At 63.3% G+C, this 113367-nt stretch carries 110 protein-coding genes (1 of these 110 only partly in view); 52 read left to right on the top strand and 58 right to left on the bottom strand.

The window, feature by feature from the left end:
* Both pdxR (VPH40_RS24575) and VPH40_RS24570 read right to left on the bottom strand, forming a co-directional pair.
* On the bottom strand, positions 1-1331 hold the 5' portion of the coding sequence (gene pdxR / locus VPH40_RS24575) for a MocR-like pyridoxine biosynthesis transcription factor PdxR (protein ID WP_328574760.1). Its footprint begins 145 nt before the window's first position; the window shows 1331 of its 1476 coding nt (coding positions 1-1331); the start codon lies at positions 1329-1331; the stop codon falls past the left edge of the window.
* The gene (locus tag VPH40_RS24570; RefSeq protein ID WP_328574759.1) at positions 1328-2278 is read right to left on the bottom strand and encodes a hypothetical protein; all 951 of its coding nucleotides are present in this window, start codon (positions 2276-2278) and stop codon (positions 1328-1330) included. Before VPH40_RS24570 ends, pdxR (VPH40_RS24575) begins: the two co-directional genes overlap by 4 nt.
* A 150-nt stretch (positions 2279-2428) precedes the next feature.
* Here VPH40_RS24570 and VPH40_RS24565 point away from each other — a divergent pair, with 150 nt between their 5' ends.
* Both VPH40_RS24565 and VPH40_RS24560 read left to right on the top strand, forming a co-directional pair.
* Complete coding sequence (locus tag VPH40_RS24565) at positions 2429-2884, top strand: META domain-containing protein (protein WP_328574758.1); 456 nt, start codon at positions 2429-2431, stop codon at positions 2882-2884.
* Positions 2885-2939: 55 nt separating this feature from the next.
* Entirely contained in the window at positions 2940-3662 is a 723-nt protein-coding gene (locus tag VPH40_RS24560; protein ID WP_328574757.1) for an HAD-IA family hydrolase, read from the top strand.
* On the opposite strand, the gene VPH40_RS24555 is transcribed toward VPH40_RS24560, so the two are convergent.
* Genes VPH40_RS24555 through ssuE form a run of 5 tightly spaced genes read right to left on the bottom strand, consistent with a single transcriptional unit; the run spans position 3607 to position 8112 of the window.
* Entirely contained in the window at positions 3607-4449 is an 843-nt protein-coding gene (locus VPH40_RS24555; protein ID WP_328574756.1) for an ATP-binding cassette domain-containing protein, read from the bottom strand. The two genes, VPH40_RS24560 and VPH40_RS24555, sit on opposite strands and share 56 nt — an antisense overlap.
* A 17-nt stretch (positions 4450-4466) precedes the next feature.
* Entirely contained in the window at positions 4467-5267 is an 801-nt protein-coding gene (gene ssuC / locus VPH40_RS24550) for an aliphatic sulfonate ABC transporter permease SsuC (protein WP_328574755.1), read from the bottom strand.
* A 1-nt stretch (position 5268) separates the two neighbouring features.
* On the bottom strand, positions 5269-6429 hold the full coding sequence (gene ssuD / locus VPH40_RS24545) for an FMNH2-dependent alkanesulfonate monooxygenase (protein WP_328574754.1): 1161 nt from the start codon (positions 6427-6429) through the stop codon (positions 5269-5271).
* A 21-nt stretch (positions 6430-6450) separates the two neighbouring features.
* Entirely contained in the window at positions 6451-7467 is a 1017-nt protein-coding gene (locus VPH40_RS24540) for a sulfonate ABC transporter substrate-binding protein (RefSeq protein WP_328574753.1), read from the bottom strand.
* A gap of 24 nt (positions 7468-7491) precedes the next feature.
* Complete coding sequence (gene ssuE, locus VPH40_RS24535) at positions 7492-8112, bottom strand: NADPH-dependent FMN reductase (RefSeq protein WP_099664566.1); 621 nt, start codon at positions 8110-8112, stop codon at positions 7492-7494.
* Between the two features lie 253 nt (positions 8113-8365).
* Between ssuE and VPH40_RS24530 the strand changes: the two genes are divergently transcribed.
* From VPH40_RS24530 to VPH40_RS24490, 9 genes are all read left to right on the top strand, one after another.
* Entirely contained in the window at positions 8366-9580 is a 1215-nt protein-coding gene (locus VPH40_RS24530; protein WP_328574752.1) for an acyl-CoA dehydrogenase family protein, read from the top strand.
* A gap of 21 nt (positions 9581-9601) precedes the next feature.
* Positions 9602-10429, top strand: a complete 828-nt coding sequence (locus tag VPH40_RS24525) for a MetQ/NlpA family ABC transporter substrate-binding protein (RefSeq protein WP_328574751.1) — start codon at positions 9602-9604, stop codon at positions 10427-10429.
* 3 nt (positions 10430-10432) lie between these two features.
* Entirely contained in the window at positions 10433-11824 is a 1392-nt protein-coding gene (locus VPH40_RS24520) for an LLM class flavin-dependent oxidoreductase (RefSeq protein ID WP_328574750.1), read from the top strand.
* Between the two features lie 28 nt (positions 11825-11852).
* Positions 11853-12842, top strand: a complete 990-nt coding sequence (locus VPH40_RS24515) for an aliphatic sulfonate ABC transporter substrate-binding protein (RefSeq protein WP_328574749.1) — start codon at positions 11853-11855, stop codon at positions 12840-12842.
* Between the two features lie 6 nt (positions 12843-12848).
* Positions 12849-13679, top strand: coding sequence for an ABC transporter permease (locus tag VPH40_RS24510; RefSeq protein ID WP_328574748.1), 831 nt, complete (start codon positions 12849-12851; stop codon positions 13677-13679).
* Positions 13680-13694: 15 nt separating this feature from the next.
* Complete coding sequence (locus VPH40_RS24505) at positions 13695-14429, top strand: ABC transporter ATP-binding protein (RefSeq protein ID WP_289899014.1); 735 nt, start codon at positions 13695-13697, stop codon at positions 14427-14429.
* 76 nt (positions 14430-14505) lie between these two features.
* Complete coding sequence (locus VPH40_RS24500) at positions 14506-15282, top strand: hypothetical protein (protein ID WP_305061482.1); 777 nt, start codon at positions 14506-14508, stop codon at positions 15280-15282.
* Positions 15283-15346: 64 nt separating this feature from the next.
* Entirely contained in the window at positions 15347-16252 is a 906-nt protein-coding gene (bla, locus tag VPH40_RS24495; RefSeq protein WP_305061481.1) for a subclass B3 metallo-beta-lactamase, read from the top strand.
* A gap of 85 nt (positions 16253-16337) precedes the next feature.
* On the top strand, positions 16338-16817 hold the full coding sequence (locus VPH40_RS24490) for an META domain-containing protein (protein ID WP_305053261.1): 480 nt from the start codon (positions 16338-16340) through the stop codon (positions 16815-16817).
* 100 nt (positions 16818-16917) lie between these two features.
* On the opposite strand, the gene epsC is transcribed toward VPH40_RS24490, so the two are convergent.
* Positions 16918-17856, bottom strand: a complete 939-nt coding sequence (gene epsC / locus VPH40_RS24485; RefSeq protein ID WP_077402556.1) for a serine O-acetyltransferase EpsC — start codon at positions 17854-17856, stop codon at positions 16918-16920.
* 188 nt (positions 17857-18044) lie between these two features.
* Between epsC and VPH40_RS24480 the strand changes: the two genes are divergently transcribed.
* Entirely contained in the window at positions 18045-19232 is a 1188-nt protein-coding gene (locus VPH40_RS24480) for a multidrug effflux MFS transporter (protein ID WP_328574747.1), read from the top strand.
* 127 nt (positions 19233-19359) lie between these two features.
* On the opposite strand, the gene VPH40_RS24475 is transcribed toward VPH40_RS24480, so the two are convergent.
* Both VPH40_RS24475 and VPH40_RS24470 read right to left on the bottom strand, forming a co-directional pair.
* Positions 19360-19656 (bottom strand): hypothetical protein, encoded by a 297-nt coding sequence (locus tag VPH40_RS24475; protein ID WP_328574746.1) that lies wholly within the window; start codon positions 19654-19656, stop codon positions 19360-19362.
* An 80-nt stretch (positions 19657-19736) separates the two neighbouring features.
* A complete protein-coding gene (locus VPH40_RS24470; protein ID WP_035817618.1) occupies positions 19737-20177 on the bottom strand; it encodes a carboxymuconolactone decarboxylase family protein in 441 nt (146 codons plus the stop codon).
* 104 nt (positions 20178-20281) lie between these two features.
* Here VPH40_RS24470 and pdxR (VPH40_RS24465) point away from each other — a divergent pair, with 104 nt between their 5' ends.
* Complete coding sequence (gene pdxR, locus VPH40_RS24465) at positions 20282-21754, top strand: MocR-like pyridoxine biosynthesis transcription factor PdxR (protein ID WP_328574745.1); 1473 nt, start codon at positions 20282-20284, stop codon at positions 21752-21754.
* Here the strand turns inward: pdxR (VPH40_RS24465) and VPH40_RS24460 are convergent.
* The 5 genes from VPH40_RS24460 to trxC all read right to left on the bottom strand — a co-directional run bounded on the left by VPH40_RS24460 (position 21723) and on the right by trxC (position 24515).
* Positions 21723-22313 (bottom strand): DUF1287 domain-containing protein, encoded by a 591-nt coding sequence (locus VPH40_RS24460; RefSeq protein ID WP_328574744.1) that lies wholly within the window; start codon positions 22311-22313, stop codon positions 21723-21725. The genes pdxR (VPH40_RS24465) and VPH40_RS24460 overlap by 32 nt on opposite strands.
* 62 nt (positions 22314-22375) lie before the next feature.
* Entirely contained in the window at positions 22376-22711 is a 336-nt protein-coding gene (locus tag VPH40_RS24455; RefSeq protein WP_328574743.1) for a DUF6616 family protein, read from the bottom strand.
* Positions 22712-22727: 16 nt separating this feature from the next.
* Positions 22728-23474 (bottom strand): HEAT repeat domain-containing protein, encoded by a 747-nt coding sequence (locus VPH40_RS24450; RefSeq protein ID WP_328574742.1) that lies wholly within the window; start codon positions 23472-23474, stop codon positions 22728-22730.
* Entirely contained in the window at positions 23471-23992 is a 522-nt protein-coding gene (locus VPH40_RS24445; RefSeq protein WP_328574845.1) for a MarR family winged helix-turn-helix transcriptional regulator, read from the bottom strand. The genes VPH40_RS24450 and VPH40_RS24445 overlap by 4 nt, the downstream gene beginning before the upstream one ends.
* A gap of 70 nt (positions 23993-24062) precedes the next feature.
* Positions 24063-24515, bottom strand: a complete 453-nt coding sequence (trxC, locus tag VPH40_RS24440; RefSeq protein ID WP_099664582.1) for a thioredoxin TrxC — start codon at positions 24513-24515, stop codon at positions 24063-24065.
* Positions 24516-24674: 159 nt separating this feature from the next.
* On the opposite strand from trxC, the gene VPH40_RS24435 reads away from it, so the two are divergent.
* On the top strand, positions 24675-26102 hold the full coding sequence (locus VPH40_RS24435; RefSeq protein WP_328574741.1) for a coniferyl aldehyde dehydrogenase: 1428 nt from the start codon (positions 24675-24677) through the stop codon (positions 26100-26102).
* Here the strand turns inward: VPH40_RS24435 and VPH40_RS24430 are convergent, their stop codons facing one another.
* Entirely contained in the window at positions 26103-26708 is a 606-nt protein-coding gene (locus tag VPH40_RS24430) for a LysE/ArgO family amino acid transporter (protein ID WP_034785705.1), read from the bottom strand.
* 202 nt (positions 26709-26910) lie between these two features.
* Between VPH40_RS24430 and VPH40_RS24425 the strand changes: the two genes are divergently transcribed.
* Together VPH40_RS24425 and VPH40_RS24420 are read left to right on the top strand one after the other, a co-directional pair.
* The gene (locus VPH40_RS24425) at positions 26911-27801 is read left to right on the top strand and encodes a LysR family transcriptional regulator ArgP (protein ID WP_034785706.1); all 891 of its coding nucleotides are present in this window, start codon (positions 26911-26913) and stop codon (positions 27799-27801) included.
* A 105-nt stretch (positions 27802-27906) separates the two neighbouring features.
* On the top strand, positions 27907-28923 hold the full coding sequence (locus VPH40_RS24420) for an alpha/beta hydrolase (protein WP_328574740.1): 1017 nt from the start codon (positions 27907-27909) through the stop codon (positions 28921-28923).
* A gap of 106 nt (positions 28924-29029) precedes the next feature.
* Here the strand turns inward: VPH40_RS24420 and VPH40_RS24415 are convergent, their stop codons facing one another.
* The 6 genes from VPH40_RS24415 to VPH40_RS24390 all read right to left on the bottom strand — a co-directional run bounded on the left by VPH40_RS24415 (position 29030) and on the right by VPH40_RS24390 (position 33622).
* A complete protein-coding gene (locus VPH40_RS24415) occupies positions 29030-29668 on the bottom strand; it encodes a phasin family protein (protein ID WP_099664585.1) in 639 nt (212 codons plus the stop codon).
* Between the two features lie 280 nt (positions 29669-29948).
* A complete protein-coding gene (locus VPH40_RS24410; protein WP_099664586.1) occupies positions 29949-30269 on the bottom strand; it encodes a hypothetical protein in 321 nt (106 codons plus the stop codon).
* 27 nt (positions 30270-30296) lie between these two features.
* Positions 30297-30668, bottom strand: coding sequence for a VOC family protein (locus VPH40_RS24405; protein ID WP_328574739.1), 372 nt, complete (start codon positions 30666-30668; stop codon positions 30297-30299).
* 116 nt (positions 30669-30784) lie between these two features.
* Complete coding sequence (locus tag VPH40_RS24400; RefSeq protein WP_099664588.1) at positions 30785-32056, bottom strand: YVTN family beta-propeller repeat protein; 1272 nt, start codon at positions 32054-32056, stop codon at positions 30785-30787.
* Between the two features lie 54 nt (positions 32057-32110).
* Positions 32111-32881, bottom strand: coding sequence for a creatininase family protein (locus VPH40_RS24395; RefSeq protein ID WP_289899026.1), 771 nt, complete (start codon positions 32879-32881; stop codon positions 32111-32113).
* 276 nt (positions 32882-33157) lie between these two features.
* Positions 33158-33622, bottom strand: a complete 465-nt coding sequence (locus tag VPH40_RS24390; RefSeq protein ID WP_328574737.1) for an SRPBCC family protein — start codon at positions 33620-33622, stop codon at positions 33158-33160.
* Positions 33623-33995: 373 nt separating this feature from the next.
* Here VPH40_RS24390 and VPH40_RS24385 point away from each other — a divergent pair, with 373 nt between their 5' ends.
* Positions 33996-34412, top strand: coding sequence for a hypothetical protein (locus tag VPH40_RS24385; protein WP_180278579.1), 417 nt, complete (start codon positions 33996-33998; stop codon positions 34410-34412).
* Positions 34375-34968, top strand: coding sequence for a lysozyme inhibitor LprI family protein (locus VPH40_RS24380; RefSeq protein ID WP_251351142.1), 594 nt, complete (start codon positions 34375-34377; stop codon positions 34966-34968). Before VPH40_RS24385 ends, VPH40_RS24380 begins: the two co-directional genes overlap by 38 nt.
* A gap of 217 nt (positions 34969-35185) precedes the next feature.
* Here the strand turns inward: VPH40_RS24380 and VPH40_RS24375 are convergent, their stop codons facing one another.
* The 3 genes from VPH40_RS24375 to VPH40_RS24365 form a co-directional block, all read right to left on the bottom strand.
* Complete coding sequence (locus VPH40_RS24375; protein WP_099664592.1) at positions 35186-36832, bottom strand: methyl-accepting chemotaxis protein; 1647 nt, start codon at positions 36830-36832, stop codon at positions 35186-35188.
* A gap of 80 nt (positions 36833-36912) precedes the next feature.
* Complete coding sequence (locus VPH40_RS24370; RefSeq protein ID WP_328574736.1) at positions 36913-38034, bottom strand: patatin-like phospholipase family protein; 1122 nt, start codon at positions 38032-38034, stop codon at positions 36913-36915.
* A 313-nt stretch (positions 38035-38347) separates the two neighbouring features.
* On the bottom strand, positions 38348-39274 hold the full coding sequence (locus VPH40_RS24365) for a LysR family transcriptional regulator (protein WP_328574735.1): 927 nt from the start codon (positions 39272-39274) through the stop codon (positions 38348-38350).
* A gap of 133 nt (positions 39275-39407) precedes the next feature.
* Between VPH40_RS24365 and VPH40_RS24360 the strand changes: the two genes are divergently transcribed.
* The 12 genes from VPH40_RS24360 to VPH40_RS24305 all read left to right on the top strand — a co-directional run bounded on the left by VPH40_RS24360 (position 39408) and on the right by VPH40_RS24305 (position 55778).
* A complete protein-coding gene (locus VPH40_RS24360) occupies positions 39408-40958 on the top strand; it encodes an MFS transporter (RefSeq protein ID WP_328574734.1) in 1551 nt (516 codons plus the stop codon).
* 238 nt (positions 40959-41196) lie between these two features.
* Complete coding sequence (locus tag VPH40_RS24355; RefSeq protein ID WP_251351138.1) at positions 41197-42417, top strand: maltoporin; 1221 nt, start codon at positions 41197-41199, stop codon at positions 42415-42417.
* A 312-nt stretch (positions 42418-42729) separates the two neighbouring features.
* Positions 42730-43740, top strand: a complete 1011-nt coding sequence (locus tag VPH40_RS24350; RefSeq protein ID WP_328574733.1) for a substrate-binding domain-containing protein — start codon at positions 42730-42732, stop codon at positions 43738-43740.
* Positions 43741-43980: 240 nt separating this feature from the next.
* Entirely contained in the window at positions 43981-45618 is a 1638-nt protein-coding gene (locus tag VPH40_RS24345; protein WP_328574732.1) for an alpha-glucosidase, read from the top strand.
* Positions 45619-45839: 221 nt separating this feature from the next.
* Positions 45840-46925: an ABC transporter ATP-binding protein gene (locus VPH40_RS24340; protein WP_251351135.1), complete on the top strand. Its 1086-nt coding sequence runs from the start codon at positions 45840-45842 to the stop codon at positions 46923-46925.
* A 108-nt stretch (positions 46926-47033) separates the two neighbouring features.
* Positions 47034-48254, top strand: a complete 1221-nt coding sequence (gene malE, locus VPH40_RS24335; protein ID WP_077402478.1) for a maltose/maltodextrin ABC transporter substrate-binding protein MalE — start codon at positions 47034-47036, stop codon at positions 48252-48254.
* Between the two features lie 131 nt (positions 48255-48385).
* Entirely contained in the window at positions 48386-49897 is a 1512-nt protein-coding gene (malF, locus tag VPH40_RS24330; protein WP_328574731.1) for a maltose ABC transporter permease MalF, read from the top strand.
* A gap of 10 nt (positions 49898-49907) precedes the next feature.
* The gene (gene malG / locus VPH40_RS24325; RefSeq protein WP_077402472.1) at positions 49908-50798 is read left to right on the top strand and encodes a maltose ABC transporter permease MalG; all 891 of its coding nucleotides are present in this window, start codon (positions 49908-49910) and stop codon (positions 50796-50798) included.
* A 2-nt stretch (positions 50799-50800) separates the two neighbouring features.
* The gene (locus VPH40_RS24320; RefSeq protein WP_328574730.1) at positions 50801-52447 is read left to right on the top strand and encodes an alpha-amylase family glycosyl hydrolase; all 1647 of its coding nucleotides are present in this window, start codon (positions 50801-50803) and stop codon (positions 52445-52447) included.
* On the top strand, positions 52444-53355 hold the full coding sequence (locus tag VPH40_RS24315; RefSeq protein ID WP_328574729.1) for a carbohydrate kinase family protein: 912 nt from the start codon (positions 52444-52446) through the stop codon (positions 53353-53355). Before VPH40_RS24320 ends, VPH40_RS24315 begins: the two co-directional genes overlap by 4 nt.
* A 94-nt stretch (positions 53356-53449) precedes the next feature.
* Positions 53450-54736: an O-acetylhomoserine aminocarboxypropyltransferase/cysteine synthase family protein gene (locus tag VPH40_RS24310; RefSeq protein WP_251351131.1), complete on the top strand. Its 1287-nt coding sequence runs from the start codon at positions 53450-53452 to the stop codon at positions 54734-54736.
* 49 nt (positions 54737-54785) lie between these two features.
* Positions 54786-55778: an AraC family transcriptional regulator gene (locus tag VPH40_RS24305; RefSeq protein WP_328574728.1), complete on the top strand. Its 993-nt coding sequence runs from the start codon at positions 54786-54788 to the stop codon at positions 55776-55778.
* A gap of 18 nt (positions 55779-55796) precedes the next feature.
* On the opposite strand, the gene VPH40_RS24300 is transcribed toward VPH40_RS24305, so the two are convergent.
* Complete coding sequence (locus VPH40_RS24300) at positions 55797-56600, bottom strand: SDR family NAD(P)-dependent oxidoreductase (protein ID WP_251351129.1); 804 nt, start codon at positions 56598-56600, stop codon at positions 55797-55799.
* A 179-nt stretch (positions 56601-56779) separates the two neighbouring features.
* On the opposite strand from VPH40_RS24300, the gene VPH40_RS24295 reads away from it, so the two are divergent.
* On the top strand, positions 56780-57358 hold the full coding sequence (locus VPH40_RS24295) for a TetR/AcrR family transcriptional regulator (protein ID WP_289899041.1): 579 nt from the start codon (positions 56780-56782) through the stop codon (positions 57356-57358).
* Here VPH40_RS24295 and VPH40_RS24290 read toward each other — a convergent pair.
* The 17 genes from VPH40_RS24290 to VPH40_RS24210 form a co-directional block, all read right to left on the bottom strand.
* The gene (locus tag VPH40_RS24290; RefSeq protein ID WP_328574727.1) at positions 57315-58358 is read right to left on the bottom strand and encodes an AAA family ATPase; all 1044 of its coding nucleotides are present in this window, start codon (positions 58356-58358) and stop codon (positions 57315-57317) included. The two genes, VPH40_RS24295 and VPH40_RS24290, sit on opposite strands and share 44 nt — an antisense overlap.
* On the bottom strand, positions 58355-59716 hold the full coding sequence (locus VPH40_RS24285) for a capsule biosynthesis protein CapK (RefSeq protein ID WP_442906685.1): 1362 nt from the start codon (positions 59714-59716) through the stop codon (positions 58355-58357). Before VPH40_RS24285 ends, VPH40_RS24290 begins: the two co-directional genes overlap by 4 nt.
* A 2-nt stretch (positions 59717-59718) precedes the next feature.
* Complete coding sequence (locus tag VPH40_RS24280; RefSeq protein ID WP_328574725.1) at positions 59719-60312, bottom strand: hypothetical protein; 594 nt, start codon at positions 60310-60312, stop codon at positions 59719-59721.
* Position 60313: 1 nt separating this feature from the next.
* Positions 60314-62104, bottom strand: coding sequence for a VWA domain-containing protein (locus VPH40_RS24275; protein ID WP_328574724.1), 1791 nt, complete (start codon positions 62102-62104; stop codon positions 60314-60316).
* Positions 62101-63072 (bottom strand): hypothetical protein, encoded by a 972-nt coding sequence (locus VPH40_RS24270; RefSeq protein WP_328574723.1) that lies wholly within the window; start codon positions 63070-63072, stop codon positions 62101-62103. The genes VPH40_RS24275 and VPH40_RS24270 overlap by 4 nt, the downstream gene beginning before the upstream one ends.
* A 9-nt stretch (positions 63073-63081) precedes the next feature.
* Positions 63082-63567 (bottom strand): hypothetical protein, encoded by a 486-nt coding sequence (locus tag VPH40_RS24265; protein WP_328574722.1) that lies wholly within the window; start codon positions 63565-63567, stop codon positions 63082-63084.
* Entirely contained in the window at positions 63564-65144 is a 1581-nt protein-coding gene (locus VPH40_RS24260) for an AAA family ATPase (RefSeq protein WP_328574721.1), read from the bottom strand. The genes VPH40_RS24265 and VPH40_RS24260 overlap by 4 nt, the downstream gene beginning before the upstream one ends.
* Before the next feature lie 75 nt (positions 65145-65219).
* Entirely contained in the window at positions 65220-65342 is a 123-nt protein-coding gene (locus VPH40_RS24255; protein WP_328574720.1) for a hypothetical protein, read from the bottom strand.
* A gap of 14 nt (positions 65343-65356) precedes the next feature.
* The gene (locus VPH40_RS24250) at positions 65357-65875 is read right to left on the bottom strand and encodes a hypothetical protein (RefSeq protein WP_328574719.1); all 519 of its coding nucleotides are present in this window, start codon (positions 65873-65875) and stop codon (positions 65357-65359) included.
* Between the two features lie 2 nt (positions 65876-65877).
* Positions 65878-67026: an ABC transporter permease gene (locus VPH40_RS24245; RefSeq protein ID WP_328574718.1), complete on the bottom strand. Its 1149-nt coding sequence runs from the start codon at positions 67024-67026 to the stop codon at positions 65878-65880.
* Entirely contained in the window at positions 67023-68204 is a 1182-nt protein-coding gene (locus tag VPH40_RS24240; protein WP_328574717.1) for an ABC transporter permease, read from the bottom strand. The genes VPH40_RS24245 and VPH40_RS24240 overlap by 4 nt, the downstream gene beginning before the upstream one ends.
* Positions 68205-68210: 6 nt before the next feature.
* Positions 68211-69185 (bottom strand): HlyD family secretion protein, encoded by a 975-nt coding sequence (locus VPH40_RS24235; protein ID WP_251351118.1) that lies wholly within the window; start codon positions 69183-69185, stop codon positions 68211-68213.
* A 2-nt stretch (positions 69186-69187) separates the two neighbouring features.
* Positions 69188-70612 (bottom strand): TolC family protein, encoded by a 1425-nt coding sequence (locus VPH40_RS24230; RefSeq protein WP_257218662.1) that lies wholly within the window; start codon positions 70610-70612, stop codon positions 69188-69190.
* Between the two features lie 177 nt (positions 70613-70789).
* Entirely contained in the window at positions 70790-72400 is a 1611-nt protein-coding gene (locus VPH40_RS24225) for a bifunctional aspartate transaminase/aspartate 4-decarboxylase (RefSeq protein ID WP_099664621.1), read from the bottom strand.
* 76 nt (positions 72401-72476) lie between these two features.
* Positions 72477-74165, bottom strand: coding sequence for an aspartate-alanine antiporter (gene aspT / locus VPH40_RS24220; protein WP_099664622.1), 1689 nt, complete (start codon positions 74163-74165; stop codon positions 72477-72479).
* 56 nt (positions 74166-74221) lie between these two features.
* Complete coding sequence (gene aspT / locus VPH40_RS24215) at positions 74222-75904, bottom strand: aspartate-alanine antiporter (RefSeq protein WP_328574716.1); 1683 nt, start codon at positions 75902-75904, stop codon at positions 74222-74224.
* 261 nt (positions 75905-76165) lie between these two features.
* The gene (locus tag VPH40_RS24210) at positions 76166-77035 is read right to left on the bottom strand and encodes a substrate-binding periplasmic protein (RefSeq protein WP_328574715.1); all 870 of its coding nucleotides are present in this window, start codon (positions 77033-77035) and stop codon (positions 76166-76168) included.
* 248 nt (positions 77036-77283) lie between these two features.
* Here VPH40_RS24210 and VPH40_RS24205 point away from each other — a divergent pair, with 248 nt between their 5' ends.
* Complete coding sequence (locus VPH40_RS24205; RefSeq protein WP_077402408.1) at positions 77284-77547, top strand: heavy-metal-associated domain-containing protein; 264 nt, start codon at positions 77284-77286, stop codon at positions 77545-77547.
* A 33-nt stretch (positions 77548-77580) separates the two neighbouring features.
* Here the strand turns inward: VPH40_RS24205 and ubiT are convergent, their stop codons facing one another.
* Genes ubiT through ubiU form a run of 3 tightly spaced genes read right to left on the bottom strand, consistent with a single transcriptional unit; the run spans position 77581 to position 80084 of the window.
* Positions 77581-78120: a ubiquinone anaerobic biosynthesis accessory factor UbiT gene (ubiT, locus tag VPH40_RS24200; protein ID WP_289899053.1), complete on the bottom strand. Its 540-nt coding sequence runs from the start codon at positions 78118-78120 to the stop codon at positions 77581-77583.
* Positions 78121-78140: 20 nt separating this feature from the next.
* Positions 78141-79037, bottom strand: a complete 897-nt coding sequence (ubiV, locus tag VPH40_RS24195; protein ID WP_328574714.1) for a ubiquinone anaerobic biosynthesis protein UbiV — start codon at positions 79035-79037, stop codon at positions 78141-78143.
* 9 nt (positions 79038-79046) lie between these two features.
* A complete protein-coding gene (gene ubiU, locus VPH40_RS24190) occupies positions 79047-80084 on the bottom strand; it encodes a ubiquinone anaerobic biosynthesis protein UbiU (RefSeq protein WP_441326506.1) in 1038 nt (345 codons plus the stop codon).
* A 162-nt stretch (positions 80085-80246) separates the two neighbouring features.
* Between ubiU and VPH40_RS24185 the strand changes: the two genes are divergently transcribed.
* The 7 genes from VPH40_RS24185 to VPH40_RS24155 all read left to right on the top strand — a co-directional run bounded on the left by VPH40_RS24185 (position 80247) and on the right by VPH40_RS24155 (position 89268).
* Positions 80247-80657, top strand: coding sequence for a hypothetical protein (locus VPH40_RS24185; RefSeq protein WP_328574713.1), 411 nt, complete (start codon positions 80247-80249; stop codon positions 80655-80657).
* A 123-nt stretch (positions 80658-80780) separates the two neighbouring features.
* Complete coding sequence (locus VPH40_RS24180) at positions 80781-82529, top strand: ribonucleoside triphosphate reductase (protein WP_328574712.1); 1749 nt, start codon at positions 80781-80783, stop codon at positions 82527-82529.
* On the top strand, positions 82526-82726 hold the full coding sequence (gene nrdD, locus VPH40_RS24175) for an anaerobic ribonucleoside-triphosphate reductase (RefSeq protein WP_092712624.1): 201 nt from the start codon (positions 82526-82528) through the stop codon (positions 82724-82726). Before VPH40_RS24180 ends, nrdD begins: the two co-directional genes overlap by 4 nt.
* The gene (locus tag VPH40_RS24170; RefSeq protein ID WP_328574711.1) at positions 82716-83423 is read left to right on the top strand and encodes an anaerobic ribonucleoside-triphosphate reductase activating protein; all 708 of its coding nucleotides are present in this window, start codon (positions 82716-82718) and stop codon (positions 83421-83423) included. Before nrdD ends, VPH40_RS24170 begins: the two co-directional genes overlap by 11 nt.
* A gap of 148 nt (positions 83424-83571) precedes the next feature.
* Entirely contained in the window at positions 83572-87627 is a 4056-nt protein-coding gene (locus VPH40_RS24165) for a Pls/PosA family non-ribosomal peptide synthetase (RefSeq protein ID WP_328574710.1), read from the top strand.
* A 21-nt stretch (positions 87628-87648) separates the two neighbouring features.
* Positions 87649-88164, top strand: coding sequence for a 4'-phosphopantetheinyl transferase family protein (locus VPH40_RS24160; RefSeq protein WP_328574709.1), 516 nt, complete (start codon positions 87649-87651; stop codon positions 88162-88164).
* 198 nt (positions 88165-88362) lie between these two features.
* Complete coding sequence (locus VPH40_RS24155) at positions 88363-89268, top strand: LysR family transcriptional regulator (RefSeq protein ID WP_328574708.1); 906 nt, start codon at positions 88363-88365, stop codon at positions 89266-89268.
* Here VPH40_RS24155 and VPH40_RS24150 read toward each other — a convergent pair.
* Entirely contained in the window at positions 89265-89942 is a 678-nt protein-coding gene (locus tag VPH40_RS24150; RefSeq protein WP_328574707.1) for a phosphoribosylanthranilate isomerase, read from the bottom strand. The two genes, VPH40_RS24155 and VPH40_RS24150, sit on opposite strands and share 4 nt — an antisense overlap.
* 125 nt (positions 89943-90067) lie before the next feature.
* Between VPH40_RS24150 and VPH40_RS24145 the strand changes: the two genes are divergently transcribed.
* Together VPH40_RS24145 and VPH40_RS24140 are read left to right on the top strand one after the other, a co-directional pair.
* Entirely contained in the window at positions 90068-90295 is a 228-nt protein-coding gene (locus tag VPH40_RS24145; RefSeq protein WP_099664633.1) for a protein L, read from the top strand.
* Between the two features lie 62 nt (positions 90296-90357).
* Positions 90358-90762 (top strand): hypothetical protein, encoded by a 405-nt coding sequence (locus VPH40_RS24140; RefSeq protein WP_099664634.1) that lies wholly within the window; start codon positions 90358-90360, stop codon positions 90760-90762.
* Here VPH40_RS24140 and VPH40_RS24135 read toward each other — a convergent pair.
* From VPH40_RS24135 to VPH40_RS24105, 7 genes are all read right to left on the bottom strand, one after another.
* Positions 90759-91787 carry an RNA methyltransferase gene (locus VPH40_RS24135; RefSeq protein WP_328574706.1) on the bottom strand — a complete coding sequence of 343 codons (1029 nt, stop codon included), beginning with the start codon at positions 91785-91787 and terminating at the stop codon, positions 90759-90761. The genes VPH40_RS24140 and VPH40_RS24135 overlap by 4 nt on opposite strands.
* Before the next feature lie 67 nt (positions 91788-91854).
* Positions 91855-92196, bottom strand: a complete 342-nt coding sequence (locus tag VPH40_RS24130) for a zinc ribbon domain-containing protein YjdM (protein WP_077402365.1) — start codon at positions 92194-92196, stop codon at positions 91855-91857.
* 91 nt (positions 92197-92287) lie between these two features.
* Entirely contained in the window at positions 92288-93253 is a 966-nt protein-coding gene (gene dmeF / locus VPH40_RS24125; RefSeq protein WP_328574705.1) for a CDF family Co(II)/Ni(II) efflux transporter DmeF, read from the bottom strand.
* 10 nt (positions 93254-93263) lie between these two features.
* Positions 93264-93539: a metal/formaldehyde-sensitive transcriptional repressor gene (locus tag VPH40_RS24120; RefSeq protein ID WP_099664637.1), complete on the bottom strand. Its 276-nt coding sequence runs from the start codon at positions 93537-93539 to the stop codon at positions 93264-93266.
* A gap of 121 nt (positions 93540-93660) precedes the next feature.
* On the bottom strand, positions 93661-94497 hold the full coding sequence (locus tag VPH40_RS24115) for a TlpA disulfide reductase family protein (RefSeq protein WP_328574704.1): 837 nt from the start codon (positions 94495-94497) through the stop codon (positions 93661-93663).
* A gap of 59 nt (positions 94498-94556) precedes the next feature.
* The gene (locus VPH40_RS24110; RefSeq protein WP_442906691.1) at positions 94557-95255 is read right to left on the bottom strand and encodes a DUF2325 domain-containing protein; all 699 of its coding nucleotides are present in this window, start codon (positions 95253-95255) and stop codon (positions 94557-94559) included.
* A gap of 133 nt (positions 95256-95388) precedes the next feature.
* Entirely contained in the window at positions 95389-95994 is a 606-nt protein-coding gene (locus VPH40_RS24105) for a hypothetical protein (protein ID WP_328574702.1), read from the bottom strand.
* Positions 95995-96279: 285 nt separating this feature from the next.
* Between VPH40_RS24105 and VPH40_RS24100 the strand changes: the two genes are divergently transcribed.
* The 11 genes from VPH40_RS24100 to VPH40_RS24050 all read left to right on the top strand — a co-directional run bounded on the left by VPH40_RS24100 (position 96280) and on the right by VPH40_RS24050 (position 109793).
* Positions 96280-99444, top strand: a complete 3165-nt coding sequence (locus VPH40_RS24100) for a type VI secretion system Vgr family protein (protein ID WP_328574701.1) — start codon at positions 96280-96282, stop codon at positions 99442-99444.
* The gene (locus VPH40_RS24095; RefSeq protein WP_328574700.1) at positions 99441-101201 is read left to right on the top strand and encodes a hypothetical protein; all 1761 of its coding nucleotides are present in this window, start codon (positions 99441-99443) and stop codon (positions 101199-101201) included. Before VPH40_RS24100 ends, VPH40_RS24095 begins: the two co-directional genes overlap by 4 nt.
* A 2-nt stretch (positions 101202-101203) precedes the next feature.
* The gene (locus VPH40_RS24090) at positions 101204-102229 is read left to right on the top strand and encodes a PoNe immunity protein domain-containing protein (RefSeq protein ID WP_099664642.1); all 1026 of its coding nucleotides are present in this window, start codon (positions 101204-101206) and stop codon (positions 102227-102229) included.
* A 63-nt stretch (positions 102230-102292) separates the two neighbouring features.
* Positions 102293-102451: a hypothetical protein gene (locus tag VPH40_RS24085; protein WP_328574699.1), complete on the top strand. Its 159-nt coding sequence runs from the start codon at positions 102293-102295 to the stop codon at positions 102449-102451.
* Positions 102452-102587: 136 nt separating this feature from the next.
* Positions 102588-103613, top strand: coding sequence for a PoNe immunity protein domain-containing protein (locus VPH40_RS24080; RefSeq protein ID WP_328574698.1), 1026 nt, complete (start codon positions 102588-102590; stop codon positions 103611-103613).
* Positions 103614-103640: 27 nt separating this feature from the next.
* Positions 103641-104747: a PoNe immunity protein domain-containing protein gene (locus tag VPH40_RS24075; protein ID WP_328574697.1), complete on the top strand. Its 1107-nt coding sequence runs from the start codon at positions 103641-103643 to the stop codon at positions 104745-104747.
* Between the two features lie 233 nt (positions 104748-104980).
* Positions 104981-106057: a type VI immunity family protein gene (locus VPH40_RS24070; RefSeq protein WP_328574696.1), complete on the top strand. Its 1077-nt coding sequence runs from the start codon at positions 104981-104983 to the stop codon at positions 106055-106057.
* A complete protein-coding gene (locus VPH40_RS24065) occupies positions 106054-106935 on the top strand; it encodes a PoNe immunity protein domain-containing protein (protein ID WP_328574695.1) in 882 nt (293 codons plus the stop codon). Before VPH40_RS24070 ends, VPH40_RS24065 begins: the two co-directional genes overlap by 4 nt.
* Before the next feature lies 1 nt (position 106936).
* Positions 106937-107854, top strand: a complete 918-nt coding sequence (locus VPH40_RS24060) for a PoNe immunity protein domain-containing protein (RefSeq protein ID WP_328574694.1) — start codon at positions 106937-106939, stop codon at positions 107852-107854.
* 2 nt (positions 107855-107856) lie between these two features.
* Entirely contained in the window at positions 107857-108693 is an 837-nt protein-coding gene (locus tag VPH40_RS24055; RefSeq protein WP_328574693.1) for a PoNe immunity protein domain-containing protein, read from the top strand.
* Positions 108690-109793 (top strand): hypothetical protein, encoded by a 1104-nt coding sequence (locus VPH40_RS24050; RefSeq protein WP_328574692.1) that lies wholly within the window; start codon positions 108690-108692, stop codon positions 109791-109793. The genes VPH40_RS24055 and VPH40_RS24050 overlap by 4 nt, the downstream gene beginning before the upstream one ends.
* Positions 109794-109811: 18 nt before the next feature.
* On the opposite strand, the gene VPH40_RS24045 is transcribed toward VPH40_RS24050, so the two are convergent.
* The 4 genes from VPH40_RS24045 to VPH40_RS24030 all read right to left on the bottom strand — a co-directional run.
* On the bottom strand, positions 109812-111455 hold the full coding sequence (locus tag VPH40_RS24045; protein WP_328574691.1) for a T6SS phospholipase effector Tle1-like catalytic domain-containing protein: 1644 nt from the start codon (positions 111453-111455) through the stop codon (positions 109812-109814).
* Positions 111456-111458: 3 nt separating this feature from the next.
* Positions 111459-112121: a hypothetical protein gene (locus tag VPH40_RS24040; RefSeq protein WP_328574690.1), complete on the bottom strand. Its 663-nt coding sequence runs from the start codon at positions 112119-112121 to the stop codon at positions 111459-111461.
* 13 nt (positions 112122-112134) lie between these two features.
* The gene (locus VPH40_RS24035; RefSeq protein WP_328574689.1) at positions 112135-113055 is read right to left on the bottom strand and encodes a DUF4123 domain-containing protein; all 921 of its coding nucleotides are present in this window, start codon (positions 113053-113055) and stop codon (positions 112135-112137) included.
* Between the two features lie 2 nt (positions 113056-113057).
* On the bottom strand, positions 113058-113367 hold a 310-nt coding region (locus tag VPH40_RS24030), incomplete at its 5' end, for a DUF2345 domain-containing protein (protein ID WP_328574688.1).

Raw genomic sequence — 113367 nt, 5'->3', positions numbered from 1 at the left:
GCCAGGCGTATCGTTTCCAGCTCGTCCCTGCCGCCGTGCAGCAGACACGGCATCTGCAAGCCGCCCGGCGGCAGCTGCGCCGCGACCACGTGCGGCAAGTGCCGCTGCACGGCCTGCGCCATCGCATCGCGGCGCACGGCGTAGACCTTGCGCATGGCGCGCACATGGGCCGCGAAATGGCCATCGGCGATGAAACGGGCCAGCGTCAGCTGGTCCAGCTGCGGCGTGTGGCCGTCGAGGATGCTGCGCGCATACGTCATCGGCTTGACCAGCGCGGGCGGCAGCACCATGTAGCCGAGGCGCAGCCCCGGATACAGCGACTTGGCAAAGGTGCCAAGGTAGATCGTGCGCTGCTGCGTGTCGAGCCCCTGCACGCAAGCTGTCGGCAAGCCCGCGTAATGAAACTGGCTGTCGTAATCGTCCTCGACGATCCAGCCCTGGCGCTCGGCGGCCCAGGCAGTCAGGGCCAGGCGGCGCTCGAGCGCCAGGGTGGCGCCCGTCGGGTACTGATGCGAGGGCGTGACGTACACCGTGTTGGCCCCGCTGCGGTCCGCGCGCAGGTGCTCGATGGACAAGCCATGCGCATCGACGGGGACTGGCACGACCTGCAATTGCGCCATCTCGAACGCCTTGCGCGCACCGAAATAGCCGGGGTCTTCCATCAGGATGGGGCCGTGCGCGTCGGCCAGCACTTGCCCGCACAGGTACAGGGCCTGGCGCGTGCTGCTCAGCACCAGCACCTGGTCCGCCGTGGCCCGCGCGCCCCGCTCCAGGTTCACATAGTCGGCGATGGCCTGGCGCAGGGGTTCCGCGCCTTGCGGGTCGCCGTGCAACAGCACGCCGGCACTGTGTTCGCCGGCGGCCTGGCGCCGCAAGCGCTCCCACACGTCGAGCGGAAAGGCCCGCGTTTCCGGCAAGCCCGTGGCGAAGGCCTTCACGCTCTGCTGGTCGGCCACGCCGCCGCTGGCGAGAATCTGCGCGCCGCGCGCGCTGAGGGCCACCGGCTGCGCGGACAAGGGCGGCAACGCAGTCGCAGGCTTGCCCAGCAAGCTCGCGCCTATCGTCAGCGAGACAAAACTGCCCGATCCCGCCTGCCGCCGCACATAACCATCGAGGCGCAGCTGCGCATACGCCATTTCCACCGTCTCGCGCGACACGCCCAGCGACTGCGCCAGCGCGCGCGTGGCCGGCAGGCGCAGGCCGGGCGCCAGTACGCCGTCGAGTATCAACTGGCGCAGCGCGCGCTGCACCCGCACGCGCAAGTCGAGCGCCGCCAGTTCAGGCGCGGCGATGCGGATTTTCAGGGTGTCGAGTTCGAACTGCGGCGTCATATGGCCTTGACGCGGGCCGCATCCACGGCGGCCATGCTGCTGGCCAGCGAAAAGCCATGCTGCTGCAGCACCGCCACCAGCTGCTCGCCGGCGCAGCCCAAACGCAGGTTTTCCGCCACCCAGTCATGCCAGGCAGCGCCGATCTCCGGCATGGGTTCTTCTTCCAGCGTGAGACCGAGTATGCAGCTGGCCAGCAAACCGTTGATGCGCTTCGTGTCGATCAGGTGCTGCACCACCGCATGGCCCGACTGGGGATACGGGTGCAGGGTGCAGCGGCCGAATGCGGCCAGGCGCTGCGCGTGCATGGCGTCGAGGTTCACCGATTCGCTGGCACTGGCGCCCGCATTGGCGACGTCGGGCCGGGCCACGTCAGGCCGCGTGCCGAACACCAGGTGCAGCTGCGTATCGGCCGTCGCCCTGGCGCGGCACAGGGCGGCCAGGTCATAGTAGCCAGACGGTGGCGGGTCTTGCGCCAGCGACTCCATCACGGGCAGCCAGCGCAGCTCGTGGTACAGGCGCGCCTGCTGCACGTCCAGAAAAGACAAGGGTCCGAAGGCGACGATCTGCTGCGCCTCGAGCAGCAAGCCATACATGACGGCCGCGTACGCGCCCATGGACTGGCCAAGGGTGGAGACTTGACTCGGTGCGATGCGGCGCACCAGCTCGCGCAGGGCTTGCGCCGTTTCATCCACATGATTACCCAGGCCCGCGATGCGGCGGTGGTACCAGGCGTTGCCCGAATCGCGCACGAGGATCTTGTTCAGGTGCTGTCCGCTGGCCTGCTCCAGCTTGCGCAGGCGCCCGTAAAAATCGAAGGCGGGACGCGTCGTCCACGAAACAAAGCCAAAGGCGATCACCAGCGGCGCGCCCGGCACGATGCGGTCGACCAGCACGTCGTCGGCACTGGTGGCGACCAGTCGATTATCCAGCGCTTGCGCTTGCAGCATCGGCCCGGCTCCCGATCAAGGTTGAAACAGCAGAAAGCATGAGTGTAATGCCAGTACTGGCAAAATGGAAACATTCGCCGCTGCGGTACGCCAGCAGATACGGGAAAACTGCTAATCTTGCGGCTATACACCTTGATACTGGAGCGCCCCATGCTGCATCGCCTCACATACCTGTCCCTCGCCGCAGCCATCGCCATGACCGGCGGCTGCGCCGCCACGCCCGACAGCGCCAAGCCGGACACCGGCCTGACGCCCAGCTACAGCCTGACGAATACCTACTGGAAGCTGACGGAACTCGATGGCGCCCCGGTGACGATGGCGCCGCAGCAGGAGCGCGAAGTGCGCATCACCCTCACCGACGATGGCAAGGTCCATGGTTTCACGGGCTGCAACCAGGTTATGGGCGGCTACACGCTGGCCGGCACGGCCCTGCGCTTCACGCAGCTGGCCGGCACGCGCATGGCCTGCCCGCCGCCCCTGATACAGCTGGAAAGCGCCGTGCTGGCCAACTTGAACAGCGTGACGGGTTACCGTTTCGATGGCGAGTACCTGATCCTGCTCAAGGATGGCGCACCCGTGGCCAGGTTTGAATCGGTCTACCTGTGAAATAAAAATCGACTGCCGTTACAATGGCTTCCAGCCCATCATCCGGAAGGAAGCCATGTCCGCACTGCCCTCGCCGTCTTCATCCCCGACACCATCGGCCGCCGGCCGCTACCGGGCTTTTCTTTTTGACATGGACGGCACCGTCATCAATTCCATCGCCGCCGCCGAACGCATCTGGGGCACCTGGGCGCAGCGCCAGGGCCTCGACGTGGCAGCCTTCCTGCCCACCATCCACGGCGCGCGCTCGGTCGACACCATCGCCAAACTGCGCTTGCCCGGCGTCGACGCGCAGCGCGAATCGCAGGGCATCACGGATGCCGAAATCATCGATGTGGAAGGAATTATTGAAATCGCGGGCGCGCTGCGCTTCTTGCAATCGCTGCCGCCCGCGCAATGGGCCATCGTCACCTCGGCGCCGCGCGCGCTGGCCACGGCCCGCCTGAAGGCGGCCGGCATGCCGATACCGGCCATCATGGTGACGGCGGAAGACGTCAAGGCGGGCAAACCCCGGCCCGATTGCTATTTGCTGGCGGCGGAAAAACTGGGCGTGGCGCCCTCCGATTGCCTGGTGTTCGAGGATGCCTCCGTCGGCATCGAGGCGGGCGAAGCGGCTGGAGCAAAGGTCATCGTCGTCACCGCCACGCATGCGCACCCGCTGGCCACGCGCCACCCGACCATCGACAATTATGAAGCCATCGTCGCGACGCTCGACAGCGACGGCTTCATCGTGCTGGCGCAGTTATCTGACCCTGCGGTTGCAGCACGCGCGACAAGATAGCCTGCTCCAGCGCGGCGAACGCCGCACTGCCGCGCTGGCGCGGGCGCGGCAAGTCCACCGGCACGTCCATGGTGACCTGTCCATCCTCGATCAGCAGCACCCGGTCGGCCAGGGCCACGGCTTCGGCCACGTCATGCGTCACCAGCACGGCCGTGAAACCGCGCGCCAGCCACAGGGACTCGATCAGCTGCTGCATCTCGATGCGCGTCAGGGCGTCGAGCGCGCCCAGCGGTTCGTCGAGCAGCAGCAATTGCGGCTCGTGCACGAGCGCGCGCGCCAGCGCCACGCGCTGTTTCTGCCCGCCCGACAGGGCCGCCGGCCAGTCGTCGGCCCGTTCGGCCAGCCCCACCGTCCACAGCGAAGCGGCCGCCGCGCCCACGGAACGGGGCAAGCCCAGGGCCACGTTGTCGAGCACCGTCTTCCACGGCAGCAGCCGCGATTCCTGGAACATGATGCGGATATCGGGCGCGCCCACGCCGCTGCCGATGGCGATCTTGCCGCCGTCGATGCTTTCCAGGCCCGCGATCGAGCGCAGCAAGGTGCTCTTGCCGCAGCCGCTGCGCCCCACGATGGCGACGAACTCGCCCGCCTCCAGCTGCAGGTCGACGTCTTTCAGCACGGGGCGGCTGGTGTAGGACTTGCTCAGCTTCGTCAAGGCCAGCGGCACGCCGCGGCGCTGCAAGGGAACGGCGGGCGCCGTCTTCGCCTGCGGCGGCGCGCCGGCGGGATCGTATTGCACGAAATGGGACAAGAAGTCCGTTTCGATCTGGATGGGGGCGAGCAGCATGGTGTCCTCTTCAATCATTATCGGTAGGCGGGATTCCAGCGCAGGCAATGGCGTTCCAGCCCCCGCGAGAACAAATCGGCCAGCTTGCCCAGCAAGGCGTACAGCAAAATCCCCACCAGCACCACGTCCGTTTGCAGGAATTCGCGCGCATTCATGGTCATGTAGCCGATGCCGGCCTGCGCCGAGATGGTCTCGGCGACGATCAGCAGCACCCACACGAGACCCAGCGAGAAGCGCACGCCCACCAGAATGGAGGGCATGGCGGCCGGCAGGATCACGTCGCGGTACAGGGGCCAGCCCGAAAGACCATAGCTTTTCGCCATTTCGATCAAGCCCTGGTCGGCCGAGCGGATGCCGTGGAAGGTGTTCAGGTAGACGGGAAAGAACACGCCGACGGCCAGCAAGAACAGTTTCGCCGTCTCGTCGATGCCGAACCACAGGATCACCAGCGGGATCAGGGCCAGGGCCGGGATGTTGCGCACCATTTGCAGGGTCGTGTCGAGCAGGGTTTCCGCGTGGCGGAAACTGCCCGTCAAGAGTCCCAGCAGCAGGCCCAGTCCCGCGCCGACGGTGAAACCGACCGTGGCGCGCCACAAGCTCGTTTTCAGGTGCAGCCACAATTCGCCCGACACGGCCAGGTGCCAGAAGGCTTTCGCCACGGCCCACGGCTCGGGCAAGATGCGGCTCGACAGCCAGCCCCACTGCGCCGCCAGTTGCCAGGCCAGCAGCAGTGCCACGGGCAAGGCCCACGGCGCCAGCGCATTGCGCCACAGCGTGCCGGGCAGACGCTTGGTGGTGAAAGTGGGGCCGGCGCCCATCTCAGGCCGCCTTTTTCTGCGGCGCGGCCGGCAAAATATTGCTGGCCATGACTTCGCCGAACGGTCCCGTCAGTGACTGCTCACCCACGGCCTTGCCCTTGCCCAGCAACGGGAATACCAGTTCGGCGAAGCGGTACGACTCTTCCAGGTGCGGGTAGCCGGAGAAAATGAAGGTGTCGATGCCCAGGTCCGCGTATTCCTGCATGCGCGCCACCACGGTCGGGCCATCGCCCACGAGGGCCGTGCCCGCGCCGCCGCGCACCAGGCCCACGCCGGCCCACAGGTTGGGCGACACTTCGAGCTTGTCGCGCCGCCCGCCATGCAGGGCCGCCATCCGTTGCTGGCCCACGGAATCCATCTTGCCGAACGCCGCCTGCGCCTTGGCGATGATGTCGTCGTCCAGGTGGCTGATCAGTTCATCGGCCGCGCGCCAGGCCGCCTCGTTGGTTTCGCGCACGATCACGTGCAGGCGGATGCCGAAGCGCACCGTGCGGCCTTTTTTCGCGGCGCGCGCGCGGATGTCCGCGATTTTCTCGGCAACCGCGGCGGGCGGCTCGCCCCACGTCAGGTACACGTCCATCTGCTCGGCCGCCAGTTCATGCGCGGGCTCCGACGAGCCGCCGAAGTACAGGGGCGGGTATGGCTTCTGCACGGGCGGATACAGGGTTTTCGCGCCCTTCACCTGGATATGCTTGCCCTCGAAATCGTAGCCGGCCGCGCCGCCCTCGCCCGCCAGGGTGGCGCGCCACACCTTGATGAATTCATCGGAGATTTCATAGCGCTTGGCGTGGTCGGCAAACAGGCCGTCCGCTTCCAGTTCTCCCTGGTCGCCGCCCGTGACGACGTTGATCAGCAGGCGCCCGTTCGACAGGCGGTCGAAGGTGGAGGCCATGCGCACGGCCAGGCCCGGCGTGGACAGGCCGGGGCGGATGGCCACGAGGAATTTGAGCTTTTGCGTCACGCTGATCAGGGACGAGGCCACCACCCACGCATCTTCGCAGGAGCGGCCCGTCGGCAGCAGCACGCCGTCGTAGCCCAGGGTATCGGCGGCCACGGCCACCTGGCGCAGGTAATCGGCATCGACGGGGCGCGCGCCCTGCGACGTGCCCAGGTAGCGGCTATCGCCGTGGGTAGGGATGAACCAGAAGACATTCAATGACATGGTGCGCTTTCCTTTGCTTGTTTATTTTGTGCTGGTGGCCAGCTGGCGCGCCGGCAGCAGCGCGTCCTTGACGACGATCGGTTTCGGGATCAGCTTCAGGCTGGAAAAGGCATCGGCTACCCTTTGCTGCGAGGCGATCACGTCGACCGACACGGGTTTGACGCCATACGCATAGCGCGAGGCGGCCAGCGCCACGACATCCTTGCCCAAGCCCGTCTGCGCGGCGAGAATCGTCGCCACCTCATCCGGGTTGTTGCGGCCCCAGTCATCGACCTTGGCCACCTCGTCGAGCACGATGCGCAGGATCTCGGGATTTTTTTCCGCATACGTGCGCGAGGCAAGATAAAACTGGTAGTTCGTCACCAGGCCCTTGCCGTCGGCCAGCACGCGGGCGCCCAGCTGCTTTTCGGCGGCCGCCAGGAACGGATCCCAGATGGCCCAGGCATCCACGCTGCCCCGTTCGAAGGCGGCGCGCGCATCGGCCGGCGGCAGGAACACGGGCTGGATGTCGGCGTAGGCGACGCCGGCCTTTTCCAGCGCCTTCAATAACAGGTAATGCACGTTCGAGCCCTTGTTCAGGGCGATTTTCTTGCCCTTCAAGTCAGCCAGGGTACGCAGGCCGGAACCCTTGGGCACGACGATGGCTTCGCTGGCGGGCGACGCCGGCTCATTGCCGACGTACACCAGGTTGGCGCCGGCCGCCTGGGCAAAGATCGGCGGCGCCTCACCCACCGTGCCGAAATCGATGCTGCCCACGTTCAGGCCTTCCAGCAGCACGGGACCGGCCGGGAACTCCGTCCACTTCACGCCCACGCCCTGCTCGGCCAGGCGTTTTTCCAGGGTGCCGCGCCCCTTGAGCAAGGTCAATGTGCCGTATTTCTGGTAGCCGATGCGCACCTCGCCTTTGGCTTGCACTTCCCCCTTGGCTTGCGCCTGCGCCGCGACCGGCATGCCGGCCGCCATCACGCCGGCGACGGCAGAAAACAGCAAACCCAGGGTGGTACGGCGCGAGAGTCGTTGTGCGTGGCGGTGTGTCATGGCAGTTCCTTGGTCGGTGAATAATCAGGCGGCTTGATACTGGGGCGCGTAAGGCTGGTCTTGCAGCGAACGCACGGGGACAGAAATATCGGCGGGCGCGGGCGGGCGCTGCCCCTGCAGCACGAACAGGCCGGTGGAGAGTTCCTCGATGCCCGCCTGCACGCGTTCGGCAATCGGCGCATCCAGGCTCAGGCCCCGTTCTTCGTGCCACGCCAGTTGCTGCGCATTCGCGTAGATGCTGGTGAAGACTTGCTTGGCGCCCAGCGCATGCAGCACGGGACGCAGCGCGTAGTCGAGCGCCAGGGTGTGGGCATGGCCGCCGCCCGTGGCCAGCGGCAGCACCAGCTTGCCGGCCAGGCCATCTTGCGGCAGCAGGTCGAGGAAGGCTTTCAGCAACCCTGTATACGACGCCTTGTAGATGGGCGTGGCAATCACGATGGCGTCGGCGTCGGCCACGGCGCGCACGGCGCGGGCAATCGCCGCGTCGTCGTAGTCGGCCAGCAGCAAGGCGCGCGCCGGCAAATCGCGCACATGCAGCTTGGCGTAGCTGTGGCCCTGCAGCGCCAGCTGTTCGCCGATATGCAGCAGCAGGCGGCTGGAACTCGAGGGGAGTTGCGGGCTACCGCCCAATAACAAGATGCTCATGTGATGCCCGTCCCTGTAGGTTGTCGGATTGGAGTTGCTCGGATGCTTGCAGCCTATCGCCATCAGCAGTCCGGCAAAACGAATGCTTTCGCGCTTCGATATGCGTTTTTCGACTATCCGGGCCTGACGCCCCGCAAGCGGAGGCGCCGGCTCCCGCGCGGCTTTTTTCGCATATGCATGCGCGGTTTTCTTCGTGTACGGCGCACGCCTGGCGGTGCAATATCGGCGTCATCGTCTTTCTGGAATGTCACCCATGTCTAGCGTTTTTCTCCATGCCGCCCGTCCCCAGCCGCCTGTGCCGGAACCCCTGCAGGACGCCATCCGCATCGCAACAAAGCTGGCCGCGCGCCTGGCTGAAACGGCCAATGCCCGCGACCAGGCCGGCGGGCACGCGGCGCAGGAACGCGAATGGCTGCGCGAATCGGGTCTGCTGACTTTGTCCATTCCCGTGGAATTCGGCGGCCAAGGCGCGTCCTGGCCCCTCGTGTACCAGGTAATCCGCATCCTGGCGCGGGCCGACAGCGCGCTGGCGCATGTCTTCGGCTTCCACCATTTGCAGCTGGCCGGCCTGCAGCTGTATGGCAGCGCGCAGCAGCAGCGCCGCCTGCTCGCCTTGACCGTCGACGAGCGCCTGTTCTGGGGCAATGCCTTGAATCCCCTCGACAAACGGGTCACCGCGGCCGACAGCGACGACGGTTTCACCCTCGACGGCATCAAGAGCTTTTCTTCCGGTTCGGTCGGTTCCGACTGGCTGACCGTCTCGGCCTGGCACGCGCCCACGCAGACGGCGCTAATCGCCGCCCTGCCCACGCGCCAGGATGGCGTGACCGTGCAGGCGGATTGGGACGCCTTCGGCCAACGCCAGACGGACAGCGGCAATGTGCATTTCCAGGCGGTGGCCCTGCCGCGCGAACTGGTGCTGCAGGCGCCCGCGCAGGCCGCCACGCCGCAAGCCACCGTGCGCTCGCAGATCGCCCAGCTGATCATGGCCAACCTGTACCTTGGCATCGCCGAAGGCGCGTTCGAGGCGGCGCGCCGCTACACGGACGAACAGGCGAAAGCCTGGTTTGCCTCGGGCGTGGCCAAGGCAACGGAAGACCCTCTGGTACAGCACCGCTATGGCCAGCTGTGGCTCTTGCTGCGCCCCGCGCAAGTGCTGGCCGACGCGGCGGCGCAGGAACTGGAAAAAGTATTCCGCAAGGGCGCGCTGGTGACGGCGCGCGAACGGGGCTTGCTGGCCGTCGCCGTGGCCGAAGCCAAGTGCCTGGCGCACCAGGCGGGACTGGAGATCAGCAGCCAGATGTTCGAACTGACGGGCGCCCGCTCCACCTCGGCCCAATACGGCTTCGACCGCTACTGGCGCAACGTGCGCGTGCATACCCTGCACGACCCCATCGACTACAAGCTGCGCGACCTGGGACGCTTTGCCTTGAATGGCACCGTACCCGAGCCGACGGCGTATTCCTGATTCACCCACCAAGGAGCCACCATGACCATCGCCCGCCGCAGCATCCTCCTCAGCGCCCTGACCCTGGCCTTGACGGCCACCTTCGCCCACGCCAAGGACCCGAAGGACATCACCATCGGCACCAGCGCCGGGCCGTACGCGGACCAGATCAAGCTGGGCATCAAGCCCATCCTGGAAAAGCAGGGCTACAAGGTCAAGCTGGTGGAATTCAACGACTACATCCAGCCGAACTTCGCGCTGGCCGAAGGTTCGCTGGACGCCAACGTCTTCCAGCACATCGTCTACCTGAAGAAATTCGCGCTGGAGCACAAGCTGGCCCTGACGGACCTGATCACGATCCCCACGGCGCCGATCGCCATCTACAGCAAGAAGCACAAGACCCTGGACGACGTGAAGGAGGGCACGACGGTGGGCTTGCCGAACGATCCGACCAACCAGGCGCGCGCGCTGGTGCTGCTCGACCAGCTGGGCTGGATCAAGCTGCGCGCCAGCTTCGACCCCGTGCGCGCGTCGGAAAAGGATATCGCCGTCAACACGAAGAAAATCAAGCTGCTGCCGCTGGAAGCGGCGCAGCTGCCACGCTCGCTGGGCGACACCGACTACGCCTTCATCAACGGCAATTACGCGCTGGCGTCAGGGCTGAAGCTGACGGATGCGCTGGTGGCCGAGAAAATCTCGCCCAACTACATCAACCTGGTGGCCATCCGCACAGCGGACAAGGACAAGCAGTTCGCGAAAGACCTGGCGGCCGCCTACCGTTCGCGCGAATTCCTCGACATCACGAACAAGCACTTTGCCGGCTACTCGAAACCCGATTACCAGCAAGCCTTGCAGACGGCGGCCAAATAAGCCATGGCCAAGTCGATACGCTTCAACGCCTTCCAGATGAATACCGTCGGTCACCAGTCGCCGGGCCTGTGGACGCATGCGCGCGACCGCAGCCACCGCTATACCGATCCCGAACACTGGACGGAACTGGCGCAACTGCTGGAAGCGGGCCTGTTCGACGCGGTTTTTCTCGCCGACGTGCTGGGCGTGTATGACGTGTACCGGGACAGCCTCGATGCAGCCCTGGAACACGGCGTGCAGGTGCCGCTGAACGACCCGCTGGCGCTCGTGCCCATCATGGCGCAGGCCACCACGCACCTGGGCTTTGGCGTCACCTGCGCCCTCACCTACGAGCACCCGTACACGTTCGCGCGCCGCATTTCCACCCTCGATCACCTGACGAAAGGGCGCATCGGCTGGAATATCGTCACCGGCTACCTCGATAGCGCGGCGCGCAACCTGGGCTTGAGCCAGCAGCTGGGCCACGACGAGCGCTACGACCTGGCCGACGAATACCTGGACGTCGTCTACAAACTGTGGGAAAAAAGCTGGGACGACGACGCCGTCGTCAACGACAAGGCGCGCGGCATCTATGCCGATCCGGCCCGCGTGCATCCGATCAACCATGCCGGGCGCCACTACCAGGTGCCCGGCATCCATTTGTGCGAGCCGTCGCCGCAGCGCACCCCCCTGCTGTACCAGGCGGGCACCTCGCCGCGCGGCACGCGCTTCGCGGCGCGCCATGCGGAAGCCACCTTTGTCAGTGGCCCCAGCAAGACAGTCGTCAAGCGTTATGCCGATGACTTGCGCGCCGCCGTGCGGCAAAGCGGGCGCGATGGCGACGCATTGCTGATCTACGCGCAAGCGCTGGTCATCACGGGCGCCACGGAAGAAGAAGCGCGCGCCAAGCATGCCGATTACCTGCGCCACGTGAATATCGAGGCGGCCCTCGTGCTGCTGTCCGGCTGGACGGGCGTCGATTTCAGCCGCTACCCGCTCGACGCCACCATCGAGTACATTGACTCCCCGGCCGGCCGCTCGGCGCTGGCCTCGTTCAGCCAGGCCGACCCGGACCGCCGCTGGACGGTGCGCGAAGCAGCCGAATACATCGGTCTGGGCGGACGCGGCCCCGTCATCGTCGGCGACGCGCGCCAGGTGGCCGACCAGCTGGAAAGCTGGCTCGATGAAACGGGGATCGACGGTTTCAACCTCGCCTTCGCCGTGGCCCACGACAGCATGGCCGACGTGGTGCAATACATCGTGCCGGAACTGCAGCGGCGCGGCCGCTACCGCACCCATTACGAGGAAGGCAGCCTGCGCCACAAGGTCTTCGGCCAGGGCCCGCGCCTGCCCGCCGATCACGCGGGCCGCCAGGTCAGCATCGCCCCCGCCGACGCCGCCCTGGCAGCGGCCTGACGCATCAGATTTCCCACTCAAGGACACCATGAAACGCAGAACCATCTTGCAACTGGCCGCCAGCGGCGCCACCACCGCCGCCTTGCCCGGCCTCGCCCGCGCCGCCACGCAAGCGCCCCTTAAGGAGCTGCGCCTCGACTACGCCTATTATTCGCCCACCAGCCTGGTGCTGCGCCGCTTCGGCTGGCTGGAAGACGCGTTCAAGCCGGACGGCACCAGCATCAAGTGGGTGCTCAGCGCGGGCAGCAACCGCGCACTCGAATACCTGAACGCCAACAGCATCGACATCGGTTCGAGCGCGGGCCTGGCCGCCCTGCTGGCGCGCGCCAATGGCAACCCTATCCGCGCGCCGTATATTTTTTCGCGTCCCGAATGGACGGCGCTGGTGGTGCGCAAGGATAGCCCCATCCGCAGTCTCGCCGACTTGAAGGGCAAGAAGGTGGCCGCCACCAAGGGCACCGACCCGTATCTGTTCCTGCTGCGCGCATTGAAGACGGCGGGCCTCAAGCGCGGCGACATCGAACACGTCAGTCTGCAGCATGCCGATGGCCGCGCGGCGCTGGAACAGGGCAAGGTCGATGCCTGGGCCGGGCTCGATCCCCACATGGCCGCCAGCGAACTGGAAGCGGGGTCGCGCCTGATCTACCGCAACGTGGCCTTCAACACCTACGGCTTCCTGAACGTGCGCGAGGACTTCCTGGCCAGCCGCCCCGCCGAAGTGGGCAAGGTGATACAGGCCTACGAGCGGGCGCGCGCCTGGATACGCGCAAATCCGGCAGAGGCGGCGAAAATCCTGTCGGAAGAAGCCAAGGTCAGCCTGCCGGTGGCGCTGCTGCAGGTGAAACTGCGCAGTGACTTCAGCAATCCGCAGCCGTCGAACGAGCATGTGAAAGCCCTGCTGGTGGCCGCGCCCATCCTCGCCGAGGAAGCGCTGGTCAAACCCGGCGCCGACGTGAACCGCGCCATCGCGGACCTGGTCGACACGCGCTTCGCCGCGCCCTTCATCAGCAAGGCGTAGACGCTCATGGCCAGAGACACGCTCGCCGCGCCGGCACCGGCCCACGACACGGGCGTCCGGCACAAGCTCTTTCGCCCGCCCTTGCCACGCGCGGCGCTGGGCCTGCTGCTGCCCGCCTTGGCGCTGCTGGCAGCGGAACTGGGCGTGCGCACGGGCGCCATCCCCGCCAACCTGCTGCCTGCGCCCAGCGACATCGGCGCCACCATCGCCGAACTGGCGCACCAGGGCCTGGCCGGCCATGTGCTGGCCAGCACCGCGCGCGTGGCCATCGGCTTTGCGGGCGGCGCGCTGCTGGCCATCGTGCTCGGTGCGGCGGTGGGCTTGAACCGCACTGCGGAGGCGCTGCTCGATCCCACGTTCCAGGCCCTGCGCGCCATTCCCTCGCTGGCCTGGGTGCCCTTGCTGCTGCTGTGGCTAGGCATCGATGAAGCGCCTAAACTGGTCCTGATCGGCATCGGCGCCTTCTTCCCCGTGTACATGGGCGTGGCGTCGGGCATCCGCGACGTGGACCGCAAGTTGATCGACGCGGCCCGTTTATACCGTTTGAGCCGCCCCGCGCTGGCGCGGCGCGTGCTGCTGCCGGCCGCGCTGCCGGCCATTTTCACGGGTTTGCGCAACGGTTTGAGCCTGGCCTGGATGTTCATGGTGGCGGCAGAACTGATCGCCGCCAGCCAGGGCCTCGGCTACCTGCTCAGCGACGGGCGCGAAACAAGCCGCGCCGACATTGTGCTCGCGGCCATCGTGCTGCTGGCCGTGCTGGGCAAGGCCAGCGACAGCCTGATGCAGCGCCTGGAAACCCGCTTGCTCGCCTGGCGCGACAGCTATGCCACTTCCTGACGAAAGCCCCCACGCATGACTGCCCTGCTCGACATTGCCATCCATGACAAAGCCTATGGCCTGCGGCGCGTGCTGCATAACCTGCAATTGCAGCTGCGCCAGGGCGAGATCGTCAGCCTGATCGGCGCCAGCGGCTGCGGCAAGAGCAGCCTGCTGTCCATCGTGGCCGGTCTCGATACGGACTTTCGCGGCACCGTGCGCCTCGACGGCAAGCTGCTGGCGGGAGTGCATGCTGACATCGGCCTGATCTTCCAGGAACCGCGCCTGTTTCCCTGGCTGACAGTGGCGCAAAACATCGCCTTCGGCCTCGGTCCCAAAGGCGAAGACGATCCCAGGGTCGCGCAATTGCTGGAGGAAGTAGGCTTGCAGGGCCATGCGGACAGCCTGCCCAAGCAGCTGTCGGGCGGCCAGGCGCAACGCGCGGCGATTGCCCGCGGCCTGTTTGGCCAGCCCCGCATCCTGCTGCTGGACGAACCATTTTCCGCCGTCGATGCTTTTACGCGCATGAAGCTGCAAGACTTGCTGGCCGCCGTCACCGCGCGCCATGGCCTGAGCGTGCTGCTGGTGACGCACGATATCGATGAAGCGCTGTACCTGAGCGACCGCATCGTCATGCTCGACACGCGCGCCGGACCGCCACGCGCCCAATACGACGTGGCCGCGCCCCGGCCCCGCCTGCGCACACCAGCGGCGCAGGCGCAATTAAAAGAGGCCATCCTCGGCGAACTGCACGCCGCGCACGCGATCTGAGGCTTGCGCGGCGGCGCCAGTGACAAGTCTTGTCATTCATGTTAGCTTGCCATGTTGAAAACATACAGGCGGCGACGTGCACCTTCCTTCCCTTCCCATCCTCGCCATCCTGGCCCTCGGCCACCTCGCTGCGCACGCCGGCACGCAGGCTGACGCGGCGCCGGCGGAAACCGGCCAGTCCATCCACATCAACAGCATCCGCAATCCGGAACTGAAATCGTACCGCGTGATGGCGGCCGGCCTCGATGCCTTCGATGAATACCATGCGCTGGCGCCCGGGGCGCGCGAAGTGCGCTTCAAACTGGTCGCGGGCAGCCGCGCGCCGGCGGACGCCATGCAGGACCTGGCCTTGCGCATCGCCGGCAACGAAACCTCGATTGCGCTGCCCCTGGCCGCCGACGGCAGTTTCACGCTGCCGCGCAGCGCGCAGGCCGACAGCGAGGACGCGGACCTGGTCACCAACAAGAAAAAGGGCAATTACCGCTGGCAGCCGTCCATTCACAGCGACGGCGTGCCGGCCGGCATGCGCCGCCTGGGCGACCTGCGCCTGCAATGCCAGGTGACGATTGCCATCGCCAAGAAAGAGATACCGTTCTGGGTACGCACCCTGGTCGGCACCCTGCTGCGCACCACCGACTGGTGCTCCGCCGAGCAGCTCAAGTTGGGCACCCGCAGCGATGTGCCTCTCGCCAGCGCCACCCTGCTCGATGGCGAGCGCCGCATCGCCCTGAAGGTGGAAAAGGAAGGCCGCTCCTTCCTGTCGCCCATCGGCGACACCCGCTATGCGGACGATACCCTGATCGAACTGGTCTACCAGCAGGATGCCGCCGGCGCGCCGTCCGCCGCCCCTTAGCGTTTGCGTCCAGCCCCGTTCCATGTCAGCATATGCCACCCTGGCACCACGGATAAGGATCGCAATGCCCCCCACTCTTACGCGCGCGCTGGCACTGGCGCTGCTGGCAGGCCATGGCTCCCTGGCATCGGCGCAGGCGCCAGTCACGCCGCCGACGCCTGGCTGCGACATCTGCGCCACCTGGAATGCGGACCAGGCGCCGTTCCGCATCTTCGGCAATACCTATTATGTGGGCGTAAAAGGCCTCAGTTCCGTGCTGGTGACGTCGCCGCAGGGCCACGTGCTGATCGACGGCGGCTTGCCGGAATCGGCGCCCAAGATCATCGCCAATATCGGCACGCTGGGTTTTCGCATCGAGGACGTCAAGCTGATCCTCAATTCGCACGGCCATATCGACCATGCGGGCGGCCTGGCCGAACTGCAGCGGCGCAGCAATGCGCTGGTGGCCGCCAGCCCGTCGGCGGCGCTGGACCTGGCGTCGGGCGAAGTGGGGCCGGACGACCCGCAATACCACGCGCTGCCCAAGTACCCGCCCGTCAAGGACATGCGCCTGGCGCGCGACGGCGGCCAGTTCAACGTCGGTCCCGTCAACCTGACGGCGCACGCCACGCCTGGCCACACGCCCGGAGGCTTGAGCTGGACGTGGCAATCGTGCGACGGCCCCCGCTGCCTGAACATGGTCTATGCGGACAGCCTCAACGCCGTCTCGCGTCCCGGCTTCAAGTTCAGCGCCAGCAGCGAGTATCCGAACGCGGTGGCGGACTTGCGCCGCAGCTTCGAGACCCTGGAAAAACTGCCTTGCGACGTGCTCATTTCCGCGCATCCGGAGGCTGCACAGTTGTGGGAGCGGCTGGAGGCGAGCGCCACGGCCGGCAGCGACGCCTTTGTCGACCCGCAAGCCTGCCGCGCCTATGTGGCGGCGGCGCGCACCGTGCTCGACTCCCGGCTGGAACAGGAAAAGCAGCAGTGAACTTGCCAATGAGCTTGTCAACCGTGCACGCTGGCGCAGCGCCGATCTGCTACGCTGGCGCCATTCATTTAAAGAAGGAACCGCCATGTTCAAACTCGCCAGCCTGATTCCCCTCGCCGCCATCGTCGCCATCACCGCCGGCTGCGCGCAAACACCGGTGCGCAGCGACGCTGCCGCCGCCGCGCCAAGCGCCACCTCGCCAGCCAAGCCGGCGCCCAAGCTGACGGGCACGCAGTGGAAGCTGAAGGAATTGAAGGGCAAACAAGTGGTGCGCAAGGCGCCCGAGCAGCGCGAAGTGACCCTGCTGCTGGCTGAAGGCCGCGCCAGCGGCAACAGCGGCTGCAACCAGATGATGGGCGGCTACACCAGCGATGGCGTCAGCACCTTGAACTTTGGACAACTGGCAGGCACCATGATGATGTGCCAGCCGCAGGACATGGACCTGGAACGCCTGCTGCTGACCACCCTGGGCGAAGTCAATGGCTACCGCTACGCCGACCAGGAATTGCTGTTGCTGAAGGATGGCGTGCCCGTGGCGCGCTATGAAGCGCTGACGGTAAAGTAAGGTCATCACAAAGCCAGGAACCCTCTCCTGGCGCGAAGAGTGCCCGAAAAACGTTCAGGGCAAGGCGCAACGCCGCCATGGACGTTTTCTCGGCCACTATTCAATCGTTGCGCATCTGCGCCTGCGATACATTGCTTTCTGGCGGCACGCTCTGCGTCAGCCACACATTCCCCCCGATGGTCGATCCCGCGCCGATGGTGATGCGCCCCAACACGGTTGCGCCCGCGTAAATCACCACGTCATCCTCGACGATGGGGTGGCGCGGCGTGCCCTTGATCAGCGCACCGCTGGCATCGGCTGGAAAACGCTTGGCGCCCAGGGTGACTGCCTGGTACAGGCGCACGCGCTGGCCGATGATGGCCGTCTCGCCGATCACCACGCCCGTGCCGTGGTCGATGAAGAAGGAGGCGCCGATATGCGCGCCCGGGTGGATGTCGATGCCCGTCAAGGTGTGCGCGATGTCGGCGATCAGGCGCGCCAGGAATGGCGCGCCGAGGGCGTGCAGCCGGTGCGCCAGGCGGTGGTACAGGATGGCGATGGTGCCCGGGTAGCACAGCATGATCTCGGCCACCGAGGTGGCGGCCGGGTCGCCCGCGTAGGCGGCCTGCACGTCCGACACCAGCAGGGCGCGGATATCGGGCAGGCTGGCGGCGAAGGCGCGCGTGATGTCGCGCGCCTGCTGCGCCAGGGCCGCATCGTCGCTGGCGCCATCGCCTTCATCGCCGGCCGGCACGGAAAAGAGCAGGCCGCGCCGCACCTGTTCGCTGAGGCGGTTCAGGGTGGTGTTGAGGGTGTCGCCGACAAAATAATCGATGCTTTCGTCCGTCAGGTTGGGCCGCCCGTAATGCGTGGGGAACAAGGCTGCCGACAGGCCGTTGACGATGGTGGTAAGGGCTTCGCGCGACGGCAGTTCGCGCACCCTGCCGTTATGGCGGATCTTGTGCTTGTCTTCGCGCGAGCTGCGCAAGGCCTGAATCACGGGCCCCAGGTTCCACTGGGCCGTGTCGTCGGCGGGCGCCGCGGGATAAATGCTGTGCATGGCGTATCACTTCCAGAAAACGGCAAACAAGCCGGGTCGCCCCAGCTTAGCGGCGGCGGCAAGCGATGCAAACGATGAATTTCAAGATTCCATATGCGAAAAACACATATGGATGGCAAAAAGGCCGGCGCCAAACCTGATTCCGGTCACTAGCGTAAAATGACGGACTAACAAAAACACTCTTCAACATGACTAAATTATTAACATGGATTTTGGCGGGCCTGGCGATGGTCGGACCGCTTGCAATTGACACCTATCTGCCGTCTTTCCCCGCCATCGCGCATGATTTCAATGCCAGCCCCCTGCTGGTGCAGCAAACCCTGAGCTTTTTCCTGTTCACGTTCGCCTTCATGATGCTGTTTTACGGCACCCTGTCCGACTCGTTCGGCCGCCGCCCCGTCATTCTCGTCTCGCTGGTGCTGTATGTGATCGCCTCCGTGGGCGCCGCGCTGGCGCCGTCGCTGGGTTGGCTTCTGGCCTGGCGCGTGCTGCAAGGCCTGTCGGCGGGCGCCGGTTCCGTGATCGGCCGCGCCATCGTGCAAGACCGCTATTCGGGCGCCGCCGCGCAGAAAATCCTCTCGCACATCATGATGGTGTTCGCGCTGGCGCCGGCCATCGCGCCCGTGCTGGGCGGCTGGCTGCAGGTGGGCCTGGGCTGGCGCTGGATCTTCTGGTTCCTGACGGCCTTCGGCGTGCTGATGTTCGTCGTCGTCTGGCGCGCGCTGCCGGAAAGCTTGCCGAAGGAACAGCGCCACGCCTTCCACCTGGGCGACATCGCCGTCAATTACTGGAAAGTGCTGTGCCACCGCCAGTTCCTGCTGCTGTCGACGGCCATCGGCGCCGCCTTCGGCGGCTTCGCCCTGTACATCGGTTCGGCCGCCTACTTCATCATCAACATCCTGCACCTGCCGGAAACGGCGTTCGCCTGGCTGTTCATTCCATTAATTAGCGGCATGGTGTTCGGTTCGGCCCTGTCGGCGAAAATCGCCCACCGCTACAGCCAGCGCCAGATGATCTGGACCGGCTTCATCCTGATGCTCATCGCCGCGCTGGTCAACATCGGCTACAACTACTTCTTTGCCGCCGAAGTGCCGTGGGCTGTGCTGCCATTGTTCTTCTACTCGTTCGCCCTGTCGATCGCCATGCCGCCGATGACCTTGATGGCCCTGAACCACTTCCCCAACAACAGCGGCCTGGCTTCGTCGATGCAGTCGTTCATCCAGATGCTGCTGTTCGCGCTGGTGTCGGGCTTGGTGGCGCCACTGCTGTTCGACAGCGCCCTGAATCTGGCGTATGGGGTGATGGCGGGATTGTTGGTGAGTTTGCTGTGCTGGGTGTTTGCGCAGGGCGGGAAAACGGAAGCGGTCAAGCAGTAGCTTTTACAGCGGATTTTTCAGGTCGGAAGCACCTGAAAAACGTTCAGGACAAGGCGCCGTGCCGCAGGCAGTACGCTAGTACGGCAAGGCACGGCAACGCAGTCATGGACGTTTTCTCAGGCGCTCCTCAAGGCCAGGGGGCAGGCGTCACATCCAGATACTGCGCCCCACCCTGCTCCGGCTCAGCCGCATCGCGCGTAGTTGGCTGGTTCAGGGAACCGGCCGGCGAACGCAGGCTCAAGATTTCCTTGCGCGCCTCGACGAAGTCGGCGGAACTGAGCGGGTGTTCCTGGTCGGGCCAGTGGCTGACGGCCCATTCCTGCAAGGTTTCAAAGCGCCGCCACAGTTCCGCGATGAACTCGCGGCGCGCTTCTTCCAGCTGTTCCGGTGTCTTTTCAATTGCTTCGCTGATATTGACTTCCATGGCCGTTCCCTCGCTGACAAGTTGTCTTGCCAGACTACGCAGGGATCAGCCAGGCGTCTGTTCGCGAACGAACACAGAAACTATTCGGGCATCTTGCGAAAGCCCACGGCCAGGCGGTTCCAGGTATTGATGGAGCCGATGGCCAGGGTCACATTGACCATTTCCGCCGGCGTCAACTGTTCCGCCAGCGCCGCATACACGTCATCGGGCGCCTGGCTTTGCGGCAGCAGGGTCAGCGCTTCCGTCCAGGCCAGCACGGCCCGCTCGCGCGGCGTGAAGAACGGCGTTTCGCGCCAGACGGACACGGCATACAGGCGGCGCTCCGTTTCGCCCGCCTTGCGCGCGTCGCTCGTGTGCATGTCCACGCAAAAGGCGCAGCCATTGATTTGCGAGGCGCGCAGGCGGATCAGCTCGAGCAGCGAGTGTTCCACGCCCAGCCTGGCAATCGCTGCTTCCAGCGCGTACATGGCCTTGACGGCGTCCGGCGAAGCTTGTGTAAAATCGAGTCGTTGCTGTGTCATGATGCATTCCTTGAGGGAGTAGAGATGCACCATTGTAGTAGCCCAGGAACAGCACGCGGCAGGCCAATCCCCCCGAAAAACAGCAGACCACCAGCAGATACTCCATGGAATTACATATCCTGATCGACGGCACGCGCGACCTGGGCGGCCAGCTGTACCGCCAGCTCAGCGAGGCCATCCGCTCGGGCCGGCTGACGGATGGACAGCAATTGCCCCCCTCGCGCCTGCTGGCCAGCCAGCTGGGCCTGTCGCGCAAGACGGTGTCCGACGTGTATGACAAGCTCGGTTATGAAAAGCTGCTGGTCGGCAAAGTGGGCGTGGGCAGCTTCGTGCAGACGCCGCACGCGTCGCCGCAGCGCCGCCACGCCAGCACGCCCCTGGCCAGCGCGCAGCGCATCGCCCGCTGGGAAGCGACGCCCACGCCCTTGCGCCGCGCCAGCCAGGAAGAGCCGGCGCGCTACGCCTTCATCGGCGGGCGCGCCACGCCCGCGCACTTCCCGCAGGATGAATGGCGCGCCTGCATGCTGCACGCGCTGCGCCAGGGTGGCCAGGCACGCGGCCGCTATGGCCCGGTCGCCGGCTTGCCGGCCTTGCGCGCGGCGATCGCCGGCCATGCCGCTTTCAGCCGCGGCATCCATTGCACCGAGGAACAAGTGCTCGTCACCAGCGGCGCGCAGCAAGCCCTGCACCTGCTGGCGCTGACCTTGCTGGAAGCAGGCGACACGGTTGCCGTGGAAGAACCCGGCTACCCGGTGGCGCGCGCCGTATTCGCCAGCCAGGGCGCCCGCGTGGTGGGCATCGACGTGGACGAGGATGGCCTCATCGTCGGACAAATCCCGGACGGCACGCGGCTGATCTATGTCACGCCCGCGCATCAATTTCCGCTGGGCATGCCGATGAGCATGGCGCGCCGCCATGCCTTGCTGGAACGGGCGCAGCAGCTGGGCGCCATCATCATCGAGGACGACTACGACAGCGCCTTCCGTTACGAAGGCCGGCCCGAAGATTCCCTGCAAAGCATGGACCGCTACGGCGTCGTCGCGCATGTGGGCAGCTTTTCCAAGATCATGCTGCCAGAATTGCGGCTCGGCTATGTTGTGCTGCCGCAAGCTATCGTGGCCGCCGTGGAAACGGTGAAATACCTGAGCGATTGCCACACGGCCAGCCTGGGCCAGCATGCGCTGGCCAAGTTCATCAGCGACGGCCATCTGCTGCGCCATATCCGCCGCTGCCACGATATCTATGCGGGGCGGCGCGAGCGGCTGCAGCACTGGTTCAACGGCCCGCTGGCGCCGTGGTTCCGCCTGGTGCCCGCCAGCGCCGGCTTCCACGTGGCGGCCCTGGCCCAGGCGCCGCTCGATATCGCCGAATTGCTGCGCCGCGCGCGCCTGGCCGACATCAGCCTGTATGCGCTATCGGGCTTTTATCACGGCGTGGCACGCCACGCAGGCCTGTTCCTCGGCTATGGCGCCATCGACAAGCTCGATATCGACACGGCGCTGGCCCAGGTGCTGGCGATCCTGCAAGAGATCGCTCCCCTGCCCCTCAGCGCGGTTGCCAACGATAGTGTCCCGTGATGGGATAGCTGAATAGAATATTTTCCTCGCGCGCGCCTTCGCCGATGTTGTGGATGATGAGCGGCACGCCGCCCCACGACTGCTTGTCGCTGACGATGCCGATGTGCGTGAGGTTGCGCGGCAGGCGCCAGGTGACGATGTCGCCCGCGCGGTAAGCGTTCGCTTCCTTGCTTGGCGGCAAGCTGGTGCCATGGCGGGCAAAGTAGGTGCCCAGGTTCGGCACGCGCCGGTGGTCGATATTGCGGTCCGGCCCCTTCATCTGCCAGCGCCCCTGCTGCTGGTACACCTGCCACGCCTTGCGCATGTCTTCGTGCACCAGCACCTGCAAATCCTGCCCCAGCTGGCGGTAGGCGCGCACCACCACGTCCGTGCACACGCCCCGTTCCAGCGGTACGTCGCCGCCCGGATAGGCGAGCCGTTCGTAGCGCGGGTCGTACTGCAGGGTCACGCCCACCTGCTTGCGGGCGGCGACGACGAGGGCTTGCGGGGTGGCAGGAATGGCCGAGGCCAGCATGGGCGCCAGGGCAAGCATCAGGATGGAGAGCAGTTTAATTGGCATCAACGTCAATGGTCGGATGGAAATGCCAACTTTACCGCAGCAGCAAGGAAAACGGCGGACGCTTAGACCCCGGCCAGCTGCGCCAGGTGGGCAGGAAAATCCACGGCCGGTCCCGCCGCATTGATGGTGTCGAAGTAATCGTGCCAGCCCGTGGCGGCAATGCCGGCCAGCAAGGCATCCAGTGCCGCCTCATCCGGGAAGCGCCAGACGGCATAAAATTGCTGGGCAGCCCCATGCAGCTTGCCGCCATCGATGGCGCCCATGGCCAGCGCTTCCGCGCCCGTGCCGGACAAGGCCGCCATGCCGGCGCCCACCGTGCCGAAATACGCCTGGCGCGCGGCGCCATCGAGGGCCAGCCAGGCCGGTTTCGGACTGTACAGTTCCAACAGATAATGCATGTTTTCCTCCAAAAAGTTAAGCAAGCGAGCGTTGGGCGCGCTTGCAGATGCGTTGCGTGGCGGCATTGGCACTATCCTGCAGCCATTGCGCGCACAGGCTGCGCACCCAATCGGGCTGGCTCTTGGCCGCATCGTTGAGCCAGTTGGCCACGGAATCCTGTACGTAGACGGCCGGATCGGCGCGCAAGGCATGCAACACGGGCAAGGCCAGCTGCGGCTGTTCTTTTAACCGGCCAATATGCGCGCACCACACGCCGCGCGGGCGCAGCGCTTCGCAAGCGAAACGGCGCAGGCGTTCCGACGGGTCAGCCGTCCACGGCGCCAGCAAGGCAATGGCCTCGTCAAGGCTCTCCGCCAGATGGGGCCGCAGGGCCAGCCAGGCCCATTCGCGCACGCCGAAGTGCCCATCGTCGGCCAGCGGCCGCATGGCCGCCAGCCGTTGCGGCAAGGTCAGGCCAGCCTGCGCGGCGATGGCAAAGCAGACCCAGCCACGTACCGTGTCGGAGGCATGGGCTTGCAGCAGCGCCAGGTCGGCGTTGGCTTCCAGCAGCAATTGCGCCGCCAGCGCCATGCGCCGGGTGATACCGGCTGCGGCATGCTCATGCATCCGATCCAGCCGAGCGGCGCCGATAGCGGGCACGGCCGCAGCCAGCAACTGGGCGAAATCGATGGCCAGCCCTTCCGTCAGGGTGGCGCTGGCCACGCTTCCGCCGTTCAGCAGGGCCAGGCGCGCGGGAGCGATGTCGGCGACGCCGCGGCTCATGGCGCACCCTGCATTTCACCTCTATCCGTCTTGCGCCAGGCTTTTTCCAGCAGCGTACTCAGCAACTGCATTTCTTCCGGCGTGAAATCGGCAAACAGGCTGGCGATCCATTGCGCGTGTTCATCGACCAGGGTGGCAGCGGCTGCTTCTCCCTTGGCACTCAGGCGCACCAGCAGCTTGCGCCGGTCGGCCTGGTCCGCGTGGCGCGCCAGGAAACCGTCGCGTTCCAGGCCGTCGAGCAAGCCCGTGATGGTGCCGCGCGTCACGCCTGCCCGCTCGGCCAGTTCGTGCGGCGACAGTCCACCGGGCACGTCGCGCAGCAGGGACAGCAAGACGAACTTGCCTTCCGATAGTCCATGCCGGCCCAGGCGCGCGGCGCAATCGCCATCGATGGCGGAGGCAAGGCCCAGCACTTCAAAGCACAGGCGCAAGCGCGCCGTCGACTGCGCCATGTCGAGACCGCTGGCGCGGCGCTGCACGTCGCCCAGCAAGGCCGTGTATTTCTGTTTGAGCTTTATCATATGGCGCAATATAATATGGCGCCATATTAAATGTCAAATGGAAAACTGTGATGGTTTTCCTGTGCGTTTAGAAACGCGCCTTGTCCCTCGCCCAGGCAATGATGGCTTGCGCATCGATGGCGCCCGGCTGGCGCGCCACTTCCACGCCCCTGCGGAACAGGGCCAGCGTGGGAATGCTGCGGATATTGAAACGGCTGCCCAGGTCCGGCGACGCTTCCGTATTCACCTTGACGACGCGAAATGCGGGTTCCAGGGTCTTGGCGGCTTGCACATAGAATGGCGCCATGCTGCGGCACGGACCGCACCACGGCGCCCAGAAGTCGACCAGCACGGGAATGTCGCTGCGTTCGATATGCTTGAGGAAGCGGGCGCTGGCCAGGTCCACGGGCTGGCCAGTAAACAAATCCTTCTGGCACTTGCCGCACGTGGGCTGTTCGATCAGGCGCGCCGCCGGCAAGCGGTTGACGGCGTCGCAATGGGGGCACACGATGTGCAGGGAGTCTGGCGTGGTCGAGGTCATGGCATTCCTGGAAAGAGTGGCGTACAGTTGCCGGACATTTTACGGCGTATCGTGCAGCGCCGTCGGCACGCTGGCGGCACTTGTCCGCAGAGTCCACTATAGTGTGCTGAAACGTGTGATGAAACGGCGCGCACATTGCCGGGCCGGCCAAGGAAAACAATGCCTGATGTCGCAGAAAACATGCTATTGAGCACCGAACTCACTGTCGCCCTGCGCTTGCAGCGCGCCGCCTGCCTGGCCCACCCCGTGCCGACCCTGGCCGAACGCAAACGCGACCTGCACACCTTGCAGCGCTTCATCCGCGACCACAAGGACGCGTTGTGCGCGGCGATCAGCGCCGACTACGGCAACCGTTCCCAGCACGAAACCTTGCTGGCGGAAATCTTTCCCGCCATCGACGGCATCAACCACGTCCTTAAACATTTGAAAAAATGGATGCAGCCGCAGCGCCGCGGCGTGGACTGGCGCAATTTCCCTGGCGCCCGCAACCGCGTGATGCCGCAGCCGCTGGGCGTGGTGGGCGTCATCGTGCCATGGAATTTCCCCGTGAACCTGAGCCTGGTGCCCTTGACCTACATCTTCGCCGCCGGCAACCGCGCCATGGTCAAGATGAGCGAAAACTCGCGCCACCTGGCGCGGCTGCTGATCGACACCATGCCCGCCTACTTTCCACCGGAAAAGCTGCAGTTCTTTGACGAAACGGGCGGCGTTGGCATGGCTTTTTCGCAACTGCCGTTCGACCACCTGTTGTTTACGGGTTCCGGCCAGACGGGCCGCGCCGTCATGGCGGCGGCCGCGCGCAATCTGTGCCCCGTCACGCTGGAACTGGGCGGCAAGGCGCCGGCCATCGTCTGCGCCGATTTCGACGTGCGCACGGCAGCCGAGCGCATCCTGTTCGTCAAGTTCCTGAACGCGGGGCAAATCTGCACGTGCGTCGACCACGCCTGGCTGCCCGAGACCAGCATTCCTGCCTTCGTTGAACACGCACGCGCCATCGTGCCCACGCGCTACCCGCGGCTGGACACGCCCGACTACACCTCCATCATCGACGAGGCCGCCTTTGAACGCCTGCTGCTGGCGCTCGACGAAGCGCGCGCACGGGGCGCGCAAGTGATTTCGCTGTTGCCGGGGCCCGCCTACGACCGCGCCACGCGCAAGATCGCGCCGCACATCGTGCTCGACGCCCCCGAAGACAGCCTGCTGCTGACGCGGGAAATCTTCGGCCCCATCCTGCCGCTGCGCGGCTATGCCAGGCTGGGCACCGTGATCGACAGCATCAATGCCGGACCACGGCCGCTGGCCATTTATCCATTCAGCAACAAAACAGACACGGTGCAGTTGCTGATCGACCGCGTGATGTCGGGCGGCGTGTCCGTCAACGACGCCCTGTACCACGTAGGCCAACACGACCTGCCCTTCGGCGGCGTGGGCGAGTCCGGCATGGGCCACTACCACGGCGTCGAAGGCTTTCACACCTTCAGCAAGCTGCGGCCCGTGTTTTACCAGGCCCGCTACAGTGCGTTGAAACTGCTGTGGCCGCCGTATGGCAAGCTGGCCAGCCGCGTGCTGGCCTTCCTGACCCGCTGATTACAGGAACAGCGAGGCGGCGATGGCCCACATGACGAGCGCAATGATGCCGTCGAGCACGCGCCAGGCCATGGGCTTGGCAAACACGGGCGCCAGGTAGCGGGCGCCAAAGCCCAGCAGGAAGAACCACAGGGCCGAAGCCATGATGGCGCCGCCGGCGAAGTAGAAGCGTCCCACGCCTTCATGCTGGCCGCCGATCGAACCGAGCAGGATGACCGTGTCGAGGAAAGCGTGCGGGTTCAGCAGGCTGAACGCCAGCGCTGCGCCGATCACGGCCCAGTAGCCTTCCGGCGACTTGGCAGCCGACACCGTCAGGGCCGTTGGGCGCCAGGCGGACTTGGCGGCGCGCAAGCCGTAGGCGATCAGGAAGGTGGCGCCGCCGGCCTTGGCCCACAGCAGGAAATTGGGGTTGTCTGCAATGAAGGTGCCCATGCCGGCCACGCCGGCCGTGATCAAGATCGCATCGCACACCAGGCAGACCAGGATGCAGGTGAGCACGTAATGACGCTTCAAGCCCTGTTTCAGCAAGAAGGCATTTTGCGTGCCGATGGCAACGATCAGGCTCGCTCCGAGCCCCATGCCTTTCAAGAAGATTGCGCTGTCCATATCGATTCCTTTATTGCTTTCCATCACGCGCACGGCCGCCCACGCTCTGCCGGCAACGGCAAAGTCATCAAAGGTAGGTGGAGGGTGTAGCGGTACCAGCAGGACCGCGCGGGAGAGTGGAGTTGTTACCCTATTTCAACAGTGTAAAGAAAAAGTAAATATAAGTATAATGAATGATTCTAACCATATATAAGAGAAACTTATGCGCGTCGTCGATTACCGTGGATTGGCCGCCCTCGACGCCGTGATCGGCCTGGGCAGCTTTGAAAAGGCCGCGCAGGCGCTGGCGATCAGCCAGCCGGCCGTGTCGCAGCGCATCCGCACCCTGGAAAACCTGGAAGGCACTTTATTGATCATCCGCAGCCACCCGCCCCTGCCCACGGAAGCGGGCCAGCGCCTGATCGCCCATTACCGGCAAGTCAAGCTGCTCGAAGCGGCGCTCGACGCCCAGCCCGGCCCCACCACGCATTTGCCGGAACTGGCCATCGCCGTCAACGCCGACAGCGCCGCCACCTGGATCCCGGAAGCGCTGGGACCGCTGCTGTCGCCGCCGTCCTGCCTGCTCGATATCCGCCTCGACGACCAGGACCACACCCTGAGCCAGTTGCGCGAAGGGCGCGTATTTGCCTGCGTCACCAGCGCCAACGACCTGGTGGCGGGCACCACGGCCACGCCGCTGGGCGGCATGCGCTACCTGTGCGTGGCCTCGCCCGCGTTCGCGCAGCAATGGTTTCCCCACGGTTTTACGGTGGAAGCCGTCAGCCAGGCGCCCGCCATCACGTTCGGCAGCAAGGATGCGCTGCACGAGCGCTACCTGCAGCACCGGCTCGGCTACACGGGCCGCTATCCGCACCACGTGCTCGGTTCGGCGCGCGACTTCGTGCGCTTCATCGAAGCGGGCTATGCTTACGGCATGGTGCCCCTGCTGCAGGCGGAAACGGCGCTGGCCGCCGGCAGGCTGGTCGACGTGGCGGCCGGGCAGGCGCTCGACGTGCCCCTGACCTGGCATGCCTGGGATATCCAGACCCCGCTCACGCGCACCCTGTCGGACGCCGTCATCGCCACCGCGCGCAAATGGCTATTGCAGGATTGATTGACGCATGCCACATTTATCTATGCTATACAGCAACTTCCCCGTATGCGCCCTGCCCTGCCTGGCCTACACTGCAAGCATCAACCCTCACCATCAGGAGCTGGCATGACGATCCTGCGCACCACCCTGCTCGGTTTGCTGGCGGCCATCCCGCTGGCTGCCGGCCTGGCCGCCTGTTCGCCCTTGATGGCCATCAATGCCTTTTCGTCCGGCAGCGCCTCGCACGTGACGCGCGACCTGGCTTACGGCCCCCTGCCACGGCAAAAACTCGACGTGTACGCCCCCAAGACCCGCACGGGGCCCGTGCCCGTGGTGGTGTTCTTTTATGGCGGCAACTGGACGACGGGCGAGCGCGCCGACTATGCCTTCGTGGGCCATGCGCTGGCGGCGCGCGGCTATCTGGCCGTGATCGCCGACTACCGGCTGTATCCGGACGTGCACTATCCCGAAATCCTGCAGGATGCGGCCCGCGCCGTGGCCTGGGCCGCGATGGAATCGAGCCGCCACGGCGGCGACCCGACGCGCCTGTTCGTCATGGGCCATAGCGCCGGCGCCTACAATGCGGCGATGGTGGCGCTCGACGCCAGCCTGCTGGCGCGCCACGGCATGCACCCGCACGACTTGCGGGGCTGGATAGGCCTGGCCGGCCCCTATGATTTCTTGCCGATCGAAAACACCACCACCCGGCCCGTTTTCTTTTACCCGGACACGCCCGCCGCGTCGCAGCCCATCCACCACGTGACGGCCGCAGCCCCGCCCGCCCTGCTGATCGCCCCCCTGCCCGGACAGGATAAACTGGTCGATCCGCAACGCAACACGGGCGGCCTGGCCAAGGCCTTGCGTGCGCTGCCCCGGCCCGTAACGGAAACGTATTTCGACCGCGTGGGTCACGCCACCCTGGTCGCCACGCTGGCCGCGCCCTTGCGCAGGCTGGCGCCCACCCTGGACGCCGTCAGCGTCTTCATCGACGCCAACAGCGGGAGCGGGAGCGGTGACGCGGTCTTGTCCGCCGTCTCGCCGAAGACAGCCGTGCCGGCAAGCATCACCGTGCCCACCCGCTCACCTGGCGCGGCCACGCCGGCCTCTGAACTGCACGCATACGACAAAACACCCGCCCCGTGAAGGGCGGGCGCTCTGCCCAAACCAGGAGGCACGATGCTGCGTGCCGGCTGGCCGCAGCTCAAGGCTCGGCCCTCGCGAAGCGGCTCAGCCGCAAGCAGCCGCGTGCTTACTCTTTACGGCTGGCGCTGCTGCTCTTGCTTTGTGCGGAACCCGCTTGCGATACGCTGCCGCTGGCCGAGCCTTCGCTGCCGGCCGACTGCTGGCTGCCCTGGTGGCTGCCGCTTTGCAGGCTTTGGCCGTCACGGCTTTGCGCGCCCCGTTGCTGGTCGCGGCTGGCGCCGTTTTGCTGATAGGCCTGGAACGGTTCAGCGATGCGCTGCATGGCTTCCTGCTGCTTGCGCACGTTTTTCTCCGTTTCTTCCGACGCCGTGCGGGCCACTTCTTCGGCCAGCGCCTTGGCAGTACGGCTCGTTTCATTCACATGACGCTCTGCCACGTTGGCCAGTTCGACCTGCGTATCGGCTGCCAGGCGCGACACCTGTTGCTGGTACTTGCGCAGTTGCTCGGCGGCAGGCTGGCCCGCCGCGGCAGCCACCTGGAACACATCTTCAGCGCGCTCGACCGTCAGCAGGTTCTGGCTGGTGACTGCGGTTTCTTCCAGCAAGCCTTGCGCCAGTTGCATGTTCAGGTCGCTGAAGTGCTGCACCGACTGGAACAGCGACTTCGACAGTCCATTGAAAAAAGCCAGTTGCGCTTCCAGGTGGTTTTTGGCGGCGGGGGTAACACTACGGGAATATGGATACATGGAGTTCCTCATTAAATAGCGGTTGGGTGGACATAAACAGATGGCGACACCACCGGCTGTCGAACGGTGAGGCAGACGGCCGGGCTACGCCACGAAACGCGAAAAAACATATCCGATTGGTGGGACGATGCTTTGCAACGCGAGTCCCAAGGCTACGTGAGCACCGCAGTTGAGGGATGATCTGGATCAAAGGTGCGCTAGGCTGCGCAGAAAGTTTTGGCTGGACGGCTTGCCTTTGGCAAACGTCAGTGACGTGATGGGAAATCTGTGCCAGGCACGCTCAGCCTGGCACGACGGGCTTGTAGCCACGGCTGCGCAGCGAGGCTTCCAGCCAGCGGTTGCCATACCAGCCGCGCGCCAGCAGGTAACTGAGCTCCGCGGCGGCCATCAGCAGCATCATCGGGCCGATGCGCAGTTCGGTGGCCAGGTGGCTGCCAAACCACAGGCAGGCATCCATGGCCAGCATGAGCAGCAACAGCCACCAGCGGCGCTTGGCGACGGCCCAGAACGAGCCCAGCAAAAGGGCCGGCCAGGAAAAGCCCGCTTTCACATAGGCATAGCGGCCGGCATCGTCGGCAAACAGGGTGGCGCTGTGCTTCATGCTGCTCTCTTCAGGTAATGACCGGCGTCAAGGTTCGGGATGGTGGCAGACGGCTTCGACATTGTGACCGTCGGGGCCCAGCACGAAGGCGCCGTAGTAATTCGGGTGATAGATTTCGCGGATACCGGGGGCGCCGTTATCCTTGCCGCCCGCTTTCAGTGCGGCCTGGTAAAAAGCATCCACCTGGGCGCGGTTATCCGCCGCGAAGGCGAGATGCATGCCGGCATGCGGCGCGCCACCCACGCCGAACCAGAAATCGGGCTTGCCATCCTTGCCCAGGCCGACCCAGCCCTGCACTTCCATCACCAGCGACACGCCCAGGGGCGCCAGGGCGGCCGAAAAGAAGGCCTTGCTGGCCTGTGCATCGCTGACATTCAAACCGATGTGATCAAGAATCATGCTGGTGCTCCCTGAAGGTAGTGGAATGGGGAATACAGTATGCGCCAACATTGCTTTTTAGGCAAGCATAACTGCAGACCCGGCACTGCGGTTCCAGGGAGCGCCACGCGCCTCGCCTAGCGCAGGTTGCCCGTATGCCCCAGCGAATAGCGGCCCGGCTGCGGCCACACGGTCAAGCCGTGCGGCTCCTGGCCGACTTTCACTTTGGAAACGTCGCCACTGTTCGTATCGATGCGGTACACCACGTCGTCGAAACGGCCGGACAGCCACAGATATTTACCATCGGCACTCACATTGCCCATGTCGGGGCTGCCGCCGCCGGGAATCGGCCAGTTCGACACCACTTTTTCCGTGGCGAAGTCGATCACGCTGACGCTGCCCTTGCCCTTCGGCTTGCCGTGGATGCGGTGCGTGCCGCGGTTGGCCACGTACAATTTCTTGCCGTCGCGGCTCGGGTACAGGCCGTGCGCGCCCACGCCCGTCTGGATGAAGCCGATTTCCTTCAGCGTGGCGCCATCGACGATGTGCACGCCGTCGGCGTCCATGTCGGCGATGAAGAATTTCTTGCCGTCCGGCGAGATGCGTATGTCTTGCGGCATGCCCTTCTTGACGCTGCAGATTTCATTCGCCGGGCCGCCCACGGGGCCGGACTCGGCAAAGCGCTTGGCCGGCATCTGCAATTTCAGGTAACCGTCGACCTTGCGGCCCACCAGGTCGATCTTGGCGATGGTGCCGTCGAATTCGCAGGTGAACATGGCGTAGCGGCCATCATTGGAAAAATCGGCATGGTTGATGCCGCCGCACTGGGGCGTGTCGATCGAATACTGCACGGCCATGGTCTTCGGATCGCGGAAATCGAGGCGGTGGCGCGCTTCGGCCACGACGATGGCCGACTTGCCGTCCGGCGTGTAATACATATTGTAGGGATCATCGACGGGCACTTCCTTGCCCGGCTTGCCCGTCAACGGGTCGATCGGCGTCAAACTGCCCTTGTCCGTGCGCTCGGCATTGTTCGCCACCCACAGGGTGCGCAAGTCCCACGACGGCACCACGTGCTGCGGGCCGCTGCCCACCTTGAACTTGTCCACCACTTTCAGGCTGTCCTGGTCGATCACATACACGTCGTTCGAGCGCAGGTTGGGCACGTACACCCGACGCAAGTGATCCTTGACGACGGGGCTCATATTGCTGCTGGCAATGCTGCCATACACGTTTTTCGGGTCCACCAGCGGCGGCATGCCCGGCAGCGGCGAATAGGCGGCGGCCGGCGCTGCGGCGGCCGGGGCCGGCGTACTGGCGCCGATGACCTGGCTGGCCACGCCCAGGCCGGCCAGTGCGGCAGCCAGGGCGGACAAGGTGACGATGGTGCGTCGTTGAGATTTTTTCATGTGATTTCGCGTCGTTTCGTTGCAAAAGCCGGAAGTTCAGCACTTCCAGCGGAATTATTTAGGTCGTTGCAGCAGTTGCCTGATGGCAGCCACCGAGGTGTCCACCTGCAGCTTGATACCGATCTGACCCAGTTCAGCCGTGGCACGGGTCGCGTCGCCGCGCACGCCGTCCGCCACGCCAGGCTTGGGTCCGTGGGCCATGGCCTCGCTGCGCACCAGCGACGGGTCCGTCGCCAGCATCAGCGCCGCGTCCGCCAAACCGGCATGCAGGCCGATCTCGGCGCTGCTGTGGCCGCGCTTCTGCAGTTCGGCAATATAGGCCGATTGCGTGATGTCATAGTAATCGAGCAAGGCGTAAGCGCGCGCTTCCTTGCCGGCGGAAGCCTTGCCCCAGGCGCGGTTGAGCTTATTCGCCACGTTCTGCTCGTTCTTTTGATAGCCGCCATGGTCGCCGAGAAAAATGATGTCGCGGAAACCATGCTGGCGCAGGCTGGCGGCCGCCCCTTCCAGCACGGCTTCGAAGGCGGCCGGCGGTATCGAGATCGTGCCGGCAAAGCGCATATGGCCGGCCGGCGGCGAAATACTGCCTTCCGGCACGTAGGAAACGACGGGCGCGACGATGGTATTGCCCAGCTTTTGCGCAATCTGCCGCGCCAGCAGCCCGGCGCGCACATTGTGCTTGCCCAGCGCGATGTACGGCCCGCTCTGCTCGACGCCGCCAATCGGCACCAGCACGGTGGTGGCGCCATGGTCGATACGGCTGCGCAACTCCGTGCTGGTCAGTTCTTCCAGCATGACGCTGCCGCTGGCTGGCGTGGCCGCCATGACGGGCGCCGTGAGCAGCAGGCATGAAAACGTCAGGACGAACAGGGAAACGAGGGGCTTGCGTGAAAGGCGGAGCGTGGATGGCGCGCAAGGCGCCGTTCGCTGGGGGAACTGCAGAGTCATAAGCCAACATCTTTCCGAGGTCAAAGCGTGGTGCCGTGCCCGGCCTTGCCAGGCAAGCTGGCTGCCACGCAAGAATTGTATTCCATCATGACGGGAACGGCACGTTAATTTGCTGCAGTGCTTTGCAAGGAATTGACGAGGGGAAACTATCTATCAGGCTATAGTCGCGTCCGCCCTGCCCGCCTCGCCATCATGGAGCGTTTCGTTGCGCTTCTCGGCATAGGCCTTCAGCGAAAGCATCGTCCTGGGAAGCCCGTCCCTGACTTGCCTGGCAACGCCTGGGCCGAACAGAAAGGCAAGCGCTCCCGTAAACCACACGCGGTGAACGACTTCCGACCCGCCATTGACGGCGGCAACCGTGTGCTCGAAGTGGATGCGGAACAGGGGGATGTGGCCCTCGACGGTGAACGAGCGGCCGGCAGTGCGCTCCGTGACCAGCAGCGGAATGCCCATGCCCTTGCTGGGAACGATCCTGCCATGCGTCCCCACCGCGAACGGCCCATTGAGCCGGGCTTGCTTTGTATCCGGATCCCACAGGTGCCATCGGTCGACCTCGCTCCAAATCTGGTCGACGACCTTGGGCGGGACTGCAATGTGGATGCTTTCTTTGATTTGCATCAATTGGGAATCTCCCTATCATTGTGGTGAAAGTAACTGGGTCTGCTATCCGGCGCCGCGCAGTGTCTGCATATTGGCCTGCGGCATAGCATTCATTACACAATATCGCCATGCCATTGCGCCAGTTCAAAGATACTTCGCCAGCAAAAACAAATGCCGCAGCTTTTTCTTTGCCTCGACAAAAAAATATATCTGCTGGAATTGCAGGATACACTGTTTTTTTATCATGCCAATAGAATTAGATTCTGGTTATACTGGTCGCAGATAAAGCCGGGCCATGATGACAGCCTTGTTTGGCGCCAGGATCAAGCGATGCACCGGATTCGACCGCGCTGCTCGCCATAACCACGAGCATATGAAACTTTGAGAAATGATGAACACAGCACATTGGCGGGTTCAGGAACTACAGCATCACTCAGCGGATATCGCCTGGCTGAATGCCGAGGATGCCCGCCGCGCCTATGAGATAGCAGGCCTTCACGACTCGAGGACGCATCTCGGCCTGAACGTTAACACCGTTGATTCGATCGAGCGGCTCGCATCCGGAGAGGATGCGGCCATCGCAAGCAAGTGGTTACGTGCCCGTGTGCTAGGAAACCAGCAGCTCATCGTCGTGTTTGGAGAAGACGAATGTTTCTTGTGCAGCAGTGTGTTCCTGGTCGAGAATTGGTCGGATATTTTTGTCCCTTCACGTGACGACGCAATGGTTTATTCGAAGGACACGCCGCTTATCCTGTTTTACTGCCACGAGAATGAATTCGAAGTGGGACAGCGAATTATCTTTGATTAACAACCGGGTCAGGCCAGGAGCGGACCTCAATACGATCAATTATCAGAAGGAGCGAGTGCTCGTGGGAATTGCTGTTTTAAGCCGGTTGTCCATGTTGGGCCTTATTTTCTTGTGCCTTTCGCTGTCGTCCTTGACCAATGCCTCCGAACAACAAAGCGATATGGCATCGATAAAGCAGGAGCATTGCGAAGAAAGTAATAATCTTGAAAATACTTTCTGCATGAGTCGAGAACTAAAAGAATCCGACACGCGTTTAAACGTCATCTACAAGACATTGATGTACGCGCTTGCCAAGCCACAAGGACTGCAAAGCGCGCAACGTGCATGGCTTGTTTTCCGCGACGCGGAGTGCAAGTTCCAAAACAAGGCGATGCATGGTGGAAGTGCTTACCATTTTTCGATGGACCTATGTTTGATGCAACTGACTGAACAGCGCATATCGGCATTAGAAACCGTTAGGCCCTGTAATGGATGCGTAGAATTCAAGGATGCGTTTTATAAAACGGGATTCAACTTGCCAGAGCGCAAACGCACTCCTGCTTCAGGCAAGTTATGACACGGGGCCAGCTTGATGGCTTACTCCCGTCTTAACGCGCTTCGACTGCTATGTCCGCTTTGGACTGCGGACTCACGCGCGTACAAGGCAAGCATGCCCCCAGACTGCCGCGGAACCAGGCGGCGCCCTGCCCCTTGCCATCCCAACATCAACGTTCCCCCATGGAACAGCACCGTCACCAAAGAAAAACCCCGGCGTACCGGGGTAATTTCCAAGCTTAAGCGCGGGCGCTGCGGCCAGGCAGCGCCAGGCGCCGGCTGGCTGAGGCGGAAGCCGGGGCCGGCAAGCCGCCTGCCACTTTCAACGGTTTTGCCTGGGCGTCGCCACGCAGGCGGAACACGGCCACCACGTCGACCAGCTCGACGGCGCGGTCTTGCAGCGAGGATGCGGCTGCAGCAGCCTCTTCCACCAGGGCCGCATTTTGCTGGGTGACCTGGTCCATTTGCGAAATGGCCTGGTTCACTTGCTCGATGCCGGCGCTTTGCTCGTGGCTGGCGTTGGCGATGTCGCCCATGATGTCCGTCACGCGGCGGATGCTGGCGACGATTTCTTCCATCGTCGCGCCCGCCTGGTCGACCAGCGCGCTGCCCGTGTTGACCTTGTCGACGGAATCCTCGATCAAGCCCTTGATTTCCTTGGCGGCAGCCGCCGAGCGCTGCGCCAGGTTGCGCACTTCGGTGGCCACCACGGCAAAGCCGCGGCCCTGTTCGCCCGCGCGGGCCGCTTCGACGGCCGCATTCAACGCCAAAATGTTGGTTTGGAAGGCAATACCGTCGATCACGCCGATAATGTCGGCGATCTTCTTCGCCGATTCGTTGATCGAGCCCATCGTGCCCACCACTTGCGCCACCACGGCGCCGCCCTTGCGGGCCACGTCCGAAGCGGACACGGCCAGCGAATTCGCCTGGCGCGCATTGTCCGTATTCTGACGCACGGCCGAGGTCAGCTCTTCCAGGCTGGACGCAGTTTCTTCCAGGGAAGACGCCTGCTGCTCCGTGCGCACGGACAAGTCCGCGTTGCCGGCGGAAATCTGCGCGGCCGCCACGCTGACCGTATCGGCCGAGGTACGCACGGTGGCGATCACGCCGACGATGCGCTCGAGGAATTTGTTGAAGGCGGTGGCCGTGCGGCCCACTTCATCCATGCGCTCGACGGGCATGGCGGCGGACAGGTCCAGCGAAGCGCTGACACGCTCCAGCGTGTGTTCGATATCGCCCAGGCCGCCGCTGATGGTGCGGTAGATATGCCAGGCCAGCGCGCCCGTCAGCAGCACGGCCACGCCCAGCACGGCCAGCATGGTGTTGAACGCCGTATCGTAGGCGGCCAGGCTTTCCGCTTTCACGTCATCGACCAGCTTGTTGTTGTAGGCGATATGGTCATCCATGCTTTTCTTGGCGGCCGCGGCCGTGATGGCCAGCGGCGTGCCGGCCAGCAAGGTGGCACGCACGCCATCCATGTCGCCTGCGTAGGCGGCGGCAAAGAATGGCACCAGCGCGCGGCGGTAGGCTTCCATGGCGGCCTGGTCGGCATCGAGCATCTTGCTGTCCGTCGCATCGTACAGGCGCTCGGCGCGGTAGGTGGTGATGACCTTGTCGAAATTCGTGTTGGCATCGGCCACGGCCTTGTCCAGCGCCGTCTTGTCGGCCAAATTCGAGAACACGGACAGGCGGTAGCCGGCCAGGCGCGAATCGGCCAGGAAACCCTTGGCCGCATTCAAGCCCTGGATGCTGGGGATGATGCGGTTTTGCACCGTGTCAAAACGCTCCTGGGCGCGCTGCAGCTGGATGGCGCCGCCGGCGCCCAGCAATAGCAGGGCCAGCAAGGCGATGGTGAGAGTCAGAATTAATTGCTTGGTGATATTCATGGTGTTTCACAGTAAAAAGAGTGGCCTGGCAAGGCCAGGCAGGATAAATAGCTGCCGATCAGGTGGCCGGGGATCGGTGGCTAGGCCGCCAGCGGGGAAGCGTCAGGCGTGCGGCGCAGCAAGTCGCCATGCTGGCGGCAAAACGCCATGCCCGCCTTGTGGCCCACGTCGAACAGCAGTTGCATGTTCGAACTGGACCAGTCCAGGGTGTCGGGCCAGTGCTGCTCCGGGATGCCGCCCATCAGGTCGAGCTTGAGCAAGCGCCGCTTGGGCTGGCCCGTGCGCGCGTCCGTGTTGTGCTCGAGCTCGAACAGGCGCAGCTCGCTCTTGGAAATCTTCACCAGCGGCGTGATGATGGAGCGCACCCAGGCGTCGTACAGGTTGCGCGGCTTGCGCAGCAAGCGCTCGTCACCGAGGATATCGAGGATGACCAGGGTGTCGGCGTCAGCATGTTCCCCCTTGCCTTCGATGAACGGGTCGAAATTGAGCGTGTCGAGCGCCGCGCCTTCGATGTAATCGTCGCCCCCGATGGTCGTGGGCGCATACAGAAACGGGAACGACAACGCGGCGCGCACGTGGATGGGTTCGATTTCGTGCTTGCCCCAGATTTGCATGCGGTGTTCGCTGAGATTGTAGGCATTGATGTAGAAATCGGGACGCATGCGGGCCACGCCCGAGAAATCCACGGCCTTTTCCAGGAAGGGCAAGTGCGCGCACAGGCCGAGGCTTTTCGCCGACAGGTCCGACGGCGACAGCGACGACACCATCAGCTTGCCCCAGTCCGACCAGGCCGTGGGCACGCCCGCAAACGTTTGCTGGAACGCCTGAAAAAAAGGATTGTTGGCCGGCGGCTGGAAGGCGTCGCGGAAAGTGCTCGCGTGCATGCCCGGCTTCTGGAACACCTTGTAGTTGATCGGGATCATCTTGTAAATGCTGTCGGCCACGCCCGTGTCGGCCCAGCTTTGCAAGGCCTGGCGCGGCGTCGCCTCGTGCGGCGTCGTGTAAAGCAAACCCATCAACACACCGGCGCCCGAGGCGGAAATGACGTCGAACTCGATGCCTTCGTCGAGGAAAGCGGCCAGGGCGCCGGCGATCAAGGTGGAATTTGGTGCGCCGCCACCAAGCAGCAGACCCGTTTTACGGGCCGGTTTCGCTGGCGCGGCTGGCGCCAGATCCGGCGGTGTCGTAGTGACTGTCTTCATGCACACTCCCTGAACGGAACGGGGTTACCATCCCTTAATTGTTGGTTACTACACGCTTATGGCGCCTAATCCTGCACATGTTCCCGCAAGCGACCAGCCGATGCAATGTTGCAGAAACAGATATGAAATTAACATAAATAAATTCCTTATGGCAATTTCCATAACGAATGACCGGTATTCAGGAAGGGTATAAGTTGATGCCGTGCGGCATTGCCTGATGCGGTGCAGCAAATATAAATTCCGCGCTGTTAGGAATAATCTCTTTGGGGTAGGAATATTCCCCAACCAGCCGCCGGCGCGGCGGCCAAGGGCATCACGGGAAGGATGCAGGGTCGGCAGGGGGCGCGGAAAAATGCAGGTGGGTACACAAATGGTCAACAAAGACGCGAATTTTGGGCGACAGGTGGCGGCTCGATGGCCACAGCACCCAGAACTTGCTTGAGTGCAGCAGGTAGCTGGCCAGCACGGCTTGCAATTCGCCGCGCGCGATGGCGTCGCGCACGATAAAGTCAGGCAGGTAAGCGAGGCCCACGCCCTGCGTGGCGGCGCCGATCAAGGCTTCGATATTGTTGCAGGTCAAGGCGGTCGGCAAGCGCAACTCGCCGCCGCTGTCGCCCCCGGCCCGCTGCAGCGCCCATTCCTGCAGTTTTCCCGTAGTGGGGAATTTATAACGCACGCAAGCGTGCCCTTCCAGCGCGCGCGGCGTGGCCGGCACGCCGTGGCGGGCGAAATACGCGGGCGAGCCCACGATGGCGAAGGCAAACGGCCCCAGCTCGCGCGCCATCAGCCGCGAATCCGTCAAAGTGCCACTGCGCACGGCTACGTCGACGCTTTCGGCCACCACGTCGACGAGGCGGTCGTTGAAATCGAGGTCGAGCTCGATCTCCGGATACTGGCGCGTAAAGTCGGCCAGCAGGGGCAGGATGATGCGGTAGCCGATCACGGGCAGGCTGACCTTGAGTTTGCCGCGCGGCGCCTCGGCCAGGTGCGACAGTTCCGCCTCGGCATCACCGAGGTCGGCCAGGATGCGCTGGCAGCGCTCGTAAAACAGCGCCCCCTCGTTGCTCAGGCTGATGCGCCGCGTGCTGCGGTTGAGCAGGCGCACGCCCAGCTTTTCTTCCAGCCGCGCCACGCTCTTGCCCACGGCCGAGGCCGACACCCCGAGCAGCCGCCCGGCCGCCACATAACTGGACGTTTCCGCCGCGCGCACGAAGGCGGCAATGCCGTTCAGATTATCCATGTCATCTCGCCATGTTGATTGGGGAATATTTGTCCGTTATGAGTGGATTTTCAACCACTTTTTCATTGATTACGTCCATATTATCATCGGATTCCCTCTTTCTGGAATCATTCCCATGGATACGAATCACCGTATGAAGCCGGCCTCCCCGGCCCGGCGCGCCTTCGTGCTGGCGGCCGTCTGCCTGGCCGCGCTATGCATGCCGCTCAGTTTTACGGGGCCGGCCATCGCCATTCCCGCCATCGCCGCCGACCTGCACGGCACGCCGCTCGCGCTGGCGTGGATCACGAATGCCTTCATGCTCAGCTTTGGCGGCTGCCTGATGGTGGCCGGCGCGCTGGCCGACCGCTATGGCCGCAAGCGCGTGTTCGTGCTGGGCATGGGCGTGTTTTCCGCCGCCGCGCTGGCCCTGTCGGCCGCGCCCGGCATCCTGTGGCTCGACGTGCTGCGCGCCGTGCAGGGCCTGGGCTGCGCCATGGCCCTGTCGAGCGGACTGGCGGCCCTGGCGCAGGAATTCGACGGTTCCGCCCGCGCGCGCGCCTTCAGCCTGATCGGCACGGCCTTCGGCGTGGGCCTCGCCTTCGGTCCCTTCCTGGCCGGTACCTTGATCACACACACGGGCTGGCGCGCCATTTTTGTCGCCACGGCCGCGGCCGGCCTGACCGCCCTGCTGGCCGCCGCGCGCGCCATGCGCGAATCGCGCGACCCGCAGGCGCAGGGCGTCGACTGGCCCGGCGCCCTGACGTTTACGGGCGCATTGTCACTGTTTACCTATGGCTTGCTGCAGGCGCCCGACAGTGGATGGAACAGCGCCGCCAGCCTGGGTTTGTTCAGTGCTGCGGCCTTGCTGCTGGCCCTCTTCATCCGCGTGGAGCGGCGCGCGGCGCGGCCCATGCTGGATTTATCCCTGTTCCGCCTGCCCGCCTTTGCCGGTGTGCAACTGCTGGCGGCCGCGCCCGCGTTTTCCTTCGTCGTGCTGCTGGTGCTGCTGCCGGCCCGCTTCATCGGCATCGAAGGCTACAGCGCGCTGGAGGCGGGACGCATGATGATCGCCCTGTCGGCACCCATGCTGGTGCTGCCGATCCTGGCCGGCATGGCGGCGCAGCGCCTCGCCGCCGCGCACATCTGCGCCAGCGGCCTGCTGCTGGCGGCGGGTGGCTTGCTGTGGCTCTCCACCTGCGCGCCGGGCCAGTCGCCCGCCACCTTGCTGGGGCCGCTACTGCTGATCGGCTGCGGCATCAGCCTGCCCTGGGGCTTGATGGATGGCCTGGCCATCAGCGTCGTGCCCGTCGAACGGGCCGGCATGGCGGCCGGCATCTTCAATACGACGCGCGTGGCGGGCGAAGGGCTGGCGCTGGCCATCGTCAGCGCGCTGCTGGGCACCTTCACCATGGCGGCGCTGGGCGGCGCCGGCCTTGCCGGCATCGGTGCGGAGCAGGCGGCGCTGGCGGCGCCCTTCCTGGCGCTGGGCGAGCTGCGCCATGCGGGCGAGTTGTTGCCCCAGGTCGGCGCCGCCGAACTGGCGCAAGCCTATGGCGCCGCCTTCCGCCACTTGCTGTATGTGCTGGCCAGCATCACCACGGCGTCGGCCCTGCTGATCCTCGCCTTCCTGCGCCATCCGGCGAATGTGGCCGATGCCGCAAGGGACACGGCCGCCCTGCCCGCCTGCAAGGCGCCAAACTAAGCGGCCCGGCTTTCCCGCGACAGCCATCCCCCTCCCCGCCATACCCGGCGGCGCCCACGCGCCGCCGCCCGCCTTTGATGCTTCTCCGCAACACCTCAAAAGTTTTCAAAGATAAAACTAGTTTACTCATCAAAGCGCTTTGAACTATACTCAAAGCGCTTTGAAACATAACTAAAGCGCTTTGGTTGTGCGAAGTTATGCGCACCGATCCCACACCTATAAAAACACTGGAGACGCAATGAACAAACATTTCTTGAAAACTTTGCCTGCCGCCGTGGCGTTGGCCTTGAGCGCTTCGGCCGCCCAGGCCGCCCTGCCGATCGATTTCGGCGGCTACATCCGCTCGGGCTTCGGCACCAGCAGCGAAGGCGGCAAGGAAGCGTGTTTCGGCCTGGCCGGCGCCTCGTCCAAGTATCGTCTGGGCAATGAGTGCGAAACCTACGGCGAGCTGAAATTCGGCGGCGAAGCCTTCAAGGCTGCCAACGGCACCACCTTCCGCATCAATACCCTGGTGGCGTTCTCCGTCAACCAGAACCAGGACTGGGAGCAATCGGACCCGTCGTGGCGCGAAATGAACGTCGTCGCCGACAAGATCGGCACGGGCGCCTTCGCCGAAGCGCGCGCCTGGGTCGGCAAGCGCTACTACGACCGCCAGGACGTGCACATCACCGATTACTACTTCTGGAATAACAGCGGCCCTGGTGCCGGCCTGGAAAACATCGACCTGGGCGCCGCCAAGCTGGCCTACGCCATCGTGCGCACGGCCGATGACGGCGACAGCAAGCGCATGGGCCTGTCCCACGACTTGCGTTTCTCCGGCATCAAGGTCAACCCGGATGGCGAACTGACCCTGGGCCTGCAATTCAACCAGAAACGCAATGCGCAAGGCGCGGCCCCCATCGCCAGCGGCCACTTGCTGACCATCATGCATACGCAAGGCAATCTGTTGGGCGGCTTCAACAAGGTGGCATTGCAGTACGGCAAGGGCAGCGCCGCCAACACGGGCGGCTTCAGCCTGGGCGCCAACAAGGATGACAAGGTCGTGCGCCTGACGGAACAGATCATGATCCAGCCCAAAGGCGCCTGGTCAGGCATGGGCACCTTCGTCTACGAAGACAAGGAATCGGCAGGCGTGAGCAGCAAGTGGACGTCGATCGGCGCGCGTCCCGTCTACCACTTCACGGACAACTACAGCCTGGCCGTGGAACTGGGCCACGACATCGTCAAGCCGGAAGGCGGCGAAAGCCGCAACCTGACCAAGCTGACCTTCGCGCCGCAACTGTCGGCCGGCAACAGCTTCTGGTCGCGCCCCGTGCTGCGCGCTTTCTACACCTACGCCAAATGGAACAAGGCAGCCCAGTCGGCCGCCGCCGCGGAATCGGCGCTGTCGTCGACCGGCGTGTTCGGTGGCAAGACCAACGGCAGTTCCGTCGGTTTCCAAGTGGAAAGCTGGTGGTAATCGCAGGCCGCTAGAACGTTGGCAAGCGTCCCCGGACGCTTGCCGGTGGCAGCAACACCGCCCGCTCATCCAGGGGCAAGCAGTACCCGGACCCACCATTTCGCCGCTGCACGCGATGGCCGGCAGCTTCAATGTAGTGATTCAGCAGTATCCTCTTTTAGCGCGGGCGCCCCTGGGTTTGCCCGCGTATTTTTTTGGGCGCCGCCGCCGCTTGTCATGACCCTGATCAATCCGGCATTTATCAGATAAACTACCCGTCATCGCACGGCACCGTTCCCGACCCACCCTGGATAGACCCCAACCGCAGCATCCATGAACCTCAAAAATCTCGCCAAAACGCTAGGAATATCCGAAACCACCGTCAGCCGCGCCTTGAATGGCTATCCGGAAGTGAGCGAACGCACGCGCGAGCGGGTGCTGGCCGCCGCGCAGGCGGCCGGCTACCGCCCCAATCCCATGGCGCGCAGCCTGGCCGTGGGACGCACGAATATCGTCGGCATCATCTACCCGCTGATGCCGAACGACCTGGCCGACCCCATGTTCATCGAGATCGTGGGCGGCATGTCGGAAGCGCTGGAAGCGCAGCAGATGGACATGATGATCGCGCCCGCCTCGGCCACCAACGAATTCCACACCTATGAACGCATGGTCAAGGGCCGCCGCATCGATGGCCTCGTTGTCGGCCGCACGAAGCCGTTCGACGAGCGCATCGCCTACCTGGCGCAGCAGGGCATGCCGTTCGTCGCGCATGGCCGCACGCAGCTGAACCAGCCGCACGCGTGGTTCGATTACGACAACGAGGCCGGCATGCGCCTGGCCGTCGAGCGCCTGGCGCAGCTGGGCCACCAGCGCATCGGCCTGATCAGCGCCACGCCGGACCTGAACTTCGTGCGCCAGCGCGTCGAGAGTTTCCAGCACGCCATGCAGGCGGGCGGCCTCGCCGTCGACCCGGACAACCTGGTCGACAACGCGCACGACCGCCGCGCCGGCTACCAGGCCATGCAGCGCCTGCTGGCCCGCTCGCCCCGCCCCACGGCCGTCATCGTCGACAACCACATGTCGGGCGTGGGCGCCGTGCGCGCCCTGCTCGATGCGGGCATCGCCATCGGCCGCGACATGTCGCTGATCGTCTGGGGCGTGATGGAAGATTCCCTGGCCGGCCACAACGTCACCACCGTCGTCCAGCCCGACCCGCGCGGCGCCGGCGCGAAGATGATCCACATGCTGCTGGCCCTGATGGATGGCACGCCCGTCACCGACTTGCAGGAACTGTGGCCATGCGAACTGTTGCCGGGCGAGTCCGCCGGCCCCGTGCCGCACTAGACGTTTTCCGCTGTCCCCATGCCGCCGGCCGCCTGGCCGGCGCTCCCGCCTCGCCTTCCTGAATCACCCTCATAAAAAAATCGTATGTCTGGCGCGTGTATCGCTTTACTTTTCAAAGCGCTTTGAACTATACTCATTTCATACCCAAAGCGCTTTGAATTTTAAAATAAGACGTTCGCCTACCAACCAGCAGCGCCGCCCTGATAGCCGAGGCTACAGGCAACTTTTAAGAAATCATTCATGCCGACCATCCAGAACAATCTCGCCCACCTGCCCGCCGACTGGTGGCGCAGCGCCGTCATCTACCAGGTTTATCCACGCAGCTTCCTCGACAGCAATGGCGACGGCATCGGCGACTTGCCTGGCATTACTTCCAAGCTCGATTACATCGCCGCCCTGGGCGCCGACATCGTGTGGATTTCCCCCTTTTTCACGTCGCCGATGAAAGACTTCGGCTACGACGTGGCCGACTTCTGCGACGTCGACCCCATGTTTGGCACCCTGGCCGATTTCGACCGCCTGGTGGCGCGCGCCCATGAACTGGGCTTGAAAGTGATGATCGACCAGGTGTTGTCGCACTCGTCCGACAACCACCCGTGGTTCGTGGAAAGCCGCTCCAGCCGCGACAATGCCAAGGCCGACTGGTATGTGTGGGCCGACCAGAAACCGGATGGCACGGCGCCGAATAACTGGCTGTCCGTGTTCGGCGGTTCCGCCTGGCAATGGGAGCCGCGCCGCGGTCAGTATTACCTGCACGATTTCCTCGCCAGCCAGCCCGACCTGAATTTCCACAATCCGGCCGTGCAGCAGGCGCAGCTGGACAACCTGCGTTTCTGGCTCGAGCGCGGCGTCGATGGCTTCCGCTTCGATTCCTGCAACTTCCCGTATCACGACCAATTGCTGCGCGACAATCCGCCCGCCGCCCAGCGCGATGCGAGCAGCGTGTCCGCCATCAACCCGTACGGCATGCAGGCGCACGTGTACGACAAGACGCAGCCGGAAAACATCGCCTATTTGCAGCGCGTGCGCGCCATACTTGACGAATATCAAGCCATTTCCATCGGCGAAGTGGGCGACGACAATGCGCTGGCCACCATGGCTGCCTACACGGGCGCCGACAAGCTGCACATGGCCTACAGTTTCAACTTGCTGACGGCGGAGTTTTCCGCCGCGCACATCCGCACCCAAGTCGAAGAGTTCGAAGCCCAGGTGGCCGACGGCTGGGCATCCTGGTCCGTGGGCAACCACGACAGCGTGCGCGTCATGACGCGCTGGGGCGGCGAAAACCCGTCGCCATCGCTGGCCAAGGTGGTGCTGGCCGTGCAGGCGGCGCTGAAAGGCACGCCGTGCCTGTACCAGGGCGACGAGCTGGCCCTGACGGAAGCGGATATTCCTTTCGAAGCGCTGCAAGACCCGTACGGCATCCCGTTCTGGCCCCAGTTCAAGGGCCGCGACGGCTGCCGCACGCCGATGCCATGGGTGGCCGAGGCGCCGCACGGCGGTTTCAGCACGGCAAAACCTTGGCTGCCCGTGCCGCCTGAACACCTGGCGCGCGCCGTTGATGTCGAAGAAAACGATGCCGCTTCACCATTGCAGTTTGCGCAGAACATCCTCGCCTGGCGCCGCACCCTGCCGCAATTGCTGCGCGGCGACATCGTCTTCTTCGATGCGCCGGAACCCGTGCTGGCCCTGCGCCGCGACTTGCCAGGCCAAGCGCCCGTGCTGGCCGCCTTCAACCTGGGCACGCAAGCCGTCACGTTTGCCTGGCCTGACGCGGCGCCCGCGGTCGACCTGGCCGGTCATGGATTGCCTGGCAGCAAGGATGGCCAACAGCTCACCCTGCCCCCGCATGGCGGCTGGTTCGGCACCCTGGCGTAAATCGCAGGCTTTGGCGGCCATGCCGCCAATTACAATAACGAGCCCCGCGCATCAGCGGGGCCGAACAACAGAGTATCAGTGCTTGGCAAAATCGTAGCGAGCGGATGAAAGTTGTGGCTGAGAAGCGCAGCTGTGCGAATGCACAGTGAGCATCGCCAGCCGCAAGTTCGACGCGCAGTAGATTTGGCCAGGCACATTCAGTGAGATTGAGGACGACAGACATGGCTGGACTGAAGTTAACAGGCCTGAAGAAGGCATATGGCGACGTGCAAACCCTGCACGGCATCGACCTGGAGATCGCCGACGGCGAATTCATGGTCTTCGTGGGCCCGTCGGGTTGCGGCAAATCCACCTTGCTGCGCAGCATCTGCGGCCTGGAAGAAATCAGCGGCGGCGACTTGTATATTGGCAAGACCCGCATGAACGACGTGCCGCCCGCCAAGCGCGGCATCGCCATGGTATTCCAGAGCTACGCCCTGTACCCGCACATGAGCGTGGCGCAAAACATGGCCTTCGGCCTGAAACTGGCCGGCATGAACAAGGTGCAGATCGCCGACGCCGTACAGCGCGCCGCGCAAATCCTGCGCATCGAACCTTTGCTGGAACGCAAGCCAAAAGACTTGTCGGGCGGCCAGCGCCAGCGCGTGGCCATCGGCCGCGCCATCGTGCGCAAGCCCGACGTCTTCCTGTTCGACGAACCGCTGTCCAACCTGGACGCCTCGCTGCGCGTGCAGATGCGCATCGAACTGGCGAATCTGCACCGCGAATTGCGCTCGACCATGATTTACGTCACGCATGACCAGGTCGAAGCGATGACCCTGGCCGACCGCATCGTCGTGCTCAACGCGGGCCGCATCGAGCAAGTGGGCGCCCCGCTGGAGCTGTACCACCACCCCGCCAACCTGTTCGTGGCCGGCTTCCTCGGTTCGCCACGCATGAATTTCCTCAAAGGCAAGATCCACAGCTACGCGGACGGCGTGGCCACCATCGCCACCAACGCGGGCGGCATGCTGCAAGCCGTGTTGACGCAGCCGCTGGCCAGCGGCACCCCCGTCACCGTCGGCGCGCGTCCCGAACACGTGCAGGCGTGCGCGCCCGGTGCCACCGCCGCCCTCACGGCTACCGTGCAAGCGGTGGAAAAACTGGGCGACATCAGCTATCTGTATGTGCAGGTGCCGGGCGGCGACGAGCCGCTGGTGGTGCGCGCCGATGCGGAAACGGACTGGGCCATTGGCCAATCCGTGGCGCTGCAGGTGGCGCCCGCCCGCGTCCATGTGTTCGACGAGCATGGCCAGACGCGTACCTGATTCCGGATTTAAGGGCCAGGCGCTACAGGCGCCGCCTGGCCTGGTTGCATCGTTTCAGCCTTGATATTCAACATAAACTTAGCATAAAAAAAGATACTGGAGATTGACATGTCCTTCACGCACCCGAAACGCAGCTTCATCAAAACCACCCTGATCGCCGCCGCCCTGGCCGGCATCGGCAACCTGGCCGCCGTCAGCATGGCGAACGCGGCCGAAGCAGGCACCCTCTTGATCTGGATCAATGGCGACAAGGGCTACAAGGGCCTGGCCAAGGTTGGCGAGGAATTCACCAAGAAAACGGGCATCAAGGTCGTCGTCGAGCACCCGGAAGATGCGCCAAACAAATTCCAGCAGGCAGCCGCCGCCGGCAAGGGCCCGGACATCTGGATCTGGCCGCATGACCGCATCGGCACCTGGATCGACGCCGGCTTGCTGCAACCATTGACGCCAAGCAAGGAAGCGCGCGCCGCCATCCTGCCGCTGGCGTGGAACGCCTTCACCGTGGGCGGCAAGACCTGGGGCTACCCGATCTCCATCGAAGCCGTCGCCCTCGTCTACAACAAGGACCTGGTGCCGACCCCGCCAAAAACCTTCGAAGAAATCGCCGCGCTGGACAAGAAATTGTCCGCGCAAGGCAAGAAAGCCATCCTGTGGGATTACACGAATACCTATTTCACGTGGCCGCTGCTGGGTGCGGGCGGCGGCTTTCCGTTTGAAGTCAAGTCCGACGGCCGCTACGATGCGGCGAAAACGGGCGTGAACAATGCCGGTTCGCAAGCTGGCGTGAATGCGCTGATGACCCTGATCAACAGCGGCGCCATGCCGAAGGGCGCGGGCTATGCGGAAATGGAAGCCGGTTTCAACCAGGGCAAGATCGCCATGATGATCAACGGCCCATGGTCGTGGGACAATGCGCGCAAGTCGAAGATCAATTTCGGCGTGGCAACGATCCCTACCGTCGCCGGCAAGACGGCCACCCCATTCGTGGGCGTGCTGGGCGCGATGATTTCGAAAGCCAGCCCGAACAAGGACCTGGCCACGGAATTCCTGGAAAACCAGATGCTGCAGATCAATGGCCTGAAAACCATCAACGCCGACGTCCCGCTGGGCACGCCAGCGAACAAGGTGCTGTTCGCAGAACTGAAAGCCAATCCGAACATCCAGGCGACGATGGAAAGCGCGCAAGCGGGCCGCCCGATGCCGAACAACCCGGAAATGGGCCGCTTCTGGTCGTCGATGCAATCGGCGCTGGAAAACATCACGCAAGGCCGCCAGACGACCAAGGATGGCCTGGATGCGGCGGCGAAGCGGATTACGACGGCGAATTAATAAACGTTGGTTAGGCGAAATCTAATTTCGACCATCAGCAGAAATCTGGGGTCAGACCCGGCGGGTCTGACCCCGGCTCTCCGTTGCGTCCATCCCGACGCAAACAGCACCATTTTCACAGGTATCCCATCGTGCGCAAGTTTATCGGCCCTACGGTATTGACCATCAGCATGGCGCTGGGTCTGTATCTGCTCTTCATGTTGTACATTTCCGGCCAGACCATGCTGGCCGCCGTTTTCCTCGGCTTGCTGACCCTGACGACGTTTGTCTTCACGTCGCCGCGCGCCTATGCCTACCGCTATCTGTTTCCCGGCATTACGGCGGTCATCGTCTTCGTGCTGCTGCCGATGGTGTACACGGTGTCGATCGGCTTTACCAATTTCAGTTCGCGCAACCTGCTCACCTATGAGCGCGCCACGCAATACCTGCTGGACGAGACGCAGCGCGTGGAAAGCGCCGGCTATGCGATGACCGTGCATGCCGACAACAAGGAATACCGCTTGCGCCTGGAAAGCCCGGACACGGGCGAAGTGCTGCTGACGCAGCCGCTGGCCCTCAAGCGCGCCGTGCCCCTGAACGTGGAAGTGACGCCGCTCGACCCCGTGCAGGCGCCCGTGCTGGCCCCGCCGCTGCCCATCAAGGACATCATCGCCCTGCAAAAGGATCTGAAGTTGCTCACCTTGATCTTGCCGAACAGGATAGAGCTGCGCATGGTGGGCTTGCGCGAATTCGGCCCCGTCGCGCATGTCTACAAGCAGTTGCCGGACAAAACGCTCAAGAAAATCGCCACGGGCGAACTCGTGACACCGAACTTCAAGACGGGTTTTTATGAAATGCCGGACGGCACGAAGCTGGAACCGGGCTTCAAGGTCAACGTCGGTTTAGCCAATTTCGTGAAAATCTTCTCCGACGAAGCGTTCCGCGGCCCCTTCCTGCGCATTTTCGTGTGGACCATCGTTTTCGCCCTGATCAGCGTGGCCACCACGACGGGCCTGGGCATGGTGCTGGCCGTGCTGCTGAACTGGGATGCGCTGCGCTTCCGCGGCCTGTACCGCACCCTGCTGTTCCTGCCGTACGCCGTGCCTGGCTTCATTTCCATCCTGGTCTTCAAAGGTTTGTTTAACAATAACTTCGGCGAAATCAACCTCGTGCTCGACGCCTTGTTCGGCATCAAGCCCGCCTGGTTCTCGGACACCACGCTGGCCAAGGCCATGATTTTGATCGTCAACACCTGGCTCGGCTACCCCTACATGATGGTGGTGTGCATGGGCTTGATCAAGGCGATCCCGTCGGACCTGTACGAAGCGTCGGCCCTGGCCGGCGCGGGACCGCTGACGAATTTCTTCAAAATAACGTTACCCCTGATCATCAAACCGCTGACGCCGCTGATGGTGGCCAGCCTGGGTTTCAATTTCAACAATTTCGTGCTGATCAGCTTGTTGACGGGCGGACGTCCCGATTTCCTCGACACAACGTTACCGGCCGGCACGACGGACTTGCTCGTGTCCTACACCTACCGCATCGCGTTCGAGGATTCCGGCCAGAACTTTGGCCTGGCCGCCGCCATCTCGACCCTGATTTTCTTCCTCGTGGCCGCGATTTCGCTGGTCAACATGCGCCTGACGCGCATGAACAAAGCATAAAGGACCGACCATGGCTATCGTTGTCGACCGTTCCAACCGCTGGCGCATCCTGGCGGCCCACGTCGCCGTGATCGCGCTGATCGCGCTGGTGATGTTTCCCTTCCTGATGATCTTGTCGATCTCTTTGCGCCCTGGCAACTTCGCCTCGGGCAGTTTGATACCGCCCGAGATCAGCTTCGAACACTGGCGCCTGGCGCTGGGCATGTCTTACCAGGCGCCCAACGGCACCCTGGTCGAGCCGGACTTCCCCGTGCTGCTGTGGCTATGGAATTCCATCAAGGTGGCCAGCATGAGCGCCACCGTCACCGTGCTGCTGTCGACCACCTGCGCGTACGCATTCGCGCGCATGCAGTTCCGCTTCAAGTCGCAGACCCTGTCCGCGCTGATGCTGCTGCAGATGTTCCCCGCCGTGCTGGCCCTGGTAGCCATCTACGCCATCTTCGATGTGCTGGGCAGCTACGTGCCGTGGCTGGGCATCGACCACCACGGCAGCCTGGTGCTGGCCTATACGGGCGGCATCGCCCTGCATATCTGGACCATCAAGGGCTACTATCAAACCATCCCCATCGAGATCGAGGAAGCGGCCAAGGTCGACGGCGCCACGCAATGGCAAGCGTTTGTCTACGTGCTGCTGCCGATGACGGTGCCCATCCTGATGGTGGTGTTTTTGTTGTCGTTCATCGGCGCCATCATCGAATACCCGATCGCTTCCGTGCTGCTGCATGAACAGAACAACCTGACCCTGGCCGTCGGCTCGAAACTGTTCCTGTACGAGCAAAAATACCTGTGGGGCGACTTCGCCGCAGCAGCCATTTTGTCCGGCTTGCCCATCACGGCCGTGTTCCTGCTGGCGCAAAAATGGATGATCTCCGGCCTGACGGCTGGCGGCGTGAAAGGCTGACCATGCGACGCTCCCTGACTGCGCTGGCCGCCCTGTTACTCAGCGCTTCGGCGCAGGCAGGGAGCGTCAGCTTCGCTGACAACCCCATCGTCTACTTCGCCGTGACGGACCGTTTCGCCAACGGCAATCCCGGCAACGACCACAGTTATGGCCGCGCCGCCGACCCGCAAGGCGGCGACGTCGGCAGCTTTCACGGCGGCGACATCGCCGGCCTCACGCAGCAGCTCAAAGCTGGCTACTTCAAGGAACTGGGCGTCAACGCCCTGTGGATCACGGCGCCGTACGAGCAGATCCACGGCTGGGTGGTGGGCGGCAAGCAGCAATTCCAGCATTACGCCTACCACGGCTACTGGGCGCTCGACTACACGACCATGGACGCCAACATGGGCACGCGCGAGGAATTGCGCGAGATGATCGATATTGCCCACGCGCAAGGCATCCGCGTGCTGTTCGACGTGGTGCTGAACCACCCGGGTTACGCGGACTTGCGCACCCTGTCCGAATATAAAGTGCCCGTGCTGTGGCCCGGCCATGAAACAGCCACCCTGCGCGACTATCATAGCTACATCGACTACAACAACTTTGATTTCGCACAATGGTGGGGGCCGGACTGGGTGCGCGCAGGCTTGCCAGGCTATCCCGACGGCGGCAAGGACGATTTCACCATGCAGCTGGCCTATCTGCCCGACTTCCGCACGGAAAGCAGCAAGGCCGTGGGCTTGCCGCCGATACTGCAGCGTAAAAGCGATACGCGCGCCGTGGCTCTGCCCGCTGCGACTGTCCGCACTTACCTTGTCCACTGGCTGGCCGACTGGGTGCGCGAATTCGGCGTCGACGGTTTCAGGGCCGACACCGTCAAGCACGTGGAGCCGGCCAGCTGGCTGGCCTTGCGCGCGGCAGCCACCGATGCCCTCAAGGATTGGAAAACCCGCCACCCGCAGCAGAAGATCGACGACGCACCGTTCTGGATGACGGGCGAAGCGTGGGGCCATGGCCCCGAGCGCAGCAGCTGGCATGACGCGGGCTTCGACTCGATGATCAATTTCGATTTCCAGAATCGCGCGGGCGGCGACTGGAAAAGCATCGATGGCGTGTACCGCCAGTACGCGACTTTGCTGGGCAAGCGCATCGGCAATGCACCCCGCTACGACATCCTGTCGTATATCTCGTCGCACGACACCAGCCTGTTCCCGCGCGACCGGCTGAAACATGGCTTGTCCGCCCTGCTGCTGGCGCCCGGTGGCGTGCAGCTGTTCTATGGCGATGAAAGCGCGCGCCAGCCTGGCGCCGCGCCCGTCGGCGACGAACAGCAGGCCACACGCTCCGACATGAACTGGTCGTCGCTCGATGCGGCCACCCTCGCCCATGCGCGCAAGCTGGGCCAGTTCCGCCTGCGCCACCCTGCGCTGGCGCGCGGCGAACACCGCTTCATCGACGACAAGCCGTACGCGTTCGCCCGCGCGATGGATGGCGACGCCGTCATCGCCGTGCCCGAAGCGCAAGGCGCGCTCGAACTGAAGGTGCACGGCGTCTTCGCCGATGGCACCCTGCTGCGCGACGCCTACACCAATCACACTTACACCGTCAGCAATGGCGCCGTCGCCGTGAATGCGGCCGGCACCGTCCTGTTAGAAAAGGCAGCACCATGAGCAGCTATGACATTTTAGTGGTCGGCGGCGCCGGCATCGACACCATCGTGCGCGTCCCCGACCTGCAATTGCCCGTCACCGATTCGCTGCACGTGCCGCCCATCCGCGACTACGTGGCGCACACGGGCAATGGCGTGGCGCTCGGTTGCCACGCGCTGGGACTGCGCTGCAAGTTCATCGACTTCATCGGCGACGATGCGCAAGGCGCGGCCATCCTGCAGCGCTACAAGGACGCCAGGCTCGATTTCTCGCACATCGTCGAGCCGTCCGGCACGCGGCGCAGCGTCAACCTGGTCGACCCGCAAGGACGCCGGCTGTCGCTGTACGACGGCCGCCACCCGGAAGACGTGCGCATGCCCGCCGCGTTTTATCTTCCCTACCTGGGGCCGGCGCGCCACGCGCACTTTTCCATCATGGGCTGGGTGGCCGCGCTGTTTGATGATGCGCAAACGTGCGGCACCACCGTGTCAACCGATCTGCACGACTGGGATGGCGTCAACCCGCACCACAAGGTGTTCGCCCTGCGCGCCGACCTGGTCTTCCTCAGCACGGCGGCGCTGGGCGAGCGCACGGAGTCCGTCATGCGCGCGATTGTCGCGGAAGGCCGCGCGCAGGCGGTGATCGCCATGGCGGGCGCGCACGGCGCCTACCTGCTGGAACGGGGCAGCGAGACCGTGCGTCACACTCCGGCGGCTGGCTTGAAGCTGCCCGTGGTGGACACGAATGGCGCGGGCGACTCGTTCGTGGCCGCCTTCCTCCACGCCTGGCTGGGCGGCGCGGGCCTGGACGAAGCCATGCGCCGCGGCGCCATCGGCGGCGCGTTTGCCTGCGCCCAGCATGGCACGCATGAACGGTTTATCAGCCGGGTGGAGCTGGATGACTTATATCAAGACAGCACTAGCTTATGACTTAAAATTCTATCAAGCGTGATAACTTGGTAACGGGCGCATGGCACAATGGCTGCGGATTTCACCATTGCAGACCATTCGAACCGGAGACCACATGAGAATCGAAACCCTGGCCGTGCACGCCGGCTACACCCCCGACCCGACCACCAAGGCCGCCGCCGTCCCCATCTACCAGACGGTGGCCTATGCCTTCGACAATGCCCAGCATGGCGCCGACCTGTTCGACCTCAAGGTCGCCGGGAATATCTACACGCGCATCATGAACCCCACGCAGGACGTGCTGGAAAAGCGGGTCGCGGCGCTGGAAGGCGGCGTGGCCGCGCTGGCCGTGGCGTCGGGCATGGCGGCCATCACCTACGCGATCCAGACCATCGCCGAAGCGGGCGACAATTTCATCTCCGCCAGCCAGCTGTATGGCGGCACCTACAACCTGTTTGCCCACACCCTGCCGCAAATCGGCATCGAAGTGCGCTTCGCCGACGCGCGCCAGCCCGAGACCTTCGCCGCGCTGATCGACGCGCGCACCAAGGCCATCTTCTGCGAATCGATCGGCAACCCGCTGGGCAATGTGACGGATGTGGCGAAGCTGGCCGAGATCGCGCACGCGCACGGCATCCCGCTGATCGTCGATAACACGGTGCCCAGCCCCTACCTGTTCCGCCCCATCGAGCATGGCGCCGACATCGTCGTCCATTCGCTGACCAAATACCTGGGCGGCCACGGCACCACCGTGGGCGGCGCCATCGTCGACAGCGGCAAATTCCCATGGGCCGAACACAAGGAACGCTTCAAGCGCCTGAACGAGCCGGACGTGTCGTATCACGGCGTCGTCTACACGGAAGCGTTCGGCCCCGCCGCCTTCATCGGCCGCGCGCGCGTCGTCCCGCTGCGCAACATGGGCGCGGCCATCTCGCCACTCTCCGCCTTCCAGCTGATCCAGGGCATCGAGACCCTGGCCCTGCGCATGGACCGCATCTGCGACAACACGCTGGCCCTGGCCAAACACTTGAAAAACCATCCGAAAGTCGCGTGGGTCAATTACGCGGGCCTGGAAGATCACCCGGACCACGCGCTGGTGAAAAAATACATGCACGGCCGCGCCTCGGGCATCCTGTCCTTCGGCTTGAAACTGGCCGCAGGCGAAGACCCGCGTGCGGCCGGCGCCCGCGTGCTCGACGCCCTGCAGCTGTTCACGCGCCTGGTCAACATCGGCGACGCCAAGTCGCTGGCCACCCACCCGGCCTCCACCACGCACCGCCAGCTCAATCCGGAAGAACTGGCCAAGGCGGGCGTGTCGGAAGACATGCTGCGCCTGTCCGTGGGCATCGAGCATATCGACGACTTGCGCGAAGACCTGGAGCAGGCATTGAACGCGGCGTAAGCCTCTTTTCCACGCCGGACGGAGGGGACTTCATGCCATAATCGGCGGCATGTCTTCCCCTCCTACTCCCCCTGAGCAGCCGGCATCCGGCCATTTCCGCGCCGAATACGCGCGGCGCATGAATGCCGTGCTTGACCATATCGACCGCCACCTCGACACGCCGCTGGAGCTGGCGCAGCTGGCCGACGTCGCGCATTTTTCACGCTTCCACTTTCACCGCGTGTTCGCCGCCTGGATGGGCGAGACGCTGGGCGACTATGCGCGCCGCCGGCGCCTGGAAACGGCCGCCCTGCGGCTGGCCTGCCGCCCCGGCGAAGCGATACTGGACATCGCGCTGGCGACGGGCTTCGGCTCCGGCGAAGCGTTCGCGCGCGCCTTCAAGCTGAAATTCGGCTGCACGCCGACGGCCTGGCGCACCGGCGTCGCCGCAAAAAACGCTGCCATGCTCGCAGCCATGCGCCTGCGCCGGCAAGATAGCAATCCGGATCAGGCCATGCGCAATCCCGGTCAGGAAAACGGGCCGAACTTCCAGCACCATGGGCACTCCAATCCACTTCATAGAGAGAGTCCCATGCAAGTCACCATCCTCGACCTGCCTCCCGCCACCGTGGCGTGCCAGCGCCATATCGGCCCCTACGGCCCCGCCATCGGCGCCTTCTGGCGCGACACCGTCGCGCCATGGATGCAATCGCACGGCCTGGACGACGCGACGTGCTACGGCATCGGTCATGACGATCCCAGCATCACGCCGCCAGACAAATGCCGCTACGACGCCTGCGTCGCCGTGCCCGATGCATTCCAGTCGGGCGGCCGGGCCAGCATCACCACCCTGCCGGGCGGGCGCTATGCGGTAGCGCAATTCAAGGGACCATCCAGCGCCATCGCCGAAACATGGACGCGCATGACCCGCGAATGGCTGCCGACAAGCGGCCTGCAGTGGGATGAGCGCCCGTGCTTCGAGCGCTTTTCCGCGGCCACGGCGCTGGACCCGGCCACCGGCGAATTCTCTTGCGACATCTGCATCCCCGTACGGCCGCTGTAGCTTCCTCTCTCGCGTGTATCAGCCCGCGATACCATAGCGCGATGCCGGCTTGCCGCGCATCGCGCCTGCGAACAGGGCCAGGCGGGCAGAGTCAAACTGCTCCCACAAGGCCTGGTCTTCGACGGAAGGCAAGGTCACCAGTTCGCCCTGGTCCAGGCCCGCCAGCGCCGCATCAACACAGTCTTCCGCGCGCATGATGGTGGCCTGGTCCAGCTGCGCCAGCGGCACGCCGCTCAATTCCCATATTTCCGTCGCCGTCGATGCGGGCAGCACCAGCTGCACCACGATGCCCGTGCCGGCCAGCTCCTGCTGCAAGCCGCGCGTGAAATTCATCACATAGCCCTTGGTGGCGCTGTAGATCGTGCTGACGGGCAAGATGTGGAAGGACAGCACGGAGCCGATATTGATGATGGTGCCGCTGTTGCGCTGCTTGAACTGCGGCAGCACGGCGTAGCTCAGCTCCGCCACGGCCGTCACGTTGACCTTGTCCATGGTGGCGATGCCCGCTTTCGGCGTATCGACGACGGGCGCCAGGGTCGACGCGCCCGCATTATTGACCAGCATGGTGATGGCCGGATTGCTGGCCAGTTCATCGGCCACGCGCTGCAGGTCGGCCGGTGCGGACAAGTCCGCCGCCATGACACGCACGGACACGCCATACTTTTCCGCCAGCGACCTGGCCAGCACATCCAGGCGTTCAACCCGGCGCGCCACCAGGATCAGATCGAAGCCGCGGCTGGCCAGGCGGTCCGCATATACGGCGCCCAGGCCCGACGACGCGCCAGTGACGAGGGCCGTGCCCGGTGTATTGACTGTACTCATGATGGTTCCTTTGCAATTGATAAATTCGAATGAATGGTTTTCAGCACGACGGATCAAACATGATAGCCATCATGTTTTGATGCGACGCTAAACATGACGATCATCATGCTTAGTATCGCAAGCATGACGTACGTAATGTATGATGTCAACAGAAATTATTTGATGATCGGGAGAACACCATGCGATACCCAGCGGCCGAGACGGCAGAAAAACACCAGCGCATCCTGCAGGAAGCGGCGCGGCTGTTCCGTGAACAGGGCTTTGACGGCGTCAGCGTGGGACAGATCATGAAGGCGACAGGACTCACGCATGGCCCCTTCTACAACCACTTTGCCTCGAAGGAAGCGCTGATGGCGGAAAGCACGCTGCACGGCTCGGAGCACTCGCGCGCGGCGCTCGATGCGGCAACCATCAGTCCGGAAGCCATGCGCCAGTATGTGCGCGATTATGTGAGTCCGGCCCACCGCGATGCGCCGGGCAACGGGTGCTTGCTGGCGGCGCTGGCCGGCGACGCGCGCAAGCAGCCGGCAGTGCTGCCCGCCTTCACCTTCCACCTGAAATCCATCATCGGCAAGCTGACCACGCATTTTCCGTGGCAGAAAAAACGCAACCCCCGGCAGGAAGCCATCGTCATGCTGTCGGCCATGGTGGGCGCCGTGGCGCTGGCGCGCGCCGTCGACGATGCCGCGTTTTCGGACGAGATACTGGCGGCGGTCAGCACGGCATGCGCGCCGCCAGCACTTGCGCCACCTGCCTGACCCTGTCGTCCACCGAACCTGCTACATCGACAAAGGCGATCCCCCGCCGCGCCAGTTCGGCCTGATACCACGCATGCTGGCGCGCGCGGAAATCCTCGTCGCGGCGCGTGCCGTCCTGGATGAAGGGAAAATCAGGGGCGCACAGCAGCACCAGGTCGTAGCCGTGCTCGGCCAGCAACGCCAGTTCCTGCTCGGCCTTGCCGAACATCTCGACGCAGTAGAAATACGTCGTCATGGGCGAGGTATCGCAAAACAGCCAGCGCCGCGCAGCCAGGCGCGCCTGCGCTTCGCGGTGCAGCTGTTCCCGGCCGATTTTCAGCAAATCGTCATAGTTCAATATGCCATCCTGGCTTTCCCACAATTCGCGGCCATATTCGGCCACCCAGACCGTCTCGAAATGCGCCGCCAGCGCCTGCGCCAAGGTGGTCTTGCCGCTCGATTCGCCGCCGAGCACGCACACGCGCGTGATAAAATCGGCGCGCACAATCGGTGACAGGAAGGCGCTGTGCGCATGCGGGTCTTGCCGCACCCTGGTGCCGGACACGGGTACCAGGGTCCTCGCCTGATCCACGCTCACGTGCGCCACCGGCCCGCCGGCATAATGCCGTTCCAGCACCTGGGCAAAGCCGGGGCCATAGTCTTCGCTGGTGAACACGGCATCGACGGGCAGCGCCAGCACCGTCCAGCACAGCCAGCCCATGAAGTGGCGATGCAGCTCGCCATCGTCGTCGTTGTGCGGCAAATGGCGGACAAGCACGCCGCGCGCGGCGCACAGGGCCGCCAGGCGCGCATCGTCCAGCACCACGATGTGCGCCTGCGGAAATTGCGCGCGCAGCCACCGTTCCCGGCGCGCCGGCTCATAGCCGGGAAATTCGGGCCTGGTGTAGCTGACCACCAGCAGTTCTTCGCAGGCGTCTTGCGCGCGCTTGATCAACAGTTCGTGGCCCTGGTGCAGCGGGCAAAATTTGCCGACCACGAGGCCGCGTTTATAAAGGTTCATGCCACTGCTTCCTGCAAATCCGAGGTGTATTGAATGATCTTGTCTTCCGCCAGCAGGGTCTCGACCGTGATGGCGCCGAAAAAAGGCGCGAGCAAGGCGCGCGCCCGGTCAGCCTGCGGCATGGCGCTCGGCGCCAGGCGCAGCGCGATGGCGCCGTCGCCATGCTGGTGCACGCCGAACAAGGCGATGGCCAGCGGTTTCAAAGCGTGCGTGATGTCGATATTATTGATCCACTCGCCCGTCATCGTCCTGTAGCGCAGGGGGCTGCGGCCGGCCAGCCCCACCAGCACGGGGCCGTGCGGGCCATGCGCCAACGAGGCGTAATCGCCCGTGCGGTAGCGCACGAGCGGCAGGCAGAAATTGAAGCCGCCCGTCACCGTGATTTCGCCGCGCACGCCATCCGGCACGGGCTGGCCCGCGCTATCGAGGATTTCCACGTACAGCCGGTGCTGCAGCAGCACGTGACCGCCCGCCCGTTCGTCGTAGACGGCCACGGGGCCCACTTCATTGAGCGAATAGATGTCGAGCACGGGACAAGCGAAACGCGCTTCCAGGCGCGCGCGCATGCCGGGCAACAGCATCATCGATACGGACATCAGCGCGGCCGGCTTGTGCGCCATGGGCAAGGTCAGGAGTTCGGCAAACGAGATGGGGTCGCCCGCGATCAGCTCGGGCGCCATGGCGTCCAGGTAGCGCGCGCGGTCGTCCGGGGCGCGCCAATCGTCCGGGTGCAGGTTGATCTTCGCCAGGCCCGATTCGTTCATCGTCGGCGTGACGGAGACATAGGTGAAGCAGCGGCGCTGGTGCCCCAGCAGCATCACGCCCACCTGCCCCGCGCCATGGCGCAGGGTTACGCCAAAACGCTGCAGCGCGCGCTTGTGGTAGGCCAGGTAGCGCCCCGCCACCAGCGGGTGCGAAGCGATCAGCAGCGGATGGCCCGTGGTGCCCGTCGTCTGGAAATTGATCATGCGCGCCAGGTCCGCATCGTCGGGCACGAAGGCGGCGATGTCGTGCGCCAGCTCGGCGCGGCTGATGGGCGCCACGTCCGCCAGGCGCGCGGGCGGCGAGCCGCAGGCGCGGTAATGCGGCACCGTGGCGTAGGCCGTCCTGAGAAAATCCGCCAGCCAGGGCGGCGGCGCATCGGCGCTCCAGTCTATCGCCGCATCCATGACTTCCTGCTCGTAGGCGCGCAAGGCCGCCACTTCCGCCGCCTGCAGCTTGTTGCCGCTGCGGTTGCGGTAGCGGGGCGCCGCCGGGTGGCTGCGCAGTTTTTCCAGCATGCGCGCGCCCTCCTGCGTCAGGGTGGGACAGTAGTCGCGGTCCGATTCCCATGCACCGCCCGGCAGATTGACATCCACGCTCATTCGCGCGACCACTTGTCGGCCGATTCCTCGGCCGCCTTCTTCGCCAGCGCCTCGCGGATTTCCCGCGCGCGCTGCTCGGCCAGGCGGCTCGCTTCAAGCAGGCGGCGGCGCTCCGTGCCGCTGATGGCGGACAGGCGGTCCGTGGCCTGCGCCACGCTTTCGTCGCGGGGCCGGAACCCCAGGCGCGCCAGCACGATGCGCGCCAGTTCCTCGCGCCGCTCGGGGTCTTGCGTGAACTGGTGGGCCGGCGTGGCGGCGGCCAGTTCGCGCGCCGCCTCGCCCAGTACCTGCAGCAAGGCTGGCTGCGGCAGTTGCTGCGCGGTGAACCAGTCGTCGGCCAGCAGCCAGCACAGGATCATGGCCAGCGCCAGCCGGTTACGGTCCGCCTTCACTTGCGCGCCGATGAACCCCTGCAGGGACGCGGCCGGCGCACGCGCGCCATGCAGCAGTAAAACGTCGTTGGCCAGCGCCGCCACCGCCACCGCCTGCGCATTGGCGACGCCGGCGATACGGGGCTCGGCGAGGAATTCGACGGGCGTGTCGGCCAGGCGGTGGGTTAATCTTTCGAGGTGGGGTCCGGAAATCTGCATGTCATGGTTGTATATAGTGGCGCCGGCTGAACGCCCGCGCAAAGTCCAGCAAGTCCTCGTAGCGTTCCACGGCGTGGATATCCCAGCCCTGCTCGCGGCGCGCGCGTTTCAAATCGTCATAGGTCTGCTGCAGCCACTGGTGGCTGGCCGCGCCCTCCCAGTCGCGCGCCAGGTTCAGGGCCATGGTGCCGCCCGCGCCGCCCTGCGACAGCGCTTTCGCCGAGATATCCCAGCCGCTGTTGCCCAGTTCATCCTGGTCGAACATGGTGGTGATGCCATCGTCGGAAATCATCAGGATGTGCGCGGGCCGTTCACGTTTGGCCGCATAGGTCTGGCGCAGGCGGTGGATGGGGAAACAGGTGCCGCCGCCAAAAAATTCCGTCAGCACGCCGAGGATCATGTCTTCATCGCGCACGAAACCTGGCGTTAGCATCACTTCGTTCTTGCCGCTCCACAGAGTCACCTGCACTTTCGCGCCGGCGCGCAGGGCGGACAAGGCGATGACGGCGCCGGCCAGTGTCAGGAACGAGGTGTGCGCCTGCGGGTTCGGCATGGAGCCGGAACTGTCCACGTACATGTCCAGGTCGACGGGCACGGCGTCGGTGGCGCGCGCCGGTTCGCGGCCATACACGCGGCGCACGGTGGTCACGCCCGGCACGGGGCGTGGCGACTGCATCACGGACTGCAGCCAGTCGATGTCTTCCAGCGGGTCGCCAATTTCCCATGGCTCCAGCCCTTCCATCTGCGGCTCCGGCGATTCGGGCGCCGGGCGGCTGGGAAACGCCACCAGGTGCGGCAAAGCCCGCTCGCGGTAGTAGCGGATGGCGATTTCATGGTCGCTCAAGTCCACGCCCGACGCCTTCAGAATGTCGCCCAGCTCGAACGGTTCGCGCAGCTGGCCGCCGCCCGACCTGACTGGCGCCTCGGCCGCAGGTTCGGCGGCAGGTTCCTCGCCATCGAGGCCAGAGATGCGCTTGTCGTGCACGGGATGGATGGCGCCGTCCTCTTCGTCATCCTCGATCTGCTGCGCGCCATACGTCTGGCAGCCACGGGCCGCGTCGCGCGTGTCCTGCAGATAGCGGCTGGGGTCAATGTCACCCAGGGCATCCGTATCTTCCACCAGGTAGGGCAGCAGCAAGGTGGCGAAGCGGCCCGCCGCCAGCATCCAGTCGTTCGCGTAAACACGGATCAGGCGCGCCCCAAGCCAGGCATCCGTGTCCAGGCGTTCGTCAGCGTGGCCGCCTCCCAGCTCACCCTTTTCCAGCTGCCACAGGTTTTCATAGATGCGCATGTACAGGGTCCATACGCCGCCGCTGCCCTTGCCATCGGGTGCTGGCGCTTTCCCCTGCCGCAACTTGCGGTAGATGTCCGCCATGCGCAGATTCGCCTGGCGCTGCAGGCGGTCGTTGATGAACAGGTCCGTGTACAGGTTGGCCACCATGGGCGCGTGCTGCTCCAGGGTCGGCAAGGCGCGGCGCATGCGCGCCAGCAGGCGGAACTGGTCGCTGGCGCTGCCCGGCGCGAGGATGTGGTGGCCGATTTCATGGGCGAGGATTTCCAGCGCATAGTCGTCCAGCCCCAGCTCCGTCACCAGCGGCAAGTCCACCACCACGCTCTGGTCGAGCAGCCGGATCATGGCGAAGCTGCCGGACAAGCCCTGCTTGCCGGCTTCGACGCGGCTGGCGCACAGGCTGGGGTCGCGCAGGCGCGTAAACTTGCTCCACACGGCCAGGGCCTCGGGCCAGGCGGCGCGCCAGCGGTCGATCAGGACGGTGTCGGCATCGTTCTTCATGCGAGCGGCAGCAGGCGGATGGCGTGCGTCCACGGTGACGTGATGGCCAGCGTATGCGCATTCGCGGCCAGCGCGATGTCACCGGCCGGCAGGTCGAGCGCGATGCTACGCGCGCCGATATGCACGGTGGCCCCATCGAGGCGCACGGACGCCGGCACGCCGGTTTGCGCCAACTCAAACTCCTGCGCCGTGGCGCTGTGCAGCACGGCGCCATAGGCGTCGGCCACCAGCAAATAATGGCGCTCGGCGCTGCGCACGACAAAACCGTCAAGCGTGGCGCGCACTTGTGGCGGCGTGCCGAAATCGCCACCCAGGCCCGTGAAGGCGCCGAACTCCCTGCCTTCGGCATTGCCGCGCCACGGATTCGCCATGAGCTGCGCATGCACCTGCGGCCATTGCGCGCCCGGCTCGCCAAAGGCGGCCAGCGCCAGCGTATGCGGCAAGGTGTCGGCGGCAGCCAACGCGCCCTGGCGGAAATGCGCGACGCCGGCGCGCCAGGCCAGCACCTGGCCCACGGCGCGCAGCTGTGCGACGCTGCCGACTTGCGGCGCCACGGCAGCCATCCCGGCCTGCCATTGCGCGGGCCGCGCGCCCGCCACGGAGGAAATGTGGATGGCGGCGTTGCTCAGCATGCCCAGCACGTCGACGGGGGCCGTCGCCAGCAGCGGCGCAAACGATGGCGCCAGTTCGCGCCAGACGGTATTCAGGAAGGGATTTTTCGCGGCCGGACCGGCCAGGCCATGGCCCACCAACTCCAGGGCCATGTCGTAGGCGGCCAAGGTAACGCCGCCCACGCGCTCGGTTGCTGCGGCGGCCACGGCCACCACCAGCGGATCGACGCCATCGTGCAAGAAGGCGCCGAAGGCGGCCATGTCGAGCGCGGGAAAGCGCCGGCGCGCTTCCGCCGCGCGGCCGTTGAACTGGGCGCGGCCACTGGCAAGGATAGTTGCGAAGGCAGGAGAAATCATTGTTCCTCCTCAATCGCTGTGCGAAAAATGCAGCAGATAGCGCTCATCCCCTGATTCGAACGCGATCTCGTCCCAGTGGATCGCGTACCAGAAACCGGAGGGCGGCGTCATCGTCACGATATGCACAGTGAATGCGGCCAGCGACATGTCCAGCGCTTCGAGGAAGGCGTTGACGAGGCAGGCGCGGAAACGGTCCGGCGGCGCCGTCCGCATGTGATCCGACGAAAAGAACCAGCGCTGGCACACCTGCTCCAGGTGCGCGCGCCCGCACGGCGCCACCGTGATCTGCCACAAGGGCGCCGGCAAGTCGCGCGCCGGGATGCTCACACTCAGGGCGTAATCTTCCACCCGCAAGCCCAGCGCCGTGAGCAGGTCCGGCGCATCGGGCAGGCGCTGCAGCTCATAGCTTGCGCACAGGTCGCTGGCCTCGCTGTTCAACATGGCCAGGGCGTCGAGAAACCCGCGGCAATGGTCGATATTCAGTGCGTCATTCATTGCGAACGCAGCCAGCTGCGATAATTCGTATAGCGCTGGTGCAGGTATTTGAGCTTCAACAAATCGTCATACAGGGGGCCGTACAGTTTTCTCCCTTTGGTACGCTCGCCGATCAGCTTTTCGATGCGGTTCAGGCGCGCCAGGGTCTCGCGCTCGCTCACGCCATCGAGGCCCAGGTCGAATTCGGCCGACAGCACGCCGACAGGGTCATCGCGGTCCAGGTCCAGGCGGTTGAATTCATCGTTCGACAAGTCGAACAGGCGGCGCAGCCAGCCCAGCCTGTCACTGCGGTAGGCGGCGTTTTCCGGCAGCGCGAAAAATGGCGCATCCGGGTCCGGCTGCAGCTTGTTATGCAGGACGAATGGCAGCACCTGGCGCAAGTCTTCCAGCTCCACCTCGCCATTGCCGCGGAAATACGCCATGGCCTTGGCGTAGATCAACAGCGCCATCAGGGTGCGCACGGAGATCCCGTTGAGGGTCTGGCAGCCGAGATCCTTCAGGCGGTCGCGCCCATTGTCGGCCGCCTGCGCGGCGCCCCGGTCGGCGCCGGCCAGGCGGGCCGTATCCTTGGTCATGTATTCGAACTGGCCGCCCGCCGTCTCGAACAGCTCGAACTGGCTGGCGAAGAATTCCAGGCGGCGGCGCACGGCTTCGGGCACGCCCACCTGGCGGATGGATTCGCCAATCTGATCCACCTCCGCTTCCGTGAAGATGATATCGGGTGGCACCAGCTCTTCTGGCCGCACGTTTTCTTCCACGCGCAGCAGCAGTTCATTCAGGAAGCGGGGGTTGAAGGCCAGCGCCTGCACCGTCACGTCGACCCGGTCGCGCAGCGCTTCGATCACCTGGTAGGTGCCGCCGCCCTGGTCGTCGTTGGCCGTCAGATACCAGGCCGCTTCCGGACATTCGTAAATATGGTTCAGCACTTCCGCGTAATTGTCGCCCATGACGGTGAGCAGCGCGCTTTGCGTGCGCGTGGGGATGCGGTTGTATTCATCGACGATCTTCACGCGCATGCCCAGCCAGGCGCGCCAGGCGATGCGGATGTCGTCCATGCTTTGCGCGTTCACCAGGTCGGCCGGCAGCGGATTGCCCAGCAAGTCGGCCACCGTCATCTGCGGGTGGCCATGCTGCATGGCGCGCTTGACTTCCTTGACGGTGGAACCGGCCAGCACGCCCATCAACAGGGCGCTGGCCGTCTTGCCCCGCCCCGGCCCGCCGACGAACAGGCATTTGCGGCGCGTGGCGAACGTCAGCAGGGGCAGCAAAATGAAGCTGGAATAGCTTTGCGCCGACGGCAAATTCAGGGTGCGGCGGCTGTCGCCCACCGCATACGTCTGCGACGGGCCGTCGTTGTACTCGATGTCGTAATGGGGGCTGATGATGGCGTGGTTGACGATCCAAAAGTATGCCTGGCGCAGCTTTTCATCGAAAGGCCGCGCTTGCGCCGCGCCTTCCGCTCCCAGCGCGATGGGGCCCTGGTACAGGTCCGCCACGTCGAACTGCCGCGCGGCGGACGCCGCCTTGGGTTTGGTGGGGGCCTGGGACAGGCGCTGGAACAGATTAAAAGACGGCATGGCAATATTCTTCCATTAAGGAAACGAAATTATTGCACAAGCCACCTGCAAGCACCGGTTCGGATGAAAAGCAGCTCAGCCCGCCATCGGCGTGGCCAGAAACACCGGCTGCCGCTCGGCCAGCGCCGCCAGCGCGGCCACGGCCGGAGAATCGCTGGCCGCCATCACGTCGGGCACCATCTGCTGAGCAAAACGCATGATGGATCCCGTCGCTAGCGATGCGGCCAGAGCAGGTCAACCTTCTCGTCGTCGCTCAGCCACCAGCGCTTTCCGTCCTTATCCTTGTGCACACCGAATATTTTCTGGTAGTTGTAGGTCTTGCAGTGCAGCTTCAGCCAGGCGTGGTAGTAGTCATCAAGAAAAGCGCTGAATATCTGCTGGAAGCGTGGTTCGCTGGCGTCTTTTTCGGGCAACTCGAAGGTGCCTAACCTGGCAACGATGTGCGCGATGTCCGTCCTGCTGACGCCGTCGAGTTTCACGGGATCGGGCAAGGCGATCCTGAACGCCAGCACTTCCGCGCCCTCCGCTTCCCACCACTCGCGCAAATTGAAGCGGGAAATATCTTTTCCGCTTAGTGCCTGTAATTGATCCGCGAGTCTGTCGTATTCGGCGTTGTCGTCGTCGCCGTGTGTGTCACAGAACTGCGTATAAGCCAGTATCGATGCCAAAATCGTGGCATACCTTTCTTCCGCCACAGCCAGTGGGGGCTCCAGCGCGTTCTCTGATTTCATGCTCATCCTTGTTTGATGACGGGTGCCGACGCCTCGGCGCGCCAGCGCCACCAGCCCAACGCCACGCAAGCGACCAGCAAGGCCAGCAAGCCCGCCACTTCATGGCGGATTTCATACAGCGAGGCACCCATTTGATTAAGCGCAACAAAGCCCTGGATGCCGGCCGTGGACGGCAGCAGCCAGCGCAGCCATTGCAGCACGACGGGCATGGACGACACGGGCCAGGTCAGGCCCGCGAGGAACAGCACGGGCATCGAGGTGGCGATCATCAGCTGCGTGCCCCGCTCGCGCGTGCGGAACAGCATGCCCAGCAACATGCCGAACGCTGCCTCACACAGCGAGAACAGCACCAGCAGCAAGAGCATGCCGCCAAAGTTACCGCCACGGGGGTAATCCTGGAACCAGAAGACGAAACCGAAGAAATAGCAGCAGTTCAAGAAGGCCACGCAGGCAAACGCCAGCAGCATGCCCATATACCCGCCCGCCGTGCGCCTGCCCGCCACGGGGAAGGCCTTGCGCTGGTACCATGTGCCGAACAGCATGGTCATGCCGATCAGCAAAGTCTGCTGCACAATGAGAGTAGCCACTCCTGGCACGACATAGGCGCCATAGCCTTCCTTGACGTTAAACAGGGGCACGGCGTCGAAGGCGATGGGCGAGCGCTGCTGGTTGGCCTGGATGGTGGACGGCGTGCCCGCGCCCAAACGCTTGAGCTCAATACCGGCCGACACCGTGCCCACCACTTCGGCCAGCCCGTTCAGGGCCACCTTGTTCAGCATCAAATACAAGCCATTGCCCGCCACTTGCGCGTGGGCGGCGCGGCCGGCCAGCACGTCCGTCTGCAAACCATGGGGAATGATCAATACGCCCATGACCTGGTCGCGCCATAATAAATCTTGCGCGACGGGCAAGTCCGGCGTGACGGCGACCACGTGCAGCGATGGGTGGGCCATGGCGAAGCGCGTCAGCTGGCGCGACATGGCGCTGCGGTCCTGGTCGACGACGGCCACGGGCACGCGCTGGACGATTTCCGTCGAATACGGCAGCGGATAGAAGAAGGAATAGATGATGCCGCCGATGAACAGCAAGGTCAGCGCGCCCTTGTCCGTCAGCATGGCGCGCCAGGTGGCGACAAAGGCCGGCCACATCATGCGCGTCCCCAGGCGGCAGGCGCATTCGCGCGGCGCGCCAGCAGGAATACGCCCACGGCGCCGCAGCCGATGGCAAAGCCGGCCAGTATCAGCATTTCCTGCACGCCATAGCGCCATGGCGCGCCGGCCAGCCAGTATTTCGTCTGCAATTGCAGATAATGCGTAAGCGGCAAGGCTTCCGCCCAGGCGCGCGCTGGCGCCGGCATGGCCATCAAGGGAAAAGCCTGGCCCGCAAACGCGAACGCGGGCGCCGTGATGAAGGCCGCGCCCGACAGCGCCAAGCGCAGGGACAGGGTGGCGGCGATCAGCAAGGTGGCCAGGCCGCAATACGCGAGCACCAGCAACAGCATGCTCAGCAGCAATGCCGGCAAGCTGCCCGCCACTGCCCAATCCCGCGCCAGGCTGAAGAACAGCAAGTACAGCAGCGCCAGCGCACAGTAGGCGACGAGGGGAAACAGCAGCTTGGCAAGCACGGCGCGCAGCCAGCTGCCATGGGCCGAGGCCAGCCATTGCGGCACCGTGCCGTCGCGCAACTCGCGTCCGATACTCGTGACGACGGCGACGACGATGAAAATCTGCAGCATGGCCGGCATCAGCGCCAACGTTAAAAATGCTTCATAGCTGATGTTTTCGTTATACAAACTGTTCAAGGTCGTGCGTATCGGCTCGAACTGGGCCGCCGCCTGCACGCCCGACATGCCTTTCTTGACCCGCGCCGTCATCTCGATGCCGGCCGACAAGGTCGTGCTGACCGTGCGCACGTCGCGCAGCAAGGCGCCCGCGTGCGAGGAAAACTGCGCGTTGTACAGCCATTGCACGGTGGCTTGCCGGCCGCCCAGCAGTTTCTGCTCGAAATCGTTCGGGATCAGCAGATATCCGAATGCCGTGCGTTCGCGCAAGCGATGCAGGGCTTCGTCGCTGGACGCCACTTTCGCCGCCACCTCGATGCCGGGCGAGGCGTCGAGCCAGCGCGTGAGCTGGCGCGACAAGGTGGAATTGTCGTTATCGATGACGACGATGGGCAAGTCGCGCGCGATGCCGGCGGAAAACACCAGCCACAGCATGCCGCACAGCACGACAGGAATCCAGCTGAGCATGCCGAAGTCCCAGAAGTCGCCACGCAGCCGCTGCCACTCGCGTGCCAGCGCCGCCGGCTGCTCTTTGTCAATCTCGCTCATCGGCTATCAGAGCGGCGGGAACACAACCGACATGCCCGGACGCAAGCCCTCGACCTTGATGGCGGGACGCAAACGGATTTCAAACGTGCGCAAGTCCGTGCCGCCCGGACGGGCCGCGCGCCACGTGGCGAAGTCCGGCAGCACGGCAACCGAACTGACCTTGAAGCTCAGTTGCTGTTTCAAGGCCGGCACGTTCGCCGTGTGCGTGCTGCCCATGGAAAACGCCGCCATCTCGTCTTCACGCACTTGCAGCACGGCCCAGGCGTCATCGAGGTTCACCAGGGTAATCACGGGGAAACCTTGCGGCGCCAATTCGCCCGGCTGGATCTGGATCTTGCTGACCTGGCCCGCCACCGGCGCGGCAATCTTCGTCTCGGCCAGCGCGATCTGCGCTTCCGTCAGCACGGCGCCCACCTGGCGCGCCTGGGCGGCCGCAGCCGTCTTGTCTTCGGGACGGGCGCCCTTTTGCGCCATATCAAACTGGGCGCGGGCCGCTTGCGCCAGCTGGTCGGCGGCGCGCCATTGGGCCTGCGCCTCATCACGTTTCTGCTGGGCAATCACGCCTTGCTCGAACATATTGTTGACGCGGGTATACGTGGTCTTGGCGATGGTGGCCCCCGTTTGCGCCCGCTCCCAGTTCGCTTTCGCGGCCGCAATTTCTTCCGGACGCGCTCCCGCTTGCGCCTTGTGCGCCACGGCCTCGGCCGCTTGCGTGGCGGCCGTCGCTTGCGCGATCTTCGCATCCACTTCCGGACTCGTCAGCTGGAACAGCAGCTCACCTTTCGGCACCGTCTGGCCCAGCTTGACGTACAGCTCGCCCACCCGGCCCGGCACTTTCGACGAGACATTGACTTCCTGCGCATCCATCTGTCCCTGCAAGGGCAGGCGCTGCGGCTGGAAGGCCTGGTACAAGCCCCAGCCCACGAAGGCCAGGACAATGACGGCGGCGACTATGGCCAAGGGTTTTTTGGAGGTGCTCATTATTATTTGTCCACAGGTAATTGGATATCGGCCGCGGCCGCCAGGCTGCCCAGGCGCTGCGTCTCGCCCGTCGCTTCCAGCAATTGCGCCAGCCCCATCACATAGTTATAGGCCGTCTGCGCGCGCTGGGTTTCCACCTTTGCCAGGTTCAGGCGCGCGTCGACCACCTCCAGCGACGTCACTTGCCCTTGCTGGAAAGCCACGGTTTGCAGGCGGATATTTTCGCGCGCCAGCTCTACCGACGAGGCCGTGGACAGGTACTGGATACGGGCGTTTTCCAGCGCGCGCCAATTCTTTTCGATCAGGGTGGGAATGTCGCGCTCGGCCTGGCGCGCCACCACTTCCACCCGCTCCTGGTCCAGCTTGGCGGCGGCGATCATCTTGCCCGTATTGATGCGGTGCACGAGGGGCACGGACACGACCAGGCCGACGGCCCAGTTCGAGCGCACGAGCTTTTCATTGCCGCGGTTCAAATTGTAGTTACCGATGGCAAACACGGTAGGTGCGTATTCCTTGCCATGCAGCTTCAAGGCTTGCTCGGCCTGCACGCGCTTGCTGTCGATCTTCTTCCAGTTCGCATTTTCGCGCATGCCCGTGCTGATGAACGATTGCAAGGTGCCAACCGGCAAGCTATTGACGAACAGCGGCGTGCTGGGGCGCACTTGCGTATTGACGGCGAGCAAACGATCAAGCGCCACCTGGGCGATTTCCTCGTCGCTGCGCGCCTGCGCTTCGTCGCTGCGGGCGCTGTCCAGGGCCACGTCGGCGCGCAAGCGTTCCGCGCGCGAAATCAGGCCGCCCTTTTCCAGCTTGGCCGCATCGCGCTGGTGCTGCGTCACGCCGGCCGTCACTTCGGCCCGCACGGCCACCACTCTCTTGGCCAGCAGCAACTGAAAATAGCGCTGCGCCACCAGGGTGGCCAGTTGCTCTTCCGCTTCCGTGCGCTCGGCCTGCGCGGCCAGGGTCAGGCTCGATGCGAGCCCCTTGACGGCGTCCAGGCGCCCGCCCGTGTAGATGGGCCACATGCCCAGCAAGCCGAACGAGGTCAGATCCGTCACCACTTCGCGGTTAAGGGAATTGGGAATGTGCGGCGTGGGCAAGCCGGGAATGGGCGGCAGCACGGATTCGATGCCGCCCACCACGCCGGACAAGCCGCTCGTGTCGATGCTCAAATCCGTCGACAAACGGCCGCGAAACGCCGTCAAGTCCACGGAAGGGCCATCGATATTCGACAAGGCTTCCGCCTTCAGTGTTTTCGCGCGCACGTCGAGCGCGGCGCCCTGCACGGCGCCTGAAGCCTTGGCCGCTTGCTGCAGCGCTTCGTTGAATGTCAGCGGCGCGCCGGCCGGCAACTGCGCCAGGGCGGGCATGGCCGCGCCCAGCGCGCCCGCCAGCAATAATGATAAGTGTCCTTGCAATCTGCCCATGTAGCGTCCAGTCAATGAATGAGGGGAAAGCACGGGGTTGCCATGTTTATACTTTCACAATAGCAATTATATCTACGGATGTCTATTCCGGCCTGCACTATTGCCTACTGCGGCGGATACGCAAAAACGGGCGCCTCTTGCGGGACGCCCGTTGAGCTCAAGCAGCTACCCGGCGAATTACTTCTTCGCCTTCTTGCCGCCCTTCTCCTTTTCCTTTTCAAACACGGCAAAGAACTCGGACGCCATGTTGCGGATGGCGCGGCCGATGTTGGCGTAGTCGTATTCGTTCAGGTTGGCCAGCGACACGCGGCCCGACGGGTGCGTGGTGCCGAAGCCGCGGCCAGGCAACAGGATGACGCCCGTTTCCTCGGCCAGGCGGAACAGCGCTTCGTTCGGTTTGAGCTTTTTCAGCAGCCACTGCGAAAACTCCACGCCGTGCATCTGCGCGGCCAGCGATTCCATGTCCAGCAGGTGGTAGTAGCGCACGGAATTGGCGTCGTGCACCATCGGCAAGCCCAGTTCTCGGTACAGCGCTTCCTTGCGGCGCAGCACGATACGCTTCATCGACTGCTTGTACTTTTGCTCTTCATCCATCAGCGAGAACAGGGAGAACAAGGTCATCTGCGCCTGCACGGGCGTGGACAGGCCGGCCGTATGGTTCAACGCCACCGTGCGGCTGTCGGCCACCAGGCGGTCGATGAATTTCAGCTCGCGCGGCTCCGTCGTGATCGAGTGATAGCGCGCGTCCAGCTGCTTCTTGATGGTTTCCGGCAACTTGGCAATCTTGTCGTCGAGTACATTTTTTTCATGCGTGGCCACCACGCCCATGCGCCAGCCCGTCGCGCCGAAGTATTTCGAGAACGAATACACGAGGATGGTGTTGTACGGGCACATGGCGAACAGCGAAACGAAATTGTCGGCAAACGTGCCGTACACGTCATCGGTCAGGATGATCAGGTCCGGGCGCTTCTTGATGATCTTGGCGATGTATTCCAGTGTGTCATCGTCGATCTTGACGGATGGTGGATTGCTGGGGTTGACGAGGAAGAAGGCCTTGACTTTCGGGTCCAGCAGCTTGTCCAGCTCTTTCTTTGTGAATTGCCAATTGTTCGATTGCGGCGCATCAATATGCACGGTGTTCAGCTTGTAATCATTGAGCTGGGGAATCTCGATGTACGGCGTGAAGATCGGCATGCCCAGGGCAATCGTGTCGCCTTCCTGGATGATGTGGTTCGATTTCAGGCTGGCGAACAGATACGTCATGGCCGCCGTGCCGCCTTCGACGGCGTACATGTCGAAGTTGCCGACGAACGGATGGTCGCCGATCATTTCGCGGTGGATATACTGGCCGACGATTTTCTCGGACAGGCGCAGCATGCGGTCCGGCACGGGATAGTTGCAGCCGAGAATGGCTTCGCACATCTCATAGATGAAGTCGCCCGCGTCCAGGCCCAGCTGGTCGCGCACATACGACATGGCGGCCTCGATGAAATGCACGCCGGGGTTGCCTTCATGCTTGCGCACGAAGATTTCGAAGCGCGCCTCGATGCCGTCGCGCGTGGGGAAGCCGCCCACGTCATCCATGTACACATAGGAACGTTCCGCTTCCGTCATGGCAAACTGGCCGAACTGGAAGAAGCCGTGGCGCGGCGTGGTGGCCAGGAAATTCGGGTTGCCGCGGCCCGCATTGAGCATCAGACGGTTGCTTTGCTTGGCCGTCTGGATCAGCGCATCCTTCAATTCGAAGGGGCTCAACAGCGCGAGTTTGCTTGGGTTACTGAAATCCATTTCAACGACTCCTTATCAACTGACAATATGGGAAAAGCCCCGCACAGGCGGCTTAGGTCCTGCAAATACGCCCGACTCAGACGAAGGCCACGATCAGCGGCCCCAGCAAGGTCAGGAAAACGTTGGCCAGGGCATACGTGATGGCAAACGGTACGGTGGGAATCGAGTTTTGCGCCGCATTCAGCACTTCGCCGAACGCGGGATTGGCGCTGCGCGAACCGGACAAGGCGCCCGCGAAGATGGCCACGTTGTCATAACGCAAGATGTAGCGGCCGATCAGCATGGTCAAGATCATCGGCAGGATGGTCACCACCACGCCCACGCCAAACAGGGTCAGGCCGTGTTCGCGCACGGTTTGCACGGCTTGCAGGCCGGACGTGAGGCCGACGACGGCAACGAAGCCGGCCAGGCCCAGGTCTTTCAGGATTTGCACGGCGCCGCTGGGCATGTAGCCAAACGTCTGGCGCTTGGCGCGGAACCAGCCGAATACCAGGCCCGACAGCAGCACGCCGCCGCCGCTGCCCAGGGTCAGCGGAATCGAGCCGATGCGCGCCACCAGCAAGCCCACGAGCAAACCGACGACGAGGCCGGCGCCCATGTAGACGAAGTCCGTCTTGGCGCTCGGCACGATCATGTAGCCCACTTCGGCCGCCACGCGCTTGACGTCCTGCTCGGCGCCGTAGATGGTCACCACGTCGCCCGTCTGCACGACGGTTTCCGCTTGCATGGGCAGAATCTTGCCCATGCGGCTCAGTTGCACGACAAAGATGCCGTGGCGCACGCCCGGCGCCGTCGCGCTGCGGATTTCGCCCACCGTCTTGTTGTGGTAAGCCTTGTTGGTCAGCACCATGTCGCGGCGCTGCATCACCAGTTCCATGCCTTCGACGGCCAGCAATTCCTTGCCCAGCTGGGAAGACACGCTGAGCATGGCTTCGCGGCGGCCCACCAGCAGCACGATATCGTCGGCCGCCAGCACCAGGTCCGGGCTGACGTCGATGATCTGGCCATTGCGTTTCACGCGCTCGATGGTGATGGCCGTGCTCGGATGGGCGCTTTCGATGTCCGCCACGGAGCGCCCGGCGCCCGGACCCACGTCGTAGATGCGGCCGATGAGGTCGGGCGCAGCCGGCGTCTGGCCCGGCCCCAGCACTTGCACACCCGCCTGCAGCGCCGTTTCCGCCTTGATGGCATCTTCGCGGATGGTGCGCCCCATGAGTTTCGGCAAGATATTGACGCAGACGATGATGGCGCCAAACGAGCCGAACACATACGTCACGGCATAGCCGACGGCCACGTTGCCCTGCAGGCGCGCCACTTCGTCGGCCGCCAGGCCCAGCTTGGTGATCGCGTCGCCGGCCGTGCCGATGATGGCCGACTGCGTCAAGCCGCCCGCCGCCACGCCGGCCGCCAGGCCCTTGTCCAGGCCAAAGACCTTGGCCAGGATGACCACCGTCAGCAGCGCCGTCACGGCCAGCACGACGGCCAGGATGATTTCACGCACCGACTGGCGGCCCAGGGAATTGAAGAATTGCGGCCCGCTTTCATAGCCGACGGCGTAAATGAACAGCGCGAACAGCACCGATTTCACGCCGGGATCGATGGCGACGCCCACCTGGCTGACGAGCACCGCCACCAGGAGTGAACCGGCGACCCCGCCCAGCTGAAACGAGCCGAACTTGATCTTGCCGATGTAGTAACCCACTGCCAGGGAGAGAAACAAGGCAATTTCAGGCGACTTCTTGAATAACTCATGCAACCATTCCATGCGGACCGCCTTTCGTGTTGAAGGAATTCTTTACTGCGTTTGCCCTTGCTGGCTGCTCATGCGTGCACCGACCCTGCCAGGGCCACGATCAGCGGCCCCAGCAGGGGCAGCACCACGTTCGAGATGGCATACGTAATCGTGTAGCCCAGCAAGGGCGTGGAATTGCCGGCCGCATTCTGCACGGCCGACAGGGCCGGCGTGCTGCACTGCTGGCCGGCGATGGCGCCCAGCAGCACGGGCGCTTCCAGCTTGAGGAAAAAGTGTCCCACCAGCAGCGACAGCGAGGCGGGGATGACGGCGATCAATACCCCCATCAGCGGCAAGGACAGGCCGTACTGGCGGATCAGATCGATCGCCTGCGGCCCCGACGCCAGGCCCACGCAGGCGATGAAGGTGGCCAGGCCGATATCCTTCATCATGTCGAGCGCGCTGGAGGGGATGCCCTGCATGCCCGGCTTGCGCGCCTGGTACCAGCCGAACACGAGGCCCGTCAGCAAGGCGCCGCCGCCCGTGCCCAGCGAAAACGGGATGCCGCCCAGCTTGGCGGAAAAGCCGCCGATATACACGCCCAGCACGATGCCGATGCTGGCGTAGACGATATTGCTGCGGTCGCCCGTGGGCACGCGCTTGCCGATGGCGGCCAGCGCCGTGTTCAGCTCGCGCCCTTCCGTCGTGCCGTACAGGCGCAGCACGTCGTCGCGCTGCAGGGCCAGGTCCGGCAAGGGCGGCATGCTGTGCTCGCCACGCACGACGGCCGCCACGTGCACTCCGGAGGGCAAGGCCAGCTGGCGCAAGGGCTGGCCCACCAGCGCGGCTTGCTGCAGCACCACTTCGACGGCGGAGACGGCCATGTTCAAGCCCGTCGTATCGGCAAATTCCTCGCCCAGGATGGCTTCGGCCGCCACCAGCGCGGGACGGTGGCCGATCACCAGCACTTCGTCGTTATTGCGCAGGCGCAATGCCGGTTCCAAGGGCAAGACCTTGCCATGCCGGCGCACGCGCGTGATGCTGGCGCGGCCCGCAAAGATATGCTGCAAGGCGTCGAGGCGGCGTCCCGCGCCGCGGCTGATGCGGTAGGCGCGCCCCACCATCTCCGGCGTGGCCTGCACGCCGTCGCCGTCGGTCTGCGCGCCGCCCATCTTTTCCCACAACTTATCGGCTTCCTCGCGTAGGTTGACACGCAGCAACAGCGGAAAAATCTGGCTGGTGACGATGACGATGGCGATCAGGCCGAAAATGTACGTGATGGAATACGCGGTGACGACGTTGGCCTGCAGCTCGGCGATGCGGGCGGCCGGCAGCGCCAGCTTCGAGATGGCGTCCGTGGCCGTGCCGACGACGGCCGACTCCGTCGCCGCGCCCGCCATCATGCCGGCCGCCGTGCCCTGGTCCAGGCCAAGGAAGCGCGTGGCCAGCAGCACCAGCGCCAGCACCACCACCACTTCGATCAGGCACAGCAGGCCCAGGCGCAAGCCCTTGGCATTCAGGTTGGCAAAGAACTGGGGGCCGCCCGCATAGCCGAGGGCAAAGATGAACAGCATGAAGAAGACATTCTTGACGCTGGCGTCCAGGGTGATGCCCAGCTGGCCGATCAGCAGCGCGGCGATGAGGGTGCCGCACACGCCGCCCAGCTGGATGGGGCCGAAGCGTATCTGCCCTACCGCGTAACCGAGCGCCAGCGCCAGGAACAGGGCCAGTTCCGGCACCTGGTGCAATACGGACGTGATCGAATCGAGCATGGACGAACCTTCGAAAAGATAACGGATGGTGACAAGGGGACAGCGCGTTCGGCGGCTGGCGGCAGCTGGCTGTGGAACGGGCGCACGGCTCCCGCACGACACCTGCGGCAAGCGCTTGTGCTGGGAAAAAGTTGCAACGTGGAATTATGTTCGGCGAAAATTTAATAAGTGTCAACAGGTGTTCTGTTGAACTCGCTTTGCGCTTCATCAAACATCGGGCGCACGATTGAAGCCGCTGTTTGACATTAATCAATAAGATTATTAGTAATGTTTGGGACGATACCAAAGTGCCTTGCGCGCCAGCGGCGTCTCCTCCGGCAAGTCGGGATTGGCCAGCTCCAGCACGTGGCGCCGGGACAGCTGCAGGCCGTCCGCGAGGCGGCCGAAATGGCGCTGGAACAGCTGCGCGAAACTGCCATCGGCAAGCATGCTTTCCAATCCCCTTTCAATGTGGCGTGCCAGTTCCGGCCTGTGCCGGCCGACAAAGAAGTACAGCGCGGCCGGGTAGCGGATGACCAGGTAGGCGTCGAGCGCCAGCGGCAGGTGCGCATGGCTGGCCAGTTCGCTTTGCGCCTCGATCACGGAACGGGGAAAATAATCGATGCGCCCTGCCGCCAGTTGCTGGAACAGGCCTTCGTAGGTACTCGAGGTATCGAGGCGCAAGCCATTCGCCTGCAGGATGGCGGAGTCGGGCCAGTCGCGCATCTGGCCGGCCGACAGCCGCGCCAGGGCGGCGATGCTGCGCACGCCGCGCAGCAGCTGCGGCTGGCGGGCCTGGATCAGGGCCACGCGCCAGCCGATCAGGCCACGGTCGATGGGGATGCGCACCGGCAACAATTGCGTTTCGCGCGCGCGGCTCGTCATGGCCCAGACGACGTCGACACCGCCCGACGCCGTGGCGATTTCCTGCATCGCGCGCGTCTGCACCATGCGCAGTTCGGAGCGGCGCAAAGCATACGCCTGGCCCGACCGGGCCAGCGCCTGTTGCAGCAAGGCCGTCACATAGCCTTGCTGCGGATCATCGAGCGCCTGGTGGCGCGGATACACGAGCGGCAGCGGCGGCGGCAACGCGCCGGCGGCCGCGCCCAATGGCCACAGGGCGGCAAGCTTGAGCAGGGGGCGGCGCTGCATGGCCCCTCCTTTCCAGCGCTGTCATAGCGTTCTTATCAGAATGACAGTATCGCGCAGCAGGGCACGCTTGTCGACTGGAATACGGCAACTGTGTACAAAACAACAGCACTTTCAAGGTGACCCGCAGGGCTGGGGATTAATCCAGATCAATAAAACCGCAAATACAAAATAAATCTTGCGTGCTGCTCTGGACGGCATGCGCATGGCTCGCCTACGCTGTTTTTTTATCTGAAAAACAAGAGGAACCCATGCAGACAGCACGCTTGAATATTATCGGAATGGATCATGAAGGCTGCGCCGACAGGCTGACGGGCGCGCTCGAAGCCGTCACGGGCGTGGCCACCGTGTGCGTCTCGCTGGCGCGCCACGGCGCCACGGTGCAGTTCGACGAACGGCTGGCCACGCAAGAACGCCTGCTGGCCGCCGTCAACGACGCCGGCTTCATGGGCGAGGCGACGGATGAAGAACAGCTGGCCTCCTGCAGCGGCGCCTGCGGCCACTGCCGCCACTGAGCGCCACTGAGCGCCCGCCCTCCCTTTTTCCGCTCAGCCTTCGCGCGCGCCCCGGTCACGCAGATGCGCCAGCACGCGGCGCGGCCCCAGCGCCTGCAGATCGAATGGCGGCAACTCGATGGCATCGAGCGTATTCTTGAACAGCAAGCCCAGTTCCGTGTCGCCTTCCAGGCTCAAACGGCGGCTGAAGAACAGCGTGTCCGGATCTTCCTGGCGCCGCGCCAGCAGCATCAAATCATGCACGCTGGCGGCGATGCACAGGTCCGGCACGTCTGCATAGCGCTCGGCCACGAACACCGTGCCCTGCCACTCGAAATCGAAGGCGATGCCCGCGTCCAGCAGCCGCAAGCGCAAGCTGCGCCCTTCCAGGCTGCGCCGCACGTCGTCGGGCAATTGCGGCGCCAGCAGGCGGTTCAAGCCCTGCACGAACAGCCAGGAGGCGGGATACGGGGGCAGCTTGGACAGCAATTCGGCCAGCGGTTCCGGCAGCCGGTACGACACTGCGGGCTTGCTCATGCCGGGACGGGCGGGGACCGGCGCCGGGACGGGCAATCTTTCCAGTTGATCTTGCATGGTGCTTCCTTTCGAGGCGTTCAATGGGCGGCGTGCTGTTCCATGCCGGGCTGGCCGTGCCAGTAGCCGTCGCAGGCGCCGGCCGGCTGGCAGGCCGCCAGCTGAGCCTGGGCGCCGATGCCGCTGACCTGGCCGCGGCGGGCGCGGTCGAAGATGGCGATGACTTGTTCCGTATGCATGGCCTGCGGGCTGATGCGCGCCACCGCCACGCCCATGTCGCGCATGGCGTCGAGTTCGCGCACCAGGTTGTAGACGAGCGCCGACTGCGTCTGCGTGCCATTCAGTACGAGGAAGGGCACTTCGTCGCGCGTGCGCAGCAGCAGGCCGTCCGGCTCTTCCAGGCAGCTGTAGCCGCAATCGTCCTTCGGCAGGTTGCGGTTGCGCGCCGTGAAGCAGCGCGCGGAAAACGCCAGCGGCATGCGCCCGTAGGCGAAGACTTCCGTCTCCAGCACTTCCGGCTTCTGGCGCTGCATCTCGGCCAGCGCCGTCTGCCCCATTTCCAGCGGCATCACCCAGCGCCGCGCGCCCAGGCGCGCCAGCAATTGCAGGCTGGGGCCATTGAACAGGTTCAGATGGGGACCGGCGACGAATGACGTGCCCTTTTCCATGCAGTGCACGGCGCCCATGTCGTTGGCCTCGACCGAATAGCGGCCATTGCCCGTGATGCGGCGCAGGGTCGCCAGTTCCGCGCCCGCCTCGATCAGCGCCTGCGTCGACAGCACCACTTCCTTGCCGGCGGCGGCCAGCATGTCGGCGATATCGAGCCAGTCGGCCAGACGCACCTCATGCCGGCGCGAGCAGACGGTTTCGCCCAGGTAGACGATATCGACGGCGGTACCGGCGATCTGCTGGTAAAACTCGAAGACGGTGGCGCGCGGCCAGTAGTACAGCAAAGGGCCCAGTGAAAGCTTCAGCATGTTCATCCTCTATTTCCAAGATCTATGGTAGGCGCCCAAGGTGTGCTGCTGGCCTTCGGCCAGCTTGTCCATGGCCGCCATCCAGCCCGGCTTGACGGCGTAGCGCGCATTGCCTTCGCGGCAGGCGTCGATCGCTTCGCGCCACACGCGCGTGACCTGCGCCACGTAGGCGGGGCTGCGCTGGCGCCCTTCGATCTTCACGGCGCGCACGCCCATGGCGATCAGCTGCGGCAGCAGCGCCAGGGTATTCAGGCTGGCCGGCTCCTCGATGGCGTAATACTCTTCGTCGTTGACTTCGAAACGCCCCTTGCACAGGGTGGGATAGCTGGCGTTTTCGCCGGGCGCATAACGGTCGATCAGCACGCCGTTCAGGCGCGATTCGAGGCCGTTCGGCGTTTCCAGCCAGCGCACGGATTTCGCCGGCGAGCACACGCCGTGGGTGTTCGGCGCCTCGCCCGTCGCATACGACGACAGCGCGCAGCGCCCTTCGACCATCACGCACAGGCTGCCGAAACCGAACACTTCGATCTCGACTTCCGTCTTGCTGATCAGTTGCTCCACCTGCGCCATCGACAACACGCGCGGCAGCACGGCGCGGGCGATGCCGAAGTGTTCATGGTAAAAATTGATGGCTTCGTAGTTGGTGGCCGAACCTTGCACGGACAGGTGCAGGCGCAGCTGCGGGTGGTGCTGGGCCGCATACGCCATCAAGCCCGGATCGGCCACGATCATGGCGTCGATGCCGGCATCGGCGGCGCGGTCGATGGCGCTGCGCCACACGGCCCAGTTGTGCGGCTGCGGATAGGTGTTCAGCGCCAGCAGCACCTTGCGTCCATATTGGTGGGCGTAGCGCACGCCCTCGGCGATGGCCTTCTCGTCGAAATTGAGGCCGGCGAAATTGCGCGCATTGGTGGCATCGCGAAAACCCAGGTAAACGGTGTCGGCGCCATTGTCGATGGCCGCTTTCAAGGCAGGCAGGCTGCCGGCGGGGCAGACCAGTTCCAGCGGTCCGGCCACGCGGGTGGCGGTGGTTGATTCAAGCATCATGGTGTTCACAGTCCTGTATCGGCTCAGGGTGCAGACTATAGCCCCGCCCAGGCTGCCCAGTCCTTGACGCAGGTGAAGGAATGCATGCATGGCTGGCGCGCGTTCAACTTGCTTGACCTGGCTGTAAAATGCCCTCCTTTTCTCCCTCTTCGATTGCCCGCCATGCCCCGCAAACCGCTGCTGATCTTCCTGCTCACCCTGTTCCTCACCGTGCTGCAGGTGCAGTGGGCAGCCCCCACGGAAAGCTACGACGCCGAGGCGCTCTCCGTGCTGTCGCCCGAAGTGCTGGGCGCGTATCCGGGCGTGCTGCTGCTGTTCCTGCAAGCCGTCTTCGCGCGCCACGCCATGCCGGTGCCGCGCCAGGCCGCCACCTGCACGGGACTGCTGGCCGTCTACTGGCTGCTGGCCAATTACGTCACGTTCGACGCGCGCGTGGCCAGCTGGAGCACCTTCTCGGCGCGGGAAATCTGGGCGCACGTGCTGCCCGCCTCCGTGATCAGCATCGCCGTCTGCGGCGCCGCCTACTTCGCCGCGAGCGCCTTCATCCTGCGCCAGGGCCGCCTGAAAAAGTAAACGGGGGCGCTTTTTTCACCTGCATCAAGGATTCGTCACGCCACTGCACGCACCCTTTGACGCCACTATATTTAGTGATTAATCTCCATAAAAACACCGCATGTTGTGTTTATTGGAGGTTTCATGACGACAAATGCAGTTTCCCCCACGCGCGGCCAGGTCGACGTCGCCGCGTCCATCAATGAATACCTGGAGCGGCGCGACTGGCGTGTCAACGCCAACGCCAACCAAGGCTATTCGCTGGGAGGCCTGATACTCAACGTGTCGGGCAAGGTCATCGCCAACTACTGGCTGGACCAGGTGTATCCGCCCGAGGTGGGCGCGGCGCACCGCGAAGCGGCCCTGCACATCCACGATCTCGACATGCTGGCCGGCTATTGCGCCGGCTGGTCGCTGCGCACCCTGCTGCACGAAGGCTTGAACGGCGTGCCGGGCAAGATCGAATCCGGGCCGCCGAAGCACATGTCGAGCGCCATCGGCCAGATCGTCAATTTTCTCGGGACCCTGCAAAACGAGTGGGCCGGCGCGCAGGCGTTCAGCTCCTTCGACACCTACATGGCGCCCTACATCCGCCAGGACAGCCTGCGCTACGAAGACGTGCGCCAGTACATGCAGGAGCTGATCTTCAACCTCAACGTGCCGTCGCGCTGGGGCACGCAGACGCCGTTCACCAACCTGACGTTCGACTGGGTCTGCCCGGACGACCTGCGCGAGCAGGTGCCCGTGATCGCCGGCCGGGAGATGGATTTCCGCTATGGAGAGCTGCAGGCGGAGATGGACATGATCAACCGCGCCTACATCGAGATCATGATGGAGGGCGACGCCAAGGGCCGCGTCTTCACCTTCCCCATCCCCACCTACAACATCACGGAGGATTTCGACTGGCACAGCGAAAATGCCCAGCGCCTGTTCGAGATGACGGCCCGCTACGGCCTGCCCTACTTCCAGAACTTCATCAACTCGGAACTCAAGCCGAACATGATCCGCTCCATGTGCTGCCGCCTGCAGCTGGACCTGCGCGAGCTGCTGAAACGGGGCAATGGCCTGTTCGGTTCCGCCGAGCAGACGGGTTCCCTGGGCGTGGTGACGATCAACTGCGCCCGCCTGGGCCACCTGTGGCGCGGCGACGAAGCGGCCTTGCTGGCGGACCTGGACCGCTTGCTGGAGCTGGGCAAGACCAGCCTGGAAATCAAGCGCCGCACCATCGAGGAGCTGATGCAGCAAGGCCTGTTCCCCTACACGAAACGCTATCTGGGCACCCTGCGCAACCACTTTTCCACCCTCGGCGTGAACGGCATCAACGAGATGATCCGCAATTTCAGCGGCGACGCCTGGGACATCACGACGCCAGAAGGCCACGCGCTGGCCGTGCGCCTGCTCGACCACGTGCGCGCCCGCATGCTGCAATTCCAGGAAGAGACGAGCCACATGTACAACCTGGAGGCGACGCCGGCCGAAGGCACGACCTACCGCTTCGCGCGCGAAGACCGCAAGCGCTATCCGGCCATCCTGCAGGCGGGGACCACGGATAACCCCTACTACACGAATTCCTCGCAGCTGCCCGTGGGCCACACGGACGATCCGTTCGAGGCGCTGGAATTGCAGGACACCCTGCAGCGCAAGTACACGGGCGGCACCGTGCTGCACCTGTACATGACGGAAGCGCTGTCGGACGCCAACGCCTGCCGCGAACTGGTGAAACGCGCGCTGAGCCGCTTTTCGCTGCCCTACATCACCGTCACGCCCACGTTTTCCATCTGCCCGCGCCACGGCTACCTGGCAGGAAAACATGAATTCTGCCCCACCTGCGACGCGGAACTGATCGCCCGCAAACAATCTGATCTTGCTCACCCACTCAAGGAAACGCCATGAATGCACGTCCCGACTTCACTCCCGCCATCACCCTGCTCGATACGGAACGCCAGCGCTGCGAAATCTGGACGCGCGTGATGGGCTACCACCGCCCCGTCGCCTCGTTCAACATCGGCAAGCAGGGCGAATTCCACGAACGCCAGTATTTTACGGAAGCGAGCGCCCGGGTCGGCCAGCCCGCCTGCCATGGCGGCTGAATTGAAGGTGGGCGGCCTGACGCCCTTTTCCGCCACCGACTATCCCGGCAAGCTGGCGGCGGTCGTGTTCGTGCAGGGCTGTCCCTGGCGTTGCGGCTATTGCCACAATCCGCACCTGCAGGCGCGCACGCCGGAAGGCGCCATGCCGTGGCAGGACGTCCTGACCTGGCTGCGCCGCAGAACGGGCCTGGTCGACGCCGTCGTCTTCAGCGGCGGCGAGGCGTGCATGGACCCGGCGCTGGGGCGGGCCATGCAGGACGTCAGGGAACTGGGTTTCGGCATCGGCCTGCACACGGCCTGCATCTATCCGCAGCGCCTGCAGGAAGTGCTGCCCCTGGTCGACTGGGTGGGTTTCGACATCAAGGCGCCGTTTGCCGACTATCGACATGTGACCCGCGTGGTCGGCAGCGGCGACCCGGCGCGCGCCTGCCTGGACGCCATCCTCGCCAGCGGCGTCGCCTACGAATGCCGCACCACCACCCATCCGGACCTGCTGCCGGACGAGCAGCTGCTGGCCCTGGCCGCCACCCTGGCCGCCAAAGGCGTCGATAACTACGTGCTGCAGCAATTCCGCGCCGAAGGCTGCGCGGATGCGGCCCTGTCCGGGCGCCCCCTGCACGGCTATCCGGCGGCGCGCACGGTGGCGCAAATCGGCGCCATGTTTCCCCGTTTTACATTCCGTAATCATGGCAGTTGAGCCGACAAGCACATTATTTCGGAAAGCCCCGCAAAATTCCCCGTTCTGCAACGCTGAAATGTCTTGCGTGCTGTAATGTATCAACTGTGCTGCGCACCACGCGCAGCCCGTCAGATTCCTCACACCGCATTACAGATAAGCGTCATCCATGAACGATTTCACCGCAGTCAGCCCAGGCACCCCTTCCACCCATGCCGACATCCTGTACGGCCCGCCGCGACCGGATCTGCTGCGCGAGGAAGTGCTGGCCGACCTGCTGGAAGCGACGGCCCGCCGCTGCCCGCAGCAAATCGCCCTGATCGATGGCGCGCGCCGCATCACGTATGCGCAACTCGATGCCCAAGCGGGCCTGGCGGCGTCGCGCCTGGTGGCGGCCGGCGTCAAGCCGGGCGACATCGTGGGCCTGTGGCTGCCGCGCGGCGCCCATTTGCTGCTGATGCAGGCGGCCATCGCCAAGGCGGGCGCCGCCTGGCTGCCCGTCGATGAAGACACGCCCGTGGAGCGCCTGCAAGTGTGCCTCGATGACGCCAATGGCGCAGGCGTCATCAGCTGCGCGCAATTCGCGCCACGCCTGCTTGACGCGGGCATCCAGCGCCCCGTGTGGACAGCGGAAAGCCTGCTGGCGCCCGCCGCGCCGGGCGAAGTGCTGCCCGCGCGCGGCGCCGTGCTGCCCGAACACCCGGCGTACGTCATCTATACGTCCGGCTCCACGGGAAAACCGAAGGGTATCCTGATCAATCAACGCAGCATCTGCCACTTCCTGCGCAGCGAAAACGCCGTGCTGGAAGTGACGCAGGGCGATACCGTCTACCAGGGCTTTTCCGTCGCCTTCGACATGTCGTTCGAGGAAATCTGGATCGCCTACCTGGTGGGCGCCACCCTGTGGCTGGGCCCCAAGGATATCTCGGGCGACCCGGAAGCCTTGCCGCGCGCCCTGACAGAGAACAAGGTCACCGTTCTGCACGCGGTGCCGACCCTGCTGGCCCTGTTCGCCGAGGAAGTACCGAGCCTGCGCCTGATCAACCTGGGCGGCGAGATGTGCCCGGAGTCGCTGGTCGAGCGCTGGGCGCGCCCGGGCCGCGCCATGTTCAACACCTACGGCCCCACGGAAGCCACCGTCTCGTGCAGCCTGGCGCGCCTGCGGCCCGGCGAACCGGTCACCATCGGCACGCCGCTGCCCAACTATGGCTTGCTGGTGCTGCAGGTGGCCGAAGCGGGAGAAAACCGTCCCTTGACCCTGCTGCCTCGCGGCGAGACGGGAGAATTGTGCATCATCGGCCCCGGCCTGGCCGAGGGTTACCTGGGCCGGCCCGATCTGACGGTGGAAAAATTCCTGCCCAATCCCTGGGCGACCAGCGACGATGACGCGCGCCTGTACCGCACGGGTGACCTGGCGCGCATCGATGCGGACGGCCAGGTGCTGTGCCTGGGCCGCGCCGACGACCAGGTGAAAATTCGCGGCTTCCGCGTGGAGCTGGGCGAGATCGAAGCCGTGCTGGCGCAGCAGGCGGGCGTGGGCACGGTGGCAGTATTGCTGCGCAAGGACGACGGCATCGACCAGCTGGTGGCGTATATCGTCGGCAGCGACGAGGCGCCCGAGGACGCCCTGGCGGCGAAAACCCTGCGCACTGCCCTGAACCTGCATTTGCCGCCGTATATGGTGCCGGGCCGCTTTGAATTGCTGCCGCTGATGCCGCGTCTCACTTCCGGCAAGATCGACCGGAAAGCATTAAAGGCCATGCCGCTGTCGGCGCCGCCCCCAGGCGAGGCGGGCGAATCGGACGTGCCGGAAACGCCGGCCGAAGCGGCCCTGTTCGCGGCGCTGGCCAAGCTGTTTCCCGGCCAGGCGATCCTGCGCCGGCTCGACTTCTTCAGCGACCTCGGTGGCCATTCCTTCCTGGCCGCGCGCCTCGCATCCGCCCTGCGCGCCGATCCGGCCTACGCCCACATGACGGTGCGCGACATTTACCAGAACCGGCAGATCGGCAAGATCGCCGCCGTGCTGGGTGAAGCGCCCACGCTGGCCACCCCGGAAGCGGAATGGACGCCGCCATCGACCTGGAAACGCTGGCTGTGCGGCGCGGCGCAGGCGGCGGCCGTGCCTGGCCTCGTCACCCTGCGCATGGCGCAGTGGATGGCGCCCTTCTTCACCTATCACTTCTTCACGGGCGACACGGGCGATACGGTGCCGCGCGCCATCGCCGCCTCGATCGGCGTATTCCTGCTGGCGACCCTGGCCGAATTTGCCATTGCGATTGCCGGCAAGTGGCTGATCGCCGGGCGCCTGAAGCCGGGCAGCTATCCGCTGTGGGGCATCACCTACTACCGCTGGTGGCTGGCAGACCGCCTGGTCGAATCGGCGCCCGCCTACCTGCTCAGCGGCTCGTCCCTGAACAGCTGGTGGCTGCGCGCGCTGGGCGCCAAGGTGGGCAAGGAAGTGGTCATCGGCTCGATGACCCTGCGCGCGCCTGACCTGCTGGCCATCGGCGACAACGTCAGCGTGGGCAATGCCGTCAACTTTGAAAACGCCAGGGTCGAGCGGGGCCGCCTGTTGCTGGGCCAGATCCGCATCGGCGACGACGCCTGCATCAGCTCTTACGCTATCCTGGAAGGCAATACCAGCGTGGGCGCGTTTGGCCACCTGGAGGGACAATCGGCGCTGGCCGATGGCGCCTCGGTACCGGCCGGCAGGGTCTGGACTGGCTCGCCCGCGCGCGATATCGGCCCGTTTGACGTGGCCAGCCAGCCGCCGCGCCCCGCCGTCTCGCGCCTGCGCCTGACGGGCGAAACCCTGTTCTTCTGCTTTGGCATGGTCCTCATCGCCGTGCTGTTCTTCATGCCCGTCTTCCCCAGCTTCGTGCTGATCGACTGGTTCGACGAGCGCGAAATGATGCCGTGGCTGCAGGGACGCGACGTGACGACCCAGCTGGCCCGCTACTTCCTGCTGGCCTTCCCCGCCAGCGCCGTGCTGATCGTGCTGACGGCACTGCTGTCGGCCGCCATCCGCTGGGGCGCGCTGCCCCGTTTGAAGCCGGGCAGTTCGCCCGTGCACAGCAATATCTATTGCGCCAAGTGGCTGGTCAGCCATATCCAGGAATCGAGCCTGAACGTGCTGCACGGCATTTACGCCACCGTCTACGCGCCGTACTGGTACCGCCTGCTGGGCGCCAAGGTCGGCAAGGGCGCGGAGATTTCCACGGCGCTGGGCGTGGTGCCCGACATGCTGACCCTGGGCGACGACACCTTCATCGCCGACGCCGTCATGCTGGGCGACGAACAGATCGACGGCGGCTGGATGACCATGCGCCCCACCGTCATCTCGCACCGCAGCTTCGTCGGCAACGGCAGCTATATCCCGGATGGCACCGTGCTGCCCGAACACGTGCTGATCGGCGTGCACACGCATGCGCCACGCAATGAGCAGATGCACAGCGGCGACACCTGGCTGGGCTCCCCGCCCATGCACCTGCCCGCGCGCGAGCAGGTCAGCGGCTTTGCCGAGCACCTGACGTTCAAGCCATCGCTGTTGCGCCGCCTGGGCCGCAGCCTGATCGAAGCGTTCCGCATCGTCGCGCCGCACGCGGTGGTGATCGCCGTCGGCTATACCCTGGTGCTGGACGTGATGCCGATCGCGGGCGCCGGACGCTGGGGCGAAGTGGTGGGCGACCTGGCCATCGCCGGCCTGGCCTACGGCATCGGCAATTTTTTGGTGGTGGTGCTGTTCAAGTGGCTGCTGCTGGGACGCTACCGCAAACACGCGGCGCCCATGTGGACGCCATTCGTGTGGATTTCCGAAGGCGTGACGAATCTGTACGAAGGCATTGCCGTGCCCAACTTCATGCGCTACCTGCGCGGCACGCCGTGGCTGCCTCTCGCCTTCCGCCTGTTCGGCTGCAAGATCGGCCGCGGCGTCTACATGGACACGACCGACATCACGGAATTCGACTGCGTGCACATCGGCGACTACAGCGAATTGAACGCCCTCACCTGCCCGCAAACGCATCTGTTCGAAGACCGCGTGATGAAGATCGACCACGTGGACATCGGCCAGCGCGTCTACATGGGCCCGCGCAGCTCCGTGCTGTACAGCGCCAAGGTGGGCGACAATGCGCGCCTGGGGCCGTTGACCCTGGTAATGAAGGGCGAGCACATCCCCGCCGGCAGCAACTGGGCGGGCTGCCCGGCCGCGCCGCTGCGCAGCTGATCGCAGTCGATGAATCGTACGGTGCTCTTCTCAAGAGACGGCGTGCTGGTGATCGGCATCGCCGCCGTGCTGCCGCGCGCCGAAGCCCGCTTGCGCATCCGCGCCGCCGTGCGCGAGGCGCTAGCCCAGTGGCTGAAGCTGGACATCGAGGCGATTTCGGTGGAGTCGACGCCTGGCCAGGCCCCGCGCCTGCTGCTGGCCGGCCGCCCAGCAGGTTTGTCACTGACCCATGACGAGGGCATCTCGCTGGCCGCCGTCCATCTGCACGGCCCTGTCGGCCTTGACGTGATGCGGGTGCAGGCTATTGCCGACTGGTGCAATCTGGCGCGCGATTACCTGGGGCCGCAGGTGACACAGGAGCTGGCTTCATTGCCCGATGCTCAACGCCCCTTGGCCCTGGCGCAAGCGTGGACGGCGCGCGAGGCGGCACTCAAGTGCGCGGGCTTGCCGCTGGCGGAATGGGACGGAGCCGCGCCAGCTTGCCGCCTGCAGCCTTTGAGCTTGGCGGCTCCGTATGTGGCGACCCTGGCATACTAGTCTTCCTTGCCCTCGGCCGCCGCGCCGATCTGGACGAAAATCAGTTTTACAATAATACTGACGAGCAGTCCCAGCACCCCGATCAATTCCAGCATGGCCATTCCTTTGCAGTGACAGCAGACCAGGCCACTGTAACGCGAACCCCGGGGCCAGGCTAATATCAAATCAGGCAGTCTACGATCTCAAAAAGGCATACGATTGATTTCCATCAGACAGTTCCGCTATTTTGTCGAAGTCGTCGATGCGGGCAGCTACTCGCGCGCGGCGGAAAAATTATATATCGCGCAATCGGCCCTGAGCCGGCAGATCAAGGAGCTGGAGGGCGTGGTGCAGGCGCTGCTGCTGACGCGCGATGCGCGCCATATCGAACTGACGCCTGCGGGGCAGGTCTTTTATGAGCGGGCCAAACGCATCCTCGAAGATATCGACGAAACCGTGCGCCAGACCCGCCACGTGGGGCAAGGGGCGCAAGGCATCATCCGCCTGCTGCATTCGAGTTCCGTCACCCTCACGCCCGTCATCGGCGCCGTACTGAACCGCCTGCTGGCGCAGTTCCCCGGCGTTTCGCTGGATATCTCCAAGGGATCGTCGGAAAACCAGGCGGCAGACATCGAGGAAGGCCGCGCCGACCTGGGCCTCGTGCGCCTGCCCACCTTGCGCAAGCATGCCAACATCGTCGTGCGCGAACTGTACGCGGAAAAGCTGGTGGTGGCCGTGTCAGCGATGTCGCCATTGGCCGCGCTGGAACGCACGACGATCGCCGCCCTGCGCGACGAAGCCTTCGTCTCGATCCCGCACAAGGACCGGGGAGGCCTCAGCTACTTGGTGGCGGGCCTGTGCCTGGCGGAGGGATTCTTCCCGAAGGCGGCGCGCGCCCTGTCGCGCAAGACTTCGCAGCTGAACCTGATCGAAGCGAACATGGGCATCGCCATCGTCCCGGACAGCATGCGCCTGGTGGCGCCGCCCGGCGTGCGTTTTATCGCCCTGCCGGACGAGGAATCGCATTCCATCGTGGGATTGATCTCGCCGCGCGCGGCCAGCGGCATGGTGGCCACGTTTACGGAAGCATTCGTGCACGAGATGGCCAAACTGCCGGCCGATTAGCCTTCCGCATACAGCGCCGCATCCGCGTCGCGTACGGCCGCCATCAGCAAGGCCAGCTTCATGACGTCGAGCTGACCATCCGTGCGCACGCGCGAGCACAGGTCGATGCCGTAGGGGCGCACCTGGCGCAGCGCCTCCATCACGTTGGTGGCGTCCAGCCCGCCGGCCAGGAAGACGGGACGGGGGCTGGCGCGCACGAAGCGCGCGCTGATGCTCCAGTCATGCGTGCGGCCCGTGCCGCCCAGTTCAGGCACGGCAGCGCCGGGGCGGCCCGAGTCGAGCAAAAACGCATGGACGTGGGGCGCGTAGGCGGGAATCAGCGCCAAAGCCTCGGGCCCCTCCACGTGGATCACCTGCACGCGCCGCACGTGCGGCAGCAAGCGCGCCAGTTCAGCCACCTCGTCCGGGTCGATATGCCCGACGATCTGCACGGTGGACGGCTGCGTGGCGCGCACGTGCTCGGCGATGGCTGGCGCCGTCGTCTCGGACGTCAGCAGGAACGTGGCCACGGGCGGCGGCGTCCAGGCGGCGATTTGCACGATGCGCGCATCGGGAATCGGGCCAGGGCCAGACGGCATGGCCGCCACCAGGCCCAGCGCGTCGGCGCCGGCGGCAATGGCCAGTTGCGCTTCGTCGATGGAAGCGATACAGCAAATCTTGATGCGGGTTCTCATGGCCTGGCGTGTTCAATCGGGATGATCAACATTACAACACAGGGCGACGCGCGCGCCAAGACACGCGGTCAAGCCCGCGCGCGATTGTGTGCCAGAATGGGGCCTGCCCACTTCCCGAGGAATCCATGGCCGACTACAAGAACCCCAGCTACGTGGCCCGCTCCATGCACCCGCGTTTCGATGAACTGACGTCACCGGGCGACGCCGTGCCGTATTCGGGCATCTACCGCTGCGACGGCTGCGCGCACGAAATCGTCTCGACGGAAGGCCACGTCATGCCGCCGCAAAACCACCACCAGCACAACAGCGAGCAGGGACCGATCCGCTGGCGCCTGATCGTCAGCCCGCGCTGATTGACAGGCGCCAGGTGGCGGACGATACTTGATTTATCCGGGATCGCCATTGGAAGCCGCGTATGCGCATCGTCGACTTTGAAATCCGCAAGGAGTGTCCGCCGCAGTTGTGCGACTGCGAACGCGAGCGCCTGCTCGACGATCCGCAGGCAGACGTTTCCATCCTGCGCCTGAACCTGACGGAAGAAAAGCGCCTGCTCGCGCATATCGAGGGCATCGCCACTCATGCGCAGTTGCGGAAGCTGCAGCAGCGCTTGCGCGACAACCTGGGCGTGGAATTGCAGATTACACCGGGCAGCGGCGAAGTGCGCACCGTGCGCGGTTTCCAGATCCGCCTGCTGGAGCGGCCCGGCCTGTGCCGCAAGACGCGCGCCGCCATTCCGGCCGCCGTACGCCGCTGCCTGGCTGCGCATCCCGAGATCGCCTTTGCGATCCTGAATGAAAACGACTTGCTGGGTGGTGTCTAGACGCCGGGGCGGATGGGAATGACCCTGCCCTTCGCTTCGCGCGCCCGCAACTGTCCGCAGCCGCCCTCCACGTCCTGCCCGGCCGAATCGCGCAATTTGGTCAGTACGCCGCGCGCGTGCAGGGCGGCGGCGATCGCCCGTGCCTTTTCCCAGCTGGGGCGCCGGAACGGCAAGTCGGCTATGGTGTTATACGGGATCATGTTCAGCACCGCATATTTCCCCTTCAAGAGTTCAACGATGCCGTCCATCTCGTCTTCGCCATCGTTGACGCCTTCCATCAAGGTCCACTGGTACTGCACCGGGTAGCCCGTCAGGCGCGCATACGACTCGCCGAAGTCCACCAGTTCCTGCGGGGTGAGCCTGGGCGCGCGCGGCAGCAGCTGTTCGCGCAGCGCAGGCTTGGTGGTATGCAGGGACAGGGCCAGCGCCGGCTTGACGCGACCTTGCGGCAGGCGCTCGAAGGCGCGCGGGTCGCCCACGGTGGAAAACACGAGGTTCTTGTGGCCGATATTGCCCTCGGTGCCCAGCAGGTCGATCGCTTCCATCACGTTGTTCAGGTTATGCGCCGGTTCGCCCATGCCCATGAAGACGACTTTTTTCACGGGGCGCAAGGTACGCGCCAGCACCACCTGCGCGACAATTTCTCCACTGGTCACTTGCCGGATCAAGCCGTCGCGGCCCGTCATGCAGAACTGGCAGCCGACGGCGCAACCGACCTGGCTGGACACGCACAAGCCATCGCGCGGCAGCAGCACGCTCTCCACCGTCTGGCCATCGTGCAGCCCCACCAGCAGGCGCGCGGAACCGTCGGCGCCCGGGTGGGTGCTGAGCAATTTCAGCATGCCCTGCAATTCCAGGTCGAGCGCGGGCAAGGCCTCGCGCACGGGCAGCGGCAAAAAATCCTCGGCGCGGCGCCGGCCCTGATCGTGCGGCTGCGCCTGTATCCAGTCGCGCAGCACGCGCTGTTCGTGCAGGGGCTTGGCGCCCAGGGCGCGCAGGCGCTGGCGGAGATGATCGATTTGCATGGATTCTGAATAAAAAACGGCGCGCCGGCAGGAATGCGAGGCGCGCCGCGAATGGCAAGGAAAAGGCTTAGACCTTTTTCACGAACTCGGTTTTCAGGCTCATGGAACCGAAGCCGTCGATCTTGCAATCGATATCGTGGTCGCTGTCGACCAGGCGGATGTTCTTGACCTTGGTGCCCATCTTGACGACACCGCCGCCGCCCTTCAATTTCAAGTCCTTGATGACGCTGACCGTGTCGCCGTCCTGCAGGATATTGCCGGCCGAATCGCGGTACACCTTGGCGCCCTCTTCCGCCGCTTCTGCAGCCGTGGCCGACCATTCATGCGCGCATTCAGGGCAGATCAACTGGCTGCCGTCTTCATACGTGAATTCGGATTGGCATTGCGGGCATGGTGGTAATGTGCTCATTTTCTTCTCTGTCTGGTGAACAGCGCGTGCTGTAAAAGCCGACATTATACTGCCTACGCCCCGCATCAGCTTGCTTTTTTCGCCATCATTATCAATGGCGGCGAATAATCTCGATGGTGCTGTGGACAATTTCTTCGTGGATGCCGATGCGCGCGCGCAGTTCGGCCGCCGTCAGGCTGGCGTCGCGGCTGACGACGGACAAGGCGCATGAATACAGCTGCTTGCCGACCCGCCACACGTGCAGGTCGACGACGCGCGGCGTGTCGCCTGCGCTTTCCACTTCCACGGCTTCACGGATTTCATCCACCACGGGATGGTCCATCTCGCGGTCCAGCAAGACCTTGCCCGTCTCCTGCATCAGCTTTTTCGCCCACAGGGCCACCAGCACGGCGCCCGCGATGCCCATCACGGGATCGAGCCAGCTCCAGCCGTAAGCCCACGCGCCGGCCAGCGCAAGGATGGCCAGGACGGATGTGGCGGCGTCGGCCAGCACGTGGATGTACGCGGCCTTCATGTTCAAGTCTTCGCCGTGGCCATGGTGCTCATGGTGACCGTGATGGTCATGATGCCCGTGTTCGTGGCCATGGTCGTGGTGCCCGCCGAGGATCAGCGCGCACACGAGGTTGACAGCCAGGCCGAAAGCCGCCACCGCCATCGCCTGCGGATAGTGTATGGGCTGCGGCGAAAACAGGCGCTCGACGGAAGCGGCCACCATCAGCACGGCCACGCCCAGCAGCAGGATGGCGCTCGTGTAGCCGGCCAGCACTTCGATCTTCCACGTGCCGAAGGCAAAGCGCGGGTCGCGCGCATAGCGGCGCGCGGCCGCATACGCAAACGCGGCCAGGCCGATGGCCAGCGCGTGCGAACTCATATGCCAGCCGTCGGCCAGCAAGGCCATGGAGTTGTACCACCAGCCGGCGACGATTTCCAGCACCATGGTGGCCAGGGTGATCCACATGACGATGCGCGCGCGGCGTTCCGCCTTGTCGCTGGCGGCGCCAAACACGTGTTCATGCTGCCAGGCAGACAGGTCTTCCTTGATGGATGGCGTTTGCATGACGTGCTCCTTATTTGAGGTAGGTGCGCAGGATGCCCGCGATATCGTCGGCGCCCCTGGCCCGCTCGTCGCCGGAGATATCGGGACTGGCCACGTGCTCGCGCAGGTGTTCTTCGATGACTTCAGCCATCAGGCCATTCACGGCGCCGCGCACGGCCGCGATCAACTGCAGCACTTCGCCGCAGTCGCGCCCCTCTTCCAGGCCCCGTTCCAGCCCTTCCACCTGCCCCTTGATGCGTTTGATCCTGTTCAGCAGCTTGGTCTTGTTGTGCGCCGTGTGTCCCATGGTTCCACTCCGATAAATACTATAGGGGGGTATACTATCAGAAAGCGCGCCGCATGCGGCAAGGCGTTAAAAAAGCCGCGCATCCTCGCGGATGGGCGGCTTATTCAGGCAGGAACAGGCGCTATGGCGCCGGCGCGATCTTTTGCAGCTTGCTGGCCAGCGAAGCGTCGGACAATTCGCCCAGGTGCGTATCGACCAGGCGCCCCTGCGCGTCATAGAACAGGGTGGTGGGCAGGGCCGAGGAACCGGCCGCCTTGCCCAGCGCCGCCTCGCTGTCGAGCAGCACATTGCGCAAGGTCACGCCGCTCCTGTCCAGGAAAGCGCTGGCCGCCGCCGCATTCTCGCGCTGGTTCGCATACACGAAGACGATATCGGCGCGCGCCTGCTGCGCGGCGGCCAGCACCGGCATTTCGCGCCGGCACGGCGGGCACCAGCTGGCCCACAGATTGACCACCAGCGGCTTGCCGCCGGCCAGCGCCGCCAGGGTCACCGGCGCGCCATCGAGCGCCTGCAGCGCCATGGCCGGCAAGGCCGCCGGCTTGTCGTAGGCCAGCGAGATCCCCGCACTCAGCACGCCCCATGCCAGCGCACCCGACGCCACACTGATGGCGAGAGGCCAGCGCATGGCCGCCATGGCGGGACGCCGGCAGCGCCACGCGGCGATGGCCAGCGCGGCGGCGATGCCGGCCGGCGCCATGAAGCCGCCATCGCGGATGTTGAGGATGGACCAGGGCGCCGCCAAGGGGGAGCTGAAATACTGTTCATGCCAGCGCAAGACGAATGCCAGCCGCGCCGCCAGCAGGCCGGCAATCAGCATGTCGGAAACGAGGGGACCGGCGTCCGGCAGTTGGCGATAGCGCCGTAGCGACCACGCCGCGCCGTAGGCGACGCACAGGGAAACGATCAGCAGGACCAGGCCCGTAGGCAGGGCCAGGGGGCCGATTTGCAGGGACAGCATGGGCGCTCTTTATAACGTCGAATGGACGGCCATTCTGCCCGATGCGGATTAAGCGGGCGTTAAGAAGCGGCCAGCGCTTCCTTGCGCACGAAATGCATGGCTTGCGGCTGGTCCACCAGCACGCACTGCTTGCCCGTGCGCTTGCAGTGGTCGTGCACGCGCCAGTAGGCGTCGTGGCTGACGCAGCCCGTCTGGCAAATCACCAGGTCGGCCGCCACCAGGCCCGCCTCCAGCGCCGCCGCATCGTCGGCGCCATCGTCGCCACCGGCATGGTGCAGGAAGCGCCCGCCGGCCTGCTCGATGGCTTGCTGCGCCACGTTGGCGCCACCCGCGTCCTGGCCAAGCTCCAGGCTTGAATAGTTGCTTACATATAGCACGGCTTTTTCGCGCACGTCGGCCTGCAAGGCGGGCAAAGGTACGACGGAAGGCGCGGGCAGCCACTGCAGGCGCAGCAATTCGCGCATCAGGTCCTGCACCCGTTCGCCGAGCCACTCGACCCGGCGGGCCAGCCGGGCGCGCGTCGGCAAGCCCGGCACGCTGGCCGCCAGTTCGGCCAGTTCATCGCGCGCCAGCGCCAGCCGGGTATCGCGGATCACGACCTGCGCCCGCGCGCGCATCAATTCCGCCTCCAGCTGCGCGATGCGGGCCGCCTGCGCAGCCAGTTGCGCACTGCAGCGCGCCTGCGCGCGGCCATATTCCCCCATCAGCACGCGATGCTCGTGCGCGATCATGTCTTCGTTGCCATACACACTGCCCATCATGCCCTCCTTCACCGACCGTGGCGCCATGGCGCCAGCCCATCGCACCCCCATGGATTCGAATTATAAATGAGAATCATTATTATTTGTCTATGCGCGTGCGCGCAGTAGGGGTATGCGGCGGCCGCCAGCGTCACACAGCCGGCGGACAAGACAGCAGGCGCTGCCATACGTCGTCCTGCACCTGCCGCACATGCCGCAAGCCGTCGGGGCCACGATAGATCCCCAGCGTGTTCGGCCACGCCACATCGATGAACAGCAGCCGCGCCGGATCGATCAGCAGGGACTGGCCCACATAATTGCCCTTGATCTCGCCCTTGTTCACGATCAGCAGGCGCGCGCCACCGGCCAGCGCCCGCTCTTCCAGCGCCACGCCGCTGCGCTCGGCCACATCGCGCAGCCAGCGTTCGCGCCAGCGCGCCTGCTCCCCGAACTGCCCCGTTGGCGGCCGGTCCAGCTTGACGACGGCTGCCACGGGACCGTCAATGCCCGCCTGCAGCGAAAAGCCCATGCGTTCCTGCAGTTCGACCGTGTAAGCCTCGCCCTTGACGTCGATCTGGTAGCGCCCCGTCCCGTCCTGTACCCGCAGCTCGGCCTGGTGATAGGCGGGTTGGACGCAACTGGCGTACTGATGGACGAGCACATCGAGAAACGGTGGTTCGACGGGCGATGCCGCCGCCATGGGGGGCGACAGGCTGGCACACAGCACGGCGGCAGCCGCGCATTTCATTGTATTCATTCTTGCTCCGGTTCACGGGGGACGGCTGCCGAAAACCAGGCACGGCACGCCATATTATTGCTTCTAAGTAATATTTAGCAGTATTTTTTGCAATGGTGGAATTGGCAAGATCCGCACTCTAGCAGAAGAGGAAAAAACGGCCCGCACGGCCCGCGCACGACCCGGCCTGCCGCACGATTCAATTGAATCGCGCTTGTTAAATCACTATTTCTAAGGTGTAATCTTATAAGCAAGTCATTGAATTAAATGCAAGTACGCTCATTTCTCCACACGGAGTTCCAATCAATGTCCGAACCGGTCCAAGCAAGCGCGTCGCCGTCACCTGCTACGTCACCCGTCGCCGCCGGCTTCAGCCAGGCCACGCGCCTGCTGAAGCTGAGCACGCCCCTGGGCCCGGACAAGCTGCTGGCCGAATGCGTGCGCGGCGAGGAAGGCCTGGGACTGGGCTATGTCTTCAACATCGCCGCCCTGTCGCTCGACGCAGCCATTCCCCTCAAGTCGCTGATCGGCCAGCCCATCCTGCTGGAATTGCGCACGGCCGCCGGCACCGAGGACTGGCGCCCGTTCCACGGCCACATCACCGCCGTCGAACTGGCGGGCGCGAACGGCGGCTTTGCCCGCTACAACCTGACCATGCAGCCGTGGACGGCCTTCCTGGCGCACGGCCGCGACAGCCGCGTCTTCCAGGACCTGGCGGTACCGGACATCCTCGAAGTCGTCTTCGCCCGCTACCAGGGCCAGGGCATGCTGGCGCCCGCCTGGCGCTTCGACCTGCTCGACCGCGCGGCCTATCCGAAACGCAGCATCTGCAGCCAGTACCAGGAAAGCGACTGGGCCTTTGCGGAACGGCTGATGAGCGAGGAAGGGCTGTTTTATTATGCGGAACACACGGGCGATGCGGGCAGCGCCAGCCTGGGCAGCCATACCCTCGTCATCGCCGACCACAACGGCAGCTTCAAGCCCAACACCCAGTCCAGCATCGCCTACAGCCAGCCAGGCGCCGTCATGCCGCAAGACACGATGGACCGCTGGCGCATGCAGCTGCGCCAGCAAACCAACGGCATCGAACTGTCGAGCTGGGATTACCGCGCGCTGGGCCAGCGCCCCATCAGCGCCGCTGGCGCCAGGGACGGGACGATGGCGCTGGTCAGCCGCGACGCGCCCGGCGCCTATGCCTACCCGTCGCGCGAGCACGGACAACGGCTTGCCGAGCGCCAATTACAGGCCCTGACGGCGGCCAGGGAAGTGTTTACCGGCGCCGGCACCGTGCGCACCCTGGCGCCCGGCACCACGTTCACCTTGAGCGGCCAGGCGCAAACGGACGCCGCGGGCGAGGGCGACGCAGCGACCTTCCTCGTCACCCGCACGGTGCACTTGATGCATAACAACCTCGATGCGGAACTCGGCGGCGGACTGCTGCAGCGCTTCGGCAAGGGCTTGCTCGACGCGCTGATCGGCGACGAAGCGGCCGGCAGCCTGCATGCCGTCGGCGACACCATCGGCGAACGCCCGCCCTACCGCAACCGCATCGACGCCATCCGCAGCAAGATCCCCTACCGCAGCAGCCATGCCGATGACCACGGCCAGCTGCTGCATCCGCGCCCCAGCATCATGGGCCAGCAGACCGCCATCGTCGTCGGCCCGGCCGGCGTCCAGCTGCATACGGACCGCGACCACCGCGTCAAGGTGCAATTCCACTGGCAGCGGGGGGCGCAAAGCCATAGTCGGCTGGCGCATCCGGCCGCCGACGGCCACACGGGCGCCCCCGGCGACGATAGCGCCGGCACCTGGGTCAGGGTCGCCACGCCGCTGGCCCCCGTCGCCGGCGCCAACTGGGGCAGCAACGCCCTGCCCCGCGTGGGCCAGGAAGTGCTCGTCGATTTCCTGGAAGGCAATATCGACCGCCCCGTCGTCATCGGCACGCTGTACAACGGCCGCGGCCAGGCCGACGCGCAAAACAACCAGGTCAGCCAGGGCACGGGCGCGGCGACGGGCAACGCGCCGGCCTGGTTTCCCGGCCAGGCCGGCGCCCATGCCCACCCGGCGGCCTTGTCCGGCATCAAGACGCAAGCCATGCAGGCCAGCCAGGGCGGCGGCGGCGCCTACAGCCAGCTGGTGTTCGACGACAGCCCGGGCCAGGGCCGCGTCGCCTTGCAGCGCCACGCCGGCCCTCACCAGGGAACGGCCGAACTGAACCTGGGCCATTTGCACCACCAGAGCGACAACCAGCGGCTGGCGCCGTCCGGCTTTGGCGCCGAGCTGAAAACAGAACACAGCGCCGCCCTGCGCGCGGGAGCGGGCATGCTGCTGTCGGCGCATGGCCGCGATGCCGGCGGCAGCCAGATGGATGCGCAGGAAGCGCTGGAACAGCTCAGGCAAAGCTTGCAACTGCAGACCTCGCTGGCTGAGCAGGCGCAAAAACATTTCGCGCTCGAAATGCCCAACCCGACCACAGCCGGTGTGGCCGCGCCAGCTTCCGCTGCCACGCCGGACCAGGCGGAGACGCCTGCGCCAGCCGCCCAGCTCCCCGCCCTTGCCCAGATGCAGCACAGCATCGAGGTCCTGGGCGCGACGGCCGAGGGCGCCGCCGCTGCGGGCAAGGGCCAGCAGGCGGCGGGCGGCGAAGGCCAGGCCAGTGCGTATGGCGACCCGCAGCTGCAATTATCCAGTCCGTCCGGCATCGCCGCCACCACGCCGGCCAACGCCGTGCTGGTCGCCGGCGGCAATGGCAGTCTGGCGGCGGGCGCGGATCTCAACTTTGCCGCGCAGGGCAACAGCCTGTACGCGCTGGGCAAGGGCATCAGCCTGTTCACCTATGGCAAGACCAGCAGCAAGGATAAGCCCAACCAGGAAACCGGCATCCGCCTGCATGCGGCCAGCGGCAAGGTCAGCAGTCAAAGCCAGTCCGATGCGACACGGCTGACGGCCGACAAGGCCATCACTGTCAGCAGCACCGCCAAGAGCGTCACGGCGGCGGCCAAGCAGCACATCCTGATGACGGCCCAGGGCGCGTACATCCGCCTCGAAGGCGGCAACATCATGCTGCATGGACCGGGCAAGATCGATTTCAACGCCAGCATGAAGGAATTGACGGGGCCGGCGAGCAGCCAGCCCACCTTGCCGGCGATGCCGAATGCGGCCGACCTGGGCCGGGCAGTCGAACTGAACCTGCATTATGGCGATCTCGAACCTGTCATTAACTCCCCCTACAAAATCACGTTCGCCAATGGTACTTCACTCAGTGGATTGCTCAACGACAAGGGCCATGCCCGCCTCGAAAACATTCCTCCCGGCGCATATCACATTGAATATGGCGAGGACCAGCGCGACTGGGTAGCGCCGCCATTGGTAGCGGAACCCCGTCTGCAGCAAGCGAGGCAGCAGCTGAAACAGGCTTCCGCATTGCTGGAAGCGGCCAGGAAAAGCAGTAAACCGGATCCCCAACCATGAGCCAGAACTTTGTCGATGAGATTGTAGAGTTTTTCAAGGACCTGATCCTGGGCGACTTCGAGGATGACCAGGGCAAGGCCGCCATGATCGTCGGCGGCGCCATTTCCCTGATCCCCGTGGTTGACCAAGTGATGGATGTGCGCGATGTCTCGGGCATGATCTACCGGGTCGGCAGGAAAGGCGTGTCGCGCGCGACCCGCGATGACTGGGTCGACATGGCGCTGGCGGCGTTCGGCTGCATTCCAGAAGTCGGCAGCCTGTTCAAGACCATCATCAAGCCTTTGCGCAAGTACCGCAAGGAGGTTGGCGCGGCGGCCGCTGGCGGCAATGTCATGATCGAAGCCATGCTGGGCAAGAGCAAGGGCGCCGCGATCAAATTCCTGAAAACCTTCCAGTGGGCGCAAAACACCCAGCTGGCAATCAGCACGGCCATGAGCGCGCTGGACAACTGCGTGCAATTGCTCGGCTACCTGTCGACCAGCCATTGGTGGCTGCCGTCGGACTTGCAGCATTTGGCACGCGACATGAAGCCGCAAGTCGAAGCGGTGCGCGGCCCCCTCAAGGCCGGCATTGCGCAAGGCGCCAAGGCGTTGCAGGACTTGATCGAGGACATGCTGGGCGAAGACGCGTTATGGGCGGCAAAAAAAATCGCCGTCGCCGCCGGCACCGGCGCCAATACGGCAGCCAGGCACAATCACAAGCCCGGCAACACACATCCGCACAGCGCCAACGCCCAGTTCAAGTCGCCCACGATCAGCACCGATAAAAAAACCAAGGGCGTGGATGCCAAAGCAAAAACCAAAGAACAGGACTCGCCGGGCAAGGGCAAGGAACACAAACCCGTGGACGACTCGCACCGCCAGAGCAGCGACGGCGGCACCGCACCGGTGAAGAATACGTCGCGGCCGATTCGCGAATTGCTGTCCAAAGTGCCATTCGGGCCAAAGGGACTCATCGGCGAGCATATGGCAGATTATTATCATATGGAACACGTGCTTAAAAAAGCCACCGCCTGGCCGCACGGTAACGTCAATGGAAAATGGCGCTTTGACTACCCGCGCGTTGTCGGTCCCGATAACGCACACAAACGCCCGACAGAGCTTGTACCCGAAGACTTAAAAAAAATGCTACAAAATGGTGTGGATACCATCTGGCAGACAAATAGCGACACTTTCCATTTCATCGAAGCAAAATTCAGTAGCAGTGCCTACACACTGTTCCAGCGGCTGCAAAAGGAAGTGGAACGTGGCAATATCCCACGCCCCCCGGCATCCCTCAACGACAGAGAGCTGATGTTATGGACTTTGCTCGGTGAACGTATAAAGGGCACGCAGATGGGGAAAAAATGGCTTACCAACAGCACCAAAAACGGTGCCATGCAATCCGTTGAAAATTTAAAAAATCGCTGGACATATCTAATACTGGGAAGCACCGCACTCTCTAATCCGTTTGTGACGGCGGCACACCCGCATGGCAAGCTCAAGTTAGCAGCAGCACCTGGAGTTGTCGACCATCTTGCAGCGACATTGGAATTACTCGCGTCAGGTGATCATTACAATATAAAAATACATGACAAACACAAAGAAACTCATGGCATAAGCGACACATTCAACTATATGGAAATTGATCGCATAGACAAAGGACGTAGAAGCCTCGAAAAAGCAACGTCTAAAAAACCAGTCGATCAACAAGAACAGCAAGAGAACAAGAATAAATCAAGCAAAGCAGTTTCAGGAAAGAGAAAGCGGAGAAAATAACAATGAAGAACCCAGAATTCCATGAACGCCGTCGCCAACAATTCCTTTATGAGGAGCTTTACACTAAAACTCGAGAAAATCAACTTTCACTAATTAAAGGTCAACTTGCCAACAAAAAAGTGGCCGAATCAACACAAAGTCAAACTGTCATTTACCAGTTTTTGTATTTGGAAGCGCTATGGATCTGGATACTCGACTATACGGCAGGTGAGCCGATCGATGCACTGGCGCCGCGCATTGCAGGCATCGTGGATAAATTTGAAGAATGGAATGAAGTCGATCAACTTTATCAACAGGAAGCGGCGCTTGACTTTCCAGAATACGGGCCATACGAATACGAGGGAGCGCCACAGTTTTCCATCCTTTCCGATTATGAAGACACGCTTCAACTACTCAGCATCGCCATCCTGCTACGCGATCAGCGTTCGGTGCGACGCATCATCCACGTACTGCGTAGCCACCGTGGCCACGATGGGCTGTTCGAGCAATTAATTGGCGCATATGTCGAGGACAGTCAAGACCTCGACACCTGCATTATCAGCAAACCCTACGACACCCTGTTGCAAGTATTCTATGAGGAAGATGAAAAAGCTAGCTTAGTCCTGCTGCAAAAATACCTGAAACAGTGGTACCCAGCTATGAGAAATCATCCGCGCTGGTACGATGAGCATCTCAACATCAACGAGGAAGGCTATGCCGCCTATTACGGCTACTGGGCATTCGAAGCAGGGGCGACCGTCTTTATACTCGACCTGGACGACAGCCAGATCGACCATCTGGTCTACCCCAAAGACCTGGTCGATTATGCACGACAGTTATGGGAAGTAGGCCGCTTTACCAGTCAGGAAACAGAACCACTGATGCGCAAGGGACGCGTCGAGGGCGGCCAGCCCTGCCCTCAAACTGGCTTCTGGGAAACCCCAGCAAAATTACACAGCCGCAGCCACTTCGCGCAAGGCCAAATAATGCCTGTTTTTGACGATGCGGCATACGGTGAAACCATCTGGTATTGGAGTGAAGAACAATAGCCAAATTCCATCTCGCACAGCCAGCGATTGGCCCAGCGCCGAGCTGCGTCAGCGCATAAGCCTTTGGAATTGCACGCCTACGCCGGCGAGGCCTGCCCGCAGACCGGACAGTGGCAAGCGCTGGACATTCCGCCGCAAACCCGGCGATTTGAACAAGGCGAGATCATGCGCAATCTGGATTGCGCCTATGGCTTGACGGTGTTGCGCTTCCTGAACGCATAAAAAACAGCGACGGTACTGATGTTCGAAACCATCGAGCTGATGCTCGACTGAAAAAGGCAATCATGCATTGCGGTTTCAGCATGCGCGTACCTTCTTTGACACGAATACAATTTACCCAAGAAAAAAGCAAGTAGCCATGGAAGATTTACCCTTTCATCACCGACGCAGACAGCAATTTCTCCATGAAGAACTTTACAATAGAACACGGGAAAATCAACTTCTTCTCATTGAAGTAGGACATGATAATGAAAATGTAGCCAGTACAACGCAAAGTGAAAATTCGATTTATCAGTTCTTGCATCTTGAACTATTTTGGCTCTGGATGTTGGACTACACCGCAGGCGTCCCCATCCATGAACTTGCCTCGCGCCTTGCCGTTATTATCGACGCATTTGAAAAATGGAATGATGTATATCAATCGTTTCAACAGGATGCTGCACTTGAATTTCCAGAATTTGGACCTTACGAATATGTCGGCGCCCCGCAATTTTCCAATCTTTTTGAATACGAAAATACCCTTCAACTAATTAGCATTGCCATTTTACTGCGCGACCAGAAATCGATCATGCGCATCATTAATGTGCTACGCAGTCACCGAGGTCAAGATGGCTTATTCGAACAATTAATTGGCGGATATGTCGAAGAAGAAATAAATATAGACAGTTGCCTTCTTGGAAAACCCTATGACACGCTGCTGCAGGTATTTTATGAAGAAGAGGAAAGTGCGACGCTCAATCTTGTGAAAAATTATTTGAAATTATGGTACCCAGCCATGAAGGATCATCCACGCTGGTATGACGAACACTTGCATATCAACGAGGAAGGTTATTCCGGTTATTATGGTTACTGGGCATTCGAAGCAGGCGCAACAGTCTATCTACTCGATCTCGATGACAGCGGCATCAATCACCTGGTCTATCCAAAAGACCTTGTAGACTACGGGCGAAAATTACGCGAAGAAAACCGTTACACCAGCTTGTATACGAAACAGCAGCACAATGTCCGCCGTGTTGAAGGGGGAAATCCGTGTCCCCAAAGTGGTTTCTGGGAAACCTCAGCAAGGTTACACAGCCGCAGCCACTTCGCGCAAGGCCAGGTGATGCCTGTTTTTGACGATGCGGCATACGGCGAAACCATCTGGCATTGGAGTGAAGGACAATAGTCAATATTTCATCTCACACAGCCAAGTATGTTAGGCATTTACGTTGAAAGTAATGTCCGACAACATCTTGAAGAAATCTGCACCAAACAAGAAAAATGGTACTTCACCATGAAAAATAACGTCTTTCACGAACGGCGTCGGCAACAATTTCTTTATGAAGAACTTTATAAAAAAACACGGATAAATCAACTTTCCTTGATCCGCGGAGGAGAAGAAAACAAAAAGGATGCATATTCGATAGGCGAAAGCTCCTCCGTTCATCATTTCCTGTATCTGGAATTACTCTGGATATGGATGCTTGACTACACGGCTGGCATAGCCCTCGATCAACTGGCGCCTCAAATCGCCGATATCGTGGACAAATTTGAAGAGTGGAACGAAGTGGATCAAAAGTATCAACAGGAGTGTGCACTGAAGCTGCCTGAATATGGTCCATATAAATATTCGGGGGCGCCCGATTTCTCGACACTTTCCGACTATGAAGACACACTGCAACTGCTGAGCATTGCCATCTTGCTACGCGATCAGCGTTCGGTCCAACGCATCATCCACGTACTACGTAGCCATCGCGGTCAAGATGGCCTGTTCGAGCAATTGATCAGTGCTTATGTCGACAACGTCGTCGAGCGCGATACCTGCGTGCTTGGCGCTCCTTATGACACCTTGCTAGGTGTCTTTTATGAAGAAAATGAGACTGCCACACTCAGCTTGCTCAAGCAATATTTACAACAGTGGTATCCGGCAATGAAGGATCATCCACGCTGGCACGACGAGCACCTTAGGATCAGCGAAGAGGGCTATGCCGGCTATTATGGCTATTGGGCATTTGAAGCCGGAGCTGCAGTCTTTATTCTCGATCTGGACGACAGCGCTATCGATCATCTGGTCTACCCTAAAGACTTGGTCAATTATGGCCGCAAGTTACGCGCGGAACACCGTTACACAAGCATGGATACTGACTTAATAAATAAGGCCGGTCGTGTTGAAGGTGGTCACCCCTGCCCCCAAACTGGCTTCTGGGAAGCCCCAACAAGGTTACACAGCCTTAGCCACTTCGCGCAAGGCCAAGCGATGCCTGTTTTTGACGATGCGGCATACGGTGAAACCATCTGGCATTGGAGTGAAGAACAATAGCCAAATTCCATCTCGCACAGTCAGCGGCTGGTCCAGTGCAGGGGCCTTTGGAATTGCGCGCTGAAGCCGGCTAGGTCTGCCCGCAGGCCGGCCAGTGGCAAGCGCTGGACGTTCCTCCGTCAACCCGGCGATTTGAACAGGGCGAGATCATGAGCAATCTGGATTCTGCCTATGGCTTGACGGTGTGGCGTTTTATGAAGGCGTAAAGAAACAATGCAGTGAGAGGAGAAAAGATGAGCACAACGGAACGTTTTTTTACTGCCGAAGATGTAGAGGGAATGGTTGCTGACCTCAAAGAATGGCCAAACATGTCCTGTGACGATGGTAATCAAGATCTGGGGGTGTCTCCTTTCATAACATTTTACTTCTTGTATGATACTAAACGCCATCTTGACATATCCAATCTCATGATTGATATCCATGAAGAATTTTATAAAATCACAGGAAATCCATATATTATCGCAACGCATCCGAGTTCTGAGAGACCGCACCCTTACGGATCGAAACGTTTACCTGATCTGCGTGAGTTTGCAAGAAAAACAAAAAAAGAAGACTATTTCATTTTCAATTTTACCGATCAGAAAAAACATAACTCGTCGCCTTCCACTGCTGGATATTTCTGGAAAATGCGGGATCATATGAACGATAATTCAGAACCGTCAAACAGGGATTACTCATTCATTCAATTCTACTATCGCTGGTCATGGTGGAAGGATAACAAGAATGCATGGCGGCGGTTTGTTCTGGAAACCATGGAAAAACTAAAACCTGATCAGGTTTATAGCGGCTTTTCGATGGCCAATCCGATTGCTTTCGGCACCCGCTCGGCAGTGACCGTGTGGGAACGCTCTCTGGCACCTCGATTTTTTGGTTTGGACATTGATTATCCTTTTCCCATGAGCGGCTCGCTGGCAGACGGCATTCGCCCGCCAACCTGGGGCTTCCTGCTGTCGGATATGTGGCGCGAAAAATTGGATCTCAGCCGCGACCAGATAAAACTCAGCCTGCAACATCCGCACATCCGGATCGACGAGCTCGGCGCAGGCCTATGGATCGAACTGGGCGAGGAACCGGCCCTCTACCCGGTGGAGGACGGCGTGCCGGAATTGCCGGCGCTGCTCAACAAACTACTCAAGCCGATCCGCAACGACCACATGGCGCTGCTGGGCTTTGGCCAATGGGACGGCGACCCTAACGAACGCTTCAATGACGCCGACTCGCTACGCTGGATGCGGCGCTTCGACGCCGACAGCGACTGGCCCAGCGCCGAGTTGCGCCAGCGAGAAGCAAAAACGACGGACAAACAATGATGGCCGCCCCGTTCGACATGCGGCGCCGGCAGAAATTTCTCTACGAAGATCTTTATCATAAAACGCGGGAAAATCTGCTCGCATTAATTGCAGTCCGACTTGCAAATAAAAAAATAGTGGAATCACCGCTGGAAAACTCTGTGGTACATCAGTTTCTGTATTTGGAAGCGTTCTGGATCTGGATGCTGGATTACACAGCGGGTGAACCGATCGATGCACTGGCGCCGCGTATCGCTGGCATCGTGGATAAGTTTGAAGAATGGAATGAGGTCGATCAATTCTGTCAACAGGAAGCGGCGCTTGAGTTTCCGGATTATGGGCCGTACGAATACAAGGGAGCACCAGACTTTTCCACGCTTGCACATTATGAGAACACGCTACAACTACTCAGTATTGCACTATTACTGCGCGATCAACATTCGGTCTTGCGCATCATCCATGTGTTACGCAGCCACCGTGGCCAGGATGGATTATTTGAGCAATTGATTGGCGCATATGTCGAGGATAAGCAAGATCTTGATTCGTGTATTCTCGAAAAGCCCTATGGTACTTTGCTTCAGGTTTTCTATGAAAATAATGAGAGAGAGACACTCAAACTGGTCCAGAAATACCTGAAACAGTGGTATCCAGCCATGAAAGATCATCCCCGCTGGTACGACGGGCATCTGAGAATCAGGGACGAGGGGTATGCTCCCTATTACGGTTACTGGGCATTTGAAGCGGGTGCGGCGGTTTTTTTACTTGACCTGGACGACAGCCAGATCGACCATCTGGTCTACCCCAAGGACCTGGTCGATTATGCGCGCCAGCTGCGGAAAGAAGGCCGCCACAGCAGCGTGGAGATGAAACCATCGGCCAAACGAGAAGGCGGCGAATAAAATGAAAAATCCACCATTCGATGATCGCCGCCGCCAGCAATTCATTTACCAGGAACTGTATGAAAAAACCCTGGAAAATTCGCTTGCCCTGATAAAAGTCCAACAGAAGAATAAGGAATCGGCTGAATCCGCGGCAGATCTCAGTCTGGCTTACAATTTTCTGTATCTTGAAAATTTCTGGATTTGGCTACTCGATTACACTGCGGGCATGCCCATAGAGGACCTCGCACCACGCCTGTCTGGCATCGTGGACAAGTTTGCGGAGTGGAATGAAGTCGATCAAGTACATCAGAAGGAAATATTATCGAAACATCCTGAATATGGCCCATATAGATATCGGGCAGCACCAAATTTTGGCGACCTTGCCGATTATGAAGATACGCTGCAATTACTGAGTATCGCTATATTATTGCGTGACCAGCGTTCGGTCAGTCGCATCATACGCATACTTAGCAGCCACCGTGGACAGGATGGCTTGTTCGAGGAACTGATTAGCGCCTATGTGGAGGATGCGATCATGATCGACACTTGCGTACTGGGCAAACCGTACGATGTCTTGCTGCAGACAGTGTATGAAGATGATGAAAATTCGGCACGAAATTTACTCAAGAAGTATTTAAAACAATGGTACCCGGCGATGAAGGACCATCCTCGCTGGTACAACGGCCATCTCAGAATCAGCGATGAAGGCTACGCTCCATATTATGGTTATTGGGCATTTGAAGCAGCTGCAATGGTTTTTGTTTTTGACCTCGATGACAGCGACATAGACCATTTGGTCTATCCAAAAGACCTCGTTGACTATGCGCGACAGTTATCGAAAGAAGCTCGCTATACCAGCATGGATAGGAATGAGGCAAGCGATGGCGGGCATGTCGAAGGTAAACAGCCCTGCCGTGACACGGATTTTCGGGAGTAAGAATGCAGACTCTGGACGAACACACTTTTTTGGCCAGGCGCAGGGAACCGCTGCTGTCCTACGCGATTTACCTTGAAAGCAAAGACAGTCTGGACGAGTGCTTCGACATGGTGGAGGCAGGCTTGCAACAGCCTGCCGAAGTACTGCAAAATATCCCGCCAGAAAATTTCATGACGGCCACGCGCCAGCGGGCCTGGGATGGCATAGACCTGCTCAGCCTGGCTTACAGCGCGGGCCATACGATAGCCGATCTGCGCGCGCTGTATCCCACGATACTCGAATACTGGGAAGAGTTTGCCAACTATGACAGGGCTTTTGACGTGCAGGCCTGCGCTGCGGAACAGGGATTTCCCCACTTCGCCCTGCCCGGTGATGGCTACGAGCAGGTCAACCGCATGATCTGCCTTGGCATTCTCCTGGGTTGGGGCAATTTGCTGCCCCGCCTGGCGCCAGTCATCGATTTCAACAACCACGAAAAAGATGGGCTGGTCGAACGCCTGCTGGCATTTTCCATCGATAACAGGGATACCACCTGGCCGGAATGTACCCGCCACTTGCCCTACGTCAAAACGCTCAAGATATTTGCGGCAGAAAAAAACCAGCGCCCGGCGCTGATGAAGGATTACCTGAGGCAATGGTATGACGCCAGCCGCCGCGAACCCTACTATGACAGCCACGCGCGCGACACCTCCTTTTCAGGCTACTGGTCATGGGAAGCGGCGGCCATCACTTGCCTGCTCGATATCGACGACAGCAGCTACCGCGATGCCAAATTCTATCCCGCCGACCTGGTGGCATTCCACCGTCAGCCACCCAGTATGCGATCGGAGCCGGCATGAGCCACAAACCCGCCGTGATCGCAGCCTGCCTCCTCTGCGCCATGCCCGCGCAGTCGCACGCCGCCGACTCGCCCTTCCCTGGGATTTATTCCGTCATCGATCCCGTCACGGGCATGACGCAGGATGTGCTGAAAATCGAACCGTTCATCAACGGCGAATTCAACGTCTTTCCCCGCTTCGCAGGGGAACGGGCGTGGGCCGGCGTGCTCTCTGGAAAGGTGATGGGCGCCAGGGACCGCTATCTGGAGGAAGCACTATTTCCGCAGGACAGGAAGGTGCGCACCCTGGCCATCGCAGACATCGGCTACCTCTACCGCACGCCCGGCGACAGCTATTCGCGCGACGGCCGTTCGGATACCGGCTACCTGAGTCATATCTTTGCCATCGGCATCAAGTCCATGCAGCGCCGGCCGCTGCTGGCAGGCCATGCCGAACGTGGCGAGCGCGGCCAGCACGATTACTGGCCCGAGGCCGATGAAACGAAGATAGCGGTCAGCACCCTGAACTACAGCGCCCGTCCCATCCAGGTCGGCGTCAGCGATGCCGGCAATCCCGCCAATGCCGTCGATACCGATCCCCTGAACCCTTACATGAGCAGCGCCGCCCATTGCTGTTTCTACCTGCCGGCCACGCCGCACAAGCCGGTACAGCTGACCATCGAGTACCGCTGGTTGCCTGACGGTAAGCCGGAAACGCGCACGCTGCCGTTGCCTGCCGGCAATGCCACCGAGGAGCTGCTGGTCGTCGTGCAAGCCGATGGCAAGCTGGCACTGGAATTTCGCGACCCGCACGAATCGCAGTCGATGACGGCGGATGGCAGCGTCAAGGCCGGCAACGGCAGGCTGTATCCGGCCCTGCCCGCTGCCGAGCGCAAGGCCGTGCTGGCCGCGGAACTGGCGCGTCAGCAACGTTCTCTCAAAGATATCAGCAAGAAACTGAAAAACCTGCCCCCGACGACACCGTTGCAGCTCACGCAGCGGGTGGCGGAACTGGTCGAAGAGCGGCAGGCCGCCGTGACGTATCTGGAAGCGTTTTCCGCATGCAAAGCGGCCGTGCGCGAGTGCGACAAGCAAGCCAGGGCGGCGGCCCGCACCAGATAGCGGTTAGGCCCGTTTCTGCTAGGCTATCGCCGTGTCGCCACCTGTCGATGCTTCTTTCGGCACCAGCATCGCCTCTTTTACGCCGCCCGAGGCCGGTTTTGACCCCTCATATCGCCAATACAGATATTTCTTACCTCGTTTTCCCATGAAATACTGCCGGTTTCGGGACCAGCGACTGGCTTCAACAAAGCCGATACTGGCGTCACTCATCTGATTCTTGAATCCCGCAACAGAATCATGCACATAGCGATCGAAGAATTTGTCAAATAAAGTCCGCTCGGCCACCGACAGCGACTTTCGGAGCTTGCCTTTCCAGGCATCGTAGATCGCGTCCTCCAGCGGTTCCGTGGCACTGCGAAAAAAGCCTGTTTTCTTTTCTGCAATATTCTGAACGTCGCGTTCCCATTCGCTGTCCGTCGTGGTCATGTACTTGTCAGGCGTGGCATACATGACGGACTGCCCCTTTGCGATGATGGCTTCGCGTTCTTTGCGCGCCGCGCGCTGGCGTTCCGTGCGTCCCCAGCGCCAATGATAGTAATTGTTCATGTGGCTGATGACTTGCGTCTCGAGCCGCTTGTCCGCGCTGACGTGCTTCATGTAAGCGTCGAAGCATGCCTCCAATTCGCTGCTGATGTTAAACAACGAGCCATAATCCTGAAGAACCTCTTCGGGTGACTTGAACGGCACCCCGGCGGCATATGCCGACAGATACATATTGCACAGCGGAATGCGCGCCAGTTCGTTTGACCGTCCCTCCTGATTCATGTCGTCATAACCGCCGCCCACGTAGGAGTGTGCCCCGGGATAAAGAGTTTCCCGACAGTTCGAGTCAGTGGCCTGGTCGATTCGGATAGAGTCTGATGGAAATTTCTCGCGCACTTCATGCGCTGCGACATAATGCTCGCAAAAGCGCACATACGGTGGAATACGCAGATCGGAGGCCCATTCCGCATGGCCGCCCTCGTCTGCCAGATACATCACGCCGCCCCAGACAGGTCCCAGGTGATATTTGAGATTCGACTCAAGGCGGCTACCGCCAAACCCCACCGAGGCCACGGTATCAAAAATGCCGAGGAAGTAAATCACCAGACGCGGCTGAATAAATCCGCCACTTTTGATCCAGATCAATCCATCTCCCTGCTGATAACACTGTCCAGCCAACTGACGCACAAAGGCCCGCGCCTGGGCCGCCCCCCGACTGAAACCAAACACGGCAACATTGATTTGATTTACATGCGGCATGTGCTTGTCCACCCGCACCTTCAACTCCTTCAGCATCCAGCTGATCCGGGCCTGACCTTTTGCAGCCGATGCCATGCCGAGTGCCCCATCGATTCCATCACCGCTGTCTTGAATTTCCGGAAACGGCGTGCCGACGCCTGGCGTATATATCGCGTAGGTCTTGTTTTTTTCATCTTCGGCCGTATGCGCAAACTTTCCCAGTTTCGCAATATTGCTGTACTTTACATTCGACGAAGCCAGCGAACCATTTCCATCTTTTTTGAAATTATTTCCAGTTCCGTCAAAAAAACAGCTGATCCAGACGGGCTTTCGGCAATCCGACTCCTTCGCACATTTTTCCAATTCCTTGCGATAAATTCCTCGGGCAAGCCTTTCACTCTTCGTGACGTCGCTAAGCCGGCGTATCGTTGGTTTACTCATGGTCTATTCCCTATGCGGTGTGCGAGGTATGCCATAAAAAGGATTCTCGATTTCCTGCTTGCAGAACTGGCCTTGGGGAAGGCGCGTGGCATGCAGTTTCACTTGCTCGGCAGCAAGTGGCGCCTGCGTCTTGAAGGTTCCCAAATGTGCCTGGACTGTTCCATCGGCAAGAAAGTGCAAGAGCACGGTGGTTGGGCGATCTGGCCCTTTGGCGGGCAGGATGTCCACAGTGGCCTGACACCAGCGGCTTCCGGGAGAACTCAGCCTGGAAGTGCGTTCGTCATAGTCAACACTCGATTTTCCATTGTGATAGGCAGTATCGAACACCACGCTCCAGACCACGCGCACTCTCAGCGGTTTATCCACGGGAGTGTCCCAGATAAAACAGCAATTTCCGCTACTGAAACGGACTTTTTCACCATTGTCCATTTCCGCCTCGCTGGCATCGCGAAAAAAAATGGAACCTCCGCTGGGAGCTTCATCGATCTTGAATGGCAGTGAAATACCCTTGAAGGTGATGGAGTAAATATCGTACGGCGTGTAGTTATATGAGGTGGTAGTGAAGGTTTTCTCGCTTAATTCCTGTTGCAAGCGATTTTCCTTTTCCTTGGAATTGCAAGCGGCCAAAAAAACCAGGCACAATACGATAGAGGTCAGTTTTTTCATGTCGGGATCGCATTCATATGCTGGAAGCGGAAATTTCTTCGAGTGCAGCCCATTGCTGGGGAGTCCAGGCCAATATCCGGTCGCTGAATGACTGCGCCGTTCCCGTGGCCTGCAAAGCGATGGCGGCGAGCGGGGAGAGATGAAAATCGGCGCCCAGCATGAGCGACAACATGCAGTAGCTTTTCAAGTCTGTGGGCGAACTGAGTCCATATGCCTGCGCCCTGCCCAGCTGTTGAAAGAAAAAGTCATAGCGCTGATCCGGAGGCAAACCGTCGAGCGCCTGCGGATCATCGCTCTCCATTTGCTTCATCAGCATGTACGGCGCTGTTCTATTCATCAGCTCGACATATTGATGTTGTGTCAAAAGCATTCGTTCACTTCCAAGGGGCACAGACTCCTCATCCTTCTCGCCAGGTACAATTTGTGGCACCCCACGCACGTCCATGTACAACCAGCCCGTGATTTCCGCGAGTGCAGCCTTGCGCTGCGCCGTTTCCAATACGTCCAGCCAGTGCGGCAGGATAAGCGGATCGTAGTAGCGCATGATCCACTCCGTACCGTCATCGTGCTCCACCTCGGTCAGCCACGTCAGCCGTTCCAGCACTTGCGGCAGGGGCCGGTCAGAAACAATCAGCGACATGAAATGGGCGCTGCCGGCAGTGCAAAGCAATTGGGCGAGCAAGGGACATTGCTCGCGCTTGATATGCCGCAACAATATCGGGCCGGCGTACAGGGCGTCTGGCTCGGCCAATTCACCTAACAAGGAATACAACTCAACGCTGTGATCGCTTGGCAAGCGGATACGGGCCAAACCATCAAACTTGGCGCCATCAATCAAGCTGTACAGGGTCACACCCTGGTCGGCAGGATGGCTATCGAGCAGCGCAAGCAACTGCAAACCGCAGGCGGGGACCCCGCCATCGTCGTCGCGCATGCTTACTCCCCCTTCGCGGCAAAGGGCGAGCCGCTCCTGGCCGCATTTAACAGACATTCCTTGCAAATACTGCGAGGCATGACCGGCAGCGGGTAGCTTGCACGGGATGGCCCCGTAAAACTCTTCTTGCCGGCATGCACCGTGATCTTGCCGGGACACTGCACGGTGATGTTGCCGCCCTCGATCGTGATGTTCGCCCCGCCCGCCGTCGACAGGCGGATGCTTTTCGCCGCCGCCCAGTCGATGTGCGCGGCGGCGCTGACGATGTTGACTTCCTCGCGCGCCTGCACGTTGAGCACGTCGGCCTGCGCC

The sequence above is a fragment of the Janthinobacterium sp. P210005 genome (genome assembly GCF_036231865.1).
In the GTDB taxonomy this organism is placed as follows: Bacteria; Pseudomonadota; Gammaproteobacteria; order Burkholderiales; family Burkholderiaceae_D; genus Janthinobacterium; species Janthinobacterium kumbetense.
This window is presented reverse-complemented; position numbering and strand designations above follow the sequence as displayed.

Bases quoted from the DNA above. Each gene is read 5' to 3' on its own strand.
- VPH40_RS24130 (WP_077402365.1), bottom strand. From the start codon at position 92,196: ATGAGCACATTACCACCATGCCCGCAATGCCAATCCGAATTCACGTAT.
- VPH40_RS24105 (WP_328574702.1), bottom strand. From the start codon at position 95,994: ATGAATACAATGAAATGCGCGGCTGCCGCCGTGCTGTGTGCCAGCCTG.
- VPH40_RS24165 (WP_328574710.1), top strand. From the start codon at position 83,572: ATGAACGATTTCACCGCAGTCAGCCCAGGCACCCCTTCCACCCATGCC.
- VPH40_RS24065 (WP_328574695.1), top strand. From the start codon at position 106,054: ATGATGGCCGCCCCGTTCGACATGCGGCGCCGGCAGAAATTTCTCTAC.
- VPH40_RS24310 (WP_251351131.1), top strand. From the start codon at position 53,450: ATGAGAATCGAAACCCTGGCCGTGCACGCCGGCTACACCCCCGACCCG.
- malE (WP_077402478.1), top strand. From the start codon at position 47,034: ATGTCCTTCACGCACCCGAAACGCAGCTTCATCAAAACCACCCTGATC.
- VPH40_RS24100 (WP_328574701.1), top strand. From the start codon at position 96,280: ATGTCCGAACCGGTCCAAGCAAGCGCGTCGCCGTCACCTGCTACGTCA.
- VPH40_RS24385 (WP_180278579.1), top strand. From the start codon at position 33,996: ATGAACACAGCACATTGGCGGGTTCAGGAACTACAGCATCACTCAGCG.
- ubiU (WP_441326506.1), bottom strand. From the start codon at position 80,084: ATGATGCTTGAATCAACCACCGCCACCCGCGTGGCCGGACCGCTGGAA.
- VPH40_RS24070 (WP_328574696.1), top strand. From the start codon at position 104,981: ATGAGCACAACGGAACGTTTTTTTACTGCCGAAGATGTAGAGGGAATG.
- VPH40_RS24080 (WP_328574698.1), top strand. From the start codon at position 102,588: ATGGAAGATTTACCCTTTCATCACCGACGCAGACAGCAATTTCTCCAT.
- VPH40_RS24420 (WP_328574740.1), top strand. From the start codon at position 27,907: ATGACGATCCTGCGCACCACCCTGCTCGGTTTGCTGGCGGCCATCCCG.
- malG (WP_077402472.1), top strand. From the start codon at position 49,908: ATGGCTATCGTTGTCGACCGTTCCAACCGCTGGCGCATCCTGGCGGCC.
- VPH40_RS24040 (WP_328574690.1), bottom strand. From the start codon at position 112,121: ATGAAAAAACTGACCTCTATCGTATTGTGCCTGGTTTTTTTGGCCGCT.
- VPH40_RS24185 (WP_328574713.1), top strand. From the start codon at position 80,247: ATGCCCCGCAAACCGCTGCTGATCTTCCTGCTCACCCTGTTCCTCACC.
- VPH40_RS24475 (WP_328574746.1), bottom strand. From the start codon at position 19,656: ATGGAAGTCAATATCAGCGAAGCAATTGAAAAGACACCGGAACAGCTG.
- VPH40_RS24120 (WP_099664637.1), bottom strand. From the start codon at position 93,539: ATGGGACACACGGCGCACAACAAGACCAAGCTGCTGAACAGGATCAAA.
- VPH40_RS24280 (WP_328574725.1), bottom strand. From the start codon at position 60,312: ATGCAGATTTCCGGACCCCACCTCGAAAGATTAACCCACCGCCTGGCC.
- VPH40_RS24075 (WP_328574697.1), top strand. From the start codon at position 103,641: ATGTTAGGCATTTACGTTGAAAGTAATGTCCGACAACATCTTGAAGAA.
- VPH40_RS24265 (WP_328574722.1), bottom strand. From the start codon at position 63,567: ATGAATGACGCACTGAATATCGACCATTGCCGCGGGTTTCTCGACGCC.
- VPH40_RS24095 (WP_328574700.1), top strand. From the start codon at position 99,441: ATGAGCCAGAACTTTGTCGATGAGATTGTAGAGTTTTTCAAGGACCTG.
- VPH40_RS24370 (WP_328574736.1), bottom strand. From the start codon at position 38,034: ATGAAGACAGTCACTACGACACCGCCGGATCTGGCGCCAGCCGCGCCA.
- VPH40_RS24555 (WP_328574756.1), bottom strand. From the start codon at position 4,449: ATGCTGCTCGCCCCCATCCAGATCGAAACGGACTTCTTGTCCCATTTC.
- ssuE (WP_099664566.1), bottom strand. From the start codon at position 8,112: ATGAGCATCTTGTTATTGGGCGGTAGCCCGCAACTCCCCTCGAGTTCC.
- VPH40_RS24315 (WP_328574729.1), top strand. From the start codon at position 52,444: ATGAGCAGCTATGACATTTTAGTGGTCGGCGGCGCCGGCATCGACACC.
- VPH40_RS24350 (WP_328574733.1), top strand. From the start codon at position 42,730: ATGAACCTCAAAAATCTCGCCAAAACGCTAGGAATATCCGAAACCACC.
- VPH40_RS24360 (WP_328574734.1), top strand. From the start codon at position 39,408: ATGAAGCCGGCCTCCCCGGCCCGGCGCGCCTTCGTGCTGGCGGCCGTC.
- VPH40_RS24510 (WP_328574748.1), top strand. From the start codon at position 12,849: ATGGCCAGAGACACGCTCGCCGCGCCGGCACCGGCCCACGACACGGGC.
- ssuD (WP_328574754.1), bottom strand. From the start codon at position 6,429: ATGTCATTGAATGTCTTCTGGTTCATCCCTACCCACGGCGATAGCCGC.
- VPH40_RS24455 (WP_328574743.1), bottom strand. From the start codon at position 22,711: ATGCATTATCTGTTGGAACTGTACAGTCCGAAACCGGCCTGGCTGGCC.
- VPH40_RS24305 (WP_328574728.1), top strand. From the start codon at position 54,786: ATGTCTTCCCCTCCTACTCCCCCTGAGCAGCCGGCATCCGGCCATTTC.
- VPH40_RS24530 (WP_328574752.1), top strand. From the start codon at position 8,366: ATGTCTAGCGTTTTTCTCCATGCCGCCCGTCCCCAGCCGCCTGTGCCG.
- VPH40_RS24135 (WP_328574706.1), bottom strand. From the start codon at position 91,787: ATGCAAATCGATCATCTCCGCCAGCGCCTGCGCGCCCTGGGCGCCAAG.
- VPH40_RS24405 (WP_328574739.1), bottom strand. From the start codon at position 30,668: ATGATTCTTGATCACATCGGTTTGAATGTCAGCGATGCACAGGCCAGC.
- VPH40_RS24390 (WP_328574737.1), bottom strand. From the start codon at position 33,622: ATGCAAATCAAAGAAAGCATCCACATTGCAGTCCCGCCCAAGGTCGTC.
- VPH40_RS24240 (WP_328574717.1), bottom strand. From the start codon at position 68,204: ATGAGCGAGATTGACAAAGAGCAGCCGGCGGCGCTGGCACGCGAGTGG.
- VPH40_RS24425 (WP_034785706.1), top strand. From the start codon at position 26,911: ATGCGCGTCGTCGATTACCGTGGATTGGCCGCCCTCGACGCCGTGATC.
- VPH40_RS24225 (WP_099664621.1), bottom strand. From the start codon at position 72,400: ATGGATTTCAGTAACCCAAGCAAACTCGCGCTGTTGAGCCCCTTCGAA.
- VPH40_RS24450 (WP_328574742.1), bottom strand. From the start codon at position 23,474: ATGAGCCGCGGCGTCGCCGACATCGCTCCCGCGCGCCTGGCCCTGCTG.
- VPH40_RS24250 (WP_328574719.1), bottom strand. From the start codon at position 65,875: ATGAAATCAGAGAACGCGCTGGAGCCCCCACTGGCTGTGGCGGAAGAA.
- VPH40_RS24140 (WP_099664634.1), top strand. From the start codon at position 90,358: ATGCGCATCGTCGACTTTGAAATCCGCAAGGAGTGTCCGCCGCAGTTG.
- VPH40_RS24540 (WP_328574753.1), bottom strand. From the start codon at position 7,467: ATGACACACCGCCACGCACAACGACTCTCGCGCCGTACCACCCTGGGT.
- VPH40_RS24170 (WP_328574711.1), top strand. From the start codon at position 82,716: ATGGCGGCTGAATTGAAGGTGGGCGGCCTGACGCCCTTTTCCGCCACC.
- dmeF (WP_328574705.1), bottom strand. From the start codon at position 93,253: ATGCAAACGCCATCCATCAAGGAAGACCTGTCTGCCTGGCAGCATGAA.
- VPH40_RS24570 (WP_328574759.1), bottom strand. From the start codon at position 2,278: ATGCTGCAAGCGCAAGCGCTGGATAATCGACTGGTCGCCACCAGTGCC.
- VPH40_RS24410 (WP_099664586.1), bottom strand. From the start codon at position 30,269: ATGAAGCACAGCGCCACCCTGTTTGCCGACGATGCCGGCCGCTATGCC.
- VPH40_RS24255 (WP_328574720.1), bottom strand. From the start codon at position 65,342: ATGCGTTTTGCTCAGCAGATGGTGCCCGACGTGATGGCGGCCAGCGAT.
- VPH40_RS24270 (WP_328574723.1), bottom strand. From the start codon at position 63,072: ATGATTTCTCCTGCCTTCGCAACTATCCTTGCCAGTGGCCGCGCCCAG.
- VPH40_RS24355 (WP_251351138.1), top strand. From the start codon at position 41,197: ATGAACAAACATTTCTTGAAAACTTTGCCTGCCGCCGTGGCGTTGGCC.
- trxC (WP_099664582.1), bottom strand. From the start codon at position 24,515: ATGACCTCGACCACGCCAGACTCCCTGCACATCGTGTGCCCCCATTGC.
- VPH40_RS24110 (WP_442906691.1), bottom strand. From the start codon at position 95,255: ATGGGCAGTGTGTATGGCAACGAAGACATGATCGCGCACGAGCATCGC.
- aspT (WP_099664622.1), bottom strand. From the start codon at position 74,165: ATGGAATGGTTGCATGAGTTATTCAAGAAGTCGCCTGAAATTGCCTTG.
- VPH40_RS24505 (WP_289899014.1), top strand. From the start codon at position 13,695: ATGACTGCCCTGCTCGACATTGCCATCCATGACAAAGCCTATGGCCTG.
- VPH40_RS24235 (WP_251351118.1), bottom strand. From the start codon at position 69,185: ATGAGCACCTCCAAAAAACCCTTGGCCATAGTCGCCGCCGTCATTGTC.
- VPH40_RS24340 (WP_251351135.1), top strand. From the start codon at position 45,840: ATGGCTGGACTGAAGTTAACAGGCCTGAAGAAGGCATATGGCGACGTG.
- VPH40_RS24060 (WP_328574694.1), top strand. From the start codon at position 106,937: ATGAAAAATCCACCATTCGATGATCGCCGCCGCCAGCAATTCATTTAC.
- VPH40_RS24180 (WP_328574712.1), top strand. From the start codon at position 80,781: ATGACGACAAATGCAGTTTCCCCCACGCGCGGCCAGGTCGACGTCGCC.
- VPH40_RS24430 (WP_034785705.1), bottom strand. From the start codon at position 26,708: ATGGACAGCGCAATCTTCTTGAAAGGCATGGGGCTCGGAGCGAGCCTG.
- VPH40_RS24115 (WP_328574704.1), bottom strand. From the start codon at position 94,497: ATGCTGTCCCTGCAAATCGGCCCCCTGGCCCTGCCTACGGGCCTGGTC.
- epsC (WP_077402556.1), bottom strand. From the start codon at position 17,856: ATGCACAGCATTTATCCCGCGGCGCCCGCCGACGACACGGCCCAGTGG.
- VPH40_RS24470 (WP_035817618.1), bottom strand. From the start codon at position 20,177: ATGACACAGCAACGACTCGATTTTACACAAGCTTCGCCGGACGCCGTC.
- VPH40_RS24295 (WP_289899041.1), top strand. From the start codon at position 56,780: ATGCGATACCCAGCGGCCGAGACGGCAGAAAAACACCAGCGCATCCTG.
- VPH40_RS24380 (WP_251351142.1), top strand. From the start codon at position 34,375: ATGAATTCGAAGTGGGACAGCGAATTATCTTTGATTAACAACCGGGTC.
- VPH40_RS24415 (WP_099664585.1), bottom strand. From the start codon at position 29,668: ATGTATCCATATTCCCGTAGTGTTACCCCCGCCGCCAAAAACCACCTG.
- nrdD (WP_092712624.1), top strand. From the start codon at position 82,526: ATGAATGCACGTCCCGACTTCACTCCCGCCATCACCCTGCTCGATACG.
- ubiT (WP_289899053.1), bottom strand. From the start codon at position 78,120: ATGCAAGATCAACTGGAAAGATTGCCCGTCCCGGCGCCGGTCCCCGCC.
- ubiV (WP_328574714.1), bottom strand. From the start codon at position 79,037: ATGCTGAAGCTTTCACTGGGCCCTTTGCTGTACTACTGGCCGCGCGCC.
- VPH40_RS24290 (WP_328574727.1), bottom strand. From the start codon at position 58,358: ATGAACCTTTATAAACGCGGCCTCGTGGTCGGCAAATTTTGCCCGCTG.
- VPH40_RS24345 (WP_328574732.1), top strand. From the start codon at position 43,981: ATGCCGACCATCCAGAACAATCTCGCCCACCTGCCCGCCGACTGGTGG.
- ssuC (WP_328574755.1), bottom strand. From the start codon at position 5,267: ATGGGCGCCGGCCCCACTTTCACCACCAAGCGTCTGCCCGGCACGCTG.
- VPH40_RS24375 (WP_099664592.1), bottom strand. From the start codon at position 36,832: ATGAATATCACCAAGCAATTAATTCTGACTCTCACCATCGCCTTGCTG.
- aspT (WP_328574716.1), bottom strand. From the start codon at position 75,904: ATGCTCGATTCGATCACGTCCGTATTGCACCAGGTGCCGGAACTGGCC.
- VPH40_RS24400 (WP_099664588.1), bottom strand. From the start codon at position 32,056: ATGAAAAAATCTCAACGACGCACCATCGTCACCTTGTCCGCCCTGGCT.
- VPH40_RS24520 (WP_328574750.1), top strand. From the start codon at position 10,433: ATGGCCAAGTCGATACGCTTCAACGCCTTCCAGATGAATACCGTCGGT.
- VPH40_RS24515 (WP_328574749.1), top strand. From the start codon at position 11,853: ATGAAACGCAGAACCATCTTGCAACTGGCCGCCAGCGGCGCCACCACC.
- VPH40_RS24230 (WP_257218662.1), bottom strand. From the start codon at position 70,612: ATGGGCAGATTGCAAGGACACTTATCATTATTGCTGGCGGGCGCGCTG.
- VPH40_RS24395 (WP_289899026.1), bottom strand. From the start codon at position 32,881: ATGGCGGCCACGCCAGCCAGCGGCAGCGTCATGCTGGAAGAACTGACC.
- VPH40_RS24245 (WP_328574718.1), bottom strand. From the start codon at position 67,026: ATGATGTGGCCGGCCTTTGTCGCCACCTGGCGCGCCATGCTGACGGAC.
- VPH40_RS24435 (WP_328574741.1), top strand. From the start codon at position 24,675: ATGCCTGATGTCGCAGAAAACATGCTATTGAGCACCGAACTCACTGTC.
- VPH40_RS24045 (WP_328574691.1), bottom strand. From the start codon at position 111,455: ATGAGTAAACCAACGATACGCCGGCTTAGCGACGTCACGAAGAGTGAA.
- VPH40_RS24490 (WP_305053261.1), top strand. From the start codon at position 16,338: ATGTTCAAACTCGCCAGCCTGATTCCCCTCGCCGCCATCGTCGCCATC.
- bla (WP_305061481.1), top strand. From the start codon at position 15,347: ATGCCCCCCACTCTTACGCGCGCGCTGGCACTGGCGCTGCTGGCAGGC.
- VPH40_RS24150 (WP_328574707.1), bottom strand. From the start codon at position 89,942: ATGAGAACCCGCATCAAGATTTGCTGTATCGCTTCCATCGACGAAGCG.
- VPH40_RS24260 (WP_328574721.1), bottom strand. From the start codon at position 65,144: ATGCCGTCTTTTAATCTGTTCCAGCGCCTGTCCCAGGCCCCCACCAAA.
- VPH40_RS24205 (WP_077402408.1), top strand. From the start codon at position 77,284: ATGCAGACAGCACGCTTGAATATTATCGGAATGGATCATGAAGGCTGC.
- VPH40_RS24320 (WP_328574730.1), top strand. From the start codon at position 50,801: ATGCGACGCTCCCTGACTGCGCTGGCCGCCCTGTTACTCAGCGCTTCG.
- VPH40_RS24365 (WP_328574735.1), bottom strand. From the start codon at position 39,274: ATGGATAATCTGAACGGCATTGCCGCCTTCGTGCGCGCGGCGGAAACG.
- VPH40_RS24460 (WP_328574744.1), bottom strand. From the start codon at position 22,313: ATGCCAATTAAACTGCTCTCCATCCTGATGCTTGCCCTGGCGCCCATG.
- VPH40_RS24565 (WP_328574758.1), top strand. From the start codon at position 2,429: ATGCTGCATCGCCTCACATACCTGTCCCTCGCCGCAGCCATCGCCATG.
- VPH40_RS24525 (WP_328574751.1), top strand. From the start codon at position 9,602: ATGACCATCGCCCGCCGCAGCATCCTCCTCAGCGCCCTGACCCTGGCC.
- VPH40_RS24560 (WP_328574757.1), top strand. From the start codon at position 2,940: ATGTCCGCACTGCCCTCGCCGTCTTCATCCCCGACACCATCGGCCGCC.
- VPH40_RS24145 (WP_099664633.1), top strand. From the start codon at position 90,068: ATGGCCGACTACAAGAACCCCAGCTACGTGGCCCGCTCCATGCACCCG.
- VPH40_RS24275 (WP_328574724.1), bottom strand. From the start codon at position 62,104: ATGAAGAACGATGCCGACACCGTCCTGATCGACCGCTGGCGCGCCGCC.
- VPH40_RS24050 (WP_328574692.1), top strand. From the start codon at position 108,690: ATGAGCCACAAACCCGCCGTGATCGCAGCCTGCCTCCTCTGCGCCATG.
- VPH40_RS24055 (WP_328574693.1), top strand. From the start codon at position 107,857: ATGCAGACTCTGGACGAACACACTTTTTTGGCCAGGCGCAGGGAACCG.
- VPH40_RS24090 (WP_099664642.1), top strand. From the start codon at position 101,204: ATGAAGAACCCAGAATTCCATGAACGCCGTCGCCAACAATTCCTTTAT.
- VPH40_RS24480 (WP_328574747.1), top strand. From the start codon at position 18,045: ATGACTAAATTATTAACATGGATTTTGGCGGGCCTGGCGATGGTCGGA.
- pdxR (WP_328574745.1), top strand. From the start codon at position 20,282: ATGGAATTACATATCCTGATCGACGGCACGCGCGACCTGGGCGGCCAG.
- VPH40_RS24210 (WP_328574715.1), bottom strand. From the start codon at position 77,035: ATGCAGCGCCGCCCCCTGCTCAAGCTTGCCGCCCTGTGGCCATTGGGC.
- VPH40_RS24300 (WP_251351129.1), bottom strand. From the start codon at position 56,600: ATGAGTACAGTCAATACACCGGGCACGGCCCTCGTCACTGGCGCGTCG.
- VPH40_RS24035 (WP_328574689.1), bottom strand. From the start codon at position 113,055: ATGCGCGACGACGATGGCGGGGTCCCCGCCTGCGGTTTGCAGTTGCTT.